Origin of the sequence: Marinobacterium mangrovicola, assembly GCF_004339595.1 — a bacterium.
Lineage (GTDB): Bacteria > Pseudomonadota > Gammaproteobacteria > Pseudomonadales > Balneatricaceae > Marinobacterium_D > Marinobacterium_D mangrovicola.
Genome location: NZ_SMFU01000007.1, coordinates 340,935 through 455,258 on the forward strand (window position 1 = coordinate 340,935; position 114,324 = coordinate 455,258).

The window sequence follows — 114,324 nt, forward strand, 5'->3', positions numbered from 1 at the left end:
TCCCCAGACCTTGAACCACCAGTCATCCTTGCCGAACTCGGCGTCCACCTTGAGCATGGCACGGCGGAATTCGATCGCTTCGTGCAGTGACTCTTCGACGAGCGCCTTACCGCCCGGAGGCTCCATCATTGCAGCTGCCACATCGCAGGAAGCGATGATGGAATACTGCGGGCTGGTGGACGAATGCATCAGATAGGACTCGTTGAAGCGGTGCGTATCCAGCTTACGGTTGGTGCCGTCCTGCACAAGAATCTGTGATGCCTGGGACAGGCCCGCCAGTAGCTTGTGGGTCGATTGGGTCGCGAACACCAGGGTCTCGTCGGAGCGTGGGCGTCCCTCGCCGATGGCGTGCATGTTGCGGTAGAACGGGTGGAAGGTGGCGTGCGGCAGCCAGGCTTCATCAAAGTGCAGCGTATCGATGCTGTTGCCGAGCATTCCCTTGATGGTTTCCACGTTGTAGAGGATGCCGTCGTAGGTGCTCTGGGTGATCGTCAGAATACGCGGCTTTTTGTTCTTTGCTTCGCGGGCAAAGGGGTTGGCCTCGATCTTCTTGCGGATGGTTTCCGGATCGAACTCGCTTTTCGGGATCGGACCGATAATGCCGTAGTGGTTGCGGGTCGGCATCAGGAATACCGGTACCGCACCGGTCATGATAATCGAGTGCAGAATCGATTTATGGCAGTTACGGTCGACCACCACGATATCGCCCGGCGCCACGGTAGAGTGCCAGACCACCTTGTTGGAGGTCGAGGTGCCGTTGGTGACGAAGAACAGGTGGTCGCTGTTGAAAATACGTGCCGCGTTCGCTTCGCTGCTGGAGACAGGACCGGTGTGATCGAGCAGCTGGCCCAGCTCATCGACGGCGTTGCAGACGTCGGCACGCAGCATGTTTTCACCGAAGAACTGGTGGAACATCTGGCCCACCGGGCTTTTCAGAAACGCGACGCCACCGGAGTGCCCCGGGCAGTGCCAGGAGTAGGAGGAATCACTGGCATAGTCCATCAGCGCACGGAAGAAGGGCGGTGCCAGGTTTTCCAGATATTTGCGCGCCTCGCGAATGATGTGGCGGGCGACAAACTCCGGTGTGTCCTCGAACATATGGATGAAGCCGTGCAGCTCGCGCAGAATATCGTTGGGGATATGGCGCGAAGTGCGGGTTTCGCCGTAGAGGAAAATCGGAATATCGTTATTGCGCTTGCGCACTTCGACGATGAAATCGCGTACCGACTTCAGCGCAATGCTGATGTCCTCGTCGGTACCGCCGCCGAACTCTTCATCGTCGATGGAAAGGATAAAACAGGAGGCACGGCTGGCCTGCTGAGCGAAGGAGGTGAGGTCGCCGTAGCTGGTAAAGCCGACTACCTCCATACCCTCATTTTTTATGGCCTCGGCCAGGTCGCGAACGCCGGAGCCCGAGATGTTCTCGGCACGAAAATCTTCATCGATGATGACAACGGGGAAACGAAATTTCATCCACTTTGCCTGTATCTGCATATGAGTTGATTGCTGCCCGAGGCCCCTTTCAGCGGGGGGGTGGCACGCGCGGACTAGTGTAACAGCGCGTTAGTGAAGTATAAATGAAATCTACCTATCGGTAGGTATTGACACTGAACTATGCTGAAAGCGGATGATTGAGCATCAGCTGCAGCCAGATGTCTCGATCTCCAGGGTTTGCCCCTGTTCAATAACAAAAACTAGACAGTATGAGAGGCCGGTATGAATGTTGTTGCTCGGCTGGTAAGTGTGTTTTTACTGGGATGTTCCACCCTTGCCTTTGCCGCTCCTGAGCGAGCTGCCGCGGAAAATGCCAAAGCGCCCTTTATCCGAGGGCAGATCGTCGTCGATGAAGATTCCAAGCGATATCCCCGTTCAGAGGTGATCAAGTATTTGCCCTTGTCCGGATTGACCGTACTTGCGGTCGAGCCGGGGGAAGAGCTTGCCGCACTGGCGCGGGAGCGGCGTCTGGGCCGTAAGGCGATGCTCAATACGCGGGTGCAGGCGTTTGCCGCAACGAATGACCCCTTTGCTTCCTACCAATGGAATATGGAGCGCATCCAGGCTCAAACCGCTTGGGAGGTATCTACGGGAGCGGGGATTGTTGTAGCGGTTCTCGATACCGGCCTGAATCCCGGAGGGGCAGATGGGATCGGCTGCGTGGTTAATCCGCCGGACAACGATATCGTCAACCAGGACAGTGATGCGTTCGATGGTAACGGTCATGGCACGCATGTCAGCGGAACTATCGCCCAGAAAACCAATAATGCGGTGGGTGTCGTGGGGCTCGCATACGGTGCCTGCATTCTGCCGGTGAAGGTGCTGAGTGACTCAGGTTCCGGTGGTATGGCCGATATCGCCGAGGGCATCCGTTACGCGGTGGATAATGGCGCCAAGGTAATCAATATGAGCCTTGGGGTGAGTGCCCGCGCCCGCATTACCGGCGACCCCATCGTCGATCCCGCGCTGGAATATGCGTTTACGAACAATGTGGTGGTGGTTGCCGCCGCCGGAAACGACGGCTTTAAACGCAATGTTTCCTACCCGGCCATAAACGCCAATACCATCGCCGTGGGCGCCACTGGCTACGATGATGCTATCGCTCCTTACTCTAATCAGGGCGCCGGCCTCAATATTGTTGCGCCTGGCGGTAACAATAATCAGGATCTGAACGCGGACGGGTTTGCCGATGGCATTCTCCAGGAGGTTTACTCTGGTACGGAGTGGGGTTACTACTTTTACCAGGGTACATCCATGGCTTCGCCCCATGTAGCGGCTGCGGCCGCTATTCTGCTTGCAGACGAGCCGAATCTGAGTCCGTCGCAGGTGCTCGACAGGCTGCGCGGCTCGGCTCTGGATCTTGGTGCCAGGGGGTATGATTCCACCTTTGGCGATGGTCTGATTCAGGTCGCTGATGCACTCGGAGGTGGTTCCAGTGTGTCCGGTAACAGCGCTCCTCAGGCTCTGTTTGAATACGCTTGCGTGGACCTGCGATGTGAGTTCACCTCCACCTCGCAAGATTACGATGGCAGTATCGTTGAGTACGCCTGGGATTTTGGTGATGGTGCTACCGATAACGTTGCTGCGCCCAGCCACGACTATTCGGCGGCGGATAGCTACGATGTCAGGTTGACGGTACTGGATAACGAGGGTGCTTCTGACTCCGTCGTACAGACAGTGCTTGTGGTTAATCCAAGTGCGGGCTGTATCGATGCGGATGGAGATGGTTACTGCTCTGTAGCCACCGGCGGTGGTGATTGTGATGACACCACTTCCGATATCTACCCCGGACACCCCGATAAGGGTGGTCGTTGGGGCCGGGATGGTCTCGATAATGACTGCGACGGGGAGCCGGATAACGGCTGATCAGGTCTCGTTGTCGGGCTTAGCGGCTCTCATCCAAGTGGCTCTAATTTAATGGTTCTCTCAAAACGCCGGGGTTTGTGCTTCGGCGTTTTTTATTTCTGCAAAAAGCCCTTGTCGACAGTGACAGTCAGGCGTCACAAGCTAAGCTTTAAGCAACAGGCCGTCAGGCCAATTTACCGCCCAAAACAATAAGAAACCGGAGGGCGCCGTGATGATGGGCAGTATCAATCCCTATGCAACTTCCTACTCTACCTTGCCGGCGGGGTTGAACCGCTGGGCTTACGCCAACCTCGTTGATTTCTTCGAGCGCACCTGCGCCCGCTACGCCGATAAACCCGCGTTCACCAGTTTTGGCCGTACTCTCAGCTATGCCGAGCTAGAGCGTCTTTCAGCTTCCTTTGCCGTCTATATCCAGCGTCATACCGACCTTAGTCCCGGTGACCGTATCGCTATCCAGCTGCCCAACCTGATTCAGTATCCGGTAGTGCTGTTCGGTGCACTGCGGGCCGGTCTGGTGGTAGTCAATACCAATCCGCTTTATACCGCTGAAGAGATGGCGCATCAGTTCGCCGATTCCGGCGCCCGTGCGCTGGTGATTCACAAAAGCATGGCGCATAAGGCAGAGGCGATACTGGAGCGCACCCAGCTAAACCATCTTTTTGTTACTCAGGTGGGCGATCTGCACGGCTTTGTAAAACGCACACTGCTTAATGCGGCGATCAAGTACATCAAACACCTTGAGCCGGACTTTTATCTGCCGGGCGCGCTGGGGCTGAGGGATGTGCTGCTTGAGCACCTGGGTGAAAGGCCGACACCGGTAAAACCGGGCCTGCACGATCTGGCAGTGCTGCAGTACACCGGCGGCACCACCGGTGTTGCCAAGGGCGCGATGCTGACTCAGGGAAACCTGCTCGCCAACCTGATGCAGGGCTACGACTTCATTAACAGCCAAGGCAGTGGCTGGGCGGAGAACGTGCTGCTGCCGCTGCCGCTCTACCATATCTATGCCTTTACCGTATCGCAGATCATCATGGCCTCGGGCGGACACTGCGTGTTGGTGGCCAATCCTCGCGATATAGATTCCCTGGTGCGGGAAATAGCGCACTGGCCGATGACGGCGTTTATGGGGCTGAATACGCTGTTTAACGCTCTGTGTAACCGCGAGACCTTCAGGCAGCTGGACTTCAGTCGCCTGGAGCTGACCTTGTCGGGTGGCATGGCGCTGACACGGGACGCGGCCAATCGCTGGGAGAAGGTGACCGGCTGCCCGATCATGGAGGCTTATGGTTTGACCGAAGCGTCCCCGGCGGTGGCGATCAACCCGCGTCATGCGATTCAGCCGGGTACTATCGGACTGGCTCTGCCGCATACCGAAGTTAAAGTGGTGGATGAAGAGGGCCGGCAGGTGGCCGATGGCGTGCCCGGTATGCTCTGTGTGCGTGGGCCGCAGGTGATGGCAGGTTACTGGCAGCGTGAGGAGGAGACCCACGAGACGATCACCGATGACGGTTGGTTGAAGACCGGTGATATCGCCGTACAGCAGAGTGACGGTTACCTGCGTATCGTCGACCGGGCCAAAGATCTGATCATCGTCTCCGGGTTTAATGTGTATCCCAACGAAGTGGAGGATGTGGTCTGTGCACATCCTGAGGTCGTCGAATGCGCCGCCATCGGTGTGCCCGATCCTGACAGTGGCGAACGGGTGAAGCTCTTTGTGGTGAGTAACTCTGCATCGCTTGACCGTGCGGCTATCCGGGAGTGGTGCCGCCGCCATCTGACCGCGTACAAGGTACCGCGGGAGGTGGAGCTGGTCACAGAGCTGCCCAAGTCACCGGTGGGTAAGGTGATCCGCCGCCATCTGCGTGATGCCCCGCCTGCGGCGGATACGACCGGTACCACTGAAAGTCGCCGCAGCGCCTGAGCATCCAGACGGACCGGTCGCCGGATTGTCGTCTTTGCGACAACTCTGGGGCCGGTGCCGGTTTGACTTCTCTCCTTGTGCATGCCCGGTGCTGTAACTCGCTGAATTCTAGCTTCTTATCTCGGGGCTTTCGTCTGGTGTGGCGTTTGCAATGCTGGTGTAAACGGGTTGGTCGAGCAGCCCGTACACCCGCCTCCGGCCAGTGTCGGAAGCCCTCTGCTAGGAGATAGATATGAGCACAGATATCAGCTTCCAGTGCGTGGCCGATGCGGTCAGTGATCCTCAGGCACTGATTGTGGCCTTCGCGTCCCAGGATGGAGAGATGGTGGACCAGCACTTTGGCTCCGCCCAAGCGTTTTATACTTGGGCGATAACCGCAGAGAGTGCCGAGCTGATCGCCAGTCATGATTTTGGCTATGAGAAAAAGGACGGTAACGAAGACAAGCTCAAACCGAAGATGGCCTGGCTGGTGGGTGCCGATGTGGTCTATTGCGGCTCAATAGGCGGTTCGGCCACTCGCCAGCTGGTGACCCTGGGCATTAACCCGATCAAGGTGAAGGGCGGTCCGGATGTGGAGGAGCTTGTTGAGTCGCTGCAGGCAGATCTGGCCAGTGACTCCCCGGAATTCTGGCTGGCGAATATCCTCAAGCGCAAGGCGGGTGGCGGTGATGACCGCTTTGACCTGATGGAAGATGAGGGCTGGGAAGGCTGAAATACGGTCGGTATAGGCGCATAATGCAGAGCTTGTGACGCCGCCCTGACGGCGTGGAGGAACGGGCCGAGGTGCCGGTCTATGCGGGCTGGCGCTTTGCCTGGCCCAGATACAACTCGTTATCCCGTAGTTCCTCCTCTGTTGTTCAGCCTGTAAGGATACACCCACCCCATGTTCCAAGCCTTCCTCGTCCCGATTCTGCCGGTCATTCTGATCGCCGCTTTAGGCGCACTGCTCAGCCGCAAAACTGAATGGCTCAATAATCCCTCCCTGGGCGCCATGGTCACCAATATTGGCCTGCCCGCGCTTTTGCTGCATTCACTGCTGAGCATGGAGATGGACCTCTCTGGCATGGGGCGGATTCTGCTGGCGATGGTGGCGACTCTGGCCTTGTCTGCGCTGATTACCTGGCCGGTGCTGCGACTTTGCGGCCAGTCGGTGCGGCGCTATCTCTCGGTCCTGGTCAACCCGAATACGGGCAACCTGGGAATACCGGTCTCCTACGCGCTGCTCGGCGAGGACGCGCTGGCGGTGGCGGTAGTGGTGTCATCGGTGGTGACCATCAGCCATTTCACCCTGGGTGTGTCGGTGATGTCGGGCAGCTTTGCGCCGCGTCAGCTGCTGCGCAACGCACCGGCGCTGGCGCTGGTACTGGCCGCTGTGTTGCTGGGTTTTGAGGTGCAACCACCGGAGTTTGTGATGCGCACCCTGGATATGGTGGGTGGGATGACCCTGCCGATCATGCTGCTGTTGCTGGGGCGTTCGCTGGCGGCTTTGAAGCTTGGGCGCTCTACTCAGTGGACGCCGTTGCTGCTGATGTCGGCCTATCGCCCGCTGGTCGGGCTGATCAGTGCGCTGGCAGTGATCTGGCTGCTGAGGCTCAATGAGCTGGATGCGCGGGTGCTGATGATTCAGGCGGTGATGCCGGTGGCAGTGATCAGTTATATCCTGACCGTGCGTTACGAAGGACCCACCGAACGGGTGGCAGGTTTGATTCTGCTATCGATGCCGGCCTCCTTTGTGGTGGTCGGCATCCTGGCCCATTTCTGGTTGTAGCTTGCTGGAGGGCGTTACTTGATGATGATCAGGTCGCGCTTTTGCTCGATCTCTTCGATACGTGCCTGGGTCGCTTCGATAAACGCCTGGCCGGCGGCAATGCGGGCCTCGTTTTCATCGTCAAACTGAAGGAATGCACGGGTCATCGCCGAACGGCGACGGTCAAGCCAGGCATTCTGCTCCGTGAGCTCCTTGACCCGGGCATCACGGGGCAGGAAGTCGAGCATATCCTGGAACAGGACAAACAGCTGGGTATCGTACAGGTAAGCAACGCTGGAGAGCGTTTCATTGCGCGCTTCGGGGGAGGATTCTGCGGCGAACTGGCTTTCCAGTTGTGCCAGCGGTTGTTCCAGGTCCGGGAACCAGTCCAGCTCTTCGCTCAGGCCGCGGGCGATCTTTTCGTTGCGACTCAGCTCCGGCTTTTTCGTCTCTTTCTCTACTTCGGCAGCGCGCGGGGTTACGGGCGCGTCGGATTCTTCACCGCCCATAAACGGCATGGGGATGGACTCGCAGCCGGCGAGCATTAACGTGGCAAAAGCGACGGAAAGGCCGCGGGCCCGGGTGAATACGCGCATTCCTTGTTTCCCTGTCAGATGAGTTGAGGGGCCATTCTAACCGAGGCCCGGGCAAGAGGCATCCCGCAGGGGATGCCTCTTCAGGGAGCAGGTCGCGCCGATCAGTACTTCCAGCTCACACTCAGGCTGGCGTTGCGGGGCTCGCCGTAGTAGCTCTGCGTGCTGTACAGCGAGTTCAGGTACTTCTCATCTGTCAGGTTTTTCAGATTCAACTGGGCGCTGAGATTTTCGCTGAAACGGTAGGAGGCCATCAGATCCACCAGGGCGTAGGCGTCCTGGGTGGTGGTGATGCCGGCAGCCTGTTCGCGCTTGATATCGTCCTGCCACCTGACACTGGCGCCCATCTTCATCTGTGGCAGGGCGGCGGGCTGATAGGTGGTGGCCAGTTTCAGCTGGCGTGCCGGAATGAAGGTGCGTATTGCGTCGCCCTGATCATCCTCGATCTGTACGTAGGTAAAACCGGCGGTGGCGTGCCAGCGTGGCGCCAGTTCACCGGCCAGGGTGAGCTCAAAGCCGCGGCTCTCGGTGTCTTCACCCACGTAGAAAGTGGTGTTGTCGGCGCGGCGGCCACCGGAGGTCGCCAGGTCCGACTGTTTCGCGGTGAACAGGGCGGCGCCGGTCTCCAGTTTGCCATCCAGCCAGGTGCTTTTCAGGCCGACTTCATAGGCATCGCCCATGACCGGGTCGAGACGTGAGCCGGCTTCATCGGTTTCGCTCTGAGGACGGAAAATCTCGGTGTAGCTGGCGTAAACCGAATGGCGCTCGGTCAGGTCATACACCAGCCCGGCGTAGGGTGTCAGTTCACTGTCGCCGCGGTCTTGGTTTGCGCTGTAGGCGTCGCCTTTGGTGCGCAGGGATGTGTAGCGCGCGCCACCGATCAGGTTCAGCTGATCGGTCAGGCTGAAGCGGCCGGCGGCGTATACGCTGCGGGTCCAGTCTTTCCAGCTGCTGGCTGACTGTCTGGCATCAAAGCTGGGCTTTGGATAGTTGCCGTCCCACCTATCGCCCCAGTCGAGAGGGGTGCCTATACCCTGGCCGAAGTTGTTTAACTGAGATGACTCGGTTGAAGACCAGCTGGCGCCAAGCACGGCTTCATGTTCTCTGCCGCCCAGTGAAAAACCACCGCTGGCATAGACATCGCCCAGCAGCTGTTCGTCATCCTGCTCGTGGCGCGAGGGATAGGCGTAAGGTCCGGACTCGTTCGCGGCATTCGGCGTACCGGCGACATAGAAAAGGGCGTCGTCGGTCCTGCTCTCGATATAGCTCAGGTTCGCTTTCAGCTGCCAGCCGTTGGCGAAGCGTTGCTGCAGCTCCACAAAAGTCTCTTCACGGGTGTTATCCAGATAAGCCCAGTCGGTCGCGGTACTGGTGGAAACGTCATAGTCGGTGGCGGAACCGTCGGTGTAGAACAGCGGCAGGGCTCCCCAGAGCGGAGCATCCGGCTGAACGGTCTGGCGGCTGTGGCCGATGGTGAGTAGCGTGGAGTCGGTCAGGTCGGCTTCAACAACGCCATAAAACAGGTTGTTTTCACGGCTGTAGCGGTCCAGGTAAGAGTCGCCGGCGTCGTGGGCACCCACCAGTCGGCCGCGCACCGTTCCCGCTTTGTTCAGGGCCCCGCTGACATCGGCGTCGATGCGGCGATTATCCCAGCTGCCGTAGCGCGCATTGACCTGCGCCTGAAACTCTTCGGTGGGGCGTTTGCGCACGTAGTTGACCGTGGCCGACGGTGAGCCGGTGCCGGTCATCAGGCCGTTGGCGCCGCGCAGCACTTCGATACGGTCGTACATGGCGGTGTCCATATCGCCGTAGAGCAGGTCATAGGTAAACGGCAGGCCGAGACCATCCTGCTGAAAGTTCTGGATATCGAAACCACGGGCAGTGAAGGTAGCGCGGTCGGTTTCCACCCTTTCAACGGTGACGCCAGGGGTGGCATCCAGCACCTCCTTGGCGCCATCCAGACCAAAGTCGTCCATCTGCTGACGGGTAACCGTGGTGACGGTCTGCGGAGTTTCCTTCGCCGTCAGTTGCAGCCGCGTGGCGGCAGCGGAAGACTCTGATCTGTAGGTGTTCTCGGTACTCTGACCGCCATCGATCGCGGTATCGCTTATCTGCAGAGTGTCCAGGGCGACGTGATCCTGCTGATCGGCAGCCTGGGTATAGGGTGCGTGGATCAGTGCTGCGATGGCTAGGGTGAGGGCTGAGACCGGGAAAGAGGGATGTATCTTCATTATAGCGTCCTGCTAATAATAGAGTTAATGATTATCATTTATTTTGTTGACTTGTTGTTATTGTTTGTCCGTAACCTGCGTTGTTGCAGGGTTACGAATTACGAATCACGCGTTAACGTTAAGAGTTAAAGAGTCGGGCTAGTCCGGCAGAAAACCGCCACTCTGATGCGACCAGAGCTTGGCGTAGAGGCCGCCTTGATCCAGCAACTGCTGATGAGTGCCCTGTTCGATAATCCGGCCCGCATCCATGACGATCAGCCGGTCCATGGCGGCAATGGTAGACAACCGGTGGGCGATAGCGACCACGGTTTTGCCTTGCATCAGCTGGTCCAGGTTACGTTGGATATCGGTCTCGACCTCAGAATCCAGGGCCGAGGTGGCTTCATCGAGGATCAGGATCGGCGCGTCCTTGATCAGTACCCGGGCGATAGCGATACGCTGGCGCTGACCGCCGGAAAGCTTGACGCCGCGTTCGCCGACCAAGGTGTCATAGCCGTCAGGCAGGGATTCGATGAACTCGTCGATACGGGTCATCCGCGCCGCTTCACGCATTTTGCTTTCATCGGCGTCGGGGCGGCCGTAGAGCAGGTTGTCGCGGATGCTGCGGTGAAGCAGGGAGGTGTCCTGTGTGACGACGCCGATGTTTCGCCTCAGGCTTGCCTGGGTGACCTGATCGATACGCTGGTCATCGATCCGGATGCAGCCGGACTCAGGATCGTGCAGACGCAGTAGCAGATGGATCAGGGTGGATTTACCGGCGCCGGAGCGGCCGATAATGCCCACCTTTTCGCCGGCGCGGATCTGCAGGTCGAGCCCGTTAAATAGCGGCGGCTGTTCAGGGTAGGCAAAGCGCAGCTGGTCGATCTCGATCTGTCCGGCATTGAGCTCAAGCGCCTGGGCGTTGCTGTCGTCCTGAATTTCCAGCGGTCTCGACATGGCCCGGATGCCGTCCTGGACGGTACCCAGGTTGCGGGCCAGGTTGGAAACCTCCCACATGATGAACTGGGACATGGACTTGATTCGCAGGGTGAGCGCCACGGCGATGGCGATGGCGCCTGTGCCGATGCTTTCGTTCATCCAGAGATAGATCGACAGCGCACCGGTACTGAAAATCAGCAGCGCGTTAAGCCACCAGAGTCCCACGTTAAGACGCGTGATATGACGCATCAACGGATAGACCGAATCGAGAAAACGCTGCATCACCGCGCGGGTGTCTTGGGTTTCACGAGTGGTATCGGAGAATAGCCTCAGGGTGGTGAAGTTGGTGTAGCTGTCGACCAGGTGGCCCATCAGCCCGGAGTGCGCCTCTGCCTGGTCCTTGGCGCGCCGACTCAGTTCCGGCAGCTGGCGCTTGAGCAGCAGGGTATAGAGCACGAACCAGCCGAGCAGCGGCAGCGACAGGCGCCAGTCGGCGGAAAACACCAGTGCCGCCATCCCGGTGAGATAGACGCAGACATAGAGCAGCACATCCATCAGTTTAAGGACCGATTCCCGTATCGCCTCGGAGGTCTGCGCTACCCGGGTGGCCAGGCGGCCGGCAAATTCGTTCTGGAAAAAGGACCAGCTCTGCTCCAGCAGCGAGCGGTGCAGCGACCAGGTGACGGAGATGCCGTGGTTGATAAATAGGGTCTGGTGAAACAGCATGGAGTGCAGCAGCACGGCAATCGGCAGCGCAACCAGCACCAGTAGTGAAATGCCGATCAGTGTGCCGCGCTCGTCCTGTAAAAAGGTATCGCGGGAGCGGGTGCCGAGCCAGTCCACCAGGTCGCCAAGGAAGTTGAACAGGGTGACTTCCAGTATCGCCAGGAAGATCGTCAGCGCCCCCAGTGCCAGCAGCGGCTTTTCGAAGCCTCGGATGGTCTGGCGTGCAAAGGCGACCAGGTTGTCTGGCGGCGTTCCCGCGGCCTGTTCCGGCAGAGGGTTGGTCAAACGTTCAAACAGCGAAAACAGATTCATCAGGGCCGTATCCTTGCTGGCTCTACCCTTGGGGCTTATTTATCCGGTGCTCAGGCGCTGGCAAAGCGCCGCCGGGAGAGCAGATAAACAAAGTAGCTGCCGCCGATAATCGAGGTCAGCGACCCCACCGGCAGGGTGCTGGGCGGGATCAGCGTGCGGCTCAGTGCCTCTGACAGCAGCATCACGCCGCTGCCGATCAGGGCCGCATAAAGCAGGTGCTGACGCACGCCGCGGGCACCAAGCAGTGATGCCAGGTGCGGTGCCAGCAGGCCGATAAAGGCGATGGGTCCCACCAGGGCGGTGACCAGTGCGCAGACCAGGCCGACCACGGCGAGCAGAGCGGTGCGCGCGGCGCCGGTGGCCAGGCCACGGCCACGGGCCACGGTTTCACTGATGCTGAGCAGCGTCAGCGCGCGCTCGCCAAACAGCGTGATTCCCAGGCAGAACATGCAGCCGATAAATAGCATCAGGGCTTTATCGCCGGTCACCAGGTAAGTGGCACCCTGCATCCAGCTGAGCAGGGCAAAGGCGCGGTCGCCGCCCTGGGTCATCACCAGTTGCAGGCAGGCTTCCATCAGTGCTGCCAGCGAGATACCGATCATTGCGAGCCGGCCGGGAGAGAACTGCTGGCGGGCGTTAAGCAGTAGAAGCAGAGCCAGTACGCCGAGGCTGCCGGCCAGCGCGTTAGCGATCATGCTCGGGCTATTGATCACCTGGCCACTGACCGCGCCGATAATAATCGCCAGCGTCGCACCGGCAGAGATGCCGAGAATATCGGGGCTGGCCAGCGGGTTGCGGATCAGTCGCTGCAGGATCACTCCGGCCACGGCAAGGCCGGTACCGGCAGACAGGGCGGTGAGTATGCCGGGCCAGCGCAGCTGCCAGATAATCGGTTCCGGCACTGCCAGCATCCAGCCATCCTGGAGGTGATCGAGAAAGATCGCGCCGGCGCCGCTGACCAGCCCAAACAGGATCAGCAGGGGCAGGGTGAAGCGCCCTGGTTCACGCTGAATACTCCAGGGTTTCTCTTCGATCTGTCCGCCTTCACCCTTGCGCAGCAGCCACACCAGCATTGGCGCACCGATCAGTGCCGCGGTAGCGCCGCTGGGGACCAGAATGCCGCCCTGGGAGGCGAACATCGCCAGGCTGTCGGTGGCGGTGAGCAGCAGTGCACCCAGCAGCGGAGACATGGCCAGTTCCGAGCCCGCCCTGCGCATGCCGGCGATGCGTGCCAGGTTCGGCGTCAACAGGCCGATAAAGCCAACGATACCGGCGGCAGCGACGGCAACCGCGCTGTACCAAAGGGCCAGCAGCAGGAACAGGGCAAAAATCGGCAGCAGGTTCATGCCACGTGCCCGTGCACCCTGCTCGCCAAGGCGCAGCAGCGTCAGCACTCTGGGCGCCAGGAACAGCAGCGGCAGCGGCCACAACAGACGCGGTAGCAACCAGATCACCTTGTCCCAGCTCACCTGCGCCAGGTCGCCAGAGCTCCAGACAAACAGCGGCTGGGCGTATTGGTCGTTCAGCAGAATCAGCGCTGCGGCAATGGCCGCGAAAAGCAGGTTGATCGCCATGCCGGAGAGCACAATCGGTAAGCCGGAAAATCCCAGGCGACCGGCGAGCAGAAAGACGATCACCGTGGTGGTACCCGCACCGATCAGCGCGGCAAGATCGCGATGTTCGCTGGCGAACTGCGGCGCCAGTAGCGTCAAAATGAGCAGGGAGAGCCAGGCGCCGGAAGAGGTACCAAGAGTCATCGGTGACAGCAGTCGGTTTTGCGTCAGCTGCTGTAGCAGGGAGCCCGCCAGTCCCAGCGTTGCGCCGATAATCAGCGCCATGCACAGGCGCGGCAGGGCCGATTGTAGAAACTGAAAGTCCTGAGGCGTTTCGGCCTTGGCGCCAAACAGGAGGTTGACCTGTTGGCCGGCTGAAATTTCGGAGCCCAGCCAGAGGTGAAGCAGCGCGGCCAGAATCAATGCGCAGGGCAGGAACAGTGCGCGGGTTAAAGAGCAGTTCATGGCTTGGCCTCCGGCGCATCGGTCGGTAGCTCAAGTAGCGCCTTGGTGAGTTTCTCGGCCATGTAGTAACGGGATGATATGCCGCCGTAGCTCCAGGCCGGTTCCACTGAGCCCTGACGCCGGGCGTTGGCGAATGGCATCGCCTCCCAGAACGGCAGGTTGAACAGCTTGTCTTCAAGCGGGAAGGGTTCTATCTGCAGCAGTACGCCTTCCACCTCGGTCAGCTGGGTCATGGGACGCAGCCCCACGCCCCAGGTTGAGGCTGGCAATGAAATCGACTCTTTCAGCCCAAGGGCGCTCAGTGCCGCATGGACCATGGAGTTGCTGTCGTGGATGTAGACATGGGACAGGTTGGTCAGGCGCACGACATCGACGCTGGGCGGTTCACCGTTGAAGTGTTCGTTTACCTGCTGGCGCAGTGCGTTCAGTTTTGCTTTCTGCTTTTCCAGCTTCTGCAATGCCAGCTCTTCGCGATCAAACAGACGTGCGAGCTTAATAAAAGTGCTGCGGGCGCTTTCCTCGTTATCGTGATCGGCGTGGAAGTCATCGAAATAGAGCACCGGCGCGATCAGTTTGAGCTTTTGCAGCATGGCGCCCTGAGTTGAGCCGATGATGATCAGGTCCGGCTTCAGACGCGCGATCCGTTCCAGACTCGGCTGGTGTCTTACGCCCACGTCCGCGACCTTTTCGGGCAGCGCCGGTTGCGCAACCCAGGTGTTGTAGCCACTGGTGTCGGCGATGGCCAGCGGCGTGATATCCAGTTCGACCAGGTTTTCGACATTGTTCCAGCTCAGCGCGATAACCCGTTGCGGCGTCTTATCGAAGTGGTGGACGCCGGTGCTGTCGGTGATTTCGATTGCGAGGCTGGCTCGGCTCAGCGTCAGTAACAGTGCGAACAGACATAGAGAGAGCGCGGACTTCATCGTATTCCTTGTAGCTCCTTGTAAAACAAACAGTCGCGGTGGGAGATGGTTCAGGCGATCACCGCCACGGGAGCTTCCTGTTCCGGGTGTTGCAGCAGGCGGATGGGGATGCTGTAAAGCTCGCTGAGCGCGGCTTCATCCTGAATCTCTGCCGGGCTGCCCTGGAAGGCGACTTTGCCCTGCTTAAGGCCGACGATGTGATCGGCAAAACGCAGTGCCATGTTGAGGTCATGCAGGATCAGAATGACGCCGCGCTGGCGTTCACGGTTGAGCCGCTTCAGCAGTGCCAGCAGGTCATACTGGTGGCACAGGTCCAGGGCTGAGGTAGGTTCATCGAGCAGCAGCAGCGGAGCGTTCTGCGCCAGTAGCATCGAAACCCAGGCGCGCTGACGTTCGCCACCGGAGAGCTGGTCCACCAGGGTGTCGCGGTACTGACTGATATCGGTATCTTGCAGCGCCTCGGTGACGCTTACCTGGTCCTCCTGCTGCCAGCGACCGATCAGGCCGCGCCAGGGGAAGCGGCCCAGTTTGACCAGTTCGGTAACCGTGAGGCCCGAGGTGCCGGGCAGGCGCTGCGGCATAAATGCGGCGCTTCGGGCGAACTGTCTGGCGCCGTAGCTTTCCAGCTTTTTGCCATGCAGGCTTATCTGGCCTTCGGTGGGGCGGTTCTGCTGTGCCAGCAGGTTCATCATCGTCGACTTGCCGGAGCCGTTGTGGCCGAGGATAACCGTCACCCGGTCGGTGGGGAGCTCGAGGCTATCCAGATCGAGAACGGTACGCTCGCCGTGGCGCACCCTGATATTTTCGAGCTTATACATCGGTGTTCCATTCCTGACGTAACTGATTGATCCGGCGCTGGCGCGGAATACGTGGACAGGTGGGGCAGGGCTCTGCCGATTGACAGCGGAAGTACTGGCAGCAGGTCTTGCGGTCCAGTGCGAGCACTTCCCGATCCTGCTGTAGCGGAATACTCATCAGCCGGCTGGCGTTTTCGAGATTCAGCGCGCTCAGCCACTGCGAGGCCAGTTCCGTGATATTGAGATCCTGACCCTGCTGCCACTGCAGCAGGCAGCCTAGAATACGGTCAGCCAGCAGGCCTTCGCCGAGGCGGCGTTTGAACGCCCTGGATTCGAGTCGCGCAAAGATAGGCTCGAGGTAGGCCTGTAGCAGACCTGCCTGGCGTTCAATTAATGAGCCTTGCGGCGGAGCCGGCGGTATCAGGCTACGAATGCGATAACCGTAAACGCCCTCGGAGCGCTGTTGCTGTTCCAGCCCAGCGAGTGGAAGTTCGCTGTGCAAGCGGTGCACGGCAAGCAGTGACAGCACGGCAGGTTGCCAGCTGAGCGTCGACCAGGCGTAGGCATGCCAGTAGTGAGGGCCCGCCTCGGGGTTCTGCTGTTCGGCGATGACCAGTAGATCGCTGATGCAGTTGTCCAGGTCTGCACTGCCGACCCAGCGTGCGTCTGGGTCCTGCTTGTTTAATAGCGGTGTCAGACCGGGCAGAAAGCGTTGATACTCGGTATTAAGCTGAGCGAGCAGAGAGCTGGCGTCGAGAGTGGTTGCGGCGGAAGCGGGGGATTTGCTCCCGAGACTCTTTTGATCGATTGCCACTGCTTGCCTCCCTGACGACTGATGATCTAATGACTTATTCCAGCGATTTGTTCCGCGATCTATCCAGCGATCTATCTAGCAACAAACAGAACCAATGGAGCCGGGATCTGCGCTGACAATCGCCTATCAACCAATCGCTTATCAACAAATAAGAATCTACTAATAATCTAAGAGATAATTATTCTCATTTATTCTTTCCTATAGCGAAGGTCTGGTCAACCGTTTGCGACCTGATCTTGCTGCAAGCCTCCTTATTCGGGCGATGGCTTGCTATAATCCCCCGCCTTCGTTGGCAAGCGTCTTATTACCTGACCCGAACGCTTGTCCCTTTGCGTGCAGTCGAGGCCTGGCCCGTCTGCCGAATAGTGTTGTGACAGGAGACACAAATGGGTGCAAAAGTTGCGATCGTGATGGGATCGCGCTCGGACTGGCCGACCATGGAAGAAGCCGCAGGGATCCTCGATACCCTGGGCGTGGCTTATCACACCGAGGTCGTTTCGGCTCATCGTACGCCGGATAAAATGTTCGACTTTGCCGAACATGCCGCCGAGAACGGGTTCAAGGTCATCATCGCCGGTGCCGGCGGTGCGGCTCACCTGCCGGGCATGATCGCCGCCAAAACGCTGTTGCCGGTGCTGGGTGTTCCGGTGCAGAGCAAGGCGCTGAGCGGTAAAGACAGTCTGCTGTCTATCGTGCAGATGCCGCGGGGTATTCCGGTGGGCACCCTGGCCATAGGCGGTGCTGGTGCGTTCAATGCTGGCCTGATGGCTGCGCAGATGCTGGCGGTTGAAGATGCCGAGCTGTGCAAGCGTATCGGTGACTGGCGCCGAGAGCAGACCCAGACCGTGCTCGATAACCCCGATCCCCGTGACTAACTGATTGCAGGTTTAATGATGTTGCCAAGAATTGTCGTGGCCGGTAACGGTCAGTTGGGCCAGATGCTGCAGCAGGCTGGCGCACCGATGCAGTTGAAGGTGATGCCGGTTGAGCCCAACCAGGATATCGAAGTCGCCCTGCATGCGGATGATGTGATCACCGTCGAGGTCGAGCACTGGCCCGACACGGTCACCGGTCTGCAGTTGAAGAACCATCCCAACTTCCGTAACGCCTCTGCGCTGCACGCGGTGATTGACCGTCAGCGTCAGAAGAGCCTGCTGGATCAGCTGCAGGTGCCGACCGCTCCCTGGGTTGATCTGGACAGCGAAGCGAGCCTTACCGAAAAGCTCGAAAGCCTGGGTGAGCGTGCCGTCGTTAAACGTCGTCGTGGCGGTTATGACGGTCGTGGCCAGTGGCGCTGGCAGCGCGGTGGTGAGGTTGAAGCCGAGTGGGCGGAAACCTGCATCGCTGAAGCGATGATCCCGTTCAGTCACGAGGTGTCTCTGGTAGGCGCCCGTAACGCCAAGGGCGAGAAGGTGTTCTATCCGCTGACCCGCAACTGGCATGAGAACGGTATCCTGCGTGCCAGCGTGGCCGGCCTGGATGTTCCGCAGGAGCAGCAGGACAGCGCTGAAGAGTGGCTGAGCCGCATCATGGACGACCAGAACTACATCGGCGTTATGGCGATGGAGTGCTTTGTCGTGGACGGCCAACTGCTGGTCAATGAACTGGCGCCGCGGGTTCACAACTCCGGTCACTGGACCCAGGAAGGCGCGACTATCAGCCAGTTTGAGCTGCATCTGCGGGCGCTGGCGGAGCTGCCGCTGATCAAGCCTGAGATCAAGGGCGTATCGGTGATGTACAACCTGCTGGGCCGCACCTGGAAAACCGAGTGGCTCGGTATCGATGGCGTGCATGTTCACTGGTATGGCAAATCCCTGCGTCCGGGACGCAAGGTCGGTCATGTGAATATCAATCGCCCGACCCTGGCTCAGCTTGAAGAAAGTCTGAAGGCTCTGAAAGAGCTGGTGGACGATGAAGATCGGATCGCGTTCGACTGGAGTCTCGAGCAGCTCTGATTCTCTACAGTAATACTTGCCAGTCCGCCCTTTGCACTTGTTCGGCTCTTGTTCGGTGCGGGGCAGGCTGGTAGTATTGCCCGCGCTCTTGGGGGAGTAGTCTGCTTTCCGGTTCCCAGCCGGTGAGCGTCACTGTCAACATAATTGAGCCTCAATGCTCATGGCAGTGACAACCGTACGTAGCCGGCGGTTTGACGAGACCTAAGACACAGCATGCTGCTCTAGGCGGGCCAGCGTGATTGTGTCTTATGGTTTATGCCCGCCTGGAAGTCTGTCAATGGAAGCTTTTCTCTCTTCTACTCTTGCGGTTGCTATCGCCGAAATCGGTGATAAAACGCAGCTGCTTACTCTCTTTCTCGTTGCTCGTTTCCCGGCGCAGCGGATGGCCATTATTCTCGGTATTCTGATCTCTACCCTGGTTAACCATGGTATCTCAGCCTGGTTTGGCGCCTGGCTTGTGGAATGGATCCCGCAAAACTGGGTTCCCTGGATTATCGGTTTGAGCTTTATCGCCGTGGGTCTCTGGGTGCTGGTACCGGACAAGGATGATGAAGAGGAGGGCGGTGCTCTCAAATATGGTGCTTTCATTGCGACCTGTATTCTCTTCTTTATCGCCGAGATTGGTGACAAAACCCAGATTGCTACGGTGATTCTCGCGGCACGCTACGAAGATGCATTGCTGGCGGTAGTGGCTGGCACGACCCTGGGCATGTTGCTCGCCAATGTCCCGGTGGCCTGGTTCGGTGGCTGGTTGATGCAGAAGATACCGCTGCACTGGGTCCGCTGGAGTGCCTGCGGACTGTTCGTGTTGCTTGGGGTGGCTTCCCTGACGCAGTTATGAAACAGTTATAAAACAGATTTGATATAGATCGGATGAACTTTGTTGATTCCGGTGACTCTATGAAAGGAATACGCTCCAGATCGGCCCGCTAGGAGGATAAGAGTCTTGAAGGCCCTGGTTTCACTTGTTGTGCTTACTTTCTCTCTGCTCGCAGGAGTAGAGGAAAGCTCGGCTAATGGAGCCGTAAGCCAACAGTTGGCCATCTGTGACTCATCCTCCCTGGTTGATCTGGCGCTGACGCCTGCCAGTGGCGATGCTGTCTGCCCTGCAGCAGTATCGTTGCTTGCGCCTTTAACGCCCTTTATCGGGGTGGCTCCCTCTAGCCAGCATTGCGCTGGTCGCATAGAAACAACCCGTCATATTCGCGCCCCTCCTGCACTGTTCTGACCCCGCTTTAACTTTACTTACATGTTAGCAACGTCCTGTCGGCAGGAGGGTTTTCTCGTGCCGGTGTCAGGGAGGTCAGATGATTACTGCAGTGAATTTTCGTCACGGTATCGATAACCCGGCTGCGATGCAGCGTATTCAGAGTCGTTTGGATCGAATTGCATCAAAAACCAGTCAGGCTCGCCGTATCGAAGTGGTGCTCGACCGCATCGCTTATGACGGTAGTCCCGCCTGCAACTATGAGTGCCATATCTCTTTTCGCGGCAAGGAAAAGAAGAATCTGGATATCCGTGCCGACAAACGGCATCCGGATATGGCCATCGATGATGCCTTTGATCGTCTCAATATGGCGCTTAGCGGAAGTCTGAATCGTCGTAACCGTAAGCGTCGTGCTGGCTGACTTGAATCGTTTTTACCTGGCCCTACTTAAAGGAGGGAAGCAGGTATGACTGAGGAATCTGTTATGAAAAAAAGAGTGTGGTTAGGTGCGTTCGCACTTTGTTCGGCGCTGGCGTTGAACGCTAACGCGGCGCTGCCAATAAGTGATTCTCAGGGTGAGCAGCTGCCTTCGCTGTCACCGATGTTGAAGGAGGTGAATCCTGCGGTGGTGAACATCGCAACCTTCTCGACACAGAAGGTGTATAACCCTCTCCTCAATGACCCGTTTTTCCGGCGCTTCTTTAATGTGCCGGAGCAGCAGGCGCGCCCTCAGCAACAGCGCCGCCAGGCCAGTGCGGGTTCCGGTGTGATCGTGGATGCTGGTGAAGGCACCATCGTGACCAACTACCACGTTATCAAGGGGGCTGATGAGATTGAGGTTTCGCTGGTAGATGGGCGCAACTTTGACGCGAAGCTGGTTGGGGCTGATCCGGAAGTGGATATCGCTGTGCTGCATATCGAAGCGGATGACCTTACTGATCTGCCGATCAGTAACTCGGATAAGCTCGATGTGGGCGATTTTGTCGTTGCCATCGGTAACCCCTTTGGGCTCGGCCAGACGATAACCACGGGCGTGGTCAGTGCCTTGGGGCGCACCGGGCTAGGCATCGAGGGGTATGAGAACTTTATCCAGACCGATGCTTCCATCAACCCGGGTAACTCCGGTGGCGCGCTGGTTAATCTGAATGGTGAGCTGATCGGTATCAATACGGCGATCATCGCACCGGGCGGCGGTAACGTGGGTATAGGTTTTGCGATCCCTACCAACATGATGCGTCGTGTGGCTGATCAGATTCTCGATCACGGCGAAGTGACTCGTGGCCAGATCGGCGTGGCGATCCAGGATATTACTCCGGAGCTGCAGGAGGCGTTCGACCTGGAGAACGGGCAGAAAGGTGTGCTGGTGACCGAGGTGCTGGAAGACTCCGAGGCAGAAGAGGCTGGTCTGAAGTCAGGTGATGTGATCCTTTCCGTCGATGGCAAGGAAACTCCGAACGCCGGCCAACTGCGTCACCGTATCGCCTTCTCTGGCATCGGTAACGCCGTGGAGCTGGAAATTATTCGCGATGGCGATCCGATGACTGTTGATGTCAAAGTAGGGCAGTCCACCTCCAAGTCGGGTGATGTGCGTCTGCATAAGCTGCTTAAGGGCATAGGTGTGGCCAACTCTCCAGATGGTGAAGGGGTGGTGATCACTGATGTGGATCCCCAGTCTCGCGCCGCTGCGGCGGGCTTGCGCTCCGATGACGTGATTCTGAGCGTTAACCGCAGCAAGGTGAATACCGTTGCCGATCTGGATCAGGTGCTGTCTCGGGTCGATGACAAGCTGTTGCTGCAGATTCGTCGTGGCCGTGGTGTGTTCTACCTGGTGCTGCGTTAAGCGCGGTTTCTGCTGATCGATCCAAGGGCTGCCTTTGAGGGTGGCCCTTTTTTATGTTTGGTAGTTCATGTTTGGTGGGAAAGCCGCGCTGCTATGGTTGGCTTGGCGCAGAAACAACAAAGCCCCGCGGTTAGGCGAGGCTTTGTCGTGAAATTTAATGGTGGTGAGGGGTGGATTGTTCCCCTTCGGGCCGCCGTGCGTTGCACGACGTCGTCTCGCGCGCTCTTGGCGATTATGTCGCTCGGCTCGAACCACCTTCGGCGATTCTCATCCATCCTTGGTTTTGCGTAGATACAACAGAGCCCCGCGGTTAGGCGAGGCTTTGTCGTGAAAATCAATGGTGGTGAGGGGTGGATTGTTCCCCTTCGGGCCGTCGTGCGTTGCACGACGTCGTCTCGCGCGCTCTTGGCGATTATGTCGCTCGGCTCGAACCACCTTCGGTGATTCTCATCCACCCTTGGCTTTGCGCAGAAACAACAAAGCCTCGCGATTAGGCGAGGCTTTGTCGTGAAATTCAATGGTGGTGAGGGGTGGATTGTTCCCCTTCGGGCCGTCGTGCGTTGCACGACGTCGTCTCGCGCCGTCGGCGCTCGGCTCGAACCACCTTCGGTGTTTCTCATCCACCCTTGGCTTTGCGTAGAAACAACAAAGCCCCGCGATTAGGCGAGGCTTTGTTGTGAAAATTAATGGTGGTGAGGGGTGGATTCGAACCACCGAAGCTTGCGCGTCAGATTTACAGTCTGATCCCTTTGGCCACTCGGGAACCCCACCAGCGGCCGCGTATAATAGAGATCTCGTCGGGGGCTGTAAAGTGTTCATTGGGTGCATTTGGCCATTTTTTTGATATGCATGATGCGCGCAAAAATTCCTGCTGGAATGAAAAAAATTCTTCTGTATCCTGCACACCCGCTTAGGCCCCGTAACGCTGGGGCTGCCGCCGTTTTGGCTGTAGTGAGAGCGACAAAACCGCACAATTTCAACTCTTGAAATAAAGCGTCTTCGCACTATATTTAGTGCCCATGCGCGAACGCGACACTAGATATTGTGTTTTGGTGAAGTTTTAACCAAAGGTTCACAGTTCGCAATATTTGTACCAAAGAACACAACATCTGCCGGGGCTTCAGCACGGAACTGACCCGGGCGGAATTCTCCAGGCTTTGTATTGAGGGATGGGCTAGATGCAGCAAGATCTGATGGTAACCAAACGTGACGGGCGGCGTGAATCGATCGATCTTGAGAAGATTCACCGGGTCATTATCTGGGCCGCTGAAGGGTTGGAAAATGTTTCGGTTTCTCAGGTTGAGCTCAAGGCTCACCTTCAGTTCTACGATGGCATCAAGACCTCCGATATCCATGAAACGCTGATCAAGTCTGCGGCGGACCTTATCTCCGAAGAGGCGCCGGACTATCAGTATCTGGCTGCACGCCTGGCGATTTTCCATCTGCGTAAGCGCGCGTTCGGCACCTTTGAACCGCCGCACCTGTATGACCACGTGGTTAAACTGGTGGAAGACAAGCGTTACGACCAGCATCTGCTGACCGATTACACGCGTGAAGAGTTCGATGAACTCAACGACTACCTCGAGCACGGCCGCGACATGAACTTCAGCTACGCGGCAGTTAAGCAGCTTGAAGGCAAGTACCTGGTGCAGAACCGTGTGTCAGGTGATGTCTATGAAAGCCCGCAGCTGCTCTACATGCTGGTATCTGCGTGCCTGTTCTCCGGCTATGACAAAGAAAGTCGTCTTGATTACGTCAAACGCTTCTATGACGCGACCTCTGAATTCAAGCTGTCTCTGCCGACCCCGATCATGGCTGGCGTGCGTACGCCCACCCGTCAGTTCAGCTCCTGCGTACTGATCGAAACTGATGACAGCCTGGATTCCATCAACGCCACTGCGGCGGCGATCGTCAAATACGTATCGCAGCGCGCCGGTATCGGTATTAATGCTGGCCGCATCCGTGCTCTGGGCAGCCCGATCCGTAACGGTGAAGCGTTCCACACCGGTTGCATCCCGTTCTACAAACATTTCCAGACCGCGGTTAAGTCCTGCTCCCAGGGCGGTGTGCGCGGTGGTGCAGCGACGCTGTTCTACCCGATCTGGCACCTGGAAGTTGAATCTCTGCTGGTGCTGAAGAACAACCGTGGTGTTGAAGAGAACCGTGTTCGTCACATCGATTACGGTGTGCAGATCAACAAGCTGATGTACACCCGCATGATCAAGGGCGAAAACATCACTCTGTTTAGCCCGCACGACGTGCCGGGCCTGTACGACGCATTCTTTGCTGATCAGGAAGAGTTCGAGCGCCTGTACGTGCAGTACGAACAGGATCCGAGCATCCGCAAGAAGACCATCAAGGCGGTTGAGCTGTTCGGTCTGATGGCTTCTGAGCGTGCCTCTACTGGTCGTATCTACGTGCAGAACGTGGACCACTGCAACACCCACAGCCCGTTCGACCCGAAAGTGGCGCCGGTGAAGCAGTCCAACCTCTGTCTCGAGATCGCGCTGCCGACCAAGCCGTTGAAGGATGTGAACGATCCCGAAGGTGAGATCGCGCTCTGCACTCTGTCTGCCTTTAACCTGGGCGCACTGGCAAATCTGGATGAGCTGGAAAACCTCTCCGATCTAATCGTGCGCGCGCTCGACAGTCTGTTGGATTACCAGGACTATCCGGTGCCGGCCGCCTATAACGCCACCATGGGTCGTCGCACCCTGGGCGTGGGCGTGACCAACTTTGCCTACTACCTGGCCAAGCATGGTGTGCGCTACTCCGATGGCTCTGCCAACGGTCTGGTGCATCGCACCTTCGAAGCGATTCAGTACTACCTGCTGAAGGCTTCCAACCAGCTGGCGAAAGAGAAGGGTCCTTGCCCGAAATTCAATGAAACGACCTACGCTCAGGGTCTGTTGCCGATCGACACCTACAAGCGTGACGTGGACAGCTTCTGCGAAGAGCCGCTGCATTATTTCTGGGAAACCCTGCGCGAAGATATCCGTGAGTTCGGTCTGCGCAACAGCACCCTGACGGCGCTGATGCCCTGCGAAACCTCCTCGCAGATCACCAACTCCACCAACGGTATCGAGCCGCCGCGCGGTTTCGTATCGGTGAAGTCCAGCAAGGACGGCATCATGAAGCAGGTGGTGCCAGAGTATCTGGAGCTCAAGGACGACTATGAGCTGCTCTGGTCAATTCCGAACAACGATGGTTACCTGCAGCTGGTAGGTATCATGCAGAAGTTCGTCGATCAGTCGATCTCGGCCAACACCAACTACGACCCGACCAAGTTCACGGGTGAGAAGGTGCCGATGAAGCAGCTGCTGAAAGACCTGCTGACCGCTTACAAGTACGGCGTGAAGACTCTCTACTACCATAACACCCGCGACGGCGCGAAAGACTCGCACGACGATATCGGGTGTGAAGGTGGCGCCTGCAAGCTGTAACTGCCGCTTCCGTCACGTAGAAACCTATTTATCTCCTCCCGCGCTTGCGGGAGGAGCCTATTTCGCTATTGCATTCAGGATAGATTGAATGGCCTACTCAACTTTCAGTCATAGCGATCACGATGCGACTCGTGAGCCGATGTTTTTTGGTCGTAGTGTTAACGTCGCCCGTTACGACAAGCAGAAATACCCCATCTTCGAAAAGCTGATCGAGAAGCAGCTGTCTTTCTTCTGGCGTCCGGAAGAGGTCGATCTGAGTACCGACCGTAAGGACTTTCAGAAGATGCCTGAGCATGAGAAGCACATCTTCCTGAGCAACCTGAAGTATCAGACGCTGCTGGATTCGGTGCAGGGGCGCTCGCCGAACGTGGCGTTTCTGCCGATCGTCTCTCTGCCGGAGCTGGAAACCTGGTTCGAGACCTGGGCGTTCAGTGAGACGATTCACAGCCGCTCCTACACCCACATTATTCGCAACATCGTCAACGAGCCGTCCTCGGTGTTTGACGAGATCGTGACGAATGAAATGATCATCCGCCGTGCGGAGTCAGTGACCAAGCTCTACGACGAGCTGATAGAGCTGACCAATCTTTACACCGTGCACGGTGAAGGTATTCACGATGTGGATGGGCGCAAGGTTGATACTTCGCTGTATAACCTCAAACGCGCGCTCTACCTGACCATGGTGTCGGTAAACGTGCTGGAAGCGATCCGCTTCTACGTCAGCTTTGCCTGCTCCTTTGCGTTTGCTGAGCGTGCGATCATGGAGGGTAACGCCAAGATCATTCGCTTGATCGCGCGGGACGAGGCTCTGCATCTGACCGGCACCCAGCATATTCTGAATCTGATGAAGTCAGGTAATGATGACCCGGACTTCAAGCAGATCGCGGCAGAGTGTGAAGATGACGTTTACCGTATCTTCAAGGAAGCGGCGCAGCAGGAGAAGGACTGGGCAGAGTACCTGTTCAGCGAAGGCTCCATGATCGGTCTGAACGCTCGTATCCTTGGTGATTACGTGGAGTACATTACCAATGTGCGTATGAAGGCGCTGGGGCTGAAAGAGGCCTTTGAGCCGCGCCAGAATCCGCTGCCCTGGATGAACGCCTGGTTGATCAGTGACAACGTCCAGGTGGCGCCTCAGGAAGCTGAAATCAGTTCTTATCTGGTGGGTCAGATCGACAACGATGTCGACTCCGACGACTTTGATGGTTTCGATCTGTAAAGGCCGGTTCCCATGTCTGGTATCCCGCGAATAAAGGTCAGTAATTTCCACACCTTCTTTTACCAGTACGAGTTTTCTCTGCTGGATGCGCTGGAAGCCCAGGAGATTCCGGCGCCTTACAACTGCCGCGGTGGTTACTGCGGCTGTTGTAAGGTGCGCCTGATCGATGGCGAAGTGGAATATGTCCAGGACAGTCTTGTTGATCTGGACGATGATGAAATCCTCACCTGCTGTTGTCGCCCGGCAACGCATATCGAGATCGAAATGCCCGACTCCTGAGTCGGGCTTTGATCCCGGTCACCACCTTCTTTTTTCCCCGGCTGATTGCTCCTGTTTGGTTGTCAGGTCGTTGACTTTTTCACAAGCACCTGGTCTCAGGCGGGAGTGCTGTGAGTGAATTTTAATAAGCCCTCTGGATCTATCTTTTATTTCATAACTTATTGAAAATAAAGGGTTATAGTTTTTTGGTCTATTTTTCTGCAATCTGCTGAAGTGCAGTAACCATGCTGGCTGGCGTCATCTCTCCAGAATTTGTCCACCAATCTATCAACAGAATCTGTGAGTAACATAGAGCTTCATTTCTGTGCGCTGGAAATCACTAAAACAGGGCCTTTATGACCCTGTTTCTGGCAGGTTTTGAGGGCTCGGGTTTGGCTGCACCGTTATGGATGCGCTGAGGTTCTGCTCTAGTGCGCTTCGGTGGGCGGGGGTGGTGTTTATCCACTGCTGTGAAACAACTTGATAAATAGTTCGTGTCAAGCCTTGATTTTTATATTTTATTTGTGTTTTATTTATCTAAATCAATGGCTTAAAGTAGCCTGTTCAATAAAAAACCATTTTGTAAAAAAGCCAGCAGGCATGCCTGCTGAGGCTGTTTTATCAGTGGTTGCTCACAGTTTTATCCACAGTATCTGGGTATAACTCACCGCTTCAATCAGGCGTATTCACTCTTCTCTTTGAATTCACACAGATCTTCGATGGTGCATGCCCCGCAGCGTGGCTTGCGTGCCGTGCAGACGTAGCGGCCATGCAGAATCAGCCAGTGATGGGCGTCGTGCAGAAATTCCTTGGGGACAAACCGCAGCAGCTTCTTTTCCACCTCCAGTACAGTCTTGCCGGGCGCGATGCGGGTACGGTTGGAGACGCGGAATATATGCGTATCCACGGCCATGGTCGGCTGTCCAAAAGCGGTGTTGAGGACCACGTTGGCGGTTTTGCGGCCGACACCGGGTAGTTTCTCCAGAGCCTCTCGGGTTTCCGGTACTTCTCCGCCGTGCTCCTCCAGCAGGATGCGGCAGGTTTTGATGACGTTTTCCGCTTTGCTGTTAAACAGGCCGATGGTCTTGATGTAGGACTTGAGGCCGTCAACACCCAGATCGAGGATCGTCTGGGGCGTATTAGCCACGGGGAAGAGCTTGGCTGTGGCTTTATTCACGCCCACGTCGGTAGCCTGGGCCGAGAGAGTAACTGCCACCAGCAGCTCAAATGGGGTGCTGTAGGCGAGTTCTGTGGTTGGGTTCGGGTTGGCGTCCCGCAGGCGGGAAAATATCTGATAGCGTTTTTCGGCGTTCATCTAACGTTACTGGCTATGGCGAAAGGTTAGAGCAGGGTGGTTTGGTCGCGACCCTGAAGTTTGGACTGATAGAGTGCCTGATCAGCCCGCCTTAGCCAATGGTCGTGGTCTGAATCATCCGCTGAGGCCTGTGCAATGCCGAGACTGATGGTAAAGACAAAGCTTTGTTCGCGGTACACGATCTCCAGAGCCTGTACGGCGAGCCGCAGCCGCTCTGCGAGCACTTCCGCCTGGTAGTCGGCCGTGTCTGGGAGCAGGATGGCGAACTCTTCGCCGCCGTATCGCCCGGCTATGTCGGTGGAGCGAATATGGTTCTGAATCAGGCTGGAAAGCGCCCTGATCGCTTTATCGCCCGCAGGGTGGCCATAGGTGTCGTTGATCTTTTTGAAGTGATCTATGTCCAGCATGATCAGGCAGCTGGGCTGGCCGCTACGCAGAAAACGGTTGTATTCGCGCTCCAGGCACTCTTCCCAGTAGCCGCGGTTGTTCAGCCCGGTCAGGCGATCGGTGCGGCTGAGGCTCTGCAGCTCTTCGTTTGCCTTGGCCAGGCGTTGGTGGCTGATCGCTGCATCGGTCATATCGTAAATAATGATGCCGATATGGGTGACCGTTCCTTCCGGGTTGGTCAGCGGTATCAGTGTCACATTCTGATACATCTGCTTGGTCTTACCGGTGAACGGGCGGTCGGGTTTGAAGTTGAACAGGCAGGTGCGCTCCTGCCAGGTGATAAACGACCGGTTGCGCAGCATGAAAACCGACTGCATCTTACCTTTCAGCCATTTTTCCGGTAGCTCGGCGAACAGTGAAAAAATTGACTGAGTCAGTACGCCAGACTCATCCATCCCCGAGTGGTTGACCATGAAACGGTTCCAGAGTTGAACCCGGTAGTCACGGTCGAGTACTACCAGTCCTACATCCAGGTTTTGCAGCAGCTCTGTATGCCAGTGAAACTTATCGATTGCGGAAGCGTTACGTGGATCGCTCATTAGAGGTGCTTGGTCCGTTCGTGGAGTGCCGCAAGGGAATCTTCGGTAAACAGCAGCAACAGGTTGCAGCTGATATCGTAGCCTTCAACCCGGTAGCCCAACTCAATGGTCAGAGTTTGCTGCCAACGTTCGAGCTCGGCAGAGGGCGGGAGATCGCAGTGTGAGCCTAGAATAACGGGCGGTCCCTGGCTGAAGTGGACCTGGATCTGGTCGCCCAGTGCGCCCAGGTAGGCGCTGATCAGAACATTGGCGATATCCATCAACAGCTCGCGTTTGAGCTGTGGTGTCATGTCGCCGTCGAGCTGCATCAATTTGGCCATGTCCTCGAGGCTGTGCTGGTCGAACACGAGCATCGCTTCTCCGGCAATCCCGGCGCCGAGAAATCCCTGGCAGAGTGTATCAGCGCTACCGCTCTCGATCCGTACCTGCTCCAGCAGGGCGGAGATTTCCTCGCCCTCAATCAGGCGGACGCGGGGTACTGGAAGCTGCACGAAAACCCCAAGTAACTGCGCGAGCCGCTCAGCTGCAGAGCCCAGGGCGATGTTGGAGAGCTCCTGGTAGTAGTCCTGAAGCTGGAGGGATTGGTCAAAGCCTGAAGTGGGAAGTGCCGAAAGCTCTTTATGGGAGGGTTCTAGTTCGTCCAAAATACCGTAGGAGGCGAGAGCTTCGCGCACCGCATCTTTGTCGATCGGCTTGCGAATAAAGCCGATAGCGCCGAGGTCTAGAACTCTTTTCCGGGCTTGGGGCTGGATATCACCGGAGACGACAATGACGATGCAGGGCAGGTCCTGGGCGCGGATACGCTCCAGGGTCTGGTAACCATCCATGATCGGCATGTTCAGGTCGAGGAACAGCAGGTGGGCCTTGCCGGCGCGGGCAGCCTCTATTGCCTCCAGGCCATGAGATGCCTCGGTGACACTCAGATTCCACTCCGCAAGCGAGCGGCCCATCTGTTTGCGCGCCAGCGGGGAATCATCACAGATTACTACAGGTATCGGGGCGCTCACCGGGACTCCTTAGGGTGTGCATGGCCGTAAAACCGGTTAGTTAGCGTCTCTGTGACTGTGCTTTAAATGTCACTTCCTTGAGACGCTATTGGAATGCTGTAGGCATTTGAATCGATTCTGGTCCTGTGGTCAACCGTTAGCCCGTTACTCGGACACGTTTACTGCCAGATTCTGATGCATCGACCAGCGGGATCTGCTTGCGGCGCTTTTCCGCCCGCGCATCAATCACGTTCTTCAGTGCGATCAGCAGACCCAGGCCGACGAAGGCGCCGGGCGGCAGAATCGCAAACAGGAAGCCGTCGTAGTTGTCCGCCAGGGTGATAGTCCAGTTGCGAGCGCTTTCACCAAACAGCAGGTGCATGTTGGAGAAGATAGCGCCGGTGCCAAGGACTTCGCGAATAGCACCCAGCAGCACCAGCACGCAGGTAAAACCGGTGCTCATCATAAACCCGTCGACCACCGAGGCCGATACCGGGTTTTTGGCGGCGAAGGCGTCGGCACGACCCATGATCACGCAGTTAGTCACGATCAGTGGGATAAAAATCCCCAGAATCAGGTACAGCTCGTAGGTGAATGCCTGCATTAGCAGTTCGATAGCGGTCACGAACGAGGCGATGATCATAACAAAAATCGGCAGACGAACCGTTTCCGGTACCAGGCGTCGGAACAGTGATACCGTGAGGTTAGAGCTGGTCAGTACCAGGGTGCTGGCCACGCCCAGGCCGATGGCGTTAACCACCGAGCTGGTGACTGCGAGCAGCGGGCAGAGACCGAGCAGCTGTACCAGTGCCGGGTTGTTGTGCCAGAGGCCGTTCAGGGTGATCTTGCGATAATCGACGCTCATGATGCATTGCTCCCTTGTTGTCCGGCAGATTCGGTAGCCGGTGTGAGCAGGCGTGCCTTGTGGGCACGAAAGTATTGGATGGCGCGTCCGGTGGCATTGACCACCGCCCGTGGCGTGATGGTCGCGCCGGTGAACTGGTCAAACTGACCGCCATCTTTCTGTACCGCCCAGCTGTCGTCGCCGGGTCCGGTCTGGGTCTTGCCGACAAAGTCGTCCAGCCAGTTTGACTTGGAGGGTTCGATCTTGTCGCCGAGTCCCGGTGTTTCCTTGTGCGACAGTACGCGTACGCCAGCCACTGTATCGTCGCGGTTTATGCCCACCAGCAGATGGATATCACCGCTGTAGCCGTCCGGTGCGACCACCGGCATGATCACGGTCTGTACCTCGCCATCAACGATCGCCTGCCAGGCTTCGCGCGGCTGTGCCAGGTCCAGTTCCGGTGCGTCGAACGGGATGCGGTGCTCGTGCAGCTGGTCATCGACGGAGCGCGGCACGATCTCGTACAGGGCACGGGCTTCCGCCTGCGCAATATTGGCGGCAATGCGGTCGCTGGTGGCCACCTGGGTGACCGCAATAACGCCAGCGGTGACTACCGCGAATACGGCGATACCCAGAGTGCTGCGACGCAGGGCGGCAAACATCTCTGTATTCATTGGCTCTTTCCTTTCGTGCCGCGGTTTGCCTTCTTATGGCCGTAGGTACGCGGCTGAGTGTACTGGTCGATAAAGGGCGCGCAGAGGTTCATCAGTAGCACCGAGAATGCCACTGCGTCGGGATAGTTGCCCCAGGTGCGGATGATATAGATCATCACGCCGATCAGTGCGCCGTAGATGATCTTGCCGCGGTTGCTGGTGGCGGACGATACCGGGTCGGTGACGATAAAAAATGCACCCAGCATGGTGGCGCCCACGCCCAGATGTACGATTGGGCTGACGTAGTTATCCGGATCGAAACCGTAGAACATGCTCGCCATCAGGAACAGCGCGATCAGCATCGACAGCGGAGCATGCCAGGTGAAGATCTTGCGTGATAGCAGGAAAATACCACCCATGAACCAGGCCGCACTGATGGCGTACCAGGCCGCGACACCGTTCACCAGCACGTCCGACTGGCGCCAGAGCTCTTCGGTGGTGAGGCCGGCACGGTGCTTGAGCACATCCAGTGGTGTGGCGCCGGTGAAGGAGTCGTACCACTGCTGTTCCACGCTGCCAAAGATCACCTGCAGGGTGTCGAGGAAGCCGGCTACATGCCAGCCTTCGCCGTTCTGGGTGATCGGTGCGGTCCAGCGGGTCATCTCTACAGGGAAGGAGACCAGCAGCAGTGCATAGGCCACCATGGCCGGGTTGAACGGGTTGTTGCCCAGCCCGCCATAGAGCTGCTTGGCGATAACGATGGCGAAGAATATGCCGGTCGCTGTCACCCACCAGGCGGAGAAGGGCGGAATCGCCACGGCCACCAGTACGGCGGTGACCAGCGCACTGCCATCCGACAGGAAAAAGCCCACGGGGCGTTTGCGCAGCTTCAGCACGGCGGCTTCAAACAGCAGTGCCAGCACCGAGGCAAGCACGATCTGGATCAGCGTACCCCAGCCGAAAAATACCGTCATCGCAAGGATGCCGGGCAGGGTGGCCAGCAGCACCAGGCGCATTACATTGGCGGTGCTGTTGGCTTTGGATACGTGAGGCGAACTCAGGTGTATCAGTGCCATCGGTCAGAGTTCCTGTGGCAGAAAAAGGTTAGTCATACTGGCTCAGCGTCTTGTGCAGTTCGTCGGATTTGGCCTTTGCCGCGACCAGTTCCTGTTCGATCTGCTCGCGTTCGTCGTCGGCTTCGGCCTTCTTCAGCGCGCGCTCACCCTTGGTGATCGCGGCTTTGGCCATAGCGGCGTCGATACGCAGTTGCTTAAGGTCGATGCCCGCCTGGGCCGCAGCGTCCATCTTGGCTTTCTCGACCTTGTTGAACGCTTCGGTGGCTTCATCGAAACGTTTTTTCAGATCGTCGACATCCGCTTGCAGTGCTGAGCGCTCGTCATCGCTTTCTGCGGCTTCCAGTGCGGCTTCGGCTTTCTTAAGCTTGGTGCGCATGATCGACACCTGCTGTTTCAGCGCCTTGGCGTCCAGCGCCGGCTCGGCGGCAGGCTCGGGCTTGGCCGGTGCTTCTGTCTTTTCGGCTGTCTCGGCGGGTTGCGCTGCTTCAAAGGCTTTCTGCGCCTCGTCCGCTTTGTTCTCCAGTGTTTCCACCGTGGCGCGCAGTTTGTCGATGCCGTCCAGGCCTTTGTCTTCCGCGTTTTTCAGCGCATCCTGGGCTTTTTTAAGCTTGGTGCGGGCAACGGCTGCAGCTACTTTCAACTGCTTCAGCTCGGCGTTGCCGCCCTCGGAGGGCGCGGGGGAGCCGGCCTCAAGTGCCTTCTCGGCGGCTTCCGCCTTGCTACGCGCATCGTTCAGCGCCTGCTCAAGCTCCGCCAGGCCTTCGCTATTGCCGGCGGCGGCTTCGTCAAACGCCTTCTGTGCCTTCTTCAGTTTGGTGCGCGCCACAGCGGCGGCTGTCTTCAGTTGCTTGATGTCTGGAGTAGCCTGCTCGGTGGCTTCTTCCTTGGGTTTGGCGGCTGCAGCCTTGCGTGCTTCCTGAGCCTTCGCGGCTTCTGCTGCGCGCGCCTTACGTTTGGCCTCCTTCTCCGCCGCTTCACGTTCCAGGCGAGCCTGGCGTGCTTCGAAGCGTTCACGGGCGTGGTCAGCTTTCTGCTGCTCGCGCTCTTCGGTTCGGATCTCCGACTTGGCGAAACGGTAATACTGAACCAGTGGGATGTTGCTCGGGCAGACATAGGCGCAGGCGCCGCATTCGATGCAGTCAAACAGGTTGTGGTGCCTGGCCTTGTCGAACTCGCGTCCCTTGGCAAACCAGTAGAGCTGCTGTGGTAGCAGGTCGGCCGGGCAGGCCTGCTCGCACATGCCGCAGCGGATGCAGGCCTGGGCCGGTGGCGCGGGCGGCATCTCCTGCTGAGTGGCAGCGATCAGGCAGTTGGTGGTCTTGATTACCGGGATGCGGTCGTTGTCGACGGTCACGCCCATCATCGGGCCGCCCATCACCAGTCGTGACAGGGCCTCGGGTCGTAGATCGCAGGCTTCCAGCAGGCTGCGGAACGGTGTGCCCAGTAGTACCTCGAGGTTCTTCGGATGGCGCACCGCGTCGCCAGTGACGGTGACGATACGGGAGATCAGTGGTTCGCCCTTGTGGACGGCGCGGTAAACGGCCGATGTGGTGCCCACGTTCTGACAAACGATACCGATATCCGCCGGGATTTTGCCGGCCGGTACTTCAATATCTGTCAGCAGCTTGATCAGCTGACGTTCGCCGCCGGACGGGTACTTGGTCGGTACCACTACGATATCAATATTGAGATCGCAGTGTTTAACCGCCGCTTCCAGTGCGTGGATGGCGTTGGTCTTGTTGTCTTCAATGCCGATCAGGATATGGCTCGGGCGCAACAGGTGGGCGATGACCTCGATGCCACCGATAATCTCGTGCGGACGCTCACGCATCAGCATATCGTCGGCGGTGATGTACGGTTCGCACTCCGCGGCGTTGATGATCAGCGTATTAACGATGTGATCTTCGCTCAGGTGCAGCTTCACATCGGTGGGAAAGCCTGCGCCGCCCATGCCCGAGATGCCGCTGGCGCGGATATGCTCGATCAGTTCGGTGCGCTCAATGGCCTTGTAGTCGGCTATCCCTTCATGCTCGATCCAGCGATCTTCGCCGTCTGCTTCGATCACAATGCACTCGCCGCTCAGTCCCGATGCGTGAGGCACCGGGTAGTGGGCGATATCGATCACCTTGCCGGAGGTTGGTGCGTGTACGGAAGCGCTGATGCGGCCGATCGGCTCTGCGATCAGCTGGCCTTTAAGCACGCTGTCGCCAACGCTGACCAGGGGATCGGCGGGGCCGCCGATATGCTGTTGCATCGGCAGCACCAGCTGCTGCGGCAGCGGTGCTTTGCCGATCGGCGCGCGGGTAGACTGCTTCTTGTTTTCAGGCGGATGGATGCCGCCGTGAAAAGAGAACACCTGGGACATCAGTGTGCCTCCGAAGTGGCCAGGCCACGGCCACGGTCTGTGGCGATCAGGTCCATGGGGGCCGGCGGTTCCGGCCACTTCCAGGTGTTTGGCGTGGTTTCAATCGGGATCATGTCGATACAGTCAACCGGGCAGGGCTCGACGCAGAGGTCGCAGCCGGTGCATTCAGTGGTAATAACGGTGTGCATCTGTTTAGCGGCACCGAGGATCGCGTCCACAGGGCAGGCCTGGATGCACTTGGTGCAGCCGATGCACTCGTCTTCGCGGATAAAGGCGACAGACTTGGGTTTTTCTTCGCCGTGCTCAGAGTCCAGAGGGACGGCCTCTACGTCGAGCAGATCCGCCAGTGCCTCGATGGTGCTCTGACCACCCGGAGGGCATTTATTGATCGCGTCGCCGTTGGAGATTGCTTCGGCGTAGGGGCGGCAACCCGGATAGCCGCATTGACCGCATTGGGTCTGCGGCAGAATGGCATCTATCTGGTCGACGATCGGATTACCTTCCACCTTGAAGCGCACCGAGGCATAGCCCAGCAGTACGCCGAAGGCGGCGGCAAGCAGTAACAGGACAATAATTGCTGTCAGTACGGTACCCATGCTAACTCCTTAGAACCGCACCAGGCCGGTGAATCCCATGAAGGCCAGCGACATCAGGCCGGCGGTAACCATGCCGATCGCCGCACCACGGAAGGGGACTGGCACGTCGGCGACTGCTACGCGCTCGCGTATCGCTGAGAACAGCACCAGTGCCAGGGAGAAACCCACGGCGGCGCCGAAGCCGTAAGCGATCGACTCAAAGAAGTCGTTCTGCTTCTTGATGTTGAGCAGGGCGACACCGAGCACGGCGCAGTTGGTGGTGATCAGCGGCAGGAAAATCCCCAGCAGCTTATAAAGTAGCGGGCTGGTTTTATGCACCACCATCTCGGTGAACTGAACCACCACGGCGATCACCAGAATAAAGGAGATCGTCTGCAGGAAGGTCAGATCAAACGGCTTCAGCAGGTAGGTGTAAACCAGGTAGCTGCAGACCGATGACAGGGTCAGAACGAAGGTGGTGGCCAACGACATGCCCATCGCCGTCTCCAGCTTGTTGGACACGCCCATGAACGGGCAGAGGCCGAGAAACTGGACGAGGACGAAGTTGTTGACCAGTACGGTGCTGATCAGTATGAGCAGGAAGTCTGTCATAACGACTGTCGTTACCTTGTGTTGGCGGCGAGTCGCCGGAAAATTCGGAAACCGCTGATTTTACCTGAATTGGAGAAACCGGTGTACAGCACCTGAAACACTTTAAAAGTTGTACAGGCCCATACACCGGTTATCGTTTTGCGACGTGGAGCCAGACCCCGCGTCATCAAAGGCGCGGGTAGGCTCCGGCAGGCGGTTAGATCAGTTCCGCCCGAACCAGGGCTTGAGTCAGGGATTCAACCTGGCTGTTGATATCCGCGTTGGCATCCAGGGATGCGTCCGCAGCATCGGTGTAGCCGGCGCTAAACGCGTTTTCAGTTGCAGCGGAGGTCAGGACCACGAAACCGTTCTGTTTCAGCAGCTCGGCAAGTGCAGCCAGATCGGTGCCTTCAGGCTGGTTGCCCGGCTCTACGACCAGCGGCATGCGGCCGCGTTCGAACAGGCGCTTCTCCAGGGTGTAGAGCAGTGCTGCGCTGTTATCACCTGCGTCGATGCTGACGATGCCAGGCTTCTGGCCGAAGCGGCGAGCACGGTCGTCGGCGGAGACAGCAGACGTGGTGTAGATCGAGTCGTCATCCAGAGCCAGAGAGTCGCCGATGATCATGCCGGCGGCAACGGTGGCGTTGGTCAGACGGTCGACGATGATAAATGAGCCGGTACCAGCGTGCTCGCGATAGTCATCTGCGACCAGTTCGCGCTCTACATCGATCTCTACCCGGGCGATCTCGTTCAGCGCCAGCGTCGCGGCAGGAGCCTGCTCCAGGGTGTTGACGTCGATGCGGTGACGGATAGCGGTGATGCTGCCCGCGGTGCGCGAAGTCGCCAGCTTGATGTCGTAGCTGCGGCCCGGTACCAGCTCCTGCTCGGCCATCCATACCAGGTTGGCATCGAAGCGACGGGTAACGTCAGGCACGTGCTGGGAGTTGACGATCAGATCGCCGCGGGAAACGTCGATTTCGTCTTCCAGGGTTAGCGTCACGGACATCGGCGGGAAGGCTTCTTCCATTTCGCCATCAAAGGTGACGATCGATTTGACGCGGCTGGATTTGCCTGACGGCAGTACGGTGACTTCGTCGCCAACGCGGACGATGCCGGAGGTCAGGGTGCCGCAGTAACCGCGGAAGTTCAGGTTCGGACGGTTAACGTACTGAACCGGGAAGCGCAGTGCTTCCTTGTTGAACTCCTTGGCAATCTCAACGTTTTCCAGCTGAGCCATCAGCGGCTCGCCATCAAACCAGGGCATGCTCTCGGAACGATTAACCACGTTGTCGCCCTTGAGTGCAGAGATCGGGGCAAAGTGGATGTTCGGCAGGTTCAGCTGCTCGGCAAAGGCCAGATAGTCGCGCTTGATCTCTTCGTAACGCTCTTCGCTGAAGTCCACCAGGTCCATCTTGTTGATGGCAACGATGGTGTGCTTGATACCCAGCAGGGAGACGATGAAGCTGTGGCGGCGGGTCTGTACCTGTACGCCATGACGGGCATCGATCAGGATGATCGCCAGGTCACAGGTAGAAGCGCCGGTGGCCATGTTGCGGGTGTACTGCTCGTGCCCCGGGGTGTCGGCGATGATGAACTTGCGCTTGGAGGTCGAGAAGTAGCGGTAGGCTACATCGATGGTGATGCCCTGTTCGCGCTCTGCCTGCAGGCCGTCGACCAGCAGCGCCAGGTCGATCTCTTCACCAGTGGTGCCGACTTTCTTGCTGTCGGACTGGATCGCGGCGAGCTGATCTTCATAGATCATTTTGGAATCGTGCAGCAGTCGGCCGATCAGGGTGGATTTGCCGTCGTCAACGCTACCGCAGGTCAGGAAACGCAGCAGTTCCTTGTTCTCGTGCTGGTTCAGGTACGCTTCAATATCGTCTGCGATCAGTTCGGATTGGTGGCTCATAACTATTCGGTACTCGTTCGAAATCTGTAGCGGGAGATTAGTCTGCTTCGATCAACTCTACTGAGGATCAGAAGTAGCCCTCGATCTTTTTCTGCTCCATGGAGCCAGCGCTGTCGTGGTCGATGGCGCGACCCTGGCGCTCTGACGTGGTGGTCAGCAGCATCTCCTGAATGATGTCAGGCAGGGTGTCGGCTTCGGATTCCACGGCACCGGTCAGCGGGTAGCAGCCCAGGGTACGGAAACGGATAGATTTCATCATCGGCTGTTCTTCTTCACCCAGCGGCATACGATCGTCATCGACCATTACCAGCATGCCGTCGCGCTCAACCACCGGACGCACTGCGGAGTAGTACAGCGGAACGATGGGGATGCTTTCCAGGTAGATGTACTGCCAGATGTCCAGCTCGGTCCAGTTAGACAGCGGGAATACACGGATGCTCTCACCCTTGTCGACGCGGGTGTTGTAGATGTTCCACAGTTCCGGGCGCTGGTTTTTCGGGTCCCAGCGATGGTTGCTGTCGCGGAAGGAGAATACACGTTCTTTGGCGCGGGATTTTTCTTCATCACGACGGGCGCCACCAAAGGCTGCGTCGAACTTGTACTTGTTCAGCGCCTGCTTCAGGGACTGGGTCTTCATGATGTCGGTATGCTTGGCCGAGCCGTGGGTAAACGGGCCCACGCCCATGTCGACGCCTTCCTGGTTGATATGCACGATCAGATCCATGCCAGCTTCTTCAGCCATCTTGTCACGGAACTTGATCATCTCCTTGAACTTCCAGGTGGTGTCAACGTGCATCAGCGGGAACGGCGGAGTGCCCGGGTAGAACGCCTTGCGTGCCAGATGCAGCATCACCGAAGAGTCCTTGCCGATGGAGTAGAGCATTACCGGATTATCAAACTCCGCTGCCACTTCCCGGATGATGTGAATACTTTCTGCTTCCAGCTGCTTTAGATGGGTTAAACGGTGTTCCGGTAACTGATTCATCATGCGCTCTTCAAAACTGTTGTCGGGTTCGATGAGTAATTCTTGGTTGCTGGACTCGTTGGTGGAGTAGGCACATACAACCTTCGATGCGGCGAGATTATCGCTGAGTTTTTATAAAATCAAAAAGAATAAATGGAAATTTTTCGATGCTCTAAAGTTATAAAGGGTTGTTTGGGCCTGGTGTGCTTCTATGTAACCTTTGGGAATAACAAAATTATCATTAATTATTTTGTGTTATATAACCTAGCCGCTACTATGGCGCATCGTTTTGTACTTTAGGAAGCAGGGTGCCCGTAATGGAATTCGCGTACATATTTGCAGGGTTGTTTGTCGGCGTTGTTGTCGGCCTCACCGGTATCGGTGGTGGTGCCCTGATGACGCCTATCCTGATCGTCGTTTTCGGCATTCCGCCTTTTGTTGCTGTCAGTACCGATCTGCTCTACGCCGCGATCACCAAATGTGGCGGTGTGGTCTCCTATGCGCGTAACAAGCTTGTGCAGTGGAAGATTGTTGGCTTTCTTCTGCTCGGTTCTATCCCGGGCAGTCTGTTTACTCTTAACTATCTGGAGGGGCTCGAAGGCCTTGAGCAGATAGAGCACCTGATGAATATGACGCTGGGTGTCTCGCTGGTGCTCACTTCAGTTGCGGTATTTATGCGTGCGCGGATCCGTGATCTGGCCGGTTCGCTGCGCGATAATCCGTTCACCTCCAGCGTGCGTCGCTGGCGTCCTGTGATCACGGTGCTTACCGGCTTTGCGCTGGGTGCCATGGTAACGCTTTCTTCGGTCGGTGCGGGTGCTCTGGGAACAGCGCTGTTGATTGTTCTCTACCCGCGCATGACAATGCCCGCCATTGTGGGAACCGATCTGGTCCACGCGGTGGTTTTGACTTCTGTGGCAGGTGCCGGTCACTACCAGATGGGTGGTGTTGATCTGGAACTGCTGCTTTACCTGCTGGCGGGTTCGCTGCCAGGGGTATTCGTAGGCAGTCATTTCGGTGTCCGCCTGTCACCTCGCCTGATGCAGCCGATCATGGGGTCGCTGCTGATGGTCATAGGGCTGAGGTTTGTAATCGCAGCCTGAGATTCGAACGAATCCTTTTAAAACGACAACCTTAAGTGAACCCGGGTTTTGTCCCGGTTGAAGGTAGCCAATCATGTACATTTATAACGAAGTCGATCAGAAGATCGTCGACGAGCGGGTTGAGCAGTTCCGCGATCAGACCCGGCGTTTCCTGGCGGGTGAGCTGTCGGACGATGAATTCCTCGCCGTACGCCTGATGAATGGTCTGTACATCCAGCGCCATGCGCCGATGCTCCGTGTGGCCATTCCTTACGGCCTGATCTCTTCGCCGCAGCTGCGCAAACTGGGTCATATCGCCCGTAAATACGATAAGGGCTACGGTCACTTCACCACCCGCACCAACATCCAGTTCAACTGGCCGAAGCTGGAAGAGGTGCCGGATATCCTGGCGGAGCTGGCGGAAGTGCAGATGCACGCCATTCAGACTTCCGGTAACTGTATCCGTAATACCACCACGGATCAGTTTGCTGGTGTCACTCCTGACGAGCTGGAAGATCCGCGCCCCTGGTGCGAGATCATCCGTCAGTGGTCTACGCTGCATCCGGAATTCGCTTATCTGCCGCGTAAGTTCAAGATCGCCGTCACCGGCAGCCCGAAAGATCGTGCCGCTTCCCAGGTTCACGATATTGGCCTGCACCTGGTCAAGAACGATGCTGGCGAAGTGGGCTTCGAGGTTCTGGTCGGTGGCGGTCTGGGGCGTACCCCGGTCATCGGCAAGCAGATCCGTCCGTTCATCGAGAAGAAAGACCTGCTCTCCTATCTGGAAGCGATCCTGCGCGTCTACAACCTCAAAGGCCGTCGCGACAACAAGTACAAGGCACGTATCAAGATTCTCGTCGAAGCAATGGGTATCGATGCGTTCCGTGACGAAGTTGAAGCGGAGTGGGCCAACATCCGCTCCAGTGAGCTAGTTCTGACCGACGCCGAGATCGAGCGTGTTAAAGGCTTCTTCCAGCCATTTGAATACGACGCCGATGCGGCTAACGATACCAGTCTGCAGCAGAAGCTGGATAGCGATGAAGCGTTCCGCGTCTGGTACGAGCGCAACACCCACAACCACAAGGTGCCGGGTTACACCGCCGTTGTTGTCTCTCTGAAGCCGCAGCTGGAGCCGGCCGGTGATATCACCGACCTGCAGCTGGAAGTGGTAGCCGATCTGGCGGAGCAGTATTCCTTCGGTCAGGCGCGCTCTACCCACGAGCAGAACCTGGTACTGGCCGATGTGAAAAACGCTGACCTGTATGCCGTCTGGCAGAAGCTCGCCGAGCACAACATGGCGCGTCCGAACATCAATACCCTGACCGACATGATCGTTTGCCCGGGCTTTGACTTCTGTGGCCTGGCCAATGCCAAGACGCTGAACATCGCCGAGCAGATCAACCGGGCGTTCGATGATCTGGACTACCTCTACGATCTGGGTGAGATCCGTCTGAACATGTCTGGTTGCATCAACGCCTGTGGTCATCATCACATCGGCGCCATCGGTATTCTGGGTGTCGATAAGAAGGGCGAAGATTGGTATCAGATCACCATCGGTGGCTCTGATCGTGAAGACGCTTCCCTGGGTAAGGTCCTGGGTAAAGCGGTCGCTGCCGACGATGTGGCTGAGACCCTGAAGAAGCTGCTGGAAACCTATGTTGAAGTGCGCACCGAAGAAGAGCGCTTTGTTGATACCGTACGCCGCGTGGGCGTTGCCCCGTTCAAGGAGAAAGTCTATGCCGCTGCTCATTGATCGCAAACCTGTTACCGACGACCGCTGGCAGCTGGTTGAAGATGCTGAGAGCCTGCCTGCGAGCGGTGATCTGCTGGTGCCGCTGGCGCTCTACCTTGAACACAAGGATGCGCTGACTGCTCAGTCGGGTGATATCGCCGTTCGTGTTAACGGCGATGATGATCTGACCCCGGTGCTTGAATCGCTGGACAGCTTCCCAATGATCGCCGTGGAGTTCCCGGCGTTCCGCGATGGTCGTGGTTTCTCCCTGGCGCGTATTCTGCGTCGCGCCGGATTCAACGGCGAGCTGCGTGCAGTCGGCAACCCGGCCCGTGATCAGCTTGGTTACATGGAGCGCTGCGGTTTCAACGCCTATGAATTCAGTGAAGAGGTCTACTCCGACGACTTCCTGAAAGCGTTTGAAGAGATCAGCGTCCACTACCAGGGCAGCGCTGATGATCCGCGTCCGATCTACCTTCAGAGTTAAGTTGAAGGGCAGGGTTTAACGGAAAAGAATTGAGGGAAACAAAGATGAGTATCGATCTGACGGCAGCGAACGCTGCGCTGGAAGGTAAAACGCCTCAGGAAATCGTGGAGTGGGCGCTGGGCCAGTCTGAAAACCCGCTGGTCACCACCAACTTCCGTCCTTATGAAGCGGTGATCCTGCACATGGTTACCCGCATCAAACCGGATATCAAAGTGCTTTGGGTTGATTCGGGCTACAACACCTCGGCCACCTATCGTTTTGCGGAAAAGGTGATCAAGGATCTGAACCTGAATATCGTCACATACATTCCGGAGATGACTGCAGCGCGTCGTAACGTGCTGATGAAGGGCATTCCTGATGTGGATGATCCGCAGCACGAGGAGTTTACCCGTCAGGTTAAGCTGGAGCCGTTCCAGCGCGCCCTGGCTGAACTCAAGCCGGACCTCTGGTTTAACGCGATTCGTAAGGATCAGACCGAGTTTCGTCAGTCTCTGGATGTAGTGACGGCGAGCAAGGATGGCGTGCTGAAAGTTGCGCCTCTATTCAACTGGAGTGAAGCGCAGATGGATGCTTACCTGGAAGAGCACGATCTGCCTAACGAAAACGATTACTTCGATCCGACCAAAGCGCTGGAAACCCGTGAGTGCGGGCTGCACACCCAGCTGTAAGCGGTTTTAAATGAAGTCAGAAAAGCCGGGCACCGCAGTTGCCCGGCTTTTTTTATCATTCGGGGCAGGAAATGCCGCGTTGCTGGGTTAGAATCCGGGCAACGTTCGAGCTCGCCCTCGATCTCAATTCAAGGAGTGATGTAGATGAAAAAACTGACCATCCCGGTGCTACTGTTTTTTGCCGTTGTGGCGGCAGGCAGCTGGCTCTGGCAATCCGGAGCCGCCGACAAGAGCCTTGAGGCCTATGTGCCGGCCGATACGGTAGTCTATTTCGGTGGTACCCCGGATGAGCAGGTTACCGAGCGGATGCTGGATTACCCGATCAGTGCCATTGATCCGGTTCAGCTTGAACAGCTGCTCGAGGAGATCGGCGAGACGCCGGAAACCTCGGTGCCTGGTGAAAATGTGCTGCGCGCGCTGTTGTTGGATTTCGCGGCCCAATCTTCCAGCTATCGACAGCTGTTTGCCCATTACGGTATCGATCTGGCGGGCGACTCGGCTTTTTATACGCACGGCGTTTTCCCGGTACTGCGGATGCACCTTGCAGATCAGGCGGCATTTGATGGTGTCTGGGCGGGTATCAGCAGCGAGTCAGGGGTAGAGCCTGCCACTGAAGTGCGTGGTGATGTCAGCCTGAAACGCTGGCGCCTGACGCCGGCCGATAGTGCTGATTACGTCGATCTGGTCGTGGCGCAGCAGGAATCGCTGGCGACCATTACTTTCTTTTCCTCCCTGGATTCTGAAGGTGCGGAGGCTGAGCGCCTTGGTCTTCAGGCCCCTGAGCAGTCGCTGGCAAGCAGCGGTGAAGTGGCCCAGCTGAACAAGGATCAGGGATTCTCCGGAAGCTTTAGTGGTTTTGTTCATCTTAAGCGTCTTGCCGAGGGTTTGCTTCAGGTGGGTGACAGTCGTCTGTCCCGGGACCTGGCTGCGCTGAGTCAGCGTGCCGATAGGCCTAATCCGCTGACTGCGGATCTTGAGCCGGTCTGTCGCAATGAGATCGTCGGTCTGGTCGATTCGGTACCGCGTCTGGTGTTTGGTTACCAGTCTGTCAGTGCCGAGGGTGACAGTGTCGATATCAGCATGCGCTCACTGCTCGAAATGAAGTCAGAGGCGGTTACCGGGATCCTCACGTCGTTACGCGGTCATCTGCCGAGTCATGTGAATGGCGATCAGATGGCGGGGCTGGCAACGGGTATAGATATGGATGCTCTGGTGCCGGCTCTGACCAAACTCTGGTCTCTGGCGGGCGAGGCGACTTATCAGTGCCCGCAGCTGCAGCAGATGCAGCAGCAGATGGCGTCGACTAATCCGGCCTTGCTGGGCGTAGTCACTGGGATGGCGCAGGGTATTAAGGGCGCAGGATTGTCGATCTACGACCTGTCCTTCTCCCAGGCTAGCGGTCTGCCGGAGTCGGTGGATTTCCTGTTCAGCATCGCAACGGCAAATCCGGAGCTGCTCATCTCCCTGTTTAATACCACTGCCGTACCTCAGTCCAGTGGCCGTCTGCCGAAGTTGCCGGTGGATGGTGCCATGACCGAAGTTGATCTCGGTTTCCTGTCGCCGGGGCTGACTGCACAGCTGGGCAAGCAGGGTCAGCATCTGGTGATCTATTCCGGGGATCAGGCTGCGGAGGCTGTGCAGGGTTTAGCGCAGGAAGGGCTGGAGCCGAATGGTCTGATGGCGATGAGCTTCGATTATCCGCGGATTGCGGATTGGATCGATACGCTGCCGGATTCGCTGTTGAGCCAGGCTTCTGGCGTTAATAGCGATGCCTGTATGGCGCATGCACGGATTCGTCAGGCGGTGCGCAGTCAGCCGATGCGTCTTCACTATCGCACCGATATTGAGCAGGGCGGACTGGTTGGTGATACCCAGATGCAGATGCTGCCGGCCACCGCTGCCGAGTTGACGGCCGATGATCTGGCCGGCCGATACGAAGTGCGAGATCTGAACCAGAACTGCGGTCAGCCGCCGATGATTGGCGAAGAGTCGATCAATGCTGATGGTAGCGGCAGTTACACGGAGTTCGACCCCACCGGTCAGTGTCAAACCCTGACCTATGCCTACAGCTGGGAAAAAGTGGGTGGTCAGCTGCGTTTCGACATCGCTGACGGGCAGTTCCGTGATAGCTGTGATGAGGATTGGGTTGAGCTGGAGCCTCATGCAGCGCGCTGTGATCTGCTGCCGGCAGAGGGTGGATTTGATTGCATCTACACTGATGAAGAAGGCGAAGGGCTTTATCGCTACTCCCGTCTGCCCTGATCAGGGAGGCTGTGAACAGCTTCATAGCTTGCTGTGGCGGCAGGAGTGGTCTGGAGTTCCGGGTCCGCACATGGATTTGGGCTCCAGTCGTCCATCGGTTTCAGGGACCCATTAGTTTCAGGAGAAAGAGTTGGATTACCTGCCGCTATTTTTTGATTTGAAAAAACGTCGCGCACTGCTGATTGGTGGTGGTGATGTGGCGTTGCGTAAAGCGCGCCTGCTGGTGCGTGCTGGTGCCCAGGTTAGCGTGGTCTCTCATGAGGTGCATGAAGAACTCCGTGAGCTTGTGGAGTTGCACGCAGGGCAAGTGATTATCGGCGAATATCATCCCGCGCTGCTGGATGATGTGGCGCTGGTGATTGCGGCCACCGATGATCAGGTGCTTAACGAGCGTGTGCATTATGATGCGGTGGAGCGCTCGCTGCCGGTCAACGTAGTAGATAATCCGCTGCTATGCACCTTCGTTTTTCCGGCGATCGTTGATCGTTCCCCGATTGTTATCGGTATCAGCTCCGGTGGTCAGTCCCCGGTGCTGGCGCGGATGCTGAGAGCCAAGCTGGAAACGCTGATTCCCGGCAGCTACAGCCGTCTGGGGCAATTGGTAGGCGGTTTCCGTGACCGGGTTAAAGCCCGTTTTAACAACGTTAATGATCGCCGCAAGTTCTGGGAGAAGATCCTGCAGGGCGAGGTCGCTGAGCGGGTGTTTGCCGGTCGCGAAGATGAAGCCGCGCAGATGCTTGAAAAGGAACTGGTCAGCGATCAGGGTGAAGCCGGCGTTGGCGAGGTTTATCTGGTGGGTGCCGGTCCCGGCGACCCTGAGCTGCTGACATTCAAGGCGCTTCGCCTGATGCAGCAGGCCGACGTGGTGCTTTACGATCGACTGGTGTCCCCTGAGGTGCTGGATCTATGCCGTCGTGATGCTGATCTGATCTACGTGGGTAAGGCTCGTGACAACCATAGTGTGCCGCAGCAGGGGATCAATGCGCTGCTGGTGGAGCATGCTCGCAATGGGCGTCGTGTGGTGCGTCTGAAAGGGGGTGATCCGTTCATTTTCGGCCGTGGTGGTGAAGAGATTGAAGAGCTCAAGGCGCATGGCATTCCGTTTCAGGTGGTGCCTGGTATTACCGCCGCCAGCGCCTGTTCCACCTATGCCGGTATACCGCTGACCCATCGCGATTACGCCCAGTCGGTGAAGTTTGTCACCGGTCAGTTGAAAAATCGGACCTCTGACCTGAAGTTCGATGAGCTGGTTCATCCCAATCAGACCATCGTTTTTTACATGGGTCTACATACACTGGAGAAGCTGTGCCAGGGTCTGATGGATCATGGTAAGCCGGGTGATACGCCGGTAGCTATCGTGTCCCAGGGGACCTCCCCGGATCAGCGCGTACTGACCGGTCGCCTGGATGATATTGTCGAGCGTCAGCGGGAAGCGCAGCTGCCCGCGCCGGCGATTGTGATCCTTGGTGAGGTTGTGGAGTTGCAGTCAAAGCTGGCCTGGTTTGGTCAGACCGAAGGGGCTCAGGCCGACGCCTGAGCTGTTTCCGCTTTTGCCGCAACAGGGCGAGGCTTAATACCGAGACGCCCTCGTCGCGATTATCCCTTATTGCTTAACAGGATCACCGTGACAGGCTGTCTGTTACGGCGTATCTGTTTAGCACCGCCTGCGATGCGGGCGGTGGCCTTTTCAATGCAGCATGTATCAATGCAGCATATTGCCGACGAGATAGCTTCCCGAGAATCCCGCCGAATAGGCGATCAGCAGGAAGAATGAGTAGCGGGCGAAGCTGCCGAAGGTAACTGCTTCCACCTTGCTCATGGCAACGATACCTGCCGCCGAGCCGATTACCAGCAGTGAACCGCCCACGCCTACCGAATAGGTCAGTGTCAGCCATTGTGCCGGCGTCATCACGATATTCGCTTTCAGCATGGCTGCGGTCAGTGGCACGTTGTCGACCAGGGATGACAGCAGGCCCATGACAAAGTTGGCGGCCGTGGTCGGCATAACTTCATAGACCCCCACCAGGGAGTTCAATACGCCGATCTCCTTGAGCATGCCGACCAGCAGCAGAATCCCCAGGAAGAACAGCAGGGTGTCGTATTCGATCACGCGGATGTAGTCGAGCAGCCCCTCGCGCTCGTCATCCTTGTAGTAGAAACGGCCGATCAGGAACATGATCGACAGCCCGAACAGGAAGGTCAGTACCGGTGGAATACCGGCGATCACGTTAAGAATAATGGTGCCGATGATGGTCATCAGGAAGATCGCGGCGATCACCTTGCCGACCCGGTCGTCACGACGTTCGGTAGGGATGATCTCAACTTCACCCTTCAGTGGCCGTGCCAACAGTGCTGCCAGTAGCATGACACTGACCAGTGCTGGCAGTGACAGGAACAGCAGGTCCTGAATCTCTACCTTGTCTGCCATGAAAATCATCAGGGTCGTGACGTCGCCGGTGATTAATGAGACGCCGCCAGAGTTGACTGCAAACACCACCATCACCGCAAATCTCAGCGTTTTTCGGGCTTCCATGCGTAGTGAAAGCACCAGTGCAATGGAGACCAGGGTAGCGGTGATGTTGTCTGACAGGGATGAGAAGACAAAGGCAAAGCCCGCTACCATGAACATCAGCTTTTTCTCGCCGACCTTGCGTGGCAGTACCTTGTAGATCAGTGCCTCAATCAGCCCCTGATGGTTAAGAAATGCAACGAAGGTCATGGCAGCCATCAAGAACAGCCAGAGGCTGGCGATTTCGAGAAGGTTTTCATCGAGCTTTTCGCGGATCAGGTCGGGAGACATCCCGCCCTCGGGAAAGAGGAAGATAAGCAGCCAGGAGAGGGTGCCGAAAAAGAGGGTGGTTTTAGCCTTGTTGACGTGAATAACGTCCTCGAGGACGATCGACAGGAAGGCGACGCCTGCGATCAGGAGTAGCAGAGAATGCATGCAAGATGCCCCAATCAAAGTGAGTGTGCAGCATTTTTGCGGTCGATCATGCGAGGCTACAGGGATGAGTTGATTTCGGGCTGGTCAGTGAGAAGCCCGGATTCGGTCCTTGCGCGTAGCAGAGGGTCAGTCAGTGGGACTGCACAGGATTGGTGCCTATTCTACTCTCGGGACAGGTCTAGCTGAAGTCGAAGACTCTAGTGTTTTAGTACTAAGCTATTGGTTTTTGAGATAGCTGATGATCGATGGGGTTTCATCCTCAGGGCATCGTCTCAGGTTTTCCGGTTGCAAAGAGGGTGTTGTCGATGTTGTCTATTGCGGAATGATATAGAACTGGCGAGCGTCGATGGATACTGGCAAACTCACGGCCATGCAGCAATGGTATGTTTATATTTTGCGTTGTGCCGACAGTAGTTTTTATACCGGTGTGACCACTGATCCCAAGCGTCGATTACGTGAGCACAATGAGTGCAATCGCCTCGGTGCCCGCTATACCCGGGCGCGTCGTCCGGTGACCATGATCTGGTGCGAAACCCAGGCGGATAGGGCGGCAGCATTGCGGCGAGAATATGCGATCAAGCAGATGCGCCGGGCAGCGAAGCAGCGCCTTGTGGCGTCTGGAGGTATCGGACTTGCTGTCAGCGCCGAATCTGAATAATTGGGTGTTACGATCTGAGGGTCGCAGGAGTCGTTCGGCTGTAGCGAATTGCGGACTTAAACTGGCTGTAGGCAGCGCTGAATTAAGCAGCTTTCCGAAATTGTCGGGCGCGTTGAAAATCTTTCAGGGAAATGACCGCTTGATGAACGGGCGGTTGGGGAGGGAGTGGCTATACTGCCTTTGTACCAACACACAACAGGTGTGGTGAGTAGCAGGCATCCATATCCTCCATGCTTTAGCATGGTCTTTAGCCGGAATCTTTCCGGCACGAAACGGGGGCATCTCGGCGGGATGCCCCCTTTTTACGTCTAGCCTAAATCAGCCGCGCTTCTGGAAGCTGCGCTTGCCGTTGCCGCCCTTGCGGGGGGCGCTGTTGCCCTTGTCCATCCACGGACGGATGTCCAGTCGCTGACCACAGATGCGGGCGCGACGCAGAGTCTGCATGGCGTCGTCCTTGATGCCGCTCGGCAGGTCGACGGTGCTGAACTCGTCGCTGATGTTGATGCGACCGATGCTGCGGCTTTCCAGGCCTGCTTCATTGGCGATAGCGCCGACGATGTTGCCCGGTTTCACACCATGGGTGTGGCCGACGCCGATCCAGAAGCGCTCCATGCCATCGGCAGGAGGTGCGTTGCGCTGGGTCTTGCGACGCGGCTGGCCGGAGTCGTCGCGACGATCGCTGCGCTCGCGGCGCGGGCGAACTTCGTTCGGATCGGGCTCGTTTTCGTCGAGCAGGAACGGCTGGTCGCTGTACATCAGGGACAGAGCGGCGGCGCAGGCTTTGGCCGGCTCCATGGCATCTTCACCTTCGGTCAGGGCAGCGATCAGCTGAGTGAACTGCTCGGCTTTCGGGCTTTCTGCCGCAGCCTGGACACGCTGTTTCAGACGTTCCATGCGCAGTTCGTTGATCTCTTTCGCGGTCGGCAGCTTAAGCTGTTCCAACGGCTGGCGCGTGGTGCGCTCGATCTGGCTCAGCAGGCGCTGTTCGCGCGGTGCAACAAACAGGATCGCATCACCCTGGCGGCCGGCACGGCCGGTACGGCCGATACGGTGGATGTAGGACTCGGCATCATAAGGGATGTCGTAGTTGATAACGTGGCTGATACGTTCAACATCCAGGCCGCGAGCAACGACGTCGGTGGCGATAACCACATCCAGTTCACCGCGCTTCAGTTTTTCGACCACGCGCTCACGCTGCTGCTGGGCGATATCGCCGTGCAGGGCAGCAGCCGGGAAGCCGGCGGAGGTGAGTTTTTCGGCCAGTTCTTCGGTGGCGGTCTTGGTGCGTACGAAGATCAGGCTGGCATCATGCTCACCCAGTTCCAGCAGACGGGTCAGTGCGGCCATCTTGCTCATGCCGCGTACGGTCCAGACGCGCTGGCGAATGGTGCTGGCGGTGGCGGTCTGGGCAGCGATCTTGATCAGTGCCGGATCCTGCAGATAGTTATCGGCGATGCGACGGATGACCGACGGCATGGTGGCCGAGAACAGAGCGATCTGACGCTGCGGCGGAGTGTGCTGAAGAATCCACTCTACGTCATCGATAAAGCCCATGCGCAGCATTTCGTCGGCTTCGTCGAGTACCAGGGTCTGCAGACGGTCCAGTTCCAGGGTGCCACGACGTACGTGGTCCATAACACGGCCCGGAGTACCGATAATAACCTGGACGCCACGGCGCAGCGCGCGCAGCTGGCTGTCGTAACCCTGACCACCGTAGATGGACAGAGTGCGCAGGCCGGTCAGATGACGGGCATACTTTTCGCAGGCATCGGCAACCTGGAGCGCGAGCTCACGGGTCGGTGCCAGGATCAGCAGTTGAGGGTGCTGTTTAGATGTATCGATACGCTGCAGCAGCGGCAATGCGAACGCTGCGGTTTTACCTGTACCTGTCTGGGCCTGACCCAGAATGTCGCGACCTTCAAGCAGCGGCGGAATGGCGCCGGCCTGGATCGGAGAGGGGGTTTCGTAGCCAACGTCGGCCAGAGCTTGAAGAATAGGGGATGAAAGTCCCAGATCACCAAAAGAGGTGGGAGCATCAGTATTTGACATGCTGTGATTGTATACCCGAGTCGAGATGAGGCGTTGCTGCAGGAACAGTCAGGCAGCGTTGCCAGGAGGAAAGGCGCACATACTACGCATGGATGCGCCAAAAGTCCAATGTATTGGGTTATTTGTTGGTTAAAAAGTATTCAGTTTCTTTCTCGGGGTATCCTCAGGGTACCTGCATCCCACGCGCTACGAAGGGTAGTCCGGCCATCTTTTCCATCCAGGTTTTTACGTTGGCAAAGTCGTTCGGATCGACACGTTGCCATTCGTAGCGACAGGCCCAGGGGTAGATGGAAAAATCGGCGATACTGAGCTCATCTACGACGAATTCGCGGCCTTTCAGCTGTTTATCGAGCACACCCCAGAGGCGTTTTGCCTCCTTGGTATAGCGCTCCATGGCGTAGGGAATCTGCTCGGGCGCGAAGCGGTTGAAGTGGTGTGCCTGGCCAAGAAAGGGTCCAAAACCACCCATCTGCCACATCAGCCACTCCAGTGTTTTGTAGCGCTGGGCCGGTGTGTCCGGCAGAAACTGACCGGTTTTTTCTGCCAGATAGAGCAATATCGCGCCGCTTTCGAACAGGCTGATCGGCTCACCATTGGGCCCGTCCTCATCGACGATGGCGGGGATCTTGTTGTTGGGGCTGATGCGCAGGAACTCTTCGCTGTACTGGGCGCCGGCCTGAATATCGATAGGATGGACGCTGTAATGCAGGTGGCAGGCTTCCAGCATGATGGATATTTTTCTGCCGTTCGGGGTGCCCCAGGTATAAAGATCGATCAAGGTTTACTCCTGATTGGTTAGCGCAACAGTGAAATCACTCCTGCGCGGCGAAGTAATTGTAGATGCGGATCAGCTCATCTTCGCTGAAGCGGATGATGAGTAGCTGCTGCCCGGGCTGAATCAGGTTCGGGTCCTGGCCGAGCAGACCCTGATCGTAGTTGTAGATCAGGCTGTCTTTTACCTTCTGGTCCAGGATATGGCCGAGGAAAGAACTGGAGCTGTCATCAAGACGCTCGTCGGCATCGCCGGGGATCGTGGCGGCAAGGGTGCGGCTGTCGGAGCTTAGCTTGATACCGCGGGCGAAGGTTTCTGTCAGCCCTTCCTGCATGATGCCCCAGAGCCCCTGGCGGTCGTAGCTGTCCACCGAGTGGATGTAGAACACATCGTTGGGGTTGCTTTCGGGAGAGTTGAGTATCTCCTTGAGTCGCATCCGGTTCAGCTGTGAAAGTGCGCTGCTGGATGTGTCGGCCGTGGTGCCCGCCAGGCCAAGATCTACGCCGTAGGTACTGGCGCCGTCGCTGCTGGTGCCGGACTCGATGCTTGCCTGCTCGGCGGATCCGGGCAGGGTAAGCAGCTGATCGCCGCTGACAAAGTTGCTCGCGTCCCTCACATCGATGGCGCTCATGGCGCTGCTGGCGGTCAGGGATTCGATATGGGAACGGGCCGCCGAAGCGGTTTCTGCAGAAACCTGGGGTTCTGCCTTGGCAGGTGCCGGCTGCTGGTTGCTGGACCAGAACAGGTAGGCGCCTCCGAGAACTAAAGCGAGAATAACGACAGCGGCTATTTTTTGCATGAGGGTATCCGAATGAGGTCCATTTTCGGGAGTCGCCGTATAGGGAATTTATGGGTTTGCTTATAGCTTCCCCGGCGACCCATTGTAATCACCATAATGGAGTTTGCTGGCGCGGAAAAGTTGCGAAGCTTTTGCCGGGCTGGCCCGGGCCGGCAAAAAGAGGTTATCTTGGTGCCGCAACTGAACTGACGGAGGGCCCCTGCCATGAGAGAAGATGAAGAGTTCTTCGAGTTGATGGAAGCCGATGGCGTCAGGCCGATCAAAACTCAGCAGCGTGCGCGCAGCTATGGCAGCGCCCGCCCGCGGCTGGACCCTAAACACCGTGCCCGTCGCTTGGCTGCACTGGGCGGTGGCAGTGATGAGCGCATGCCGTTAAGCCCGGAACACCTGCTGGATCCGCTGGATCCGATAGAGTGGAAGCGGGACGGGGTGCAGGAAGGCGTCTACCGCAATCTGCGCCTTGGCCGTTATACCGTGGATGCACGCCTGGATCTGATGCACAAAGGGCTCGCCGAGTGTGCCGATGAACTGGTGGAGTTTGTTCAACAGTGCGTCGGTCTTGGAATACGTACGGTACTGATCAACTTCGGCCGCTCCCGGCAGCCGGAAACCCATGCCAACCGGGTCAAAAGCTGTCTCGATATCTGGCTGCCCGCTCTCGATGAGGTCATGGCCTATCATTCTGCACAACCCCAGCAGGGCGGCACTGGAGCGGTGTACGTGATGCTGAGGAAAAACAGCCAGCAGCGGCAGCAGAACCTGGAGCGACATCAGAACGCCGGGCGTTGAAACGCCGTGCTGTTGTGTAATTGCAGTTGGAGCCAAAAAACGCTTTACTGACAGCAACTACGCGAAGGATATGCCCTAAGAATGGATCCCCGTACCAGCAAGTCGCAACGGCGAACACTGACCCTGTTGTCTGCGGGGCTGGCGATCTCGCTGGCGGTGCTGCTGGGGCTGTCTATTTGGCGCTCGGCATCCCTGTTGCAGGTGTTGCTCGAGGCGCTGGCGCTGGTGCTGCTCCTGTTTCTGTTTTTAGCGACACGTCGTTTGATCAATCAACAGCATGTGCGACTCGATGAACTCCAACATTCACTGATTACTCAGCGAGTGACTGATCCGGATACCGGTGCGGCGCTGCCGGAATGGTTTGGTCGGGTGCTGACGACCGAGTGTCGTCGTGCAGTGCGTGAATTTGCTCCCCTAACGCTGATGCGGTTCGATCTCAAGTGCCCTGATCCAGTCACTTTGGCAGCCTGCCGCGTACGCCTGGCGTTAATGCTCACCGACGAAATTTCCCGCCCTGGTGATCTGGTGGGGCTGAATGATCGCGGCGATATCGAACTGCTGTTGCCGAGTACCAATGAGCAGGCGGAACGTCTGGCTGAACGCTGTGTTGCTAACGCCGCCAGGTTGCTTGGACGCGAGGATGTTGAGGTTCGACTGGCGGCCTGTACCTTGCAGCCGAGTGCTGAACTGACGCCCGAGCGGATCAGGGGAGCGCTGCTGCACTTGCTCGATGAGGTTCGAGCCCAACCTTCGGGCAGTTACGCCTATCGAGCCGAGAGTGTCGAACTCGACGCCTTCAATCCCACGTTCAGCTCATGATCGATACCGATATTAAACGCCTGGGTGAGCAGCTCGGCCAGGCTCGGCACCGTGGTTTGCTCTGGCTGGCGGGCGATCCATCCTTCTGCAATGAAAAGCTTCCGTCATTGATCGACACTCTGTCTCGGGAAGGTACAGCTTCCGGGCTGGTTTTTAGTGATCGAGATCTGGGCCGGGAGCTGGACTGCTGGCCGTTAAAGCGCGCCGCTGAGGTGCTGGGCCAAACCCACCCCTGGATTATTTTCGATGCGTATAGTGGCTTTAATCCCAATACCCTGGCCCAGGTGTCCGGCACTATCGCTGCGGGCGGGTGGCTGGTGGTGCTGGCGCCGGATTCCGAGCGCTGGCCCGGATTTCAGGATCCTGAATATCGTCAGCTGAGTGTTGAACCCTGGACGCCCGAGCAGCTTGAACCACGTTACCTGCGTCGGGTCGTCCGCTTGCTCGATGCAGACCCTGCTCTGGTCAAATGGAGTGCTGGCAGTAAGCGACTACCCGATTGGCCGACGTCGCAGCCTGCACAGGCGGTTGAAGCGCCGTTTCTCAGTCATGACCAGAAACGTGCGGTAGACACTCTTTTGAATCGGCTGCGACAGCGGCGCTGCAAGCAGGTGATCAGTGCTGATCGTGGGCGTGGTAAATCCGCCGCTCTGGGGCTGGCGCTGGCGCTCAGGGCGCAGCAGAAGCCGCTCAAAGTAGTTTTGACTGCGCCGGGGCGCAGTGCGTTGTCGGCACTGTTTGAACGTATTGAGGCGCTGCTGGGGGCGATTCATTGGCAGGGCGACAGTGGCCAGGCCGGTCCTCTGGCCATTGTATATCGTGCGCCCGCGGAGCTGTCACAGCGGCCGGAGTCCGCCGATCTGCTAGTGATTGATGAGGCCGCGGCAATCGCGACGCCGGTGCTGGCCCGGCTCAGTCATTACTATGCCCGGGTGTTGTTCGCGACGACCCAGCATGGTTACGAGGGCAACGGGCGGGGCTTTACCCTCAGGTTTATGAACGAGCTGCGTGAACTGGCACCGGAAACCGGTGAGATCCTGCTGGCAGCGCCGGTTCGCTGGGCAACCGGTGATCCGCTCGAAACCTCGCTGTCGCGGCTGTTGTTGCTGGATGTGGATGCCGAGATTCCGGCGCAGCAATCGGATCGGGCAGCTCTGTCTATGGAGTGGCTGAATCGAGACCGGTTAAGTGAGGATGAGCCACTGCTGCGTCAGCTGTTCGGGCTGCTGGTGCTGGCGCATTATCGAACCACCCCTGGCGATGCCCGTGTGCTGCTGGACAGCCCCAATCTGGATGTTTGCCTTCTGCGAGAGGGCGGTGTCCTGGTGGGTTGTGCCCTGGTCGCCCGGGAGGGAGAACTGTCCGACTCTCTCGCCCAGGGCGTTTGGGAGGGGGTAAGGCGGCCCACCGGGCATTTGCTGCCACAGGCGTTGATCGCCCATGAAGGCGAATTAGCCGTGGCGCCCTGGAGCGCCTGGCGGATCGTTCGTATCGCCGTACATCCTGCCTGCCAGAGCGTTGGTCTTGGCTCCCGGTTTTTAAACTGGCTGGTGGAGTGTGCAGAGCGGGCGAGGGTGGATTATATCGGTGCCAGCTTCGCGGCTACTCCGGCGCTGCTGGGCTATTGGCAGGGCTGCGGGTTTCTGCCGGTACGGGTCGGGGATCGGCAGGATCCTATCTCCGGCTCCCATGCTGTTGTGGAGCTGCGGGCACTATCGCCGCGGGCGCAGGAATGGCTGCCGGGAATGCGCCAGCGCTACATTGAGGGTCTGCGTTATCGTTTGAACGGGCCGTTGGATGCGCTGCAGGTGGAGCTGCTGCCGGGGCTGTTTCATGCTGCGCAGATGGCGGAAATAGAAGCGGGGGATAAGTGCTTGCTGGAAGGGTTTGCACACTATCAGCGCTCGCTGGAGAGTTCGCTGCTAGCCCTGGATAAACTGCTGCGTCTGACGATCAGCCGTTGGCCTGCGTTGGCTATTGCTCCTGAGGATCAGAGTCTGCTGGTGGAGCGAATCTGGCGTATGCGGGACGCTGAGCAGTTGTCCTGGCTTGGTGGGCGCAAGGCTCAGCTGGCGCGACTGAGAGCTCTCACCGCGCAGCTGCTTGATCTTATCTAAGCCCTGTATTGGCTAACACTCACTTAGTCCAGTAGCTCGACCTCGGCGCCCACTTCCAGTAATCCCGGTGTGGTTACCATTAGATTGTGGCCGAAACAGACACGGCCATCTTCACTGCGATGAATCCGCGCCAGGGTGCGCAGCGGCTCAGATTTGGGTGACTTTTCACCGGTGAACGGGTCCCGGGTGATCAGCACGCAACGCTCGCAGGGTTTTACCAGCTCAAGTTCAACCGCGCCGATTCTGATCCGCTTCCAGCCATCTTCCGCCCAGGCTGTCGCCCCTTTCACCACTAGGTTGGGGCGGAAACGGCGCATCTCGGTTTCCGTCGGGCCCTCATCGCGGAGCGCCTGCAGCGAGGCTTCGTTCGTCAGCAGGATAGGGTAGCCATCGGCAAAGAGCACCGGCCGCTCGGCGGCGCGGCCGGCCACGCGGTAGCTTTCCGGGTCGTTGTAGACCAGATGTACCGGTTTGCCGAGATAGTCGCTGAGCCACTCATCGACGGCCTCGGGGCAGCGGCGGCCGGCAAGAATGTCATTCCAGACCTCGACCTGGCGCCGCTCCGCATCGATCTGATCGTAGTGGAGGTATAGCGGCAGTTTGCCTGGCGCGCTGAATATCAGCCCGTCGTGAACCAGTGTTGAAACGACATTGAGCAGTTTGGGATCCTGTCGTGCAGTGATGAACATCCCTTCGGGGTCGCACACCATAAAGCGGCGATCCATTGCCAGGCCACGCGTTTCGGCCCAGGCGGAGGACAAAGAGATCTGTGATCCCGATTTGATCGGGTAGATATAAAGGCCGCTGACGACAGGGTTGGACATGAGATTCCCTTCAATTCCTACTTTTGAGTTATGCGGGCTTGCGGCAGAACGCCATCAGGCCTGTCTGCATCTTGCCCTGTTCCTTGCGCAACGGGAAGGCGCTGCTGCTGAGCAGCTCCAGACCGGCTTGTGTGGCTCGCTGGCGCAGGTGAGCTTCGCTGTGGCGGTAGCGGCCGGTTGGTGCCAGCTCCAGATCCTGGTCCGCCGCTTCGACGGTGAAGGCAAAGATACCCTCGGGAGCCAGAGCCTTATGCACGGACTGCATGATCGGCCCCAAATCACCGATATAGATCAGTACATCGGTGGCGCAGGCCAGTTGCAGCGCCTGCTGCTGGTTCAGCCAGTCCAGCAGGTTGGCCTGCTCAAGCTGATCGTAGCCGCCCTGTCTGCGTGCTTCATCGAGCATGCCAGACGAGAGGTCGCAGCCGCTGAGATGATCGATGCTGAACTGCTGCTTCAGGTTGCGGCCCAGGAGGCCGCTGCCGCAGCCAAGATCGGCGACGCGGCTCAGGTGCTGTGGTAGTAGTTCTGCCAGAGCGTCTGTCAGCAGTGTGGGTGCCCGGTATCCCAGGCGATCGACCAGTTGCTGTTCGAACTGCGCGGCATGGGTGTCGTACAGACCACGCACATACTGTTCGGGTGCATGGTTGGCGACCTGGCCGGTGGCGGCATCGACCATATGGCGTGCAGCGGCATGCTCAGGGTCCAGTTCAAGCAGGCGGCGATAAAGCGGCAGGGCGCTCTCCAGATAACCCTCCTCAGCCAGATAATCGGCCACCGATTCGAGTTCATCGATAGTCAGAGAACCGAGTTTCTCCGCTTGCACCGTTGCTCCGCTAAGGCTCTGCAGCAGGCAAAACTCGCCCAGGGCTTCCGGGTGATCGCTTTCGCGAGTCAGAACCTGCGCGATCCGGCGCTGTGCCTGTTCTATCTTTCCCGTATGGCGCTCGGTACGTGCCAGCAGGCATTGAAGCTCATCGACCTCGTTGAGCCAGCTCTGCTGCTCGAGGCTGTCGAGAATTGTCTGCCAGGACTCCAGTACCTCCAGCAGATAAACACGATTGATGTGAAATGCATGTTCATCTGGAAGCAGAGCCACCGCCTGCTCCTGTACCTGGAGCGCATCGCTAAATTTACTGCGCTGTTTCAGCGCCAGTGCAAGGTTGTTCAGTGCTTGCGCCCGGAAGCGGTCCGCTACCGGAAGCTCTGACGCGCGCTTTAGCTCCTTGCAGGCTGAGAGGGCGTTGCCGGCATGCATCTTTATAACGCCCAGCAGATGTCGGGCGTTAAAGTCTTTCGGGTTTTTGGCGAGGAGCTGCTGGCAGATCGCTTCTGCACTGGGGTAGGCTTGCTGCTGCATTAACGTCAGCGCCTGCTGTAGCGGACTGGGTGCTGTCATCGGGGCTAAAAACTTTCGGATCGGGTCTTTTTGTGGTGATGCTCGTTACGGCATCACTGCTCGTTTTGCTTAGACGGCGATACTAACTTGGGCCGGGCTTTTTTTTCCAGCCCCGGGTGGGCGCTATGCTGTGTTGGTAGAGGAGAGAATATGGAACTGGATAACCAGGTACTGGTCGATCTGGTGCAGATGAAAATGCCGTTTGGCAAATATAAGGGACGGGTTCTGCTGGACCTTCCCGAGCCTTATCTGGTCTGGTTTGCTGGCAAAGGGTTTCCCGAAGGGAAGCTTGGCGAGCGCCTGGCGCTCTTGTATGAGATCAAACTCAATGGCCTGGAGTCGGTACTTGAGCCTCTGCGAAGGCGTTAATTTGTTTGGCGCAGGTTAAGCCTGGCCCGTTTAGGCTGGTTGTTCCCTTGTGAAAACAGGAGAAGTCGATGAAACGTATTCTGATGGCCGCATTGCTGGTGACTGCGATGCCTGTAATCGCAGCAAAGCCCGAATGGGTGGAAGACAAGCAGCAGGGCAAGGGAAGCCCGCAAAACTCACAGCAGCAGGACTCACAGCACCAGAGATATGGTGACCGCGACGGAGACTACGACCGGGATCGCGACCGCGACAGGGATTACATCAGAGACCGGGATCGCGATTATGACCGGGACCGGGATAGAGACCGATACTACGATTATGACCGCTATCGTCTTTCGGATCGTGACAGGGAGCGCCTGTTAAGGGATGTTCTGGAAGGCCACTATGGCGCTGTCTATGAGTCGGACCGCCGCCGTTACAAAGCGCTGCCGCCGGGCCTGCAGAAAAAACTGCGCCGGGGCGGTGATCTGCCTCCGGGCTGGCGCGACAAGCTCGTTGTCGGTGATCGTATAGATCCCTATCTCTATCGCCATGCGGAACATCTGCCCTCAGATCTGCTGAACAGGCTCACGGGCCGTAACGACGGCATTGAGCTGCTGCGCATCGGCGATAGAATCGTCCGCGTTATGGAAGGGCGCGGCACGGTAGTGGATGTGATTGATCTGACCGACCGTGCGCTGGGTTTATTTGATTAGGAATGCTTGCGATCAGAGCAGGTTAGATTAGGGAAAGAGAGCTGTGACCCCTGCGATAAAGTTGCTGGAAAAATCGGGTAAGCCGTTTACTGTGCATGAGTACGAGCACGATCCGGCTGCGCCGGCCTATGGTCTGGAGGCGGCGGAGAAACTGGGTTACCCGCCAGAGCAGGTGTTTAAAACGCTGCTGGTGAGCGTGGACGGAGATCCGAAGAAGCTGGCCGTAGGTATAGTGCCAGTGGATGTGAACCTGGACCTAAAGGCGATGGCATCAGCACTTAAAGTGAAAAAAGTGGCGATGGCAAAGCCGGATGATGCTCAGCGCGCTACCGGTTATATAGTGGGAGGGATCAGTCCCCTGGGGCAGAAAAAACGCCTGCCTACCCTGCTTGATGACAGCGCCGGTGGGCAGGCGAGCATTCTGGTCAGTGGTGGGCGTCGTGGGCTCGATATTGAGCTGGCGCCGGCAATACTGCTTGAGTTGACCACAGGGAAGCAGGCGCCGCTGGCGAAGCGTTAACCTTGCGGAGGGCTTCGTCAGCGGCGCCCAGGTTTAACCCTGAGTGCCGGTGCGGGCGACCTGTCTTGTACGCGCCGGTTTACGGGTTCTGCGGACCTTGAAGCGTGCCGGCTCCAGATCGTGTTTGCCGAGTAGCTTGTAAAGGTCGGTGCGGTTACGTTCTGCGATGCGTGCCGCGTGGGTCACATTACCTTCGGTGATCTGTAGCAGCTTGATCAGGTAACGACGCTCGAACTCAGCCCGGGCTTCGTTGAATGAAGGAATAACACGCTCCTGATGGTCCATTGCCTCGGAAACCAGGGCTTCAGAGATAACCGGGGAGGTGCTTTTGGACACCGCCTGGCTCACCACCTTCGCAAGCTGAGTGATATTGCCCGGCCAGGCTGACAGGCCAAGCAGGTGAATGGCACCAGGAGACAGGTTGCGCACCCGGCGACCCTGCTGCTTGGCTTCCAGCGCGAGGAAGTGACGCGCAAGCAGGGGAATGTCCTCGGCACGCTCCTGCAACGCAGGGACTTCCAGGCTGACAGTGCTCAGCATGTAGTAGAGTGTATCGTTCAGCTCACCACTGAGCATCGCGTGTTCCAGGTTACGCTGGGATGTGGCGATAATTCTCACGTCCAGCTGCGGGCTGCCATCACTGCCGCGCACGCGGCTGTTCTCCAGCGCGGTCAGCAGTTTGACCTGCAGGCGCGGCGTCAGATCACAGATCTCGTTGAGGATCAGGGTGCCGCCACGGGCGCGCTCCAGCAGACCGGGCTGGTCCTTGTCGGCACCGTCAAAGGCGCCACGGCGGATGCCAAACAGCTCTGATTCCAGCATCTGCTCCGGCATATTGTCACACTTGAGCACTTCAAACGGCTGCTCGGCACGTCCACTGGCGTGGTGGATTGCCTTGGCCAGCAGTTCCTTGCCGCTGCCGGCAGGGCCGCTGATAATCAAATTAACATCGGAAACGGCGACACGGCGGGCCTGGTCAAGCAGGTGCTCCATGACCGGACTGCGGCCGATAATATCGCTACGCCAACGCTGGTCACGACGCTGATCGGCGGTGTCCAGAGCGGCACGAACGGTATCAAGAAGGTGTGCTTTATCGAACGGCGGTGTAATGATGCCGAAAGCGCCCTGCGCTGTTGCTTCCAGTGCTTCGGGGAGCACGGACTGATTCACGATCAGGATCCGGGCAATTTCCGGATTATCCTGGTGGATGTGTTCACTCAGTGTCAGTCCATTTTTCGCGGTTGCCCGCAGATCACAGATAACCAGTTCAGGGGTCTGTGCGTCCAGCTGCTTGATCGCTTCGTCGCCACTGCTGGCTTTGCAGACCCTGTAGCCGGCTTCAACGAGGTAATCCTCGAGCAGCCGGAGCTGATCCGGGTTCTGATCTACAAGCAAAACATGTGGGCTCGGGGTCATCTTGAGGCTCCTGATACGGCATTTGAAACAACCGTATGACGATGAACTAATATTTCAGTTCCATTGAAATTTTCCGTCAGCGTATTTTTGCTGTGTGGCGAACCACAGATGAACCAACGGACCATGTGTTTCCAGGCCGGGTATTCCTTTATCCAGGCCGGGTTTGAGCAAAGATTTCGGGGGCAGGGCCGCCTGGTCAGGCCATCCTGAAACCGACTTTTAGTACCACCTGGTAGTGGGCGATGGTGCCATCCTGTATATGGCCACGCATCTCTTTGACCTCCCACCAGTTCAGATGTTCGTGCTGTTTTGCCGCATCGGCAATAGCACCGCGAATCGCATCGTCATAACTGCTGGTGGATGAGCCTGCGATCTCGATAATTTGGTAGCTATGTTCAGACATATATCGAGCTCCTCTAATTTACCGGGTTAACGGCAGATAGCCAAGTTCGGGGGTGCCTACTTTTGTAGTATAGACGCAAATTAGAGACAGCCAAGATTTTGCCATTCTTGAGTCCCTTCGCGCCAGTCCCTATGATCCAAACAAATCTCATAAAAGGCTAAAACGGCAGGATGCGCACTAGAATTTTACTCTCGATCCTTACTTTGGCGTTGGCAGGGTGCCAACTCAAACCGGCGGTGGATCAGGAGCTCCTTTATCAGCGTGGATTGGTAACTCAGGAGTCCGGCGAATTTCGTTTCAGGCTATGTCGTGATCGGCAGTGGTACAGCCTTGAAAGTCCGCCCGAGTCACTTGTGGAGCAGTACGCCAGAGCGACGCAGAGCCAGGAGGGACTCTCTGTCTATGTCGAGGGCTGGGGTGTTGGCAGTGCCGTCGGCTGGCAGTTGCTGCAGCCAAGGGTAATCGGCGGCGACTTGAACAGCTGTCGTGAAACGGCAGAGGGGGCAGACCTCAGGGCCTTTGGTGTCAATCCTAACTGGGTGGCGGATCTGAGCGAGACCAAGTTCGTGCTCAGAGAAGCGGAGCGCCTGCGTACGCTGGGGTTTTCCGATCTGCAGTTCATCCGCGAGGGCAATATGTGGCGCTGGCTGGGTGATGTGAAATGGGGGCGTCAAACACTGAACGCCGAATTGATGGTCTACAAGCGTCCATGCTTTGACAACACCGGTACCTGGTACTTCCTGAGCGCAGAACTCTACATGGAAGGGGACCTGTTTAGAGGGTGCGCGCGCTACGGAGATCTGGGGCGTCTGGATCTGGCATCACGCTACTCGACCCCGCCCAATACTTATCTGCGCGATCTTTATCTGCTGTTGCGGGCCGATGGTCGCGCCCGTCTGGTGATCGACAGCCACAACGCAGATCAGTCTCTGGATGTGCGAACCGGCAGTTGGCGTCGTATGAGCAGCGGACGACTGCTGGTGGAGACGGAGCGCGATGGCAACGATGACGATACGCTGCTCTGGTCGGTGGAGGCGGATGGTTCCATCCGCCTGCTTACGGACGATCCAAATTTCGGCCGTGGGCTGCAGCTGGTCAGAACCGGCACGCCGTTGCAGTGGCCGCAGGAGCGGGGGCTCAGTCTGCCCTGAGGTTGGCGACGGAGATTAATCTTTCAGCAGTAGCGATTTGGCTTCATTGATTCTGGCGGCCAGCCAGGTGCTGCCGCCCCGGTCTGGATGGTTGCGCTGCATCAGCCGGCGATGGGCATCGATGATCTCCTCTCGGCTCGCGCCCGGTTCCAAGCCAAGTATCTCCAGCGCTTCGTCGCGGCTCATGTTACCGCCCAGATCGCTGTCAGCGGTCTGATCACCACCACCCTGGTCATCAGCGCGCCACTCGCTGCCAAAGCGCTTGTCCAGGTAGGTCTCAAGCAGCCTTGCCGAGTCGGTATCGCTGGCGCGGCACTCTTTCAGCAGTTGCAAAAACTCCTCTTTATCGAGACTGCTCAGCGCGCGCCCCTGCAGGGTGCCGCTTAAAACCTCGCCGTCCATGGCGCCGGAGTCATGGTTCAGTGTCATCAGTAGCATCTGGCTGCGCACACTGGATTGTTTACCGCTTTGACCGCTGCGGCGCCGATTGGCACTGAAGATGCGTTGCAGGAAGGGAAGCAGTCGCAGCAGCAGTGGCAGCAGGCGTTGCGCGAAGGGCAGCATGATCGCCAGCAGCGCACCCAGCCAGTGGAGTTTGCCGGTAATGGCGAGGAACAGCAGACCCAGGAAAATCATCAGCAGCGCCACTTTCAGAGCCGCGCGGGTCCGGTTTGCCGGTGGCTGGTTTTTCAGCCAGAGCAGTCCAGCGCCGGCGATGATTGCCAGCAGTACCAAGCCAAGTGGGTTCACAGGGTCTCCATTCCTTTCATGAGTTTGAGTGCGTTAACGATCGAGCTGATGGGTGAGGGCGAGTAGCTCGCGATTGTTTCGGGCCAGGTTTTCCAGTGCCTCGATGCCACCGGTGGCATAGACGGCGGCAGCGGCTAGCAGTTGCTTCAGGCGATGGGCACTGTTCAGGTCAAAACGGGCAAAGGCGCCACCGGAGAGGCGCGCCAGTTGCTCAAACAGCAAGCGGCCGTGGGGATCATCACCCTCGTGAAAGCAGAATAGCGGGATCCCCAGCAGGCCCAGTTCGCCGGCCAGTTCGCACAGCGGATCCAGCGGTTCTTCGCAGCAGTCGCCAATCAATACGACCACGTTGATCGGGTGATTACGATGTTCGCGCAGGGCGTGCTCGAGCACCCGGCCGATCTGGGTGTGGCCACCCAGGCAGCTGACTCCGTTCATCTCCTGTAGCAGTGCTTCGGGCCGGGCGACCCAGTTGCTGTAGTGAAACTCGCGGTAGCCGCGGTAGTAGCAAAGCTGCACCTGCAGTGCGCCGCTGTTGCCGCTGGCGAGAAACATTTCACTGTGCAGGCTGCAGGCGTGATCCCAGGTAGGGCTGCGGCTGGCTGTGGCATCCATGGCGAACAGCAGGCGTGCGCTTTGACCCGCATAGGGCGCCAGGTCTTTTGCCTGATTCAGAAAGGCGTCTATCTCTTTGCTATCGGATACCGTCTTCAGCGATTTCCCCATGACTCCACCCGGTCGGACTGAATATCTGTTCTCAGTTTAGACCGGGTGGCTTTGCAGTCATACCCCCGGGTCAGTCTGCCTGGCTTGGCGGCTGGCGTACCATCTGGGGGAGATCACCGATATAGCGTTGCCGTTTGCGGGCTTTCACCTGCTGGGTATCGACCAGAACCAGACCGTCTACGCAGAAGTTAAAGTCGGCATCGACACCAAAATCGAGGAAACGCACGCCGCCGGGTTCACACAGCTCGCTGTACTGCTTATACAGGGTCGGTACTGATACGCCGAGAAACTCCAGCTGCGCCTTCAAAATGGCAAAGTCGGTGCTGTAGTCCTGGCCGTCAAAGATACGGCGCATCTCTGCATCGGTGTCACTGTCAATCACATAGGGGTTTTTAGAGCGGCCCAGTCCCTGGGTGTCGGGGAAATAGTGCCGATAGAACCAGACCAGAAGATCGCGGGCGCGTTTCGGATAGCTGTTGCTCAGGCTGACCGGACCAAACAGGTAACGAATCTCCGGATGGCGTCGCAGGTAGGCACCGATCCCGTACCAGAGATAATCGAGGCTGCGGCGGCCCCAGTAGCGCGGCTGCACAAAGCTACGGCCCAATTCGATGCCCTGGGCCAGGTAGGGTTTCATGGCCTCGTTATAACTGAACAGGCTGGCGCTGTAGAGCGACTGCTTGCTGCCGGGCTCGGCCAACCGATAGGCGCCGGCGATCTCCAGGTCATCTTCGTCCCAGAGGATCAGGTGCTTATAGTGACGGTCATAGTTGTCCAGATCCTGACGAGCGCCGGTGCCTTCGCCGACACAGCGAAACGCCACCTCGCGCAGGCGCCCGATCTCGGCCATCACGGCAGAATCGCTGCGATAGTCGAACAGGTAGATCTTTTTGCCATCAGCAGTCTGGCCAAGCTGCTCGGCATGGCGCAGCTCCTGTTTAAGTAGCTGTCGGTTCTGCGGGTGGGCGATGGTCTTTTCGGTCTTGAATAGTGGCGATTTATTGCGGGCGATACGGTAGAGATGTTTCTTCAGCAGCTTTGCCTTGATCTTGCTGGCCACCGGCAGGGTATCGAGCTGGCTGAATGGAATGGTCTCGCCGATCCGAATCGGCAGGGTACGTTCGCGCTTGTTGAACATCTCCTGGGCGAGCAGCAGCGTGGACATCGACTTTTTCAGCGTCGACAGGCCATAGAACAGCGCCGAGTTTTTGCCGCCCACATGGATCGGCAGAATCGGCGCATTGCTGCGGCGGGCAAACATCAGGAAGCCGCTGTTCCAGGGGCCATCCTTGATGCCGGTAAAGCCGGCACGGGACACCTCGCCGGCGGGGAATACGATGACCGCTTCTTCGTTACGCAGGCAGTCGACGATGCGGGCAATGTCTTTCTTGCGAGTGCCCTTGCCCAGGTTATCGACCGGCAGAAACAGGTTTTGCAGCGGATCAAAGTGCATCAGCACATCGTTCGCGATGATGCGCACATCGCGGCGAACCTCGCCGACCAGCTTCAGCAGCGCGAGGCCATCCAGTGCTCCCAGCGGGTGGTTGGCAACGATAACCACGCGGCCGCTGGAGGGGATGTTGATCCGCTCTTTGGCGGAGACGCTGTAACTGAAGTTGAAGTAGTCGAGCACCCGGTCGATAAACTCAAACCCGGTGACTTCCCGGTTATCTTCCAGAAAGCGGTTGATCTCGCCTTCGCGCACCAAGCGGCGCAGGCAGAAAAGGGTGGAGCGGCGGACCGGGGAGGGCTTGGTCGCGAACCCCGGATATTTGCTGAGGAGAACCTGTTCTACGTTGATCTGCATCTCTCGTCCCGGCACTGTTACATGACGGCGACGAGGATAAGACGATCAAGTGACGTCGGCTTGACGTTAGCGTGACAGAGCGATGACGGCTAGGCTAAGGGGGTGGCTAATCTTCCTCTCGCATCGCTTGTTCCCAGAGATCCTGCTCACCATCTCTGCGTCCGCGGCTCTGTCTGCGGTCTTTTTTACCCGGCTCAAAACGGATCTCTTCGCGGCGTTCTTCCTGTACTCTGCGGTCGGGTGTGTGTCTGCGCTCACGGCCATGCCATTCATTTTCAGTGGTCATGTTCTCTCTCCGATAGCGATTATTTCTTATTTACATTGGTCCTATCCTCAGGATAGTTTCAAATGTATTAAGTGTGCCAACGGGAGATCAATATGGATGTATCAGATACCCTTGCCGCGGAGCTTAGGGCGCGATTTGAGGCGTTGGAGCCGGATCTCAGATTCAGGGATGAAGCCCAGGCGATGCATGCCTGCGAACTGGCGCTGCACTCGTTGCTGGCGGGAACCTACGGTGTAGGTGCGCTGCTGATGGATGACCGACACCGGGTGTGGGCCGAGTCGGGCAATGAGGTGCTTAGCGGTCGTTTCGACTCTGCGGCTCACGCGGAGATGCGCGCGTTCGATCAGCTGGAAGCCAGGGAGAATACGCCTCCGAGCCAGACGCTGAGTCTGCTGGTGACATTGGAGCCTTGCCCCATGTGTCTGAGCCGTGCCCTGTATGCCGGTGTTGGCGAGATTGTCTATCTGGTGGAGGATGGCGAGGGCGGCATGGCGCATCTCAGGGATCACCTGCCGCCGGCGCTGAAAGAGCTGGCCCAGCTGTGCCACTTCCGCCGAGCCGATGTCAGTGATCCATTGCGGGATCTGGCCGAGAGCCTGAGCCGGGCGGGGCTGCAGGCTCACCGCGAAGAGCTGATGCACAAACGGGCGAGCTGAAGGTCAGCGCACCGCCGCACCGCCTTGGCTGGTTGCGTGTTACTTGCGAGTCAGTGGAGTTGTTTCGAAGGATACCCCGTTCCAGCCGGACTTCATGAAGTTGCGGATGTTGCCGTGGTCGTTTCCTTCAGGCGTGCCCAGCACGTCCTGGTAGAAGCGGCCGAAGCAGCGCAGAGTTTGCTCTTCGCTTAGCGCCATCAACTGGCCGAAGGCCAGGATTTTGCAGGAGCCTGCGTTCTGGCCCGCTTCGTTTTCCTGGTCGCCATTTTTGAAAGCGGCCGGGGTGTAATCGAAGTGCTCGTCGATCACCTGCATGCTGTCTTCAAACTCAACGGCCTGGTTGTTTTTCAGGGCTTCTACCAGCTGTTCCGGTGTCATCATTAATCCTTGTTCTGTGTTGTAAGTGTTGGGTTGTCAGTGGGGTTGTCAGTGCTTGTTAAGCGTTGTTATTAGCGCTTGAGCGTTGTGAGCAGTTCGGCGCTACCGATATTTAGTTCCAGCAGACGGTTAATCAATGCCGTCAGTGGTGTGTTAATTCCCAGTTTTTCGCCGCGAGAGAGCACCGCGCCGGAAATGCCATCGAGCTCCAGCGGCCGGCCTTTTTCACGATCGACCAGCATCGAGGTTTTGATCGCGTCGAAGCCGCAGATCAGTTCAAACATCTCTTCAACGTCCTTTTCTCCAAGCGCTACGCCGTCGGCGATTCCCACGGCTGCTGTTTCGGTCATCACTGCGTGGATGATAGGGCGGAGCACCGGGTCCGATGTGAGGCTACGGGTATCAAGCCCGGTGAGGGCTGAAAGCGGGTTCATGCTGTTGTTGATCAGCAGCTTGCGCCATAGCTCGTAGCGGATATCCGGGCTGACCTGAGTGGGAATGTCAGCTTCGTTTAACAGCAGCGACAACTTCTTTGCGAACGCGTCTGTCGAGGGCTGTGCGGTGCTATCCGGCCAGGCGCCCATCACGATCTGTGCCGGGCCGGTGGCTTCAATGATTCCAGGTTCGAGAATATGACCGCCGATGCGCACCGCCAGACCGCCCAAGGTGCGCGCATCACCTATTGTGTTGGCGATGAGTGGTTCATTGTCCACGCCGTTTTGCAGGGAGAGCAGAATCAGTTGGGAGTCGTTTAGCCAGGCGTTGAGTTGCTCCATCGTCTCAGTGGTCGCGCCGCCTTTCAGGCAGAACAGAACGAGGTCAAATTCGGCGGCGCTACGCTCCCTGATGAGGGTGGCCAGGTTGATGGCGTCAACCGCACCGGTGAAGTGAAGCTCGGGATGCCGGACCTCAAGTCCGTTGGTCTGGAGCGCCTCAAGGTGCTTGCCACGGGCGACAAAGGTGCAGGAATGGCCGGCCTCAAGCAGGCGCGCACCGTAATAGCAGCCGATACCACCGGCGCCAAGAATCAGAAATTTCATGCCTGGAAGTTCCCTCTAGGTATGCTCCATACGCGGGGTTTGATCTGCTCGCCCGTCGCACAGGAAGAACCATTTTCACTATGGGATCGTATTCAGCCTAAAAACGGTGTTTGGATCAACCTCAGAGGCAGAGATGCAGTTATGAAAATTACCCTGGAGCAGCTGATCGCAGGAAAGGTGCAGCGTCTATTTCTACGCTCGTTTGAAAACGGTCTTTACCTCACGGAGGTAGAAACCTCCCAAGGGCAGTTTACTGTGTGCGATGCTGCGGGGTTGCCGCTGAAGTTTCGCAGTCAACTGGACGCGAAAAAATCGTTTAAAGGGTTAGGGATCACTGATACCTGGCTGGTGCAGGAATCTGCCTATAACGAGATGATCGGGATGCCGACGGGCCGGGTTGAGCCGCTTAAGGTGAAGCTGCTCAACCCGGATCAGGATCTCTCCTAGCAGTGAGCCAGGACCTTACATGATCCGCATGCCGGGCTGTGCGCCCTCATGCGGTTCGAGGATCCAGAGGTCCTTGCCGCCGGGGCCGGCCGCCAGGACCATGCCTTCAGACATGCCGAACTTCATTTTACGCGGCGCCAGGTTAGCCACCATAACGGTTAGCTTGCCTTCCAGGTCTTCCGGTTTGTAGGCGGACTTGATGCCGGCGAAGACATTGCGGGTCTCGTCGCCAAGATCCAGCGTCAGTCGTAGCAGTTTATCCGCGCCTTCCACGTGCTCTGCCTTGGCGATGCGCGCGACGCGCAGGTCGACCTTGGCAAAGTCGCCAAACTCGATGGTATCTGCGATCGGCTCCTTGGCCGGCTTCTCTGCCTGCTTTTTCGGAGCGACTTTCTGCGCGGCTTCCAGGTTCTGGCGTGAATCCTCGATCACTTTTTCGATCGCTTCCGGCTCAACACGCTGCATCAGCGGCTTGAATTTGTTGATCTTGTGGCCAAGCAGCGGTTTCTCGATCGCATCCCAGGCAAAGCCATCGATGTTGAGGAACTGGGCTGCATCTTCAGCGACCTTCGGCAGAATCGGAGCGAGGTAGCTGATGATCACGCGGAACAGGTTGATACCCAAGGTGCAGCAGGCCTGAACTTCGGACTCGCGGCCTTCCTGCTTCGCCAGAACCCAGGGCTCGGCGTTGTCGATGTACTGGTTGGCCTTGTCCGCCAGGTGCATGATTTCACGCATGGCGCGGCCGTACTCACGCTTCTCATAGGCGTCGGCGATGCTGCGACCAGCGGCAACAGCCTCGTTGTAAAGGGCTGCGTTGGTCAGTTCGCTATCCAGTTCGCCATCGAACTTCTTCTGGATAAAGCCGGCGCAGCGGCTGGCGATATTCACGACCTTGTTAACCAGATCGGAGTTCACGCGGAAGCGGAAATCTTCCAGGCTGAGGTCGATATCGTCCACGCCGGAGCCGAGCTTGGCAGCAAAGTAGTAGCGCAGGTATTCCGGGCGCAGGTGCTTCAGATAGGTTTCCGCCATGATGAAGGTGCCGCGCGACTTGGACATCTTCTGGCCGTTTACGGTGAGGAATCCGTGGCAGAATACGCCGGTCGGCGTGCGGAAACCGGCACCCTGCAGCATCGCAGGCCAGAACAGGGTGTGGAAGTAGGCAATATCCTTACCGATGAAATGGTATAGCTCGGCGTCGGTGCCCGGCTTCCAGTATTCGTCGAAATCCACGCCGTTGCGGTCGCACCAGTTTTTGAAGCTGGCCATGTAGCCGATCGGCGCATCCAGCCAGACGTAGAAGTACTTGCCTTCGGCGCCCGGGATTTCAAAGCCCCAGTAGGGTGCGTCACGGGAGATATCCCACTGCTGCAAGCCAGATTCGAACCACTCGTTAAGCTTGTGGATCATCTGTGTCTGCACATGCTCGCTGACCCAGGACTTCAGGAAGTCTTCGAAATCACCCAGCTTGAAGAAGAAGTGCTCGGAATCTTTCTCGATCGGTGTGGCACCGGAGATGGCGGAGTAGGCGTTCTTCAGCTCGGTGGGCTGGTAGGTCGCTCCGCAGGCTTCGCAGGAGTCGCCATACTGATCAGCAGCGCCACACTTCGGACATTCACCCTTGATGAAACGGTCCGGCAGGAACATCTTCTTCTCAGGGTCGAACGCCTGGGTGATGGTGCGGCGGGCAATATGACCGGCATCATGCAGGCGCTGATAAATCAGCGTCGCGAATTCCCGGTTCTCTTCCGAGTGGGTAGAGTAATAGTTATCGAAGCCGACCATGAAACCGGCGAAGTCGCGCTGATGTTCGCTGCTGACTTTGGCGATCAGCTCTTCCGGGGATAGCCCCATCTGATTGGCCTTGAGCATGATCGGTGTGCCATGGGCATCGTCAGCGCAGACATAGGTACACTGGTGGCCGCGCTGTTTCTGGAAGCGAACCCAGATATCGGTCTGGATATATTCCACCAGATGACCCAGATGGATAGGGCCGTTGGCATAGGGCAGGGCACTGGTAACGAGTATTTTGCGCTTGCTGTCGGTCATCGGACGCTCAAAAACCTGTTCGTGGAGTAGAATTCAAGGCGCCCGATTCTACGCCGGTTTGACGGGTTTATGAAGGTATTCGCCCGGTAGAACAGGACGTTTGCGTAGCTTGCAACTAGGATGACCGATAGACCGGCGCTTTCGGTTGGGTTATTAAGATAGGTTTTAGCGCGGAAGCAGGGATAAGCGATGGCGACAGTGGTTTACCTGGATTATATCGATGAGACGTTGTTCGACCCTCTGGATCTCCTTGGCTGGCGCTGCAAACTGGCGACCGGCGAAGCGCAGCTGCTGGAGCTGATCGCCGATAGCTCGGTGGATGTGGTTATCTTGCGGGTCGAGGGCGATAACCTCGATGCGCTGACTTTTGCCCGAAAGGTTGCTTCTGCGCGGCCCGATCTGGTGCGTATGCTGCTCTCCTGGAGCCCCAGCGCGCGCTATATCACTGAAGCCAATGATGTGCTCGACGCGGCCTTGCCGGCCCAGTGTGACCCGGCGCAGGTGTCTCATGCCATTGAGCGGGTGCAGAATGTCAAAAGCAGGATCTTCGCCCGTAAGTTCGATACGGTGGCCGCTTTTCTGAACGATATCCCGCCGCTGCCACCGCAGGTTGAAGCACTCAACGCGATGATCGATGCGCGGTTCAACGATAATACCGCACCGGTCGCGCCGCTGTTCAAAGGCCAGGTAGACTACATGAAAGCGGTGATGGAACTGGTCAATAACCCGCTCTTTGGTAGTAAGAAACTGATCTTCAGTGTGGCCGATGCGATGAAGCTGGTCGGGCTTCGAACCTTTCGCGATCTCTGCATTCTGGTGCATGTGCAGCGTATTCTGCCCCAGCCAGCAGGCTTCGACGGCTTCTCTTTTGAGGCTTCGCTGCAGCGCTCGCTGCGTTGCGGCAAGCTGGCAGAGCAGCTGGCGAGAACAGTGGGTTCTGATCGGGTTCACGCTATTAGCGCCTGTGCCGCAGGCTTTTTTCTCGATATAGGTGCCCGAGCTCTGGTGAGTCTCGATCCGCAGCGCTACTTTCATGTTATGGAGCGCGCCGCCATCCTCAAACAGCCGATCTATGCCGTGGAAAAACTGGAGTACAACCTGACCCAGGGAGAAATGGCTGCGGCGATTCTGAATCGCTGGGGCGTCTCGCCACGTACGGTGCGCGCGGTGCTCTACCATCACGTACCCCAGGCCTCCGATGACAGTGCCTATACAGCGCTGGCCGCCGTTCATTCGGCAGATGCTCTGCTCAAGAGTGTGGCGAATAAGGCTGGCTGCAATTTTGCGGGTCGTTTATCTACCTCCTACCTGGATCAGATCGGCGAAATGGATCGTCGGGCGCACTGGGAAGAGCTCGCAGCCCGGTTCGTCGAACGCCACCGATAAAACGTCGGTAGTAAGCGGTTGGAGACAACAGGGGCGGCTGATAGAATCGCCGCCTGTTTTGCCTGTCTGTCGAGGACCCGATGCCCCTGCCCAAGGTTGAGCCTGCCCAGTATGAAAGCCAGCTAGCTGCGAAACGTGAGCGAATCAGCCGCGATTTTGCCGAGTTTGAGCTGCCCGAAATCGATCTCTACCGTTCGCCGACCTCGCATTACCGCATGCGGGCGGAGTTTCGCGTCTGGCATGAGGGTGATGATCTTTACTACGTCATGTTCGAGCCCGGCGACAAGCACGCCAAGATCCGCATCGATGAGTGCCCGATGGTCTCCGAACGGATTCATAACATGATGTTCGAGCTGCTTGACGTGATCCGAGAGGATCCCAAGCTGCGCTTCAAGCTGTTTCAGATCGATTTTCTTAGCACTCTCTCCGGCGAATTATTGGTTAGTCTTCTCTACCACCGTGCCATCGGTGATGAGTGGACGGAGGCCGTGCGCCCGCTGCGGGAGCGTTTTGGCATCAATATCATTGGCCGTTCTCGTAAGAACAAAATTGTACTCGATCAGGATTTTGTGATCGAAAAGCTCGATATCGACGGTCGTGAGTACAGCTACAAGCAGACCGAAAACAGCTTCACCCAGCCTAACGCCGAAGTCTGTCGCCAGATGATTCACTGGGCATTGGATGCGAGCCGCGACGCTGGCGGTGATCTGGTTGAGTTCTACTGCGGTAACGGTAACTTCACCCTGCCACTGGCGCAGAACTTTCGTCGCGTGGTCGCTACCGAGATCTCCAAGGAGTCGGTGCGTTCGGCCCGTTTCAATATCGAGCAGAACGGAATTGAAAATATCGACGTACTACGGATGCCCTCAGAGGATCTTTCGCTGGTGCTCAAGGGTAAAAAGGAAACCCGTAAGGTGCAGGGGCTGGCGCTGGAGGAGTGCGACTTTACCACGGTGCTGGTGGACCCGCCTCGGGCTGGGCTGGATGATGAGACCGTGTCGCAGGTAGTTGAATATCAGCATATCCTCTATATTTCCTGTAACCCTGAGACGTTAAAAGAGAATCTGCGGGATATAACCCGTACTCATCGGATAGAGCGGTTTGCCATATTCGATCAGTTTCCTTATACCGACCACCTGGAGTGCGGTGTCTATTTGACGCGGCGCTGAAACCCGGCATAAACCAACGGAGGGGGCATGACATCCGGTAGCCGTCATCAGGATACAAAGGATAACCCTCTCTGGCGTATCGCCGGTTTTCTACCATTTATTGCCGTTGCCTTTCTCAATGCGACGCTGGATCTGGGTCACAAGATTCTGATTCAGAACACCCTGTTCAAGGCCTACGACGGGCCTGAACAGGTGCTACTCACCGCCGTGGTGAATGCGCTGATCCTGTTGCCTTTCATCCTGCTGTTTACGCCGGCGGGGTTTCTCTCTGACCGTTTTGCCAAACCCAGGGTGATCCGCAATACCGCCGCTGCGGCGATCGGCCTGACCCTGGCGATTACTCTCTGTTATTACCAGGGCTGGTTTGTTCCCGCGTTTGTGATGACCTTCCTGCTGGCCACTCAAAGCGCGCTCTATTCGCCCGCGAAGTATGGCTATATCCGTGAGCTGGTGGGCTCAGACAACCTCAGTAGCGCCAACGGCTGGGTCCAGGCGGCGACGATTATTTCGATACTCGGCGCAATTGTGCTGTTTTCGTTGCTGTTTGAAGCGCGGCTGGCACAGACCGCTCTGGTTGAGAGTACGCCGGCCGATGTGTTGAAACAGATCGCGCCTCTGGGCTGGCTTTTGGTTCTGCTGGCCTGTGTGGAGTGGCTGCTGGCGCTCAGACTTGGCAAAGGGCAGGGGAGGCCCGAGCTGAAGCTCGACCGTGGTGCCTATCTGCGTGGGCAGCTGCTGAGACGCAACCTGAAACGGGTCACCAGCCACCGGCCGATATTCTGGTCTGTGATGGGGTTGGCGCTGTTTTGGTCAATCAGCCAGGTGATGGTGGCGGTCTATCCAGCCTATGTGAAAGCCCATCTTGGCGAACTCAACACCTTTCTTATTCAGGGCGCCATGGCGTTGGCGGGCGTCGGCATCCTGCTGGGTTCGATGCTGGTTGCGCGACTGTCCCGTCATCATATCAACCTGGGTCTGATACCGGCCGGTGCTGTCATTGTCGCCCTGGGGTTGCTCTTCCTGCCCGCCTCGGGCTCGCTGGTGGAAGCCGGGATGATGTTTTTCGCGGTTGGTTTTGGTGGCGCGCTGGCGATTGTGCCGCTGAACGCCCTGATTCAGTTTCATGCGCCGGAAGGGGAGAGCGGTGCGATTCTTGCCGGTAACAACTTCCTGCAGAACGTGGCGATGTTCTCCTGCCTGGTCGCCACAGTGGCTAGTGCCTACCTGGAGGTGCCCGCGCGCATGCTGCTTGTTGTGTTGGCGGTAGCGGCCGCTGTTGCTGCCGTTCTTGCCGTGATCCGCATGCCGGAAGCGCTGATGCGGCTGTTGGTCAGGATGTTGTTGCACCGCTATCGCCTGCGGGTGTTGGGCTTTGAGCATCTGCCCAGAGACGGTACCGGAGCCTTGCTGCTGGGGAATCACATTAGCTGGCTGGATTGGGCGATGGTGCAGTTTGCCTGTCCGCGCCATGTGCACTTCGTCATGGAACGCTCGCTGTATGAACGCTGGTACCTCCGTTGGCTGCTTGACTGTTATCGGGTGATCCCGGTCTCTTCAAGCGGCAGTCGCGAGGCGATGCAGCGGGTGGGTGAGCTGCTGCAACAGGGTAAGGTGGTCTGTGTATTCCCGGAGGGGGCAATAAGCCATAGCGGTCAGCTGGCGCCTTTCAAACGAGGCTTTGAACGCGCAGCCGAGATAGCCGCGGACAGTAACGCCAGGATTATTCCGTTTTATCTGCGTGGCCTTTGGGGCAGTCGTTTTTCCCGCTCAAATGCCCGGCCGAAAATGACCCGGCGGGCCGGCTGGCGGCGTCATGTGATTGTCGCTTTTGGTGCCGAGATGCCGTTAGACAGCAATGCGACCAGTGTGCGTGCGGCGGTCTCCGAACTGTCGATCAGTGCCTGGGCGCGTTACACCGATAGCCTGGAGTCTCTGCCCAGGGCGTTTATTTCAACGGCTCGGGCGGCGCCGGCAGACTGGGCGCTGACCGACCTGGATGGACCAGCCCTGTCTCACCTGAGGGTGTTGACCGCGTCGGTGCTGTTGTCGCGACGTTTGCGGCGCTGTGAGGGGCAGCGAGTAGGCGTGCTCCTCCCGGCTGCGCCTGGCGGTGTTATCGGAAATCTGGCGCTGTTGATGGCCGGTAAGACTCTGGTGCCGCTTAACTACACGGCGCCGGTTGAGGTGTTGCAGAAATGCGCGAAGCGAGCCGGTATCAAAGTCCTGGTCACTTCGTCCCAGTTTCGGAAGCGGCTCAAACAACGAGGCCTGGATATGGAGCCGCTGTTTGATGATCTTGAGGTGGTCGAGCTGGAGAGACTGCGCGGCTCAATTGGCAAAATTGAAGCGGTTTCGACACTAATATCAGCACGTCTGGCGCCGCTATGGTGGCTTAAATTTCGCTACGGTGGTGGCGCTGTGCTGGATGACACCGCCGCGATTCTGTTCTCTTCCGGTAGTGAAGGTACGCCTAAGGGGGTGATGCTGAGTCATCGCAATATTCTCGCGAACGTCAAACAGATCGCCGACGTGTTCAATATTCGTGAGGATGATTGCGTACTCGGCACGTTGCCGACCTTTCATGCCTTTGGCCTCACGGCAACGACGATGATGCCTCTGATAGAAGGCGTCCCCCTGGTTTGTCACCCGGACCCAACGGATGCCGTTAACGTCGCCAAGGCGGTGGCCCGTTGGCGGGCAACACTGCTCTGTGGTACCAGCACCTTTCTGCGCCTTTATGCCCGTAATTCCAAGGTGCTGCCGTCCATGTTCGAGTCATTGCGGCTGGTGGTGGCCGGCGCTGAAAAGCTCTCTCCAAAAGTGCGGGAAACGTTTGAAGCCCGCTTTCGGAAAAAGGTGCTGGAGGGTTACGGCTGTACTGAAACCACGCCGGTGGCGAGCGTTAACCTGCCCGATTATCTGGATACCAACTACTGGACGCTTCAGGTCGGTAACAAGGATGGCACGGTGGGCATGCCGTTGCCCGGCTCCTGGTTCCGGGTGGTGGATCCCGAGTCTTTTGAGCCGCTGCCTGAGGGTGAGGCTGGGATGGTAATGATCGGTGGTACCCAGATTATGCAGGGCTACCTCGACGATCCGGAGCGTACTGCGCAAGTGATCATCGAACAGGATGGCTTGCGCTGGTACGTCACCGGCGATAAAGGCTGGCTCGATGAAAACGGTTTCCTGACCCTGATCGACCGCTACTCCCGCTTTGTGAAGGTTGGCGGTGAGATGATCTCGCTCGGTGCGGTTGAGGAGAAAGCGCGCGCCATCCTTGGGGCTGATACTGCGCTGATGGCCACCGCCATCGAGGACAGCCGTAAGGGGGAACAGGTAGTTCTGATGGTTGAATCCGATGAGGCCGAAGAGATCCCGGCAAGGTTGAGAAACGGCGGTATGGCCGCACTTATGTTACCAGGCAAGGTGCTGTCGGTTGCCGAGTTGCCTTATCTGGGCAGCGGCAAGCCGGATTTCTGCGCCGCCCGAGCCCTGGCGCTGGACTTGTGCCAAGGGGATTCGACATAATACCTGAGTATAAAGGTATGTTTTTAGCCGTAGAATATTGGAGAAATTTGCATGTCAGAGCTGGACCCGAACGCCATCAGGCGTTGTGTAGATACCTGGGTCGATCCCTGGTTGGAGCAGCCGCTGGGTGAAGCCGGTGCGGTTCGCCAGGTTGAATTGTCCGGAGACCAGGTCGTTGTTGCGCTGGAACTGCCTTACGCGGGTGCATGCGAGCATCAGTCTCTGAAAGATGCCCTGACTGAAGCGTTGCAGGGCAGCTGTGGCGTCAGCAATGTCAGCATCGACGTCCAGCAGAAGATCCCCGCCACAGGCTCTGAAAAGCAGCTGCCAGGTCTGGCCGGTGTGCGAAATATTATCGCGATCGCGTCCGGTAAGGGCGGGGTCGGTAAATCCACGACGACGACTAACCTGGCGCTGGCGCTTAAAGCACAGGGCGCGCGGGTTGGTGTGCTGGATGCGGATATCTACGGCCCGAGCCAGGGCATGATGCTCGGTGTTCCCTCCGGCACGCGTCCGCAAACCGCTGAAGATGACAAGTTCTTCCTGCCGGTGGAGAGTCACGGTGTCCAGGTGATGTCGATGAGCTTCCTGGTGGATGACGATACGCCGATGGTCTGGCGCGGTCCCATGGTCAGCGGTGCACTGCAGCAGCTGCTAAACCAGACCAAGTGGAATGATCTCGATTACCTGTTGATCGATATGCCGCCGGGAACCGGTGATATCCAGCTGACCCTGTCCCAGCGCGTGCCTGTATCCGGCGCGGTCATTGTGACCACACCTCAGGATATCGCGTTGCTGGATGCCCGTAAGGGGATCGAAATGTTCCGCAAGGTCGATATCCCCGTGCTGGGAGTGGTCGAGAATATGAGCACTCACATCTGTAGCAATTGCGGTCATGAAGAGGCGGTCTTCGGTGCTGGCGGCGGTGAGAAGCTGTCCCAGGATTACGACTGCAAGCTGCTGGGTCAGCTGCCGCTGACGCTGGCGATCCGTGAACAGTCTGACGGTGGTAAGCCGAGTGTTGTTTCCGATCCTGAAAGTGCTCACGCCCGGCGTTATCTTGAGATCGCCGCACGCCTGTCGGCCAGTCTGGTTAAGAAAGTGGGTAGCGCACCGCGAGGCCCTAAAATCCAGATCTTCGGCGACTGACGCCGCTTTCCACTGACGCACCGCTTTAACGCCACCGGACGAGAGCTTTTCTAGCCCGTCCGGTGCTGGCGTTGGCGTCCCAAAGCGCTGTAGAATGGTGCGCTAATATTCACTCAAGTTCGTTACGCGCAAAGGAAAACATGGGCATTAAGTCAGATAGCTGGGTTCGCCGTATGGCGGAAGAAAAGAAGATGATCGAGCCTTTTGAGCCGGGCCAGGTGCGCCGGGTCAACGATCAGCCTATCGTGTCCTATGGCACATCCAGCTACGGTTACGACGTGCGCTGTGCGGACGAATTCAAGATCTTCACCAACATCAATTCATCGATCGTCGATCCGAAAAACTTCGACGAAAAGAGCTTTGTTGATGTGAAATCCGATGTCTGCATCATTCCTCCCAACTCCTTTGCGCTGGCCCGCACCGTGGAATATTTCCGTATTCCCCGCGATGTGCTGACGATCTGCCTGGGCAAGAGCACCTATGCTCGTTGCGGCATCATCGTTAACGTCACCCCGCTGGAGCCGGAGTGGGAAGGTCACGTGACGCTGGAGTTTTCCAACACCACGCCGTTGCCGGCCAAAATATACGCCCACGAAGGGGTCGCCCAGATGCTGTTTCTGGGGGCTGATGAAGTGTGCGAAACCTCTTATCTCGATCGCAAGGGTAAGTATCAGGGGCAGACCGGCGTCGTCGTTCCCCGTACCTGAGACAATTCACCCGATTAGCACAGACTCTATGAACTATAGCCATAAGCAGATAGAAGACTTCTGGCAGCACGTCGAGCAGACGCTCGACCAGTTGCTGGCCAGTCAGCAGGATGCGCATTTTGAAGCCGATGCGTTGCTGAACGCTTATCGTTCCAGCCTGCAGAAGATCGATCGCAATCTGACCTTTCACTTCGAGAAGGAGTCGGAAGGCGGTCCGGTCGAGATGGTGTTTGGTTGTGATGGCTACCCGGAGTCGATTCATGCGGTGCTTTCGCTGGTCGGTGCTGCGCCGGACCTGTCCGGTATCAGCTTCCGCGCGTTTAACGAGCGCTACGATCCGGTGCCCGCGTTCGTCAACATGGGTGATGAACTGTGCGAAATCGATGAATTCTGGTGCTCCCTGCGACAGCTTAACGGCAAGCTTCAGTTGGCCGTTTATCTGCGTGATGCGCCGAAGATTCTGGAAATGGATCCCCGTGTCGAAGCGGTCATGATTCTGCTGGATGCGCTGATCGGCGAGTATGAGCTGATGACCCGTATCTGGTCGCTGGACTGGTATGAGTTGCCGGTCGACCCGATCGACTTCGGTCTGATGCCGCTGTCGCACCTGCGTCATGCCTTTGATGACATGAAGGACCGGGTTCAGCCGATCGGTATAACCATCCACTGAATAGCTATCCGGCGGTGCGTGCAATTATCGTCGGGAAGATTACTATTAAGGGTGCCGCGTTTGTGGCACCTTTTTGTTTCTGTGTCCCCTTGTCTCCAGGAGGAGCGGTATGAGTCGGTTAGCCGATCTACTGGAAAAGGTTCGTATTGAATACGTCCAGGTCATGGTCGATCATGGTGAGACTGAGCCTTATCTCACTGCCCATCGCGTCTGTAACGATCGCCTCTGGCTTTCCGGCGAAGAGCTGGCCGCCTTGATCGATGAAGATCCCAAGCTGCTGTCGGCACGCGCCAGTGACCTGATCGATGTGGATAGTGAGCGCGCCAATCCCTGTGTCGGTGCCATCGTCACCAGTAACATTGTTGCGGCGGCGCTGGAGGGTTTGCTGGCGGTAGCGGTCAACCGTAACTGGCTGGAAGTGGATTCCGAGGGGCGGGTGTTGGTTGATGCCCATGAGCTCGACTCTGTGCCGGCAGTACATGGCATCGATTACACGGAAGCGGGCGAGTTTGTACCCCAGCGCGGGCGCAGTCATCTCAGCGATCTGTTCCATCTGGCCGAGAAAGCCTACGTTGAACGTTTGGAAGAGGGGCCTCATGATGCCTATCAACTGGCATTGCTGGTGGCTTCTGATCACGCCATATTCACGCCCGATGAGCTGGCGCCGCTGCTACTGGAAAACCCGCTGCTGCTTGGGTTGCGTGGCGATGATCTATTGGATGAAGACCTGTTCGAGGGTGATCCGCCTGCTGGCATGATCATCAGTGCGCATCTTACTGAAATGCTGGTGCAGCAGTTGCTGGAACGTGGTGTTGAGGTAGGCGCGATCGGTCATGACAGTGAGGGGCAGCCGATCCTGTCGGAAGCCGAAGAGGATAACCCCACGGTTCACTGACCTCCCTGAGGAGATCATCTCTCCTTTGTTTGTTACCTATTTTGCGTCGGTCAGCCACTGGTCCAGGGCGATAAGATCCTCTGGGCTCAGGCTGCCGACCGTCTGCTTGAACTCAAACAGTGTGGTGATGTGGTCGTAGCGGCTGTTGGCGTAGTCTAGCAGGGCCTGATAAAGCGCGTTTTCCGCATCGAGTACATCGACCACGTTGCGAGTACCTACCGAAAAGCCTTCCTCGTTCGCCGTCAGCGCAGTTTCGCGTGACTTGATGCTCTGCGCCCGTGCCTTGACGCTCTCAACGCTGGTGTTCAGGTCACGCAGCAGGGATCGGGTCTGCAGTGTCAGGGCGCGGCGCTGATCTTCCTGGTTAAAAAGTGCGGCCCGGTTGCGTTGATCCGCTGCGCGCACGCTGGAGCTGGTTGAGCCGCCGGTGTACAGCGGCATGGTCAGTGTCAGCGCTATGCTATTGGAATCGTTCCAGTCGCCGCGCTCAGTGGTTTCACCGCCTTGCGCCTCTATCGCCAGGCGCGGCAGGTGTTCAGAACGTGCGGCCTGTAGCGAGCGTCTTGCCGCCTGGCTGTCATACTGGCTGATCCTGTAAACCAGGTTGCCCTCGAAGGCGCGGTCCAGCCAGGTGGCAGGATCGGTTGGTTCGACAGACAGGATCGGGTAGTCCGGTTTAAGTGGCTGAATATTGTCGAAAGGGCTTCCCGCGAGGCGTTCGAGTGCCTCAAAGCTGTTGCTCAGTGCGCCCTGGGCGTCGATCAGCTGGACGGCGGCTTCGTCGTAGGAGGCCTGGGCGTCGAGGACGTCGGTCACGGCTATCAGTCCGACCTCGAACTGCGCCTGCACCTGTTCCAGGCGGCGTGACAGGGCGCGTTCCCGTGCCTGCGCCAGATCGAGAGTGTTCTGAGCGCGCAGAACGCCAAGGTAAGCGTCTATGGATCTTAGAATCAACTCCTGCTGCGCCAGTGAGAAGGTGAGTTCTGCTTGCTCTTCCAGCAGTTGACCGCGCCGGAACGTGAACCAGGCGCTGGCATCGAACAGGGGCTGGGAGAGCGAAAGTGTGTAGCCGTGGCTGTTGCCATCGAGGAAGCGGTTATCGATGCGTGAGGTGTTGGCGTCGAGATTTGCCTGCGGCAAGAGTGCGGATCTGGCCTGGGTTGAGGACTCGGCGTCAGCCCGGAAAGTGGCTTCGGCTGCCTTTAATTGCGGATCCGCGTCCAACGCTTGTTGATAGAGGTCGAGAAGAGCGCCGGCGCTGGCCGGGGTGGTTGCGAGTGTGAAACAGATACCTGCAGCGGAGATACTTTTCCTTATTCTCATCAATACACCCCTTGTATGTGTGTCTAGAGTCTAGGTCTCTTTTCTCTGGTCCGCCTTGGAGTCTCGAAGCCTCCGATCACAGAGTAGCATCAGGTCGTCGCTGCTGCCCCGGGTTTCTGACAGGCTGGAGATGCCAAAAGCGAGGCTGAAGCCGTCGATACCGGTCTCTTTGCGTAGCTGTTCTTCTACCTGTGTCAGTCGTTTTTTCAGTGGTGGTGCATGTTTGCCAAACGGCATCAGCAGTACAAATTCGTCTCCGCCGAAACGGAACACCTGGTCGCCACTGCGGCAGATCGCTTTGAGCGCCCCGGCAAGCAGTGTCAGTACCCGGTCACCGTAGTCGATGCCTTTGAGATTATTGATCGCTGACAGACCGTTGATATCGAGCATCGCCATTTCGCAGTTCTTTTCGCTTTGCAGATAGTGCAGCTCAGCCTGTTCCAATGCGGCGTCGAAGGCCGCGCGGCCGGGCAGACCGGTCAGTGTATCCCTGGGATGAGTATTCTCGTCGGCGCTCTCCGGTGCTGATTCCGGCTCGCTGGCAAAGTGGCCAGCCAGAATGTCGCCCGCCAGTTGGAGCAGGTGGATATTCTCGGTGAACGTATCGGGCTTCTCGTTTTCGAGTATTGCCAGATAACCCCGGGCTTTATTGTTGCTGTCGACCCGCTGGCTGATGAAGTAGTGGGGTTGGCTATCGGCTACCAGAGAATCCTCGGGGTAGTCCTGCGCCGGATTGGTAGCGAGCAGACGATCCTCGGTGGCGGCGTAGATCTTTTCGGCGAGGGCGTGCTCTGAGGTCAGTCGGCGCGGCGGCAGAGTCTCACCGTCGTGCCAGTGGCCGAGCAGTTCATCCGCATCTTCGCTCTGGTGTTTCACCGCGACCAGTTCCGTCTGTCCGATCATTGGGCCGAGAACGCGGGCGCAGGTCAGCCAGGGATCACCGCCGGCAGCCAGGGCGGGTATCAGTTCGCGAATAAGCCTGCGTTCATGCCGGCTGCTGGCCGATGGCGTGCCGATCAGGAGCAGGTATTCATCACAGCTCAAGCGTTCGAAGCGGTGGTCCTGTGCTGCTGTGTTGTGTTGCCTGATCAGGCTATCGCGGCTGGCGCTCGGTAGCGCCTCAAACGAGGCGTTGGACCACTTGAGTTGGTTGTTAATCAGCAGTGCAACAGGGAGGAGGCTAGAGGAGAACAGTTCAGAGATTATGCGGGCTTTCACGCTGGATCTCCTTTCCGTGAAAGGGAAGCGGCGGACGGGGTGTCCGCCGCTGTAGGATCATCGCTCCATTACTGCGCCAGCGCTTTGGAGATGCGTCCGATCGCGTCCTTGAGGGTATCCAGGCTGGTGGCGAAGGAAAGGCGTAGGTTACCCGGTGCGCCAAAGGCGGAACCCGGTACCAGGGCAACGCCCGCTTCGATCAGCAGAAACTCGGCGAAAGCGATATCGTCTTCAAACTCCGGACGGGAGTCGATCACCTTCTGGAAGCTCGGGAAAGCGTAGAAAGTACCGTCCGCTTCGATGCACTCGACACCTTCAATGGCATTCAGGGCGCTGACGACATAGTCGTGACGCTCTTTAAACGCCTTGACCATCTCCTCGACACACTCCTGGGAGCCTTCCAGTGCGGCCTGAGCTGCAACCTGGGAGATGGAAGTGGGGTTGGAGGTGCTCTGCGACTGAATCTTCTTCATCGCGCCGATCAGCTTGGCAGGGCCAGCTGCGTAACCGATACGCCAGCCGGTCATGGAGTAAGCCTTGGATACGCCATTCAGAACGACGGTGCGCTCATACAGTTCCGGGCAGGCGTTGACGATGTTGCAGAACGGCTTGCCGGTGAAACGGATGTGCTCATACATGTCGTCGGTGGCGATCAGCACGTTCGGGTAGCGCTTCAGCACTTCACCCAGAGCTTTCAGCTCCTCTTCGGTGTACGCAACGCCGGTCGGGTTGGACGGGCTGTTCAGTACGACCAGGCGAGTCTTGTCGGTGATCGCTTCTTCCAGCTGTGCCGGAGTGATTTTGAAGCGCTGCTCCTGGGTAGTGGTCAGAATGACCGGAACGCCATCGGCAACTTTCACCATATCCGGGTAGGAAACCCAGTAAGGTGCGGGAATAATCACCTCGTCGCCGGCGTCCAGCAGGGCCAGAGCCATGTTGAAAAAGCTCTGCTTACCGCCGCAGGAAACCAGAATCTGGTTAGCTTCGTATTTCAGGCCGTTTTCGTTTTCGAATTTGGCAATAATCGCCTTTTTCAGCGCGGGGGTGCCGTCGACAGCGGTGTATTTGGTGAAGCCGCTGTTCAGGGCATCAATCGCTGCCTGTTTAATGTGAGCGGGTGTATCGAAATCCGGTTCTCCAGCGCCCAGGCCGATAATGTTCTGGCCTGCCGCACGCAGTTCAGCTGCGCGGTTGGTCACCGCCAGCGTGGGAGAAGGTTTGATGCTGTTTACGCGGTTGGAAAGTTGCACGTCCAAGCTTGATTCCTCTTCCTGTCAGCGCCTGAAATGTACATGGCAAATGCTTTAGGAGCATACAGGATTCGGGGTGGACTCTGAATCCCTGTGCGACCTAAAAAGACGTAATTCGGCGCTTATGGTGAAAAAAGTTGCTGATAGGAAACTCATGCCACCGCCATCAGCGAGTGCTCCAACTGATCGGTTGGCCGTAAACCCAATGATTTAGGCCCCGGTGGCGCGTTATACTTCCCGGTTCGCTCGATAGCAGGATAGAAGGATGAAGACAAGATTCAAGGTAAGCTCGGCATTTGAACCCGCGGGTGATCAGCCCAAGGCGATCGCCAAGCTCGTCGATGGTCTGGAGTCGGGGCTGGCAGCCCAGACCCTGCTCGGTGTGACCGGTTCCGGCAAAACCTTCACCATGGCTCATGTGGTTGCAGCCGTGCAGCGCCCGACCATCATACTGGCCCATAACAAGACGTTGGCGGCACAGCTGTACGGAGAGTTTCGCGAATTCTTCCCCGATAACGCGGTGGAATATTTCGTCTCCTACTACGACTACTACCAGCCGGAAGCCTACGTTCCTTCGTCCGATACCTTTATCGAGAAAGACGCTTCGATCAACGATCACATTGAGCAGATGCGCCTCTCCGCTACCAAGGCGCTGATGGAGCGCGAAGATGCGATTATCGTGGCGACCGTGTCATCGATCTACGGTCTGGGTGATCCCAAGTCCTACCTGTCTATGATGCTGCATCTGGATCGTGGCGACCGCATCGATCAGCGTGGTCTGCTGCGCCGTCTGGCGGAGCTGCAGTACACCCGTAACGATGTGGAGCTGCATCGCGGCACCTACCGGGTGCGCGGCGATGTGATCGATGTGTTCCCGGCGGAATCGGAGGTTGAAGCGGTTCGGATCGAGCTCTTCGACGACGAGATCGAGCAGATCAGCTACTTTGACCCGCTCACCGGAGAAGTGCTGCGCAAGGTACCGCGCGCCACCATCTATCCGAAAACGCACTATGTCACGCCGCGTGAGGTGCTGCTGGAAGCGGTGGACAAAATCAAGGAGGAGCTGCGTGAGCGCCTTGAGCAGATGCGTGAGAACAACAAGCTGGTTGAAGCCCAGCGTCTGGAGCAGCGTACCCTCTACGATATCGAGATGATTCTGGAGCTGGGCTACTGCTCTGGCATCGAGAACTACTCGCGCTATCTTTCCGGCCGTGGGCCGGGTATGCCGCCGCCAACTCTGTTTGAGTATCTGCCGGACAACTCGCTGGTGATTATCGACGAGTCCCACGTCACCATTCCGCAGCTCGGCGCCATGTATCGCGGTGACCGTTCCCGTAAGGAAACCCTAGTGGAGTATGGCTTCCGCCTGCCCTCGGCGCTGGATAACCGGCCGCTCAAGTTTGAAGAGTGGGAGCGCCTGGCACCGCAGATGATCTTTGTCTCGGCGACACCGAGCAAATACGAGGCTGAGCACGCCGAACAGATCGCCGAGCAGGTAGTGCGGCCGACCGGGCTGGTGGACCCGGTGGTTGAGATCCGTCCGGCGAGCACCCAGGTGGATGATCTGCTGTCAGAGATCCGTCTTGTTGCCGCCCGGGGCGAGCGAGTCGTCGTCACCGTACTGACCAAGCGGATGGCGGAGGATCTGACCGAGTTCCTCGCCGAACACGATGTCAGGGTGCGCTATGTCCACTCGGATATCGATACTGTGGAGCGTGTTGAAATTATCCGTGATCTGCGTATCGGCGAGTTCGATGTACTGGTGGGTATTAACCTGTTGCGTGAGGGGATCGATATGCCTGAGGTTGGGCTGGTAGCGATTCTGGACGCGGACAAGGAGGGCTTCCTGCGCTCCGATACATCACTGATTCAGACCATCGGCCGTGCCGCCCGCAACGTGAACGGTCGTGCCATTCTTTACGCCGACCGGGTAACCGGTTCCATGCAGCGTGCGCTGGATGAAACCGAACGGCGTCGAGAGAAGCAGATCGCCTTCAACGAAGAGCATGGTATTACCCCGAAAGGTATCGTCAAATCGGTGGCGGATATCATGGAGGGTGCCAGTGCGGTGCCGGGTCGCAAGAGCTCCCGCGGCGCACGCAAGGCGGCAGAGCCTGCGGCGGAGTACCGGGTTGATGAGCGTGGCATGAGTACCAAGGAGCTGGCGAAAACGATCAACCAGCTGGAGGATCAGATGTACGAAGCTGCACGAAATCTCGAATTTGAGAAAGCGGCGCAGCTGCGTGATGAGCTTGAGCGGATAAAACATGCCTCACTTCCTGAGTAATTAAATCAGCAAGTTGCAATATTTGTGGGGTTGTTTTGCGACAGAGCTGGTACTAAAGTCTTAGCGGATAATGTCGATATAATGACAATCGGTTTTCCCCCAGACCACATGGCGCAGGGCAATGTTAGGGTGGCTGGGGACCGGTATATCGCTGGATATAACTATTACAAGGAAACTAAGGATGCCACTCTCGCGCTTCAAGCTGGGGTTCAAGCAGAACCTCATGCTCGTGGTGATACTGACCGTCGTCGGCTTCGCCGCGTTGATCTTCCTCTCGATCTCTTCTCTTAATAGCCAATCCCGAGCAGCTGAAAGGGTCGATACTCTGGGTCGATGGGTCATCGATCTCAGCACCCTGAGGTCAGAAGTTTCGACCCTGTCCCGTCTTTCTGGAGATGTCGCCGAGAAGGCGCTGCCGAAATTCAAGCAAACCCAGGATCGTATCCTGACGGGCCTCGCCGATCAGGGCATGGAAGGCGCTGAGGTGCTCGATGGCACGCTGGATACCTGGCTGGTAGCTCAGGGCGAAGAGATCGATGCCGGGCAGGCGATCGGTGTGACGAATGCCGATGGCCAGCGTAAAGCGGTGGCAGATCGCCTGGCTGAGTTTGAAAATTCACTCTTCTCCTTTATGCGTAAACCCTATCAGAAGATGCAGGAGAGCATTGCCAGTTTGATCGAACAGCGTTCCCCTGAGTCTTTTGATGCCTTTCGCGCTGCCAAAGCGGAGTTGCGCCAGACCCTGGTTGAGCTCGACTTCGTCGATACCTTTGATGAACCGCTGGAAGCGATCGCTACCGAGGTGGAAGGGCTGATCTCGCTGATTCAGGCGCAGAATCAGGCGGAGATCCGCGCTGATGCTCAGCTGGAGCAGTTCAATCAGCAGGTCGTTCAGCGCTTCGACCAGGTGTTGGCTCAGCTGGCCCAGGCCAGGTCCGCTGCTGACAGTGCGAGCAAAACCGCACGCACAACGATACTGATCGCGGGTATCGGTGTCGCGGCCGCGGTGCTTCTGCTGTTGATGCTGACCCTTAAGCGTTCGACAAAAGCGTTGAACACCACTCTGACTTCCCTGGAAGAGGTTGCCGAGGGCAATCTGGCCCTGCGTCTGCCGGTGAGCACAGGCAAGCAGGACGAGTTCGATCGCCTGGGTGTGGCGGTGAACAACCTGACTGAGCAGCTAGGTTCGGTGCTGAACGGGGTCAAAGAGAGCAGTTCCCAGTTGCAGCGGATGTCCACTGAGCTGAGTGACACGCTGCAGACCCAGATCAGCGAGAGCGAGCAGACTGAATCGGAGACCGGTTCGGTCGCCGCAGCGGCGGAAGAGATCAGCCAGACCGTTGCCGAGATGGCTAACGCTTCGGAAGAGACCAACCGCCTCTCCGGTGAAGCGGAAGCGGCCACCGAAAAGGGCGGCGCGGTCATCACCGGCGCGCTGGGTTCACTGGAAGAGATTTCTGCACTGTTCGCACGGATTCATGATGAGCTGAATCGACTGAACGAGGCTTCCTCCCGTGTCGACGGTGTCACCGATATGATCAATGGGTTGGCCGAGCAGACCAATCTGCTGGCGCTGAACGCGGCCATCGAAGCTGCCCGTGCCGGTGAGGCGGGACGTGGTTTCTCCGTGGTGGCGGATGAGGTTCGCTCTCTGGCTGAGAAAACAGTGTCTGCGACCTCCAACATCAACGATATCAACAACAACATGCAGGGGCAGATGAATCAGATCCTCAGCGCCATGGAGGCTGGCCAGCAACAGGTCAATGAAAGCCGCAGACAGGGTGGTGAGGCGATTCATGAGATGGAGCAGATTCGCTCACTCTTTGGTGAGGTCAGCGACCGTAACCAGCAGCAGGCGGCCAGCATTGAGCAGATTGCGGCGACAGCGCAGTCTATTGCTCACAGCATGAATGCGGTGCTCGATAATGTCTCCCGCGGTTCTGAGCGCACCCGTGAAATCGGTAGCTTCTCTTCCGACGTAGTGGGGCATGCCGAAAACCTGCAGACGATGACGGCACGTTTCCGCTGTTGATCCAGCAAAAGAGCTAAGTAGTTTAAACGGGCGGCGCTGCAAGCGTCGCCCGTTTTTTATGGGCGCTTTATGGCATGGCTCCATGCTCGTGTCTGTCAGGTTTAACCTGGAATCGCGGAGTCTGAATATCGTCTTACCTAGCTGTTATTACTTAGACGAAACTAAGTAAAAATACTTAGAGACTAGGTAGTGATCCTGATCCGGTTGCGGGGAACTGCGAATAGGTAAGGCTGACAGCAGCTGAGAAACTGTCAGCATTCGGATCAGCGTCTATGCTGAATCTGGAGAATCCCCAATACAAAAAGGATATAAGAATAATGTTGAAAATGACGTTTGCCCGCAAATTGATTGCGGCTGCGGCATGTGCTGCGGCTTTGATCGCTCCGGCTCAGGCGGAAGAGAAAACCTACCGTCTGAAGCTCGCCGAAACCTGGCCCACCAACTTCGGCACCTTCAGTGTTCCCGCTCGGGAGATGGCCAAACTGGCCGAAGAGATGTCCAACGGGCGTCTGCAGATCACTATCGACACTGCCAACAAGCACAAATCCCCGCTGGGCGTGTTCGACATGGTTCGTGCCGGACAGTATGACCTGGGCCACTCCGCTTCCTACTACTGGAAGGGTAAGGTCCCCAACACCCTTTATTTCACCACCATGCCTTTCGGTATGACCGCTGTTGAGCAGTACGGCTGGTTCTACTACGGCGGTGGTATGGAACTGATGCAGAAGGTTTACGAGCCTCTGGGTCTGATCTCTGTACCGGGCGGTAACACCGGCGTGCAGATGGGCGGCTGGTTCCGTGAAGAGATCAATAGCGTCGAAGACCTCAAGGGTCTGAAAATGCGTATCCCGGGCTTCGCCGGTGAAGTTCTGGCCAAGCTGGGCGCCAGCCCGACCAACATCCCGCCGGGTGAGCTCTACACCTCTCTGGAGCGTGGTACCATCGACGCGCTGGAGTGGATCGGTCCGGCCATGGACCTGCGTATGGGCTTCCACAAAATCGCTCCGTACTACTACACCGGCTGGCATGAGCCTGCCACCGAGCTGCAGTTCCTGATCAACAAACGCACCATGGACCGTCTGCCGGAAGATCTGCAGAAGATCCTGCTGACCGCGATGAAGGTCTCTGCCTACGATATGACCATCAACTCTCACCATGTGTCCGCCGAAAACTGGGTGACCATGACCGACGAGTACCCGAATATCCAGGTGAAGTCTTTCCCGCCGGAAGTGATGGGCGCTATCAAGCAGGCTAACGATGAGCTGCTGGCTGAAGCTGCTGAAGCTGACCCGCTGGCCAAGGAAATCCTGTCCTCTCAGGCGGATTACCTGAAGCAGATCCGTGTCTGGACCGACATTGCGGATCGCGCTTACCTCAATAGCATGGCAGAGTAACGCCTCGCTCAAGCAGAGCTCCGCCCTGAGGGGCGGTGCCCTGCCTGTAATCTGGTCCTAATCCTCGGTCCATGAGGTTGAAAATCATGTTCCTTCTACGTCTTCAACAGACGATCGATCGGTTCTCCGATCTGCTCGGCAAAATTGCTGCCGTGCTGTTTATCCTGATGCTGTTCAACGTCTTCTTTGATGTTGCGTCCCGCTACCTGTTTAACACCGTTTATATCGGTATGCAGGAGATGGAATGGCATCTTTACGCCGCCATGTTCATGCTGGGCATTCCGTTCACCCTGAAAGCGGGTGGTCACGTACGTGTCGATGTCATCTACGACCAGCTCAGCGTTCGTAAACGCGCCTGGATCGACCTGATCTGCACACTGGTACTGTTGATCCCGTTCTGTCTGCTGGTTGCCTGGTACGGCGTTGATTTCGCCCGCGAATCCTTCCAGTTGGGTGAAGGCTCCGGCGACCCGGGTGGTCTGCCGCATCGCTGGATCATCAAGTCGGTGATTCCGTTTGCGATGTTCTTTAATTTCATCAGTGGTGTTGGTCTGGCGCTGAAGTCGATCAACATTCTCAGTGGTCGTCTGAAAGACGATGACTACACACCGGTGCAGCACTAATCAGGCAGGGTTTAGATAATGATCGGTATTATCATGTTTTTCGCCGCCCTGCTTATGTTGCTGGTCGGCTTTCCGGTAGCGTACACCTTCGGTGGTGTAGCGCTGATCTTCGGTGTCTTTGCCGAAGGTCCGGATATGTTCGCGTTCATGCCGTTCCGTATTCAGAGCATCATGGAAAACACGACTCTGATGGCGGTTCCGCTGTTTATTTTCATGGGGATCGTGCTGCAGCGCACGCGTCTGGCTGAACAGTTGCTCGAGTCCATGGGGCAGCTGTTCGGTGGCGTACGGGGTGGTCTGGCTATCTCCACCGTGCTGGTGGGCGCGCTGCTCGCGGCCTCCACCGGTGTTGTAGGGGCTTCAGTCGTGGCAATGGGTCTGATCTCGCTGCCGGTGATGATGAAGTACAACTACGACAAGCGTCTTGCCTGCGGCACCATCTGTGCCTCGGGCACCCTGGGGCAGATTATTCCGCCGTCGATCATCCTGATTATCCTGGGTGACGTCCTTGGCATCCCGGTGGGTGACCTGTTCAAGGCCGCTATCATCCCCGGCGCGGTGCTGGTGGGTGCCTACCTGGTGTACATTTTGGCAATTGCCTGGATGAAACCTGAAATGGCGCCGACCGTGCCCCGTGACGAGAGCCTGAACCGCCGCCAGTTTTACGTCAAAGCGGCTGTTTCCATCATCCCGCCGCTGGCACTGGTTCTGGTGGTGCTGGGTTCCATCTTCGCCGGTATCGCGACGCCGACTGAGTCCTCTGCGCTGGGTGGTGTAGGCGCGCTGGTGCTGGCGCTGCTGTATCGTCAGTTCAGCTTCGAAATGCTGATGCAGGCCTCAATTGAGACCGTTAAGGTCACTGCGATGGTGTTTGCCATCCTGCTGGGTGCGACTGCGTTCTCCATGGCGTTCAGCTACACCGGTGGCGATTACATCGTCGAAGAGGTGCTGTCTGATCTACCTGGCGGAGCCATGGGCTTCCTGGTGCTGTCGATGATTGCGATCCTGATTCTGGGATTCTTCATCGACTTCGTTGAGATCGCGTTCATTATCGTACCGATCCTGGCGCCGGTGGCTGATATCCTCGGTATCGCTCCGCTCTGGTTCGCGATCCTGATCGCCATGAACCTGCAGACCAGCTTCCTTACACCGCCGTTCGGTTTCTCGCTCTTCTACCTGAAGGGTGTAGCACCGGCAGAGGTGACTACGCTGGATATCTACAAGGGCGTGATGCCGTTTATCGCGATTCAGATCGTGATCGTGCTGGCGATCATGTTCTTCCCGAGCTGGTTCGGTCTGGTATAACCTGACAACTGGCTTGTCCCGAAGCCGATTGCGGTATCCGCCGCAATCGGCTTCTTTGTATCCGCTGTGCAAATTTAACTGCTGAGCCTGTGATGTCGCTAAAAACAAAAATCATGCTGCTGGCGATTTTGCCGATGGTGCTGGTAGCGATTCTGATTACCTGGCTGGGTAGCAAGGGAGCGGTGCTGCTGTCTGAGCAGGAGATCGCCATCTTTGAGGACAATCTGCTCGACTCCAAGCGTCGCGAACTGCGGCATTATGTCGAGATGGCGGAAGCGGCGATTGTCCATGTCCGCGAAGCGGCTGGCGGAGATGAGGAGCTGGCCAAGCAGGAGGTGAGGCGGATCCTCAATGATATGACCTTCGGTGTCGATGGCTACTTTTTTGCCTATGACAGCGAGGGCGTCAATCTGGTCCATCCCATTCAGCCCGAACTGGTGGGGCAGCCCCTCATCGATATGCAGGATTACAGCGGTGACTACGTGATCCGCAACCTGCTGCGCATCGCCGATGAAGGCGGCGGCTATCATCGCTACCTCTGGCACAACCCGCGGCGGGATGAGGTGGAAAGTAAGCTCGGTTACGTGGTTGAGATATCCGACTGGGGCTGGATGTACGGCACCGGGCTTTACCTGGATGATATCAGCGCTGAACTGCGCCAGATTCGCAGTGAAGTCAGCATGAATATCCGGCAGAACTTCTTCAACGTCAGTGTGATTGTCTCAAGCATGACACTGATCATCGTGATCCTTGGCGTTGCCATCAACCTGCATGAAAGTCGTCTTGCCGATGCGCGTCTGCGCTCGCTTGCCCATCGTTCTATTCAGTTTCAGGTCGATGAGCGGCGGCGTTTCTCCCGCGAACTGCACGACGGTATCAATCAGCTGATGGTGACCGTGCTCTACCGGATAGAGCTGGCGCAGCGTAAGCTGGGGCAGGGGGAGATGAAAGGCCTGGAGGATCTCAATGTGGGTCGCGAGGTACTTAACCAGGCAATTCAGGAGGTGCGGCGCATCTCGCACGACCTGCGTCCCAGCATACTTGATGACCTGGGGCTCGAGCGCGGTCTGTCAGCCCTGCTGGAGCACTTTTCCGAGCGCACTAATATCCGCATCAGTAAAGAGGTGGCCCTGCCTGACAACCGCTTGCCAGAAGATATCGAAATCACCCTCTATCGGCTGATACAGGAAGCACTGACCAATGTGGAAAAACATGCGGATGCCAGTGCCATTGCACTCAAGCTGGATCATCAGGGCGGTAAGGTGCGCCTTGATCTAAAGGATAACGGTTGCGGTTTTGATCCCCAGGAAAATCGGCATATGCTAGGTATTGGTCTGCGCAACATGCGTGAGCGAGTCGAACTCCTGGGCGGCGAATATCGCCTCGACTCGGGTGTAGGCGAGGGGACGCGTATCCGCGTGGCTCTGCCGCTCAAAGGGCCTCAGGTGTTGGGATAAGTAGTAATGACCGATAAACCGATTAATGTCATTTTGGTTGATGATCATCCACTGGTGGTTGATGGCATCCGTGCGCGGCTGGAGGATGAGCCGGGGATTCGCGTTGTGGGAGATGCCGCCAACGGCTTGAAAGCGGTGGAAGCCGCTATCGAACTGAAGCCAGATGTGGTGATGATGGACGTTTCCATGCCGGTGATGAACGGCTTCGAAGCGACAAAAAAACTACGCGAATGCTGTCCTGGCGTGCGTGTGCTGATCCTCAGTATGCACGATAACCGCGAGTACATTCTCCAGCTGATCCAGTCCGGGGCTTCCGGTTACATCCTGAAAGATGTCTCCTCTGAGGAGATGGTCAAAGCGATTGAGACTGTTCACCATGGCGGCACGTACTTCAGCTCTGGTGCTTCCCAGACCCTGTTTGCGCGCTTCGACGAGCCCGCTACCCCGGCGGACGATGGCAGTGTGCTGACGCCTCGAGAGCTGACCGTACTGCGCTTGCTGGCCGGAGGGCGTAACAACAAGGAGATTGCCCGCGAGCTGGATATTTCCGTACGCACGGTGGAAACCCACCGCCAGAACATCAAGTCCAAGCTTAATATCCAGACCGCGGCGGGTCTGGTGAAATACGCTATCGAACACAACCTGGTACAGCTTTCATAGAGGCCCAGGTTGTTTAATTGATGAACAGCTAAGGCTTTGAAAAGAAAACTAAATTTTCTTTTCAAAAAGCACTTGCACAAGGCGGAACGATATATATAATACGCACCACGTTTGAGGCAGAGCACAGCCCAAGCATCTAGGACTATAGCTCAGTTGGTTAGAGCACCACCTTGACATGGTGGGGGTCAGCAGTTCGAGTCTGCTTAGTCCTACCAAATTCTTTGCAGAGACAGCGGGTTAGCGAAAGCGGCCCGCTGTTTTTGTTTATGCGCTACCCCCGAGTGCCTCTTGGATTTTGGTGTTGACGCCGGCCCGGCGCGTCGAGCGCTTACGGCGAGCTTTATCTCTTCCTCTCTATGCTTTAAGTGACTTCGACATCGTTAACGGCTGAGCTCGCCTTCCATCCAGATTGGCTTCTTTCCGCTTGGTGCTGTGGGTCTTGTCGCTGATCTATCCCTTCTTGCTTTGAAGCCTGACTATCGGCGTCTTTTTGTGCGTGAGGAGAGGGTTTGCCTGGGTGTTGTAGGTCGGAATGAGAGTTGAGTATTTTGTAGTTTTTCCGAAAATCGGTTTTTGATATAAGATGTATCTGTTGTCCCAGATCAGCTAAACGCAAGGAGGCGCGTAATGATGGTGACGATGGCCACGGAGCTCGAGGCAAACAAAAGAGCGTCGGCTTTTGGATCGAAATACAACAGTGGACTTACCAAGCGCGAGTACATAGCGACTCAGGCGCTGAGCACTCTCATCGCGAGCGAAGAGTATGTAGACAGTGATTCTGTCGCTGAGCTTGCCGTCGAGTATGCGGACGCATTGCTGCGCAAGCTTAGTCAGTAATCATGCTCAAAGCTTGGTAGAGAAACCGCCTTCGGGCGGTTTTTTATTGTGCCTCTTCAGGCTGTTCTAATCCGCGTTGTCTGGCTTCCTCCTCCGCAAAGTGCTTCTCCAACGATTCACTGATCTCTTCCCACATTTTGCGCTCTTTCTTCTCTTGCTCTGCTTTGGTTTGTTCCGATGGGTCGCGCTGGTAGTAGTAAGGCGTTTGCGTGCGGCTGGTGCGGTCTACATCGACGCGGGTGAAGCCCAGGCTCTGGAATATCTGATCGGATCCCAGGTAGAGAAATACGCTGATACCTATGGAGGCGAAACCGGCCTTTTTGAAAAACTCGTGACCCGCTTTGCCGTGCTTCTCGCGTAGACGCTCAGCCCAGGCGAAGGGGCTCCAGTCGAACAGGCCGTAAAAGTAGATAAAGAAAAAATAGGGCAGAGAAGTAAGCAGGAAGGTGGCGCCATTATCGACCCTGCTGGTTTGGCTGAGCCAGTAAATCGCACCGGCGGTGATCAGCGGCATTGCGGCTAAAAATAGATAAAAGCGTATGTTTTTCATGGTGTTAATTCGATACCAGCGAATATGCCGCTATCATAACGAAGCCACTGAAAAACGCTAACTGCTTGGGGGCGGGTTACTCGTCCCGGTCGCGCATCTCTCTGAAGGTGACCGGTGCCATGCCGGTGCGGCGCTTGAAGAAACGGGAGAAGTAAGCGGGATCGTTGAAGCCCAGGTCGTAGGCGATCAGCGAGACTGGTATCGAGGAGTAGATCAGCATCCGCTGGGCTTCCAGCGTCAGGCGATCATGCAGCATTTCACTCAGGTTTTTCTCGGCCACGGCTGCGCAGGCGCGATTAAGCGAGGTGGTCGTGGTGTGCAGTTCCTCGGCGTAGAAGCTGGCTGGCTTGTGTTCGCGGTAATGTTGCTCAACCAACTGCGTTAGCAGGCGGTAGAGGCGCTCGTAGTGGCCTTCGTCGCGGGCGCGGCGGCTGGCCTGGATACGGCGCCCGACCTTGAGCATTAATGAGTAGAGCAGCCATTCGAACATCTGCTTTTTGCCGGTGCGTCGTTCGTGGTACTCCTCCTCCATCTGTGTAATCAGTTGGCCGATGAACTCGGTATCACCGGGATGCTGTCCGAGAGGTACGATCTGCGGTGTGCGCAGCATCTCTTCGACAAATGGGAAGTCGCGCTGGAACTGCTCATCCATAATCACCAGCTGGGATACAGTAATCACTGCGCCGTTGGTGGTTTCGCGGCCAAACTCGAAGCCGTGCACGACCGAGGGTGGGATGGTAATGATGCAGGGAGCGGGCTCCGTGCGCTCTTCACCATCGATATGGATGCGAACCTGGCCGGTGCGTACATAGACCAGCTGATACATGCGTGGATGGGTGTGGATGTTGATGGTCCAGTCGAACAGGCGGGCGCGGCTGGGAATATCCTCAATATGGATAAACTCCGGATCGTCCGCAGACTGGGCTTCGCTATAGAGGGCGTAGTTGGAGATGCTGCCGGATACGGCTTTACCGAGAGACTCGGGTTTCATATGCCTCTCCTGAAAAATGGGCCGGGAGGAGGGAAGGAGTCTCCCGGCCCAGGGTCAACTGGATTTAATCTACTTTATAGCAGACCAAGGGCCAGCGCCGGGAAGGCGATGATCAGTGCCAGACGCACGATATCTGACAGCACGAACGGCAGCACGCCTTTGTAGATCGAGCCGATCGAGATATCGGGTGCGAACGCTTTTATCACGAAGACGTTCATGCCGACCGGTGGCGTAATCAAGCCAAGTTCGACGGTGATAACCGCAACGATGCCGAACCAGATCGGGTCGAAGCCCGCCGCCTGAACCAGCGGATAAACCACAGGCACGGTCAGCAGCAGCATGGCGATACTATCCATGACACAGCCAAGCAGCATAAACAGGATCAGTACGCAGATCAGAATCATGAACGGTGTCAGGTTCAGACTGTCGACGAAATCCACCAGTTCGAACGAGATGCGTGACACGCTGAGGAAGTAGCCGAACACTTCGGCGCCGATGATCATGAAGAAGATCATGGCGGAGGTGATCATGGTCTCTTGCAGAGCTTCGCGGAACTCGGCGAAGTTCATGCCGCGCCAGATAGCAACGATCAGCGTAGCGAAGGCGCCAATGGCCGCAGCCTCGGTTGGCGTAAACAGACCGGTGTAGATACCGCCGATGATAATTGCGAATACCGCGGTGAAGGGGATCAGACCCTTAAGACCGATCAGCTTTTCGCGCAGGGTAGTCGCTTCACCGGGGGTCGCCAGCTCCGGCTTGAACTTGACCAGCAGGCTGATGGTTACGCAGTAGAGCACGAGGCCAAGGATGCCCGGGATCATACCGGCAATGAACATATCGCCGACAGACTGTTCGGTGATCAGTGCATACAGCAGCAGGGCGATAGAGGGCGGAATCATGATGCCGAGGGTGCCGCCGGCCGCCAGGGTGCCGGTGGCCAGAGAGTCAGCGTAGCCGTGCTTCTTCATCTCCGGTAGCGCAACGCGTGACATGCTGGCCGCAGTTGCCACGGAGGAGCCGGAAATGGCAGAAAAGATGCCGCAGGACAGAATGGCTGCCAGCGAAATACCGCCGCGCCAGGCGCCAAACAGTGCCCGAGCCCCGGAAAATAGCTGATCAGACATCTTCGCCCGCGAGGCGAACACACCCATCATGATGAACATCGGGATGGGGCTGAAGCTGTAGTTGGAGAGGGTTTCAAACGGGCCATTTTCAAGAATAGCCATCGCCGGATCAAACGCGATGATCCAGGAGAAACCGACAAAACCGATGGTCGCCATGGACAAGGCAATAGGTGCCCGCAGCGCCATCATGACCAGCATCAAACCGATGCAGATCAGACCTATAGTTGCAGAACTCATGCGCTAAACCCCATTGCTGTGCAGAAACGTTGCTTGGCGACCAGCAGGGCGCGGATGGCCAGCATGGCGGTAGCAAACATTGTCAGTGCGTAGATGTAATTCATCGGGATCAGCAGGTCCTGGGTGGTGGTACCACTCATGGCCGCCCCGTGAATCGCTTCATAGAACCGGATTGTCATGCCGGTGCCGAGCAGGGTGTAGCCGAGAAAGTAGATTCCCTCGAGGAATGACTTTTTGCGGTCGCTGAGGCGTTCGGTGAACAGGTCGACAACCACCTGAGAGCGATCCACGCAGTAGGGCAGTGCGAACAGAATGGTGAACAGCAGGCCGTACTTGATGATCTCGATCCCACCGATAAAGGTGAGATCGATACCGCCGTCAGTCACTTTAAAGACGAAGCGTGTGGTGACGTCCAGAAGGACGGTCACCATCATCGCAACGATTAGCACTCCGCTTATCTGCTGCATCAGAGACGCAACAGCATCGACCAGGCGCGTAATCTGTTTCATGGGTTACTCCGTTCGTGTTACTGGCAGAGATCTGCCAGTTCCATGGTCCGTGCGTACACGTCACGAGCGGGCATTCCCTTTTCTTCCAGCTCACTCAGGTAGGATTCGGTCGCTGCATCAAGTACCGGTTTCCAGTCCGGGTTCTCGCCACCGCCTTCGATTGTGACGATGGTGTGACCAGCGGCGACAGCGTCCTTACGGCCAGCAGCGTCCATGTCATCGAAGACCTTACCGGTCTTGTCGGCCCACTTCATACCGGAGTTATCATCGATCACCTTTTTCAGGTCATCCGGCATGGAGTTGTAAACGCGGGTGTTCATGGTGACCACGAAGGAAAGGCTATACAGACCACCAATTTCGGTGTGAGTGTTGGCCAGTTCGTTGAGACGGAAAGACTTCATGCCTTCCCACGGCAGGGCGACTCCGTCGATTACGCCACGCTGCATGGACTGGTAGGACTCAGGAGCGGGCATGCCGACCGGCTGAGCTTCCAGCTCTTCAAGCAGGTTGGCAACCACTGAGGTCGGGCGGCGGATGCGCTTGCCGGCCAGGTCAGACGGCTTCTCTACCACGGTATCCTTGAGGTGGAAGTGGCCCTGGCCGTGAGTAAACAGGAACAGCGGCTTGGTGTCTTTGTACTCGTCGGCGATGAGGCCTTCGTCATACAGTTTCTGGATAACGCAGGAGCCCTGCTGTGCGTTCTGGACAACGCCCGGCAGTTCGACAATCTGGGTCAGCGGGAAGCGGTTGGCTGTGTAACCCTGCACGGTTGCAGCCATGTCGGCGATGCCGTTGACGGTGGAGTCATACAGCGCCGGCGGCTTAGCCAGTGTGGAGGAAGGGTACATCTCTACGGCGATACGGCCATTGGACTCTTCTTCTACCGCTTTTGCCCACTCCTGGAACACGTTTTTGCTGACATCAGCAACGGCCGGGAAAAAGTGTGCAAAACGCAGAGTGTAATCGGCAGCCATCGCCTGAGTGGTTCCAAAGCTGGAGGCTGCAATTGCAGCGGAGAGCGCGGCCGTCTTCATAATTGTTTTCATAGGTTTCGCCTCGTGTCTTGTTATGCTTTTCCAAGTTGTTGTTATTATTATGGTTGTTATCGTTTAGTTAGGATGTTGTTGGGGTACCGCGGGGGCCTGGTAACAAGCCCCATGGTTTTTCATTAAAACGGGTGCTTCATTAAAACTGTTCCGTATCGATCTCTTTCTGCTGCGCTTCGCTGTAGCGCGGGCCGTAAACAGTGCTCTGGTTGATCAGCGCGTTCAGGCGCTCCAGCGTTCTCGGGTCCAGCGAAACCTCATCGGCTGCCAGGTTCTCTTCCATATGGGAAGCGAAGCGGGTGCCGGGGATCGGTACGATGAAATCGCCCTGTGCCTGAACCCAGGCCAGTGCCAGCTGGGCGGGGGTGCAGCCTGCTGCTTCGGCGATCTGAACGTATTCGTTGAGCAATTTCAGGTTTTCCGCGTAGTTGTCCGCATTGAAGCGCGGCATGTTGTTGCGGATATCCTTGGCTTCCAGCGTGCTGACGTCACGCAGAGAGTTAGTCAGAAAACCGCGTGCCAGCGGGCTGAAAGCGACAAATGCGGTGCCGGTCTTACGGCAGTGCTCAAGTACCGCAATCTCAGGGTTGCGGGACCAGAGTGAGTATTCGGTTTGCAGCGCGGCGATGGGGTGTTCCTGCTGCGCGCGTGCGAGTGTGGTGGCGGATACTTCGGACAGGCCGATAGCGCCGATCTTGCCTTCGCGTACCAGATCGGACAGTGCGCCTACGCTCTCTTCAATTGCCACATTGGGGTCGAGGCGGTGAAGGTAGTAGAGGTCGATGGTTTCAGTCTGCAGACGACGCAGGCTGGCTTCACACTGGCGCTTGATGGTTTCCGGGCGACCGTTGATCTCTTTCTTGCCGGTCTCCTGGCTGATTTCCATGCCGCACTTGCTGGCCAGGAAAAATGACTGGCGCTTCTGTTTCAGTGCTTTGCCCACCAGGGTTTCGTTCTTGCCGCCGCCGTACAGGGTGGCGGTATCGAAATGGCGGTAGCCCATATCGAACGCGGCATGCAGCGCATTGATCGCTTCGTCTTCAGCCAGCGGCGTACCGTAGGCGTGGGAGAGGTTCATGCAGCCCAGGCCGATGCCGGGGTTGGAGAACTTCTGATCCAGAGTCGTAGTCATCAGTGCGGACCTCATTTGCTGCAAGGTGTAACGGGAATTAACCGGCCCCGGGGGGGAGGAGCCGGTCAAAGAACGTGCTTAGCCTTCGGCCAGGCACTGTTCCAGGCGGTTCAGTGTTTCCATTGCTGGCAGGCACTGAGCTACGCTGGAATTCGGTTCACGGCCTTCGGTTACCGCCGCGATAAATTCGCGGTCCTGCAGCTCGATACCGTTGTTGGAAACTGCAACGCCAGTCAGATCAACCGGGTTTTCGTTACCGTCTACCAGATCATCGTAACGGGCGATGTAGGTGCCCTTGTCACAGATGTAACGGAAGAAGGTGCCGAAAGGACCATCGTTGTTGAAGGACAGGGACAGGGTGCAGATCGCGCCGCCTGGCACTTTCATGCCGATGCTCATGTCCATGGCGATACCCAGGTCCGGGTGATGCGGGCCTTCCAGAGCCTGGACTTTCTCAGCGGTTTCACCGGTCTGGTACTGGAACAGGTCAACGGTGTGGCAGGCGTGGTGCCACAGCAGGTGGTCGGTCCAGGAACGGGCCTGACCCTTGGCGTTGGTGTTGGTGCGGCGGAAGAAGTAGGTCTGAACGTCCATCTGCTGAACTTTCAGCTCGCCGGCCATGATCTTGTTATGGATCCACTGGTGGCTCGGGTTGAAGCGGCGGGTGTGGCCAGCCATCGCAACCAGACCGGTCTTCTGCTGAACTTCAACCAGCTTGCGGGCGTCTTCGATGTTGTCCGCCATCGGGATCTCAACCATCACGTGCTTGCCCGCTTCCAGGCACTGGATCGCCTGGGAGGCGTGCATCTGGGTCGGAGTCGCCAGGATAACGCCGTCGACGTCGTCGCGGGCCAGGGCTTCAGCCAGGTCTGTGCAGTAGTGGCCAACGCCGCGCTCTTCAGCGAATGCACGGATCACGTCTTCTTTGGTGCCAACAACTGAAGTCACTTCAGCGCCTTCGATAGCGGCGATGGCATCCATATGTTTCATACCGAACGCGCCGGAAGCGCCTGCGACACAAAGTCTCATCTGATTATCTCCTAAGCGGGTTCATTCTCTAATACTTATAGGGGATGGCGGAGTTGGTTTCTCCAGACACCCTGCAATTCAAGGTCTTACGGGCTTCAGCCTGAAAATCTGGCTGATTTTTCTACGTTAATAGCTTAGCCCAGAGTACAGACCTATTCGCTTTGGTGAATTCAATGTAGCACCGTCGCAGGGATATTGGATAATTGAATAAGTATAAATGGTATTCAAAAAAAGCAATTTGGGATGCGCAGCCCTTATAGGTCGTCATATTGCTGTGCAGCATTGCGCAACATGTCGAGGAAGGCTTTCTGGGTGGGGGTGGCCTGCCAGTTGCGACGCATAGTAATGCCGATGGGGCGGCGCGTATGGCTCAGCGCGAAGGGGATCACGCGGAGCAGACCGAGGGCGCGTTCATGTTCGATCTGGTGGCTGGAGATCAGGGTCAGCCGATCGCTGCCAAGCAGCAGTTCGCGGATAAGTATTTGCGAACTGGTCTCCACCAAACCCTTGGGCGTCGGAATGCCGTGGTCGGTAAACAACGTATCAAAGAAAACGCGAGTGGGTGCGCCGGCGCGGGGAACAACCCAGGGATAGGTGGCCAGGGTTTCCAGGTCCAGCGTGCGCGCATACTCCAGTGGATGGCCACGTCGGCCCACTACCGCCAGCGGTGGGGCGATCAGTTCCTCCTGGATAATGTCGTCGGTGGGCGGCGGAAAACGCAGGGCTCCAATCAGAAAGTCCAGGTCGCCGTGGCGCAGGTGGTTGAGCAGGTCGGTATAGGGCGCATCGACGATATTGATGCCGACGTGGGGGTGCTCTTTGGCGAAGTCGGTTATCACCGTTGGCAGAATAGAGGTACGTGCCAGCGGCATACTGCCGAGCACGATCTTGCCCACCTCCCGTGACTGCAGAGCGCTGATCTCGTAGTAGCCCTGATTGATCTCCGAGAATCCCAGTTTGGTGGCCCGTGCCAGCGCCTTGGCCGCCTTGGTGGTGTTGATACCGGTACTGGTTTTCTCGAACAGCGGCACCTCAAGCAGCTGCTCCAGCTCGCGGGCCGCGCGGTGCAGTGATGATTGGGACACGCCCAGGTTGCGACTGGCTATACTGAAGTTCTCAGCCTCGCTGACGGCTACCAGCGCCTTTAACTGGGTGGTCGTCAGCATCGGCAGCAGGCTGGTCTGAGCGCTATGGCTGCGGCTGGAACGGTTCTTCAGCGCTTCCATGGCGCCCTGCTCGATATAGTCGAGACAGCGCCGGATACGATTGTGCCAGACGCTGCCGGCGGCAGTGGGGTACATGCCGTCGGAGTGGCGCTCGAACAGCTCTGCCTGCAGCAGCTGTTCCAGTTTGGCGATAGCCTGGGTGATGGCGGGCTGAGATAGAAAGACCCTCGGTGCTGCCTGGCTGATGCTCTTGCAGGCGGCGACTTCGAGAAACACACGAAGGTGTCTGAGGTTGGGGATAGTCAGGTCCATAACAGCTTCCAGAATACCTGTTTTTGTTAGTGCTATATCAAAATCTAATAGCTATTCGGCCAAAATGAAATAGCCAGTTTGTATCTCGGGCATCAATACTGGTCGCATGTGTAATGTCGGCGCCGGGCGTTTTGTCGCTGTGACAGCTGCTCTAGAGCGGTTTTTAGCAGGGTGGGTTGGCGTCGATAACTGCGAAAACAAACTTTCCGCGTGATTTGCGCGTGAGCAGAACAAGAGAGTTTTGACATGATAATCGACTGCCATGGCCACTACACAACAACACCGCCACAGGTGGGTGAGTATCGCGAGAAACAGAAAGAAGCGGTTGCCAAAGACCCCTCTTTCGTCGGCGAGAAGGGAAGCATCGTTATCAGCGATGACGAGATCCGCGAATCGATCGTGAACAACCAGCTCAAGCTACAGCAGGAGCGCGGTACCGATCTGACTATCTTCTCTCCCCGTGCCAGCTGGATGGGCCACCACGTCGGTAACGAGCACACCAGCCAGTTCTGGACCGAGCATCAGAATGACCTGATCCGTCGCGTTTGCGACCTGTTCCCGAACAACTTCGTACCTGTAGCTCAGCTGCCGCAGTCTCCGGGCGTTGATCCGGCCAAATCTGTTCCGGAAATCATCCGTACCGTCGAGCAGATGGGCTTCATCGGCATCAACCTGAACCCGGATCCGAGTGGCGGTCACTGGAACGGTTCTTCCCTGGCTGATCGTTCTTTCTACCCGATCTACGAAAAAATGGTCGAGTACGATATTCCGGCCATGGTTCACGTCAGCGCTTCCTGCAATGACTGCTTCCACACCACCGGTTCTCACTACCTGGGTGCTGATACCACCGGCTTCCAGCAACTGATGATGTCCGACGTGTTCAAGGACTTCCCGGAACTGAAAATCATCATCCCGCACGGCGGTGGCGCTGTTCCTTACCACTGGGGTCGTTTCCGTGGTCTGGCTCAGGATCAGGGCTTCGATCTGGCTGAGCGCGTACTGAATAACGTTTACTTCGACACCTGTGTTTACCACCAGCGCGGTATCGATCTGCTGCTCGATATCATCCCGACAAAGAACATCCTGTTCGCCTCCGAAATGATCGGCGCTGTACGCGGTATCGATCCGGAAACCGGTCACTACTTTGATGACACCAAGCGCTACATCGATGGCAACACCGTCCTGAGCGCTGAGCAGAAGGCGGACATCTTCGAGCACAACACTCGTCGTGTCTTCAGCCGTCTGAAAGTCTGATCCCGGTATCGAGAATAGGAGTTCCCATGAAAGAGACAGTTGTAGTTCAGAAGATTGAACGTGCTGATCAGGCTGTGATTGATGGCCTGGCCGAGTGTGGCGTTGCCACCATCCATGAAGCTCAGGGCCGTGTAGGTCTGCTGGCGCACTACATGCGTCCGATCCAGCAGGACGTGGCGGTTGCCGGTTCTGCCATCACCATCTCCGGGGCTGCCGGCGACAACTGGATGATGCATGTGGCGATCGAGCAGTGCCAGAAAGGTGACATGCTGGTATTCGCACCGAGCTCTCCGTCGGTACACGGCTTCTTTGGTGACCTGCTGGCGACTTCCGCCCAGGCACGTGGCGTTGTCGGTCTGGTGATCGATGGCGGCGTGCGCGACACCAAGGACCTGCGTCAGATGAACTTCCCGGTATGGTCCAAGGCTGTCTTTGCTGAAGGCACCATCAAGGAAACCGTGGGTTCCGTGAACGTACCGCTGGTCTGCGCCGACGAGCTGGTCAACGCCGGTGACGTTGTTGTCGCTGACGATGATGGTGTCGTAGTTGTACGCCGCGAACACGCCGCTGAAGTGCTCGAAAAAGCACGCAAACGCATGGAACTGGAAGAAGCCAAGCGCGTGCGCCTGGCCAACGGCGAACTGGGCCTGGATATCTACGACATGCGCCCGCGCCTGAAAGAGAAGGGCCTGAAGTATGTCTGATGGCGTACGCTGCATGTGGATGCGTGGCGGTACCTCCAAAGGGGGGTACTTCCTGGCATCCGACATGCCGACCGACACGGCCGAGCGCGACGCCTTCCTGTTGCGGGTCATGGGTTCGCCCGACCCGCGCCAGATCGACGGCCTCGGCGGTACTGATCCGCTGACCTCAAAGGTCGCGGTGGTCAAGCCGTCTGAGCGTGACGATGCCGATGTGAGCTACCTGTTCCTGCAGGTGTTCGTCGATCAGCCGATCGTTACCGATGCGCAGAACTGCGGCAACATCCTCGCCGGCGTCGGCCCCTTCGCTATCGAACGTGGGCTGGTTGAGGCTCAGGATGGTGAGACCGAAGTGCGCATCTTCATGGAAAACACCGGCCAGATTGCCACCGCGCGAGTCAGCACGCCCGGTGGCAAGGTGAGCTACGAAGGCGACGCCAAGATCGATGGCGTGCCTGGCTCATCGGCGCCGGTGCCTATCACCTTCGAAGATACCGCAGGCTCAAGCTGCGGAGCGCTGCTGCCCACCGGCAATGCGGTCGATGTGATCGACGGCGTTGAGGTGACGATGATCGACAACGGCATGCCGGTAGTCGTGATGCGCGCCGAAGATATGGGTATTACTGGCACCGAAAGCCGTGAAGCGCTGGAAGCGAACGAAGAGCTGCGTGCCAAACTTGAGTCGATTCGCCTGCAGGCGGGTCCGCTGATGAACCTGGGTGACGTCAAAGAGAAGTCGGTGCCTAAGATGACCATGGTCAGCAAGGCAACCGAGGGCGGCGCCCTGTCTACCCGTACCTTTATTCCGCATCGCTGCCATGCCTCTATCGGTGTGCTCGGCGCGGTCAGCGTGGCGACGGCCGCCGTGCTCAAAGGTGCCCCGGCAGCGGATATCGCGGTGATTCCCGAAGGCCAGCGCAAGACGTTGTCCGTGGAACACCCGATCGGCGAAATGACCGTGATACTCGATATGGACGACGCCGGGGAGGTCGCGCAAGCGGCTATCCTGAGAACAGCGCGCAAGCTGTTCGATGGCGAAGTCTTTACACAACAGAATTGATAGCAGGTGCTGCAAGATGATGGATCCTGATTACCTCCCGTTCCACGCCAATCCGAGCAAGCCTGAGTTCAAGGCGCCTGCCGGTGCGGTTGATGCTCACTGCCACGTCTTCGGCCCGGCGGACAAGTTTCCGTACCACCCGAAGCGTAAGTACACCCCCTGTGACGCATCCAAAGAGCAGCTGTTCGGCCTGCGTGACTACCTGGGCTTCTCCCGCAATGTGATCGTGCAGGCTTCCTGCCACGGCACCGATAACGCGGCGCTGGTTGATGCCCTGGAAACCGCCGGTGAACTGGCGCGTGGCGTGGCCGTGGTTGATCCGGCGATCACCGTGGAAGAGCTGGAAGTGATGGACAAGGCCGGCGTTCGCGCTGTGCGTTTCAACTTCGTCAAGCGCCTGGTCGACACCACCCCGAAAGAGGTGTTCCTGTCGATCGCCGAGAAGATCAAGCCGCTGGGCTGGCACATCGTTGTCTATTTCGAAGCACCGGACCTGGAAGAGCTAATCCCGTTCCTGAATGAGCTCGACACCACCATCGTGGTTGACCACATGGGCCGTCCGGACGTGACCAAGGGTGTCGATCACCCGGACTTCCAGCGTTTTGTCGATTTCATGAAGAACAACGACAAGGTGTGGGTGAAAACTACCTGCCCGGAACGTCTGACTCAGACTCCGCCGGATTACAGCGACGTTGTGCCGTTCATGAAGACCCTGGTCGAGCAGTTCCCGGACCGCTGCCTCTGGGGTACCGACTGGCCGCACCCGAACATGAAATCCCACACACCGGATGACGGCAAGCTGGTGGATGTTATTCCGCAGATCGCCGTTACCGAAGAGCTGCAGCAGAAACTGCTGATCGATAACCCGATGAAGCTCTACTGGTCTTAAGACCATCGCGCATCCGGGCGTAATCGCGCCGACAACCGAAGCACCCCAACAAAGCTTACGGTTGTCGGCGCGTTTTGCCGATGCACCCGTGACGACACGAGGGTTCGACAATGACTAACTATAAGATGAAGGATATCGAAGGCACCGTGCACTTCGATGGCGAGATGGCCACCAAAGGCTTCTACTTCAACAAAATGTGTTACTCCTTCAACCATGAAGAGAACCGTCAGGCGTTCCGCGATGATCCGGAAGCCTACATGACAAAATACAAGTTGAGTGAAGAGCAGAAGCAGGCGGTCCGTGACCAGGATATCAACCGCATGCTCGAACTTGGTGGCAGCATCTACTACCTGGCCAAGTTTGCAGGCATCTTCGGCTGGAACATGCAGGTGATCGGCGGAATGATGTCCGGTCGCACAACAGAAGAGTTCCAGGCATATCTCGACAGCCAGGGCAGGGGGAAGAACAATGGCTAAAATCATCGGTGGTATCACCACTGCACACATCCCGGCCATCGGCGTCGCCATGGACAAAGGGCTCGAGAACGAGCCGTACTACCGCGACCTGTTCGCCATCTACCCGCCGATCCGCGAGTGGCTGGCAGAGGAAAAGCCGGATATCGCCGTGCTGTTCTACAACGACCACGGTCTGGAGATGTTCCTCGACAAGAAGCCGACCTTCGCCATCGGTTGCGCGCCGGAATATGAAAACGCCGATGAAGGCTGGGGCATCAAGCCGATTCCTCCGGTCACCGGCGAAACCGATCTGAGCTGGCATATCGTCAACCACCTGATCGAAAACGATTTCGATCCCACTGTTTGCCAGGACATCAAGGTTGACCACGGTGCTACCGTGCCGCTCACTCTGTTGTGGCCGAACTTCACTTACAAGGGCATCAAGGTCATCCCGATTTCCATCAACTGTGAACGTCACCCGATGCCGAAACCTTCACGCAGCCTGGCGTTCGGCAAGGCGATCGGTGATGCGATCCGCTGCTGGGATAAGGACTCCAAGGTCGTGCTGCTGGGCACCGGCGGTCTGTCTCACCAGCTGGATGGTCCGCGTGCCGGCATCCTGAATGCCGAGTTCGATAACTGGTGCATGGACAAGATCGTCTCCGATCCGGAAGCGATCTGCCAGTACAGCAACGTCGAGCTGGTTGAAAAGGGCGGCGCCCAAATGGTCGAGATCGCCATGTGGCTGGCGATGCGAGGCTGTATCGAAGGCGAAGTCGAAGAGCGGATGCGTAACTACGTATCGCCGATTTCGAACACCGCAGTAGGTGTTCAGCTGTTGATCCCCAAGGATTAACAGCAAGGGAGAAACAACACTCTATACGGCTTAGTGTTGTGTAAGGAGAGTAAAGCGGCGTTCCGAAAGGGCGCCGCTTTTTTTGTCTGTACACACCGTGATCGCGCTGATGTATGGTCTTTGCCAGAGATCAAGTGCAGGGTGAATGCCGGTGTCCAAAACGGTGTTTGCAGTGATTAAACGGGCCAGGGCGGAAGGAAAAGGACATGCCTCATTGCGTGATAGAACACTCCAACAGCATTGGTGCTGACGAATTATTGAAGGCAGTCTTCTCTGGTGCTTTGAAAACGGGGCTGTTCGAGCCTGACGGCAGCGATATAAAGGTGCGTGCCCTTGGGTATGAGAGCTATATGACGGGCCCGTCAAAAGCGGATTTTGTCCATGTGGCGGTGCGCATTCTGTCAGGCCGATCGCCTCGGCAGAGATCAGAACTGTCAGGATCTGTTTTCAACGAGATCGCTTCGCTGGGCTATCGTGATCTGTCGATAACCGTGGAGATCGTGGATATGGACCGGGACAGCTACCGCAAGGGTATATAAGGGCGGTCGGATCGCCCTTGATCGATTTCGGCGAAAGGGTGAAGTGCTAGTGTTAAACAGGGAAAGTTACGTGGAAATGTTTGAAACAGACAGGCTGCAGGTCAGGCCGCTGACGCAGGATGATTGCCCCGCCCTGACCGAGATACTGAGTGATCCGGCAGTGATGCAGTATTCGGTTCGCGGTGTCTGTGATGAAGCGGCCACCCGAAAGTTTATCGACTGGTGTCTGGAGTGCTATGCGTCCAGCGGTTTGGGTCCCTGGGGGCTTTTGGATAAATTCTCGGGTGATCTGATTGGCTTCTGTGGCATCGGGCCTGAAGAGGTGGCCGGTATCGAGGAGATAAACCTCGGCTATCGTTTGGCACAAAGATACTGGCATCAAGGGTATGCCACAGAAGCGGCCGAAGCCGTGCTGGCTTATGCGTTCAGTCAGCAACTTGCCGCATCGGTGGTTGTTATTATCGAACCAGAGCATATCGCGTCTTTGAGAGTGTGCGAGAAAGTGGGTTTCAGGCACTACACCCCTCTCGTATTCCATAATCGCCCCGTGCGCGTGTATCGGATGCTGATAGCGGACTGGCGTGATCAGCAGGGATCTTCTCCGGGCTAACCTTCAGAGCGGGTGAAGTGGGCGGCCGTTGTCTATAGAATACGCGCCCTCTGAATTGTTGAGGTTACCCATGAATTACCCACAGCCTTCCGGTGACGCTGCCAAATCCGGCGTCTCCTGGAGCGTCGTCGCTATTTTTACCGCCATTGCCGCTTTCCTTGTTTACTCCACGCTGATACCCGACAGCCTTCGGCTCAACGCCGTACTGGTTAGCGTGCTGGTGATGATCACGTTGAGCCTGATGCGGGTGAATGTAGTCATCTCCCTGATCACCTCGGCGCTGCTCGCCGGTTCGATCAGCGACCACAGCATCAAAGAGACGATCGACTCGTTCAATACCGGTATCGGTGGCGGCGCTCAGATCGCGTTGAGTTACGCCATGCTGGGCGCATTCGCGGTGGCGATCTCCAAGTCGGGTATTCCGCATATGTTGGCGGATAAGCTTGCCACTGCTGTCGGTAAGGGTGAAGACCCGCGTCACCTGGGCCTGGTGCGTTATGGCGTGACCGCCGTGCTGCTAATTGCGGCGATCTCGTCACAGAATATCGTACCGATCCATATCGCCTTCATCCCGCTGCTGGTGCCGCCGCTGCTGTTTGTTATGGCGCGTTTGCAGATGGATCGCCGCCTGGTCGCCTGTGTGCTGACCTTCGGTCTGGTGACCCCCTACATGTTGCTGCCGGTGGGCTTTGGCTCCATCTACCTGAATGAAATTCTGCTCAGCAGTATCCAGCGTAGCGGTATGGAAACCGACGGTATCAGCCCGCTGTCCGCCATGGCGATCCCGGCGTTCGGTATGGTTCTGGGGCTACTGGTGGCGGTGTTTATCACCTATCGCGGTAAGCGCGATTACGATCTGAGCCGCATCGAGCGCACCGAAAGCACCGGCGCACGCTATTCAGCGAAAACGCTGATCGTAGCGGTGATCGCGCTGGCTGCCGCCTTTGTCGTACAACTGCTGACCGAGTCCATGGTCTTTGGTGGCATGATCGGTTTTCTGATCTTCTCCCTCTCCGGCGTACTCAAGTGGCAGGAGGGCGATGACGCCTTTGTCGAAGGGATGAAGATGATGGCAATGGTGGGATTTATCATGATCGCCGCCGCCGGTTTCGCCCAGGTCTTGCGTGATAGTGGTGATATTAATTCGCTGGTTGCGACTGCAGCGGCTCTGGTTGATGGCAGCCGTGCCCTGGCGGCGCTGGCGATGTTGATTGTTGGTTTGCTGATCACCATGGGCATAGGTTCCTCCTTCTCCACCGTGCCGATTATTGCGGTGATCTTTGTGCCGCTGGCGATTCAGCTAGGCTTCTCGCCGATGGCGGTGGTAGCGCTGGTGGGGACCGCAGGCGCGCTGGGAGATGCGGGTTCGCCGGCGTCTGATTCCACTCTTGGGCCGACGTCGGGCCTGAACGTAGATGGTCAGCACAACCATATCTGGGATACTGTGGTGCCGACCTTCCTGCACTACAACCTGCCTCTGCTGATCTTTGGTTGGGCTGCCGCAGTGATCCTTTGATCTAGCCTCTCTGGATCTAACCTCCTTGGATCTCACCCTCTTGGATCAAGTCTGCTTTGATCTAAGCAATGTATGGCGGGCCTTTCCGGTTCGCCGTACTTTTCTTGCTGTTATACTCCTTAGCACTTGATAAACGGCTGGCGAGACTCAATCACCAGTTCGACAGTATCTGTTTTAAGGAAGGCATAGATGAATCGGGATTATCAAACGGGCGTCATCGCTGAATCCAGTCGTGATGCGCTGTTTCTGAGCTTCAACGCTATCCAGAGTCCGGGTAACGAGCAGAAGATACGCCAGGTGCTGGCCCAGTTGCCGCAAATGCTGGATGAGGTGCGGGCGGAGATGCCAAACAAGGATCTGCACCTGGTTGCAGGTATCGGCTCTGCGTATTGGGACCAGGTGAGTCCGCATGCTCGGCCTGAGCTGCTGCGCCCATTCCCGGCCTTGGAAAACGGACAGCGCGTGGCGCCGTCGACACCGGTTGATATGCTGTTTATCGTTCGTGCCGCCGCCTATGACGCCTGTCTGGAGCTGGCTTCCCGCATAGGCGACAAGCTTGCCGGCCTTGCCAAGCTTGAGCGTGAGATCCACGGCTTCCGTTACAAAGACACCCGCGATATGACCGGTTTTGTCGATGGCACGGAAAACCCTGAAGGCGATGATCGCCTTGAGGTCGCGCTGGTGGGTGATGAAGATCCCGAGTTTGCCGGCGGCAGCTACCTTCATGTGCAGGTTTACGAGCATAACCTGGATGCCTGGAACCAGATTCCGGTCAAAGAGCAGGAAGATGCGTACGGCCGTACCAAGGAGGATAACGTCGAGTATCCCTGCGACAAGAAATCTCCCCATGCCCATACCAAACGCACCTCGCTGAAAGATGCCGACGGCAACTCCATGGAGATTCTGCGTCACAGCATGCCCTACGGTGACTCAACCTGTAAGGGGCTTGTGTTTGTCAGCACCTGCCGTACTCCAGAGCACTATGAACTGATGCTCAACAGCATGGTTAATGGTGATGAAGAGGGGCGGGCGGACCGGATTCTCGAATTCACCCGCGCTGTTTTTGGTGCCGCGTTCTTTGTGCCCTCCAATGATTGGCTGCGTAGTCTGAAATAACGCTAAATACCCCGCTGAGTACGCCATCCGAATCACCGTTCGGTTGGCGTATTTTTCGTTTTGACGCGGTGCGTATCCTGAGTTTTGCGCTGGGCCCTTAATCTACTTATGATCGTGATTTGCGACTAACTGCTGTCGGGCGCCATCAGGGCGAGAAATCCCCCGGTAGAGAGCGCGACCTAATATCAGCTCATATATACAGGGATGCTCATGCGAAAGCTGGGAGTGGTTTTACTGTCTGTCGCGGCGCTATCTGGCTGCCTGACGAACAATATGGATATGACGCAGCAGATGGCGTCTACGCCGTCGGTGCCGCAGACTCAGGCCCAGATTGAAAAACTGGCACCGAGTAATCCGAATCTCGTTTCTACCTACTATTTCGTACCCGACCTGACCCGCGCCGGGGGCTTGGCGGTGGCGATTAATGGTCGAGCAGCTCGTGTCAGGCTGGAGCTCGATGGCAAAACCATCGCCCGCATTCCAGTTGAAAAGGGGGTTCGGCTGGAGCTGCAACCTAACCAGGTTTATCTGTTGCGCATGGGGGAAGACTGGGATGAGAACCGCGATCTCTTTATGAAGCGGTTTATAAAGATAATGACGCCGGGCATTGGCGAGTTTAAAGCGTTCGACCTCTCCGATGATGAAAGTATTGGCGGCGACACCACCGTTATCGATGTGAAGCGCCTGACGCTGGAAGAGACGCTCGGACGCCTCGATACGTTCGAGCTGATCGAGACTGAGCAGCCGATGCCGCTGATTACAGCGCTGACCGAGTCCTTCAAGCAACAGAGGCAGGAGTGCCTTAACCAAAATCAACTGGCGCTCTGCAAAGCGCTGGTGGAGGACCTTCCGGCGGAGGCTGTGTCTCCAGAGATGGCAGCCCATATTCGTCAGCTTGAAAAGAATGTCGCCGCTGCACAGGCGGAAGAAGCGCGCCGGCAGCAGCTGATCGCCATGGAGCAGGCGCTGCCTGCCAGCGTGCGCCGCGACAAATACATGGTGCAGCTATCGCAGTACCTGAAACAGCAGGATTACCCCAAGGCGCTGGATATCTTTCCCAAACTGGAGGCTTTGCCGATTCAGTCCGACCCTTCGCTGAAGTTTTTCTATGGTGAGGCGCTGCTAAAGACCGGCCAAGACGAAGCGGCGCAGAGAAAACTCTACGAGTACATCAGCGAACAGGGGGCGGGCGCGACCCATTATGTGCGCGCACTGGAGCTGATCAATGCGGCGGAAACGGGAACTGCTCCGCCTCCCCAGGCCAGTCAGCAACAGGCTGCTCAATCAGTGACTCGATCCGCAACCCAGTCTGGCGCTCAACCTGTGGCTCAAAGCGCTGACCGCTCGGCTGCTGCTTCCGGCTCCGGGGCCATTCGCTCTGGCAACGGCAACTTTTTTGCCTGCTATGATCCGGGCAATTTCATCTGTATCGAATACAACATCAACAGCTCGAGCCGTTTTCAGCAGATGCGGCAGCAGTGCCAGCAGGGTGGAAACAGGGTGATCGAATCCTGTGATCGCAATGCGCCGAGCTGTTCGATGACCAGCTCCGTGGGCAGCCAGACTACCTACGTGCATAACATGACCGAGCCCAGTGCCGTAAAACAGGCCTGCCTGGCCAACGGCGGTAGTTTTCGCAATGGTGGCTGAACAGGCGGTTTGTTAATTGATGGAGCAGGATAATCTCAACGAACGTATCTGGCAGGTGGTGGCCGCTATTCCGAAAGGGAAGGTAGCCACCTACGGCCAGGTGGCGGCGCTGGCGGGCGCGCCGCGTCATGCGCGCTATGTCGGCACCGTGCTCAAACGCCTGCCCGCAGGCAGCACGCTGCCCTGGTTTCGGGTGCTTAATGCCAGGGGCGAGCTCTCTTTCCCGAAAGATAGCCCCGCCTACCAGCGTCAGCGCGAAGCACTTGAGGCTGAAGGGGTGGAATTTATCGGCGCCCGTGTCAGCCTTGCCAGCTTTGGTGTGTAACCTTTGGGTGTTTAACCCTCTCAACGGCTTTAGCTTTCTCAATGCGTATTCTTGTTTTATCCGCCTATGATGCCGCCAGCCATCGCGCCTGGCGCAAGGGGCTTGTGGCCTGCTTCCCCGAACACCAATGGACCGAGCTGGCGCTGCCGGCGCGCTATTTCAGCTGGCGTATACGCGGTAACAGCCTGAGTTGGGCGTTTTCAGAGCGAGAAGTATTGAGCCAGCCCTACGATCTGGTGGTGGCCACCTCCATGGTGGACCTGACCAGCCTGCGCGGCTTCGTGCCATCGCTGGGGCAGATACCCACGCTGGTCTACTTCCACGAGAACCAGTTCGCCTATCCCGAGTCCGGGCGCGAATTCCGCAGTGTCGAACCTCAACTGCTGAATATCTATAACGCTCTATGTGGGGATCGGCTGGTATTTAACTCCCGGTTCAACCGCGAAACCCTGCTGGAGGGCGCGCGAAAGCTACTGGCCAAACTGCCGGACCAGGTGCCACCGGGACTGATCGAGCAGATCGAGGCTCGCTCCAGCGTGGTGCCTGTACCTTTGCCGGACAGCGCCTTTGATAAGCCAGCCATAGAGAACGAGACCTGGCCACAGAGGAGCGGATGTCCGGCCGCGGATGATCCGATCCGGATAGTCTGGGCCGCGAGATGGGAGTTCGATAAGGGGCCGGATCGGCTGCTGGCGATTTTGCGTGCGCTGGAGTCCAGGGGTAC

The 114,324-nt window shown here is 57.5% G+C and carries 101 protein-coding genes, 2 tRNA genes, 3 other RNA genes and 1 riboswitch (2 of these 107 running past the window's edge); of the genes, 57 read left to right on the forward strand and 49 right to left on the reverse strand.

What is annotated here, in order from left to right; genetic code table 11:
- Positions 1–1,473, reverse strand: partial view of an arginine/lysine/ornithine decarboxylase gene (locus CLV83_RS02410; RefSeq protein WP_132287006.1) — the 5' portion only. The gene continues 783 nt to the left of window position 1, outside the view; only the first 1,473 of its 2,256 coding nucleotides appear in the window; its start codon is at positions 1,471–1,473; the stop codon falls past the left edge of the window.
- Between the two features lie 243 nt (positions 1,474–1,716).
- Between CLV83_RS02410 and CLV83_RS02415 the strand changes: the two genes are divergently transcribed.
- The 4 genes from CLV83_RS02415 to CLV83_RS02430 all read left to right on the forward strand — a co-directional run bounded on the left by CLV83_RS02415 (position 1,717) and on the right by CLV83_RS02430 (position 7,049).
- Positions 1,717–3,360: a S8 family serine peptidase gene (locus tag CLV83_RS02415; RefSeq protein ID WP_132287009.1), complete on the forward strand. Its 1,644-nt coding sequence runs from the start codon at positions 1,717–1,719 to the stop codon at positions 3,358–3,360.
- A 211-nt stretch (positions 3,361–3,571) separates the two neighbouring features.
- On the forward strand, positions 3,572–5,281 hold the full coding sequence (locus CLV83_RS02420; RefSeq protein ID WP_279387519.1) for an AMP-binding protein: 1,710 nt from the start codon (positions 3,572–3,574) through the stop codon (positions 5,279–5,281).
- Between the two features lie 232 nt (positions 5,282–5,513).
- Positions 5,514–5,993: a NifB/NifX family molybdenum-iron cluster-binding protein gene (locus CLV83_RS02425; protein WP_132287012.1), complete on the forward strand. Its 480-nt coding sequence runs from the start codon at positions 5,514–5,516 to the stop codon at positions 5,991–5,993.
- A gap of 171 nt (positions 5,994–6,164) precedes the next feature.
- The gene (locus CLV83_RS02430; protein ID WP_132287015.1) at positions 6,165–7,049 is read left to right on the forward strand and encodes an AEC family transporter; all 885 of its coding nucleotides are present in this window, start codon (positions 6,165–6,167) and stop codon (positions 7,047–7,049) included.
- A 14-nt stretch (positions 7,050–7,063) separates the two neighbouring features.
- Here CLV83_RS02430 and CLV83_RS02435 read toward each other — a convergent pair whose 3' ends face one another.
- The 7 genes from CLV83_RS02435 to CLV83_RS02465 all read right to left on the reverse strand — a co-directional run bounded on the left by CLV83_RS02435 (position 7,064) and on the right by CLV83_RS02465 (position 16,360).
- Positions 7,064–7,624, reverse strand: coding sequence for a hypothetical protein (locus CLV83_RS02435; RefSeq protein WP_132287018.1), 561 nt, complete (start codon positions 7,622–7,624; stop codon positions 7,064–7,066).
- A gap of 101 nt (positions 7,625–7,725) precedes the next feature.
- The gene (locus CLV83_RS02440; RefSeq protein WP_132287021.1) at positions 7,726–9,852 is read right to left on the reverse strand and encodes a TonB-dependent siderophore receptor; all 2,127 of its coding nucleotides are present in this window, start codon (positions 9,850–9,852) and stop codon (positions 7,726–7,728) included.
- Between the two features lie 138 nt (positions 9,853–9,990).
- The gene (locus tag CLV83_RS02445; protein WP_279387515.1) at positions 9,991–11,808 is read right to left on the reverse strand and encodes an ABC transporter ATP-binding protein; all 1,818 of its coding nucleotides are present in this window, start codon (positions 11,806–11,808) and stop codon (positions 9,991–9,993) included.
- Between the two features lie 50 nt (positions 11,809–11,858).
- The gene (fhuB, locus tag CLV83_RS02450; RefSeq protein ID WP_132287024.1) at positions 11,859–13,826 is read right to left on the reverse strand and encodes a Fe(3+)-hydroxamate ABC transporter permease FhuB; all 1,968 of its coding nucleotides are present in this window, start codon (positions 13,824–13,826) and stop codon (positions 11,859–11,861) included.
- Positions 13,823–14,749 carry an iron-siderophore ABC transporter substrate-binding protein gene (locus CLV83_RS02455; RefSeq protein ID WP_132287027.1) on the reverse strand — a complete coding sequence of 309 codons (927 nt, stop codon included), beginning with the start codon at positions 14,747–14,749 and terminating at the stop codon, positions 13,823–13,825. Before CLV83_RS02455 ends, fhuB begins: the two co-directional genes overlap by 4 nt.
- Positions 14,750–14,799: 50 nt before the next feature.
- Entirely contained in the window at positions 14,800–15,567 is a 768-nt protein-coding gene (locus tag CLV83_RS02460; RefSeq protein WP_132287030.1) for an ABC transporter ATP-binding protein, read from the reverse strand.
- Entirely contained in the window at positions 15,560–16,360 is an 801-nt protein-coding gene (locus CLV83_RS02465) for a hypothetical protein (protein WP_132287033.1), read from the reverse strand. The genes CLV83_RS02460 and CLV83_RS02465 overlap by 8 nt, the downstream gene beginning before the upstream one ends.
- Positions 16,361–16,746: 386 nt before the next feature.
- On the opposite strand from CLV83_RS02465, the gene purE reads away from it, so the two are divergent.
- The 5 genes from purE (at position 16,747) to CLV83_RS02490 (ending at position 21,362) form a co-directional block, all read left to right on the forward strand.
- Positions 16,747–17,235 carry a 5-(carboxyamino)imidazole ribonucleotide mutase gene (gene purE / locus CLV83_RS02470; RefSeq protein WP_132287036.1) on the forward strand — a complete coding sequence of 163 codons (489 nt, stop codon included), beginning with the start codon at positions 16,747–16,749 and terminating at the stop codon, positions 17,233–17,235.
- A gap of 18 nt (positions 17,236–17,253) precedes the next feature.
- The gene (gene purK, locus CLV83_RS02475) at positions 17,254–18,315 is read left to right on the forward strand and encodes a 5-(carboxyamino)imidazole ribonucleotide synthase (RefSeq protein ID WP_207894689.1); all 1,062 of its coding nucleotides are present in this window, start codon (positions 17,254–17,256) and stop codon (positions 18,313–18,315) included.
- Positions 18,316–18,394: 79 nt separating this feature from the next.
- A riboswitch (yybP-ykoY riboswitch) is annotated at positions 18,395–18,578 on the forward strand.
- Positions 18,579–18,592: 14 nt separating this feature from the next.
- Positions 18,593–19,156 carry a TMEM165/GDT1 family protein gene (locus CLV83_RS02480; RefSeq protein WP_132287039.1) on the forward strand — a complete coding sequence of 188 codons (564 nt, stop codon included), beginning with the start codon at positions 18,593–18,595 and terminating at the stop codon, positions 19,154–19,156.
- Positions 19,157–19,622: 466 nt separating this feature from the next.
- The gene (locus tag CLV83_RS02485) at positions 19,623–19,943 is read left to right on the forward strand and encodes an HPF/RaiA family ribosome-associated protein (protein ID WP_132287042.1); all 321 of its coding nucleotides are present in this window, start codon (positions 19,623–19,625) and stop codon (positions 19,941–19,943) included.
- 63 nt (positions 19,944–20,006) lie between these two features.
- Entirely contained in the window at positions 20,007–21,362 is a 1,356-nt protein-coding gene (locus tag CLV83_RS02490) for a DegQ family serine endoprotease (protein ID WP_243642257.1), read from the forward strand.
- 158 nt (positions 21,363–21,520) lie between these two features.
- On the opposite strand, the gene CLV83_RS02495 is transcribed toward CLV83_RS02490, so the two are convergent.
- From CLV83_RS02495 to CLV83_RS02510, 4 genes are all read right to left on the reverse strand, one after another.
- Positions 21,521–21,654, reverse strand: a non-coding RNA gene (locus CLV83_RS02495) — RtT sRNA.
- A 46-nt stretch (positions 21,655–21,700) separates the two neighbouring features.
- Positions 21,701–21,834: non-coding RNA, RtT sRNA (locus tag CLV83_RS02500), on the reverse strand.
- 46 nt (positions 21,835–21,880) lie between these two features.
- Positions 21,881–22,003: non-coding RNA, RtT sRNA (locus tag CLV83_RS02505), on the reverse strand.
- 46 nt (positions 22,004–22,049) lie between these two features.
- Positions 22,050–22,133: transfer RNA gene (locus CLV83_RS02510), tRNA-Tyr, on the reverse strand.
- A 407-nt stretch (positions 22,134–22,540) separates the two neighbouring features.
- Here CLV83_RS02510 and nrdA point away from each other — a divergent pair.
- From nrdA to yfaE, 3 genes are all read left to right on the forward strand, one after another.
- Positions 22,541–24,805: a class 1a ribonucleoside-diphosphate reductase subunit alpha gene (gene nrdA, locus CLV83_RS02515; protein WP_132287048.1), complete on the forward strand. Its 2,265-nt coding sequence runs from the start codon at positions 22,541–22,543 to the stop codon at positions 24,803–24,805.
- Positions 24,806–24,893: 88 nt separating this feature from the next.
- Positions 24,894–26,024, forward strand: coding sequence for a class Ia ribonucleoside-diphosphate reductase subunit beta (nrdB, locus tag CLV83_RS02520; protein ID WP_132287051.1), 1,131 nt, complete (start codon positions 24,894–24,896; stop codon positions 26,022–26,024).
- Positions 26,025–26,036: 12 nt separating this feature from the next.
- On the forward strand, positions 26,037–26,303 hold the full coding sequence (gene yfaE, locus CLV83_RS02525) for a class I ribonucleotide reductase maintenance protein YfaE (protein ID WP_104002656.1): 267 nt from the start codon (positions 26,037–26,039) through the stop codon (positions 26,301–26,303).
- A 655-nt stretch (positions 26,304–26,958) separates the two neighbouring features.
- Here the strand turns inward: yfaE and nth are convergent.
- The 11 genes from nth to cysD all read right to left on the reverse strand — a co-directional run bounded on the left by nth (position 26,959) and on the right by cysD (position 38,567).
- Entirely contained in the window at positions 26,959–27,597 is a 639-nt protein-coding gene (gene nth, locus CLV83_RS02530; protein ID WP_132287054.1) for an endonuclease III, read from the reverse strand.
- A gap of 26 nt (positions 27,598–27,623) precedes the next feature.
- Positions 27,624–28,583 (reverse strand): sensor domain-containing diguanylate cyclase, encoded by a 960-nt coding sequence (locus CLV83_RS02535; protein ID WP_132287057.1) that lies wholly within the window; start codon positions 28,581–28,583, stop codon positions 27,624–27,626.
- Complete coding sequence (locus tag CLV83_RS02540; RefSeq protein ID WP_243642258.1) at positions 28,583–29,590, reverse strand: response regulator; 1,008 nt, start codon at positions 29,588–29,590, stop codon at positions 28,583–28,585. The genes CLV83_RS02535 and CLV83_RS02540 overlap by 1 nt, the downstream gene beginning before the upstream one ends.
- A 136-nt stretch (positions 29,591–29,726) precedes the next feature.
- Entirely contained in the window at positions 29,727–30,434 is a 708-nt protein-coding gene (locus tag CLV83_RS02545; RefSeq protein ID WP_132287060.1) for an electron transport complex subunit E, read from the reverse strand.
- Positions 30,431–31,087 (reverse strand): electron transport complex subunit RsxG, encoded by a 657-nt coding sequence (gene rsxG / locus CLV83_RS02550; RefSeq protein WP_132287063.1) that lies wholly within the window; start codon positions 31,085–31,087, stop codon positions 30,431–30,433. Before rsxG ends, CLV83_RS02545 begins: the two co-directional genes overlap by 4 nt.
- Positions 31,084–32,142: an electron transport complex subunit RsxD gene (gene rsxD, locus CLV83_RS02555; protein WP_132287066.1), complete on the reverse strand. Its 1,059-nt coding sequence runs from the start codon at positions 32,140–32,142 to the stop codon at positions 31,084–31,086. The genes rsxG and rsxD overlap by 4 nt, the downstream gene beginning before the upstream one ends.
- Positions 32,143–32,170: 28 nt before the next feature.
- The gene (gene rsxC, locus CLV83_RS02560; RefSeq protein WP_132287069.1) at positions 32,171–34,507 is read right to left on the reverse strand and encodes an electron transport complex subunit RsxC; all 2,337 of its coding nucleotides are present in this window, start codon (positions 34,505–34,507) and stop codon (positions 32,171–32,173) included.
- The gene (gene rsxB / locus CLV83_RS02565; protein WP_132287072.1) at positions 34,507–35,103 is read right to left on the reverse strand and encodes an electron transport complex subunit RsxB; all 597 of its coding nucleotides are present in this window, start codon (positions 35,101–35,103) and stop codon (positions 34,507–34,509) included. The genes rsxC and rsxB overlap by 1 nt, the downstream gene beginning before the upstream one ends.
- A gap of 9 nt (positions 35,104–35,112) precedes the next feature.
- Entirely contained in the window at positions 35,113–35,694 is a 582-nt protein-coding gene (gene rsxA, locus CLV83_RS02570; RefSeq protein WP_132287075.1) for an electron transport complex subunit RsxA, read from the reverse strand.
- 196 nt (positions 35,695–35,890) lie between these two features.
- Entirely contained in the window at positions 35,891–37,582 is a 1,692-nt protein-coding gene (gene cysN / locus CLV83_RS02575; RefSeq protein WP_132287078.1) for a sulfate adenylyltransferase subunit CysN, read from the reverse strand.
- 67 nt (positions 37,583–37,649) lie between these two features.
- Positions 37,650–38,567, reverse strand: coding sequence for a sulfate adenylyltransferase subunit CysD (gene cysD, locus CLV83_RS02580; RefSeq protein ID WP_132287081.1), 918 nt, complete (start codon positions 38,565–38,567; stop codon positions 37,650–37,652).
- Between the two features lie 296 nt (positions 38,568–38,863).
- Here cysD and CLV83_RS02585 point away from each other — a divergent pair, with 296 nt between their 5' ends.
- The 6 genes from CLV83_RS02585 to cysG all read left to right on the forward strand — a co-directional run bounded on the left by CLV83_RS02585 (position 38,864) and on the right by cysG (position 46,314).
- Positions 38,864–39,649, forward strand: coding sequence for a sulfite exporter TauE/SafE family protein (locus CLV83_RS02585; protein WP_132287085.1), 786 nt, complete (start codon positions 38,864–38,866; stop codon positions 39,647–39,649).
- Positions 39,650–39,722: 73 nt separating this feature from the next.
- Entirely contained in the window at positions 39,723–41,381 is a 1,659-nt protein-coding gene (locus CLV83_RS02590) for a nitrite/sulfite reductase (RefSeq protein ID WP_132287088.1), read from the forward strand.
- The gene (locus tag CLV83_RS02595) at positions 41,365–41,847 is read left to right on the forward strand and encodes a DUF934 domain-containing protein (protein WP_132287091.1); all 483 of its coding nucleotides are present in this window, start codon (positions 41,365–41,367) and stop codon (positions 41,845–41,847) included. Before CLV83_RS02590 ends, CLV83_RS02595 begins: the two co-directional genes overlap by 17 nt.
- A gap of 44 nt (positions 41,848–41,891) precedes the next feature.
- Complete coding sequence (locus tag CLV83_RS02600; protein ID WP_132287094.1) at positions 41,892–42,515, forward strand: phosphoadenosine phosphosulfate reductase domain-containing protein; 624 nt, start codon at positions 41,892–41,894, stop codon at positions 42,513–42,515.
- 144 nt (positions 42,516–42,659) lie between these two features.
- Positions 42,660–44,777 (forward strand): hypothetical protein, encoded by a 2,118-nt coding sequence (locus CLV83_RS02605; RefSeq protein ID WP_132287097.1) that lies wholly within the window; start codon positions 42,660–42,662, stop codon positions 44,775–44,777.
- 130 nt (positions 44,778–44,907) lie between these two features.
- The gene (gene cysG, locus CLV83_RS02610) at positions 44,908–46,314 is read left to right on the forward strand and encodes a siroheme synthase CysG (RefSeq protein WP_132287100.1); all 1,407 of its coding nucleotides are present in this window, start codon (positions 44,908–44,910) and stop codon (positions 46,312–46,314) included.
- Between the two features lie 165 nt (positions 46,315–46,479).
- Here the strand turns inward: cysG and nhaD are convergent, their stop codons facing one another.
- Positions 46,480–47,721: a sodium:proton antiporter NhaD gene (nhaD, locus tag CLV83_RS02615; RefSeq protein ID WP_132287103.1), complete on the reverse strand. Its 1,242-nt coding sequence runs from the start codon at positions 47,719–47,721 to the stop codon at positions 46,480–46,482.
- Positions 47,722–48,067: 346 nt separating this feature from the next.
- Between nhaD and CLV83_RS02620 the strand changes: the two genes are divergently transcribed.
- The gene (locus tag CLV83_RS02620; RefSeq protein ID WP_243642259.1) at positions 48,068–48,379 is read left to right on the forward strand and encodes a GIY-YIG nuclease family protein; all 312 of its coding nucleotides are present in this window, start codon (positions 48,068–48,070) and stop codon (positions 48,377–48,379) included.
- 318 nt (positions 48,380–48,697) lie between these two features.
- Here the strand turns inward: CLV83_RS02620 and CLV83_RS02625 are convergent, their stop codons facing one another.
- The 3 genes from CLV83_RS02625 to CLV83_RS02635 form a co-directional block, all read right to left on the reverse strand.
- Positions 48,698–50,428 (reverse strand): DEAD/DEAH box helicase, encoded by a 1,731-nt coding sequence (locus CLV83_RS02625; protein ID WP_132287106.1) that lies wholly within the window; start codon positions 50,426–50,428, stop codon positions 48,698–48,700.
- A gap of 163 nt (positions 50,429–50,591) precedes the next feature.
- Positions 50,592–51,206, reverse strand: coding sequence for a glutathione S-transferase N-terminal domain-containing protein (locus tag CLV83_RS02630; protein ID WP_132287109.1), 615 nt, complete (start codon positions 51,204–51,206; stop codon positions 50,592–50,594).
- Between the two features lie 34 nt (positions 51,207–51,240).
- Positions 51,241–51,999 carry a hypothetical protein gene (locus CLV83_RS02635; protein WP_132287112.1) on the reverse strand — a complete coding sequence of 253 codons (759 nt, stop codon included), beginning with the start codon at positions 51,997–51,999 and terminating at the stop codon, positions 51,241–51,243.
- Positions 52,000–52,203: 204 nt separating this feature from the next.
- Here CLV83_RS02635 and smrA point away from each other — a divergent pair, with 204 nt between their 5' ends.
- The 3 genes from smrA (at position 52,204) to CLV83_RS02650 (ending at position 55,724) form a co-directional block, all read left to right on the forward strand.
- The gene (gene smrA / locus CLV83_RS02640; protein ID WP_132287115.1) at positions 52,204–52,788 is read left to right on the forward strand and encodes a DNA endonuclease SmrA; all 585 of its coding nucleotides are present in this window, start codon (positions 52,204–52,206) and stop codon (positions 52,786–52,788) included.
- 81 nt (positions 52,789–52,869) lie between these two features.
- On the forward strand, positions 52,870–53,607 hold the full coding sequence (locus tag CLV83_RS02645; RefSeq protein WP_132287118.1) for a hypothetical protein: 738 nt from the start codon (positions 52,870–52,872) through the stop codon (positions 53,605–53,607).
- A complete protein-coding gene (locus tag CLV83_RS02650; protein ID WP_132287121.1) occupies positions 53,604–55,724 on the forward strand; it encodes a tRNA(Met) cytidine acetyltransferase TmcA in 2,121 nt (706 codons plus the stop codon). Before CLV83_RS02645 ends, CLV83_RS02650 begins: the two co-directional genes overlap by 4 nt.
- 23 nt (positions 55,725–55,747) lie before the next feature.
- On the opposite strand, the gene CLV83_RS02655 is transcribed toward CLV83_RS02650, so the two are convergent.
- Positions 55,748–56,548, reverse strand: a complete 801-nt coding sequence (locus tag CLV83_RS02655) for an MOSC domain-containing protein (RefSeq protein WP_132287124.1) — start codon at positions 56,546–56,548, stop codon at positions 55,748–55,750.
- Positions 56,549–56,576: 28 nt separating this feature from the next.
- Positions 56,577–57,947 carry a methyltransferase domain-containing protein gene (locus CLV83_RS02660; RefSeq protein WP_132287127.1) on the reverse strand — a complete coding sequence of 457 codons (1,371 nt, stop codon included), beginning with the start codon at positions 57,945–57,947 and terminating at the stop codon, positions 56,577–56,579.
- Positions 57,948–58,097: 150 nt separating this feature from the next.
- Here CLV83_RS02660 and CLV83_RS02665 point away from each other — a divergent pair, with 150 nt between their 5' ends.
- The 3 genes from CLV83_RS02665 to ybaK all read left to right on the forward strand — a co-directional run bounded on the left by CLV83_RS02665 (position 58,098) and on the right by ybaK (position 59,531).
- Entirely contained in the window at positions 58,098–58,316 is a 219-nt protein-coding gene (locus tag CLV83_RS02665; protein ID WP_132287130.1) for a DUF3820 family protein, read from the forward strand.
- A 68-nt stretch (positions 58,317–58,384) separates the two neighbouring features.
- Positions 58,385–59,011: a hypothetical protein gene (locus CLV83_RS22665; RefSeq protein ID WP_207894691.1), complete on the forward strand. Its 627-nt coding sequence runs from the start codon at positions 58,385–58,387 to the stop codon at positions 59,009–59,011.
- Positions 59,012–59,054: 43 nt separating this feature from the next.
- Complete coding sequence (ybaK, locus tag CLV83_RS02675; protein WP_132287133.1) at positions 59,055–59,531, forward strand: Cys-tRNA(Pro) deacylase; 477 nt, start codon at positions 59,055–59,057, stop codon at positions 59,529–59,531.
- Positions 59,532–59,564: 33 nt separating this feature from the next.
- On the opposite strand, the gene CLV83_RS02680 is transcribed toward ybaK, so the two are convergent.
- Both CLV83_RS02680 and CLV83_RS02685 read right to left on the reverse strand, forming a co-directional pair.
- A complete protein-coding gene (locus CLV83_RS02680) occupies positions 59,565–60,947 on the reverse strand; it encodes a sigma 54-interacting transcriptional regulator (protein WP_132287136.1) in 1,383 nt (460 codons plus the stop codon).
- Between the two features lie 196 nt (positions 60,948–61,143).
- Positions 61,144–61,350: a dodecin gene (locus CLV83_RS02685; protein WP_132287139.1), complete on the reverse strand. Its 207-nt coding sequence runs from the start codon at positions 61,348–61,350 to the stop codon at positions 61,144–61,146.
- Between the two features lie 170 nt (positions 61,351–61,520).
- Between CLV83_RS02685 and CLV83_RS02690 the strand changes: the two genes are divergently transcribed.
- The gene (locus CLV83_RS02690; RefSeq protein WP_132287142.1) at positions 61,521–62,501 is read left to right on the forward strand and encodes a hypothetical protein; all 981 of its coding nucleotides are present in this window, start codon (positions 61,521–61,523) and stop codon (positions 62,499–62,501) included.
- Between the two features lie 15 nt (positions 62,502–62,516).
- On the opposite strand, the gene CLV83_RS02695 is transcribed toward CLV83_RS02690, so the two are convergent.
- The 4 genes from CLV83_RS02695 to CLV83_RS02710 form a co-directional block, all read right to left on the reverse strand.
- A complete protein-coding gene (locus CLV83_RS02695) occupies positions 62,517–63,251 on the reverse strand; it encodes a J domain-containing protein (RefSeq protein WP_132287145.1) in 735 nt (244 codons plus the stop codon).
- A gap of 33 nt (positions 63,252–63,284) precedes the next feature.
- The gene (locus tag CLV83_RS02700) at positions 63,285–63,977 is read right to left on the reverse strand and encodes a vWA domain-containing protein (protein WP_132287148.1); all 693 of its coding nucleotides are present in this window, start codon (positions 63,975–63,977) and stop codon (positions 63,285–63,287) included.
- Positions 63,978–64,047: 70 nt separating this feature from the next.
- Entirely contained in the window at positions 64,048–65,784 is a 1,737-nt protein-coding gene (olsF, locus tag CLV83_RS02705; protein WP_132287151.1) for a bifunctional ornithine lipid synthase OlsF, read from the reverse strand.
- 106 nt (positions 65,785–65,890) lie between these two features.
- Positions 65,891–66,070 (reverse strand): hypothetical protein, encoded by a 180-nt coding sequence (locus CLV83_RS02710; RefSeq protein ID WP_132287154.1) that lies wholly within the window; start codon positions 66,068–66,070, stop codon positions 65,891–65,893.
- A 92-nt stretch (positions 66,071–66,162) separates the two neighbouring features.
- On the opposite strand from CLV83_RS02710, the gene CLV83_RS02715 reads away from it, so the two are divergent.
- Positions 66,163–66,726: a nucleoside deaminase gene (locus CLV83_RS02715; RefSeq protein WP_132287157.1), complete on the forward strand. Its 564-nt coding sequence runs from the start codon at positions 66,163–66,165 to the stop codon at positions 66,724–66,726.
- 39 nt (positions 66,727–66,765) lie between these two features.
- Here the strand turns inward: CLV83_RS02715 and CLV83_RS02720 are convergent, their stop codons facing one another.
- Together CLV83_RS02720 and CLV83_RS02725 are read right to left on the reverse strand one after the other, a co-directional pair.
- On the reverse strand, positions 66,766–67,104 hold the full coding sequence (locus tag CLV83_RS02720; RefSeq protein WP_132287160.1) for a HopJ type III effector protein: 339 nt from the start codon (positions 67,102–67,104) through the stop codon (positions 66,766–66,768).
- A 71-nt stretch (positions 67,105–67,175) separates the two neighbouring features.
- Positions 67,176–68,144 (reverse strand): ketopantoate reductase family protein, encoded by a 969-nt coding sequence (locus tag CLV83_RS02725; protein ID WP_132287163.1) that lies wholly within the window; start codon positions 68,142–68,144, stop codon positions 67,176–67,178.
- Positions 68,145–68,285: 141 nt separating this feature from the next.
- Here CLV83_RS02725 and CLV83_RS02730 point away from each other — a divergent pair, with 141 nt between their 5' ends.
- Positions 68,286–68,591: a DUF6482 family protein gene (locus CLV83_RS02730; RefSeq protein ID WP_132287166.1), complete on the forward strand. Its 306-nt coding sequence runs from the start codon at positions 68,286–68,288 to the stop codon at positions 68,589–68,591.
- 15 nt (positions 68,592–68,606) lie between these two features.
- On the opposite strand, the gene metG is transcribed toward CLV83_RS02730, so the two are convergent.
- Entirely contained in the window at positions 68,607–70,643 is a 2,037-nt protein-coding gene (gene metG / locus CLV83_RS02735) for a methionine--tRNA ligase (protein ID WP_132287169.1), read from the reverse strand.
- A 189-nt stretch (positions 70,644–70,832) separates the two neighbouring features.
- Here metG and CLV83_RS02740 point away from each other — a divergent pair, with 189 nt between their 5' ends.
- The 7 genes from CLV83_RS02740 to CLV83_RS02770 all read left to right on the forward strand — a co-directional run bounded on the left by CLV83_RS02740 (position 70,833) and on the right by CLV83_RS02770 (position 80,147).
- Positions 70,833–72,029 (forward strand): HDOD domain-containing protein, encoded by a 1,197-nt coding sequence (locus tag CLV83_RS02740; RefSeq protein ID WP_132287172.1) that lies wholly within the window; start codon positions 70,833–70,835, stop codon positions 72,027–72,029.
- Between the two features lie 80 nt (positions 72,030–72,109).
- Positions 72,110–73,198, forward strand: coding sequence for a tRNA (uridine(54)-C5)-methyltransferase TrmA (gene trmA / locus CLV83_RS02745; RefSeq protein ID WP_132287175.1), 1,089 nt, complete (start codon positions 72,110–72,112; stop codon positions 73,196–73,198).
- A gap of 27 nt (positions 73,199–73,225) precedes the next feature.
- Positions 73,226–76,726 (forward strand): acyl-[ACP]--phospholipid O-acyltransferase, encoded by a 3,501-nt coding sequence (locus CLV83_RS02750; protein ID WP_132287178.1) that lies wholly within the window; start codon positions 73,226–73,228, stop codon positions 76,724–76,726.
- A 51-nt stretch (positions 76,727–76,777) separates the two neighbouring features.
- On the forward strand, positions 76,778–77,875 hold the full coding sequence (gene apbC / locus CLV83_RS02755; protein ID WP_132287181.1) for an iron-sulfur cluster carrier protein ApbC: 1,098 nt from the start codon (positions 76,778–76,780) through the stop codon (positions 77,873–77,875).
- Between the two features lie 140 nt (positions 77,876–78,015).
- The gene (gene dcd / locus CLV83_RS02760) at positions 78,016–78,582 is read left to right on the forward strand and encodes a dCTP deaminase (protein ID WP_104002608.1); all 567 of its coding nucleotides are present in this window, start codon (positions 78,016–78,018) and stop codon (positions 78,580–78,582) included.
- A 28-nt stretch (positions 78,583–78,610) separates the two neighbouring features.
- Positions 78,611–79,252 (forward strand): hypothetical protein, encoded by a 642-nt coding sequence (locus CLV83_RS02765; protein WP_132287184.1) that lies wholly within the window; start codon positions 78,611–78,613, stop codon positions 79,250–79,252.
- Positions 79,253–79,361: 109 nt separating this feature from the next.
- The gene (locus tag CLV83_RS02770; RefSeq protein WP_132287187.1) at positions 79,362–80,147 is read left to right on the forward strand and encodes a hypothetical protein; all 786 of its coding nucleotides are present in this window, start codon (positions 79,362–79,364) and stop codon (positions 80,145–80,147) included.
- Between the two features lie 36 nt (positions 80,148–80,183).
- Here CLV83_RS02770 and CLV83_RS02775 read toward each other — a convergent pair whose 3' ends face one another.
- From CLV83_RS02775 to CLV83_RS02785, 3 genes are all read right to left on the reverse strand, one after another.
- The gene (locus CLV83_RS02775) at positions 80,184–81,470 is read right to left on the reverse strand and encodes a TolC family outer membrane protein (RefSeq protein ID WP_132287190.1); all 1,287 of its coding nucleotides are present in this window, start codon (positions 81,468–81,470) and stop codon (positions 80,184–80,186) included.
- Between the two features lie 30 nt (positions 81,471–81,500).
- Positions 81,501–82,688: a GGDEF domain-containing protein gene (locus CLV83_RS02780; RefSeq protein ID WP_132287193.1), complete on the reverse strand. Its 1,188-nt coding sequence runs from the start codon at positions 82,686–82,688 to the stop codon at positions 81,501–81,503.
- A 68-nt stretch (positions 82,689–82,756) separates the two neighbouring features.
- Positions 82,757–83,944 carry a pyridoxal phosphate-dependent aminotransferase gene (locus CLV83_RS02785; protein WP_132287196.1) on the reverse strand — a complete coding sequence of 396 codons (1,188 nt, stop codon included), beginning with the start codon at positions 83,942–83,944 and terminating at the stop codon, positions 82,757–82,759.
- A gap of 259 nt (positions 83,945–84,203) precedes the next feature.
- Between CLV83_RS02785 and uvrB the strand changes: the two genes are divergently transcribed.
- The 9 genes from uvrB to CLV83_RS02830 all read left to right on the forward strand — a co-directional run bounded on the left by uvrB (position 84,204) and on the right by CLV83_RS02830 (position 94,533).
- Entirely contained in the window at positions 84,204–86,225 is a 2,022-nt protein-coding gene (gene uvrB / locus CLV83_RS02790; protein ID WP_132287199.1) for an excinuclease ABC subunit UvrB, read from the forward strand.
- 181 nt (positions 86,226–86,406) lie between these two features.
- On the forward strand, positions 86,407–88,257 hold the full coding sequence (locus CLV83_RS02795) for a methyl-accepting chemotaxis protein (RefSeq protein ID WP_165900221.1): 1,851 nt from the start codon (positions 86,407–86,409) through the stop codon (positions 88,255–88,257).
- 317 nt (positions 88,258–88,574) lie between these two features.
- Entirely contained in the window at positions 88,575–89,651 is a 1,077-nt protein-coding gene (locus tag CLV83_RS02800) for a TRAP transporter substrate-binding protein (RefSeq protein WP_132287205.1), read from the forward strand.
- A gap of 86 nt (positions 89,652–89,737) precedes the next feature.
- Positions 89,738–90,274, forward strand: coding sequence for a TRAP transporter small permease subunit (locus tag CLV83_RS02805; protein ID WP_207894693.1), 537 nt, complete (start codon positions 89,738–89,740; stop codon positions 90,272–90,274).
- An 18-nt stretch (positions 90,275–90,292) separates the two neighbouring features.
- Entirely contained in the window at positions 90,293–91,579 is a 1,287-nt protein-coding gene (locus tag CLV83_RS02810) for a TRAP transporter large permease (protein WP_132287208.1), read from the forward strand.
- 92 nt (positions 91,580–91,671) lie between these two features.
- Positions 91,672–93,036 carry a cache domain-containing protein gene (locus tag CLV83_RS02815; RefSeq protein ID WP_132287211.1) on the forward strand — a complete coding sequence of 455 codons (1,365 nt, stop codon included), beginning with the start codon at positions 91,672–91,674 and terminating at the stop codon, positions 93,034–93,036.
- 6 nt (positions 93,037–93,042) lie between these two features.
- A complete protein-coding gene (locus CLV83_RS02820; protein WP_132287213.1) occupies positions 93,043–93,696 on the forward strand; it encodes a response regulator transcription factor in 654 nt (217 codons plus the stop codon).
- Positions 93,697–93,834: 138 nt separating this feature from the next.
- Positions 93,835–93,911: transfer RNA gene (locus CLV83_RS02825), tRNA-Val, on the forward strand.
- A gap of 412 nt (positions 93,912–94,323) precedes the next feature.
- On the forward strand, positions 94,324–94,533 hold the full coding sequence (locus CLV83_RS02830) for a hypothetical protein (RefSeq protein ID WP_132287216.1): 210 nt from the start codon (positions 94,324–94,326) through the stop codon (positions 94,531–94,533).
- Positions 94,534–94,576: 43 nt separating this feature from the next.
- Here CLV83_RS02830 and CLV83_RS02835 read toward each other — a convergent pair whose 3' ends face one another.
- The 8 genes from CLV83_RS02835 to CLV83_RS02870 all read right to left on the reverse strand — a co-directional run bounded on the left by CLV83_RS02835 (position 94,577) and on the right by CLV83_RS02870 (position 102,629).
- On the reverse strand, positions 94,577–95,083 hold the full coding sequence (locus tag CLV83_RS02835) for a hypothetical protein (protein ID WP_132287219.1): 507 nt from the start codon (positions 95,081–95,083) through the stop codon (positions 94,577–94,579).
- Positions 95,084–95,159: 76 nt separating this feature from the next.
- Positions 95,160–96,074: a helix-turn-helix domain-containing protein gene (locus CLV83_RS02840; protein ID WP_132287222.1), complete on the reverse strand. Its 915-nt coding sequence runs from the start codon at positions 96,072–96,074 to the stop codon at positions 95,160–95,162.
- 74 nt (positions 96,075–96,148) lie between these two features.
- The gene (locus CLV83_RS02845) at positions 96,149–97,435 is read right to left on the reverse strand and encodes a TRAP transporter large permease (protein WP_132287225.1); all 1,287 of its coding nucleotides are present in this window, start codon (positions 97,433–97,435) and stop codon (positions 96,149–96,151) included.
- On the reverse strand, positions 97,432–97,944 hold the full coding sequence (locus tag CLV83_RS02850; protein ID WP_165900222.1) for a TRAP transporter small permease: 513 nt from the start codon (positions 97,942–97,944) through the stop codon (positions 97,432–97,434). Before CLV83_RS02850 ends, CLV83_RS02845 begins: the two co-directional genes overlap by 4 nt.
- 17 nt (positions 97,945–97,961) lie before the next feature.
- Positions 97,962–98,990 carry a TRAP transporter substrate-binding protein gene (locus CLV83_RS02855; protein WP_132287228.1) on the reverse strand — a complete coding sequence of 343 codons (1,029 nt, stop codon included), beginning with the start codon at positions 98,988–98,990 and terminating at the stop codon, positions 97,962–97,964.
- A 139-nt stretch (positions 98,991–99,129) separates the two neighbouring features.
- Complete coding sequence (locus CLV83_RS02860; RefSeq protein WP_243642260.1) at positions 99,130–100,122, reverse strand: aldo/keto reductase; 993 nt, start codon at positions 100,120–100,122, stop codon at positions 99,130–99,132.
- Between the two features lie 78 nt (positions 100,123–100,200).
- Positions 100,201–101,151: a Gfo/Idh/MocA family oxidoreductase gene (locus CLV83_RS02865; RefSeq protein WP_132287231.1), complete on the reverse strand. Its 951-nt coding sequence runs from the start codon at positions 101,149–101,151 to the stop codon at positions 100,201–100,203.
- Positions 101,152–101,405: 254 nt separating this feature from the next.
- Complete coding sequence (locus CLV83_RS02870) at positions 101,406–102,629, reverse strand: LysR family transcriptional regulator (protein ID WP_104002525.1); 1,224 nt, start codon at positions 102,627–102,629, stop codon at positions 101,406–101,408.
- 246 nt (positions 102,630–102,875) lie between these two features.
- On the opposite strand from CLV83_RS02870, the gene CLV83_RS02875 reads away from it, so the two are divergent.
- The 13 genes from CLV83_RS02875 to CLV83_RS02935 form a co-directional block, all read left to right on the forward strand.
- Positions 102,876–103,883, forward strand: coding sequence for an amidohydrolase family protein (locus CLV83_RS02875; RefSeq protein WP_104002524.1), 1,008 nt, complete (start codon positions 102,876–102,878; stop codon positions 103,881–103,883).
- A 26-nt stretch (positions 103,884–103,909) separates the two neighbouring features.
- Positions 103,910–104,587: a 4-carboxy-4-hydroxy-2-oxoadipate aldolase/oxaloacetate decarboxylase gene (locus CLV83_RS02880; RefSeq protein WP_132287234.1), complete on the forward strand. Its 678-nt coding sequence runs from the start codon at positions 103,910–103,912 to the stop codon at positions 104,585–104,587.
- The gene (locus tag CLV83_RS02885; RefSeq protein ID WP_132287237.1) at positions 104,580–105,644 is read left to right on the forward strand and encodes a 4-oxalomesaconate tautomerase; all 1,065 of its coding nucleotides are present in this window, start codon (positions 104,580–104,582) and stop codon (positions 105,642–105,644) included. The genes CLV83_RS02880 and CLV83_RS02885 overlap by 8 nt, the downstream gene beginning before the upstream one ends.
- Before the next feature lie 16 nt (positions 105,645–105,660).
- Complete coding sequence (locus CLV83_RS02890) at positions 105,661–106,533, forward strand: amidohydrolase family protein (protein WP_207894695.1); 873 nt, start codon at positions 105,661–105,663, stop codon at positions 106,531–106,533.
- 110 nt (positions 106,534–106,643) lie between these two features.
- Entirely contained in the window at positions 106,644–107,009 is a 366-nt protein-coding gene (locus tag CLV83_RS02895) for a protocatechuate 3,4-dioxygenase (protein ID WP_104002521.1), read from the forward strand.
- Complete coding sequence (locus CLV83_RS02900; RefSeq protein ID WP_132287240.1) at positions 107,002–107,844, forward strand: class III extradiol dioxygenase family protein; 843 nt, start codon at positions 107,002–107,004, stop codon at positions 107,842–107,844. The genes CLV83_RS02895 and CLV83_RS02900 overlap by 8 nt, the downstream gene beginning before the upstream one ends.
- A gap of 206 nt (positions 107,845–108,050) precedes the next feature.
- On the forward strand, positions 108,051–108,383 hold the full coding sequence (locus CLV83_RS02905) for a 5-carboxymethyl-2-hydroxymuconate Delta-isomerase (protein WP_132287243.1): 333 nt from the start codon (positions 108,051–108,053) through the stop codon (positions 108,381–108,383).
- A 76-nt stretch (positions 108,384–108,459) separates the two neighbouring features.
- Positions 108,460–108,993: a GNAT family N-acetyltransferase gene (locus CLV83_RS02910; RefSeq protein WP_207894779.1), complete on the forward strand. Its 534-nt coding sequence runs from the start codon at positions 108,460–108,462 to the stop codon at positions 108,991–108,993.
- A gap of 70 nt (positions 108,994–109,063) precedes the next feature.
- Entirely contained in the window at positions 109,064–110,509 is a 1,446-nt protein-coding gene (locus CLV83_RS02915) for a Na+/H+ antiporter family protein (protein ID WP_132287249.1), read from the forward strand.
- Positions 110,510–110,698: 189 nt separating this feature from the next.
- Positions 110,699–111,625, forward strand: coding sequence for a Dyp-type peroxidase (locus CLV83_RS02920; protein ID WP_132287252.1), 927 nt, complete (start codon positions 110,699–110,701; stop codon positions 111,623–111,625).
- 210 nt (positions 111,626–111,835) lie between these two features.
- Positions 111,836–113,275: a hypothetical protein gene (locus CLV83_RS02925; RefSeq protein ID WP_132287255.1), complete on the forward strand. Its 1,440-nt coding sequence runs from the start codon at positions 111,836–111,838 to the stop codon at positions 113,273–113,275.
- A gap of 19 nt (positions 113,276–113,294) precedes the next feature.
- Positions 113,295–113,600, forward strand: a complete 306-nt coding sequence (locus CLV83_RS02930) for an MGMT family protein (RefSeq protein ID WP_207894697.1) — start codon at positions 113,295–113,297, stop codon at positions 113,598–113,600.
- A 41-nt stretch (positions 113,601–113,641) separates the two neighbouring features.
- On the forward strand, positions 113,642–114,324 hold the 5' portion of the coding sequence (locus tag CLV83_RS02935; RefSeq protein WP_132287261.1) for a tRNA-queuosine alpha-mannosyltransferase domain-containing protein. Its footprint extends 460 nt past the window's final position; 683 of the gene's 1,143 nt are visible here — the first part of the coding sequence; the start codon lies at positions 113,642–113,644; the stop codon falls past the right edge of the window.

What these genes read in the sequence shown, in the direction of transcription:
- CLV83_RS02415 (WP_132287009.1), top strand. Translation starts at nt 1,717, where the DNA reads ATGAATGTTGTTGCTCGGCTGGTAAGTGTGTTTTTACTGGGATGTTCC.
- CLV83_RS02420 (WP_279387519.1), top strand. Translation starts at nt 3,572, where the DNA reads ATGATGGGCAGTATCAATCCCTATGCAACTTCCTACTCTACCTTGCCG.
- CLV83_RS02425 (WP_132287012.1), top strand. Translation starts at nt 5,514, where the DNA reads ATGAGCACAGATATCAGCTTCCAGTGCGTGGCCGATGCGGTCAGTGAT.
- CLV83_RS02430 (WP_132287015.1), top strand. Translation starts at nt 6,165, where the DNA reads ATGTTCCAAGCCTTCCTCGTCCCGATTCTGCCGGTCATTCTGATCGCC.
- CLV83_RS02435 (WP_132287018.1), bottom strand. Translation starts at nt 7,624, where the DNA reads ATGCGCGTATTCACCCGGGCCCGCGGCCTTTCCGTCGCTTTTGCCACG.
- CLV83_RS02440 (WP_132287021.1), bottom strand. Translation starts at nt 9,852, where the DNA reads ATGAAGATACATCCCTCTTTCCCGGTCTCAGCCCTCACCCTAGCCATC.
- CLV83_RS02445 (WP_279387515.1), bottom strand. Translation starts at nt 11,808, where the DNA reads ATGAATCTGTTTTCGCTGTTTGAACGTTTGACCAACCCTCTGCCGGAA.
- fhuB (WP_132287024.1), bottom strand. Translation starts at nt 13,826, where the DNA reads ATGAACTGCTCTTTAACCCGCGCACTGTTCCTGCCCTGCGCATTGATT.
- CLV83_RS02455 (WP_132287027.1), bottom strand. Translation starts at nt 14,749, where the DNA reads ATGAAGTCCGCGCTCTCTCTATGTCTGTTCGCACTGTTACTGACGCTG.
- CLV83_RS02460 (WP_132287030.1), bottom strand. Translation starts at nt 15,567, where the DNA reads ATGTATAAGCTCGAAAATATCAGGGTGCGCCACGGCGAGCGTACCGTT.
- purE (WP_132287036.1), top strand. Translation starts at nt 16,747, where the DNA reads ATGGGTGCAAAAGTTGCGATCGTGATGGGATCGCGCTCGGACTGGCCG.
- purK (WP_207894689.1), top strand. Translation starts at nt 17,254, where the DNA reads ATGTTGCCAAGAATTGTCGTGGCCGGTAACGGTCAGTTGGGCCAGATG.
- CLV83_RS02480 (WP_132287039.1), top strand. Translation starts at nt 18,593, where the DNA reads ATGGAAGCTTTTCTCTCTTCTACTCTTGCGGTTGCTATCGCCGAAATC.
- CLV83_RS02485 (WP_132287042.1), top strand. Translation starts at nt 19,623, where the DNA reads ATGATTACTGCAGTGAATTTTCGTCACGGTATCGATAACCCGGCTGCG.
- CLV83_RS02490 (WP_243642257.1), top strand. Translation starts at nt 20,007, where the DNA reads ATGAAAAAAAGAGTGTGGTTAGGTGCGTTCGCACTTTGTTCGGCGCTG.
- nrdA (WP_132287048.1), top strand. Translation starts at nt 22,541, where the DNA reads ATGCAGCAAGATCTGATGGTAACCAAACGTGACGGGCGGCGTGAATCG.
- nrdB (WP_132287051.1), top strand. Translation starts at nt 24,894, where the DNA reads ATGGCCTACTCAACTTTCAGTCATAGCGATCACGATGCGACTCGTGAG.
- yfaE (WP_104002656.1), top strand. Translation starts at nt 26,037, where the DNA reads ATGTCTGGTATCCCGCGAATAAAGGTCAGTAATTTCCACACCTTCTTT.
- nth (WP_132287054.1), bottom strand. Translation starts at nt 27,597, where the DNA reads ATGAACGCCGAAAAACGCTATCAGATATTTTCCCGCCTGCGGGACGCC.
- CLV83_RS02535 (WP_132287057.1), bottom strand. Translation starts at nt 28,583, where the DNA reads ATGAGCGATCCACGTAACGCTTCCGCAATCGATAAGTTTCACTGGCAT.
- CLV83_RS02545 (WP_132287060.1), bottom strand. Translation starts at nt 30,434, where the DNA reads ATGAGCGTCGATTATCGCAAGATCACCCTGAACGGCCTCTGGCACAAC.
- rsxG (WP_132287063.1), bottom strand. Translation starts at nt 31,087, where the DNA reads ATGAATACAGAGATGTTTGCCGCCCTGCGTCGCAGCACTCTGGGTATC.
- rsxD (WP_132287066.1), bottom strand. Translation starts at nt 32,142, where the DNA reads ATGGCACTGATACACCTGAGTTCGCCTCACGTATCCAAAGCCAACAGC.
- rsxC (WP_132287069.1), bottom strand. Translation starts at nt 34,507, where the DNA reads ATGTCCCAGGTGTTCTCTTTTCACGGCGGCATCCATCCGCCTGAAAAC.
- rsxB (WP_132287072.1), bottom strand. Translation starts at nt 35,103, where the DNA reads ATGGGTACCGTACTGACAGCAATTATTGTCCTGTTACTGCTTGCCGCC.
- rsxA (WP_132287075.1), bottom strand. Translation starts at nt 35,694, where the DNA reads ATGACAGACTTCCTGCTCATACTGATCAGCACCGTACTGGTCAACAAC.
- cysN (WP_132287078.1), bottom strand. Translation starts at nt 37,582, where the DNA reads ATGAGCCACCAATCCGAACTGATCGCAGACGATATTGAAGCGTACCTG.
- cysD (WP_132287081.1), bottom strand. Translation starts at nt 38,567, where the DNA reads ATGAATCAGTTACCGGAACACCGTTTAACCCATCTAAAGCAGCTGGAA.
- CLV83_RS02585 (WP_132287085.1), top strand. Translation starts at nt 38,864, where the DNA reads ATGGAATTCGCGTACATATTTGCAGGGTTGTTTGTCGGCGTTGTTGTC.
- CLV83_RS02590 (WP_132287088.1), top strand. Translation starts at nt 39,723, where the DNA reads ATGTACATTTATAACGAAGTCGATCAGAAGATCGTCGACGAGCGGGTT.
- CLV83_RS02595 (WP_132287091.1), top strand. Translation starts at nt 41,365, where the DNA reads ATGCCGCTGCTCATTGATCGCAAACCTGTTACCGACGACCGCTGGCAG.
- CLV83_RS02600 (WP_132287094.1), top strand. Translation starts at nt 41,892, where the DNA reads ATGAGTATCGATCTGACGGCAGCGAACGCTGCGCTGGAAGGTAAAACG.
- CLV83_RS02605 (WP_132287097.1), top strand. Translation starts at nt 42,660, where the DNA reads ATGAAAAAACTGACCATCCCGGTGCTACTGTTTTTTGCCGTTGTGGCG.
- nhaD (WP_132287103.1), bottom strand. Translation starts at nt 47,721, where the DNA reads ATGCATTCTCTGCTACTCCTGATCGCAGGCGTCGCCTTCCTGTCGATC.
- CLV83_RS02620 (WP_243642259.1), top strand. Translation starts at nt 48,068, where the DNA reads ATGGATACTGGCAAACTCACGGCCATGCAGCAATGGTATGTTTATATT.
- CLV83_RS02625 (WP_132287106.1), bottom strand. Translation starts at nt 50,428, where the DNA reads ATGTCAAATACTGATGCTCCCACCTCTTTTGGTGATCTGGGACTTTCA.
- CLV83_RS02635 (WP_132287112.1), bottom strand. Translation starts at nt 51,999, where the DNA reads ATGCAAAAAATAGCCGCTGTCGTTATTCTCGCTTTAGTTCTCGGAGGC.
- smrA (WP_132287115.1), top strand. Translation starts at nt 52,204, where the DNA reads ATGAGAGAAGATGAAGAGTTCTTCGAGTTGATGGAAGCCGATGGCGTC.
- CLV83_RS02645 (WP_132287118.1), top strand. Translation starts at nt 52,870, where the DNA reads ATGGATCCCCGTACCAGCAAGTCGCAACGGCGAACACTGACCCTGTTG.
- CLV83_RS02650 (WP_132287121.1), top strand. Translation starts at nt 53,604, where the DNA reads ATGATCGATACCGATATTAAACGCCTGGGTGAGCAGCTCGGCCAGGCT.
- CLV83_RS02655 (WP_132287124.1), bottom strand. Translation starts at nt 56,548, where the DNA reads ATGTCCAACCCTGTCGTCAGCGGCCTTTATATCTACCCGATCAAATCG.
- CLV83_RS02660 (WP_132287127.1), bottom strand. Translation starts at nt 57,947, where the DNA reads ATGACAGCACCCAGTCCGCTACAGCAGGCGCTGACGTTAATGCAGCAG.
- CLV83_RS02665 (WP_132287130.1), top strand. Translation starts at nt 58,098, where the DNA reads ATGGAACTGGATAACCAGGTACTGGTCGATCTGGTGCAGATGAAAATG.
- CLV83_RS22665 (WP_207894691.1), top strand. Translation starts at nt 58,385, where the DNA reads ATGAAACGTATTCTGATGGCCGCATTGCTGGTGACTGCGATGCCTGTA.
- CLV83_RS02680 (WP_132287136.1), bottom strand. Translation starts at nt 60,947, where the DNA reads ATGACCCCGAGCCCACATGTTTTGCTTGTAGATCAGAACCCGGATCAG.
- CLV83_RS02685 (WP_132287139.1), bottom strand. Translation starts at nt 61,350, where the DNA reads ATGTCTGAACATAGCTACCAAATTATCGAGATCGCAGGCTCATCCACC.
- CLV83_RS02690 (WP_132287142.1), top strand. Translation starts at nt 61,521, where the DNA reads ATGCGCACTAGAATTTTACTCTCGATCCTTACTTTGGCGTTGGCAGGG.
- CLV83_RS02700 (WP_132287148.1), bottom strand. Translation starts at nt 63,977, where the DNA reads ATGGGGAAATCGCTGAAGACGGTATCCGATAGCAAAGAGATAGACGCC.
- olsF (WP_132287151.1), bottom strand. Translation starts at nt 65,784, where the DNA reads ATGCAGATCAACGTAGAACAGGTTCTCCTCAGCAAATATCCGGGGTTC.
- CLV83_RS02710 (WP_132287154.1), bottom strand. Translation starts at nt 66,070, where the DNA reads ATGACCACTGAAAATGAATGGCATGGCCGTGAGCGCAGACACACACCC.
- CLV83_RS02715 (WP_132287157.1), top strand. Translation starts at nt 66,163, where the DNA reads ATGGATGTATCAGATACCCTTGCCGCGGAGCTTAGGGCGCGATTTGAG.
- CLV83_RS02720 (WP_132287160.1), bottom strand. Translation starts at nt 67,104, where the DNA reads ATGACACCGGAACAGCTGGTAGAAGCCCTGAAAAACAACCAGGCCGTT.
- CLV83_RS02725 (WP_132287163.1), bottom strand. Translation starts at nt 68,144, where the DNA reads ATGAAATTTCTGATTCTTGGCGCCGGTGGTATCGGCTGCTATTACGGT.
- CLV83_RS02730 (WP_132287166.1), top strand. Translation starts at nt 68,286, where the DNA reads ATGAAAATTACCCTGGAGCAGCTGATCGCAGGAAAGGTGCAGCGTCTA.
- metG (WP_132287169.1), bottom strand. Translation starts at nt 70,643, where the DNA reads ATGACCGACAGCAAGCGCAAAATACTCGTTACCAGTGCCCTGCCCTAT.
- CLV83_RS02740 (WP_132287172.1), top strand. Translation starts at nt 70,833, where the DNA reads ATGGCGACAGTGGTTTACCTGGATTATATCGATGAGACGTTGTTCGAC.
- trmA (WP_132287175.1), top strand. Translation starts at nt 72,110, where the DNA reads ATGCCCCTGCCCAAGGTTGAGCCTGCCCAGTATGAAAGCCAGCTAGCT.
- CLV83_RS02750 (WP_132287178.1), top strand. Translation starts at nt 73,226, where the DNA reads ATGACATCCGGTAGCCGTCATCAGGATACAAAGGATAACCCTCTCTGG.
- apbC (WP_132287181.1), top strand. Translation starts at nt 76,778, where the DNA reads ATGTCAGAGCTGGACCCGAACGCCATCAGGCGTTGTGTAGATACCTGG.
- dcd (WP_104002608.1), top strand. Translation starts at nt 78,016, where the DNA reads ATGGGCATTAAGTCAGATAGCTGGGTTCGCCGTATGGCGGAAGAAAAG.
- CLV83_RS02765 (WP_132287184.1), top strand. Translation starts at nt 78,611, where the DNA reads ATGAACTATAGCCATAAGCAGATAGAAGACTTCTGGCAGCACGTCGAG.
- CLV83_RS02770 (WP_132287187.1), top strand. Translation starts at nt 79,362, where the DNA reads ATGAGTCGGTTAGCCGATCTACTGGAAAAGGTTCGTATTGAATACGTC.
- CLV83_RS02775 (WP_132287190.1), bottom strand. Translation starts at nt 81,470, where the DNA reads ATGAGAATAAGGAAAAGTATCTCCGCTGCAGGTATCTGTTTCACACTC.
- uvrB (WP_132287199.1), top strand. Translation starts at nt 84,204, where the DNA reads ATGAAGACAAGATTCAAGGTAAGCTCGGCATTTGAACCCGCGGGTGAT.
- CLV83_RS02795 (WP_165900221.1), top strand. Translation starts at nt 86,407, where the DNA reads ATGCCACTCTCGCGCTTCAAGCTGGGGTTCAAGCAGAACCTCATGCTC.
- CLV83_RS02800 (WP_132287205.1), top strand. Translation starts at nt 88,575, where the DNA reads ATGTTGAAAATGACGTTTGCCCGCAAATTGATTGCGGCTGCGGCATGT.
- CLV83_RS02805 (WP_207894693.1), top strand. Translation starts at nt 89,738, where the DNA reads ATGTTCCTTCTACGTCTTCAACAGACGATCGATCGGTTCTCCGATCTG.
- CLV83_RS02810 (WP_132287208.1), top strand. Translation starts at nt 90,293, where the DNA reads ATGATCGGTATTATCATGTTTTTCGCCGCCCTGCTTATGTTGCTGGTC.
- CLV83_RS02815 (WP_132287211.1), top strand. Translation starts at nt 91,672, where the DNA reads ATGTCGCTAAAAACAAAAATCATGCTGCTGGCGATTTTGCCGATGGTG.
- CLV83_RS02820 (WP_132287213.1), top strand. Translation starts at nt 93,043, where the DNA reads ATGACCGATAAACCGATTAATGTCATTTTGGTTGATGATCATCCACTG.
- CLV83_RS02830 (WP_132287216.1), top strand. Translation starts at nt 94,324, where the DNA reads ATGATGGTGACGATGGCCACGGAGCTCGAGGCAAACAAAAGAGCGTCG.
- CLV83_RS02835 (WP_132287219.1), bottom strand. Translation starts at nt 95,083, where the DNA reads ATGAAAAACATACGCTTTTATCTATTTTTAGCCGCAATGCCGCTGATC.
- CLV83_RS02840 (WP_132287222.1), bottom strand. Translation starts at nt 96,074, where the DNA reads ATGAAACCCGAGTCTCTCGGTAAAGCCGTATCCGGCAGCATCTCCAAC.
- CLV83_RS02845 (WP_132287225.1), bottom strand. Translation starts at nt 97,435, where the DNA reads ATGAGTTCTGCAACTATAGGTCTGATCTGCATCGGTTTGATGCTGGTC.
- CLV83_RS02850 (WP_165900222.1), bottom strand. Translation starts at nt 97,944, where the DNA reads ATGAAACAGATTACGCGCCTGGTCGATGCTGTTGCGTCTCTGATGCAG.
- CLV83_RS02855 (WP_132287228.1), bottom strand. Translation starts at nt 98,990, where the DNA reads ATGAAAACAATTATGAAGACGGCCGCGCTCTCCGCTGCAATTGCAGCC.
- CLV83_RS02860 (WP_243642260.1), bottom strand. Translation starts at nt 100,122, where the DNA reads ATGACTACGACTCTGGATCAGAAGTTCTCCAACCCCGGCATCGGCCTG.
- CLV83_RS02865 (WP_132287231.1), bottom strand. Translation starts at nt 101,151, where the DNA reads ATGAGACTTTGTGTCGCAGGCGCTTCCGGCGCGTTCGGTATGAAACAT.
- CLV83_RS02870 (WP_104002525.1), bottom strand. Translation starts at nt 102,629, where the DNA reads ATGGACCTGACTATCCCCAACCTCAGACACCTTCGTGTGTTTCTCGAA.
- CLV83_RS02875 (WP_104002524.1), top strand. Translation starts at nt 102,876, where the DNA reads ATGATAATCGACTGCCATGGCCACTACACAACAACACCGCCACAGGTG.
- CLV83_RS02880 (WP_132287234.1), top strand. Translation starts at nt 103,910, where the DNA reads ATGAAAGAGACAGTTGTAGTTCAGAAGATTGAACGTGCTGATCAGGCT.
- CLV83_RS02885 (WP_132287237.1), top strand. Translation starts at nt 104,580, where the DNA reads ATGTCTGATGGCGTACGCTGCATGTGGATGCGTGGCGGTACCTCCAAA.
- CLV83_RS02890 (WP_207894695.1), top strand. Translation starts at nt 105,661, where the DNA reads ATGATGGATCCTGATTACCTCCCGTTCCACGCCAATCCGAGCAAGCCT.
- CLV83_RS02895 (WP_104002521.1), top strand. Translation starts at nt 106,644, where the DNA reads ATGACTAACTATAAGATGAAGGATATCGAAGGCACCGTGCACTTCGAT.
- CLV83_RS02900 (WP_132287240.1), top strand. Translation starts at nt 107,002, where the DNA reads ATGGCTAAAATCATCGGTGGTATCACCACTGCACACATCCCGGCCATC.
- CLV83_RS02905 (WP_132287243.1), top strand. Translation starts at nt 108,051, where the DNA reads ATGCCTCATTGCGTGATAGAACACTCCAACAGCATTGGTGCTGACGAA.
- CLV83_RS02910 (WP_207894779.1), top strand. Translation starts at nt 108,460, where the DNA reads ATGTTTGAAACAGACAGGCTGCAGGTCAGGCCGCTGACGCAGGATGAT.
- CLV83_RS02915 (WP_132287249.1), top strand. Translation starts at nt 109,064, where the DNA reads ATGAATTACCCACAGCCTTCCGGTGACGCTGCCAAATCCGGCGTCTCC.
- CLV83_RS02920 (WP_132287252.1), top strand. Translation starts at nt 110,699, where the DNA reads ATGAATCGGGATTATCAAACGGGCGTCATCGCTGAATCCAGTCGTGAT.
- CLV83_RS02925 (WP_132287255.1), top strand. Translation starts at nt 111,836, where the DNA reads ATGCGAAAGCTGGGAGTGGTTTTACTGTCTGTCGCGGCGCTATCTGGC.
- CLV83_RS02930 (WP_207894697.1), top strand. Translation starts at nt 113,295, where the DNA reads ATGGAGCAGGATAATCTCAACGAACGTATCTGGCAGGTGGTGGCCGCT.